Source organism: Acidovorax sp. 99 (assembly GCF_003096455.1).
In the GTDB taxonomy this organism is placed as follows: Bacteria; Pseudomonadota; Gammaproteobacteria; order Burkholderiales; family Burkholderiaceae_C; genus Acidovorax; species Acidovorax delafieldii.
Genome location: NZ_QEKU01000001.1, coordinates 3,427,292 through 3,542,634, shown reverse-complemented (window position 1 = coordinate 3,542,634; position 115,343 = coordinate 3,427,292). Strand labels below are relative to the sequence as shown.

Genomic DNA, 115,343 nt, shown 5'->3' with positions numbered 1-115,343 from the left:
GCCGTGCGTGCGCCCGTGCTCATCAACTGCGCTGGTGCCTGGGCCGGTGCGCTGGCCGCGCAGTTTGGCGAGGCCGTGCCCATTCACTCCGGCCATCCGGCCATGGCCGTGACCGAGCCCCTGCCCTTTTTCATGCACTGGAGCCTGGGTGTGGAAGGCGGCGGCATCTACTGCCGACAGGTGGCGCGCGGCAATCTGGTGCTGGGCGGCGGCGCAGGTGTGGCGCTGGATGCCGACCGCGCCCGCTCCGAGCGCAGCGCCATCGCTACCCTGGCAGTGCAGGCGGTGGAGCTGCTGCCCGCCCTCAAGAACGCGCACTTCATTCGCACCTGGAGCGGCACCGAAGGCTATCTGCCTGACCGCCAGCCGGTGCTGGGCAAGAGCCACACCACGCCCGGCCTGATCCATGGCTTTGGCTTTGCCGGTGCGGGCTTTCAGATTGGCCCCGGCGTGGGCGAGGTGCTGGCCGAGCTGGCACGCGATGGCCGCAGCACCACGCCGATTGATGCCTTTGCGATTGAGCGATTTCTCCCAACGACGGTGGCTGACGTGGCCAGCACTGCCGCTGCCCACTGACCCCGTCTGCCACCGACAAAACTCCCCTCCCCACCAGAAAGGAAACCACCATGACCTTCTCCCCCCGCTTTGCCAGCCGCGCCCTTGTGACGGCCGCTGCACTGACCGCCGTGGCCGCCGCAGACACCGCCACCGCGCAGACCAAAACGCTGTACATCGGCATGAATGGCGGCACCATGGAGAAGGCGTACACGCAGTACGTGTTCCCGGCGTTCGAGAAGCTGCATGGCGTGAAGGTGGTGGTGGTGCCTGGCACGTCCTCGGACATCCTGGCCAAGGCCCAGGCCAACAAGGACAAGCCGCAGATGCACGTGATGTTTCTGGACGACGGCATCATGGTGCGCGCCATGGGCATGGGCCTGTGCGAAAAGCAAAAGCCCAACCCGCACCTGAACGACATCTACCCCGCCGCCCGCTTCAAGGACGACCTGGCCAGTGGCGTGAGCCTGGGCATGACCGGCATCGCCTACAACACCAAGATGTTTGCCGAAAAGGGCTGGGCCGCGCCTACGTCGTGGATGGACTTTGCCGACCCCAAGTACAAGGGCAAGGTGGTGTTCCAGTCCATGCCGTCGTCGTCGTTCGGGCTGCACGGCTTCTTGATGTTCAACCGCATCCAGGGCGGCACCGACAAGAACGTGGAGCCAGGCTTTACCAACTGGGCCAAGACCATCGGCCCGAACGTGCTGGAATACATCCCCAGCTCGGCCAAGATTTCGGAGATGGTGCAGACGGGTGAAGCCGCGATCTTCCCGCTCACGCCGACCAGTGTGGCGGCCTTGAAGGCCAAGGGCATTCCGGTGGAATACGCACAGCCCAAGGAGGGCTCGGTGGTGCTGATGACCGGCCAATGCGTGATCGCCAAGAACAGCGAACCCGAACTGGCGCAAAAGCTGGCCGAGTTTCTGCTGAGCCCGCTGGCACAGGCCAACGTGCTGCAGTTTGGCGCGCAGATTCCCACCAACCCCAAGGCGCCTGCCGTGGGTGAAGGTGCCGCCCAGGTCGCGCAGATCAGCCAGTGGATGAAAAACGCCGTGACACTGGACTGGGACAGCGTGAACGCCAACCGCCCTGCGTGGAACGCGCGCTGGAACAAGACCATCGAGCGCTGAGAGGATATGGAGCGCGTGTGAACAGGCTACACCTGCTCACACTGGCGGGCCGTTTGTGACAAATGTCACCGGCCCCGCCATACCCTGCGGTGGTGGGGTGCCACAAACCGCTTCTTCGACTTCAGAATCCGGCGCCTGGGCATGCTGATTCGTTCAGCCAGTCCGCCACCATTCGAAGAAGAGGGATACCACCATGAAACGCTGGATCAAATGGACCGCAGGCAGCGCGCTGCTGCTGGGCGTGATCGTTGTCGCCACCGCCGCCAGCGGCCTGTACCTGGCCGAGCAAAAACGCAACCGCTACATCGACATCAAACCCCGCCCCGTGGCCTACACCACCGATGCGCAGACCATCGAACGCGGGCGCTATCTGTATGCATCGCGTGGCTGCACCGACTGCCATGGCGCACAAGGCACGGGCCGCGAGTTCGTCAACGATGGCAAGGGCACGCGCATCGCTGGGCCCAACATCACGCCGGCTGGTGTGGTGGCGCGCTACCAGCCCGAGGACTGGAACAGCGTGATCCGCCACGGCGTCAAGCCCAATGGCCGCCCGGTGCTGGTCATGCCCAGCGAGGACTACAACCGCTTCACCAACGAAGACCTGAACGCCCTGGTGTCGTATGTGCGCCAGTTCCCCCCCAAGGAGGGCACGCAGGCCGTGATCGATCTGCCGCACCCTGCCTGGGTGCTGTATGGGCTGGGTGCGATTCCCGACGCGGCCTCGCGCATTGACCACCAGCTGGCCCCCTCACGGCCGACGGCTGCCGGAGTGACGCTGGCCAACGGCCAGTACGTGGCCAACATGTGCATCGGCTGCCATGGTGCCGACCTGTCGGGCGGCAAGATCCCCGGCGGCCCGCCTGACTGGCCTGCGGCGGCAGACATCCGCCCTGGCACACACAGTGCCGACAGTGCCCTGACACGCTACCCCAACGCCGCAAGCTTTGTGGCCATGCTGCGCACAGGCAAGCGGCCTGACGGCACACCCATCCAGGTGATGCCCTTCGAGTCGCTCGGGCAACTCAGCGACGTGGATGCGCAAGCGCTGTACCTGTACCTGAACGCACCCCCTGGCAGCGTGAAGCAGGACGTGGGCAGTGCAACGGCCGGCAGCCAAAAGAGCAGCGCCAACACCGTGCCCTCCGGGCCGGGCGGGCTCAAGCTGCCAGGTTGACCTGAGAGCCTGTGAACGGCCCCGCAGGGGGACGCCCGCAGACACTCAGACGAAAGGCGGGCGAAGGACCGCGCCCCCAAAAAAGCGCTGCCCTGCTGACCCGCCCCCCTTGGACCACCCGCTGTGGTGGCGGGTCAGCTGCCAGGGTGCTGATGTGCGTGGGGAGGCGAGACGGGCGCCTGGCTGTATGACCCCATGGGCCCACCGGGGCTGTTGGTAGGGCCGGTGGGCGCAGGCGGCGGTGCGCGGCGCACCCGTGGCACCACGCTGAGCTGCACGGTATCGAGCACCGGGCCGGGCACCACATTCAGCGCCTTGCGCGGCAGGTCCACCAGTTGCTCGGCGTGCCACACGCGCACCTGTGCGGCGCCATCCGGCACGCTGGCAAATCGGGCAATGCCATCGTTGTCGGTCTTGAGTGTCCAGGCCGAATCGGTCACAAACACGTGGCCGCGCATGGAACCGTGCAGGTGGCAGCCCAGCAGCACCACGCCAGGGGTGTCGAGTTTGACGTCCGCAAAGTTGGCGGGCTTGCCGTCGGCCTTGCCGGCCAGGCGCAACTCAAAATTGGAACTAGGCGCAGCAGGGGCCGCTGCAGCGGCTACGCCTGTAGGGTTGCCGCGCACATGGTGATCCCAGCGGTCCTGGTTGGTGAAACGCACGGTGGTGCCGGGCATCACCACGGTGACGGCAGGCACAAAACGCATGCGCTCCTGCTCAATGGTGGGACTGAGCTGCAGCAGGCTGGGGGCCGCAGCGGTGGTGGCGCTGGGGTACACCACCACCACGGCGTCGGGCACAGGCTTGCCGTCGCGGTCCAGCACCTGGATTTGGACATTTCCGGCCCAAGCGCTAGTGAATATTGCGCTGGCAGCTATGAAAAAAATAGCATTTTTCATCGTCTTAGTGTTTGGTGATCACATCGCGGTGCATGGGCGCCAACAAGGCCAGCAGGCGGTTTTGTTGAGCGAACGGTATGCCTTGGGCGTCCATGGCGCTTTGCAGCACCTCCACCAGGGCGTTGAAATGGCCCTTGTTGATGTCCATGTCGGCATGGGCCGATTTCATGTCAGCGCCTTCATATTTGCAAGGGCCCCCGCTCAGCTGGCAAAACTGGTCGGTCAGGCTCTCCTTGAGGGCGGCTGGTTTCGTGTCCTTGAAGTGGCTGCCGATGCGTGGGTCCTTGACCACACGGTTCACAAAATCGTCCACCAGACGGGTGATGCCAGGCTTTTCGCCCAGGGCCTGGTACAGGCCGGCAGGGGCTACAGGGGCTGCAGTGTTCGCCACCGGCGCCGCAGCAGTCTGCGCAAAGGCCGGGGCAGCCAGCAAGCCGCCCAGGGAGACGGCCAGGGCGATGAGGGTTTTGGAGTGCGTCATGACAATGTCCTCAGAAGGCGACTTGGGCCGACAGGTAATAGCCGGTCTGGCGGCGGTTGTTGGTGATGCCGGGCACGATGCGGCCCAGGTCCACATAGGCCAGCGTGAGCGATACGTTCTTGCTGGGCGCCCAGGCCACGAAGATGTCCTTCCAGTCGTCTTCGCGCAGCGCAGCGCCCAGGCCGGCCGCCGCGCCCAGGGCCTGCAGGTTGTTGGGCTTGAAGCGGTACTCGGCGCCCACCGCCAGGTTCTTGTTGATGAGGTACGCCACCGAGAACTCGGGCTGCAGGCTGCGGCCGTTCTTGCCCGGTGCAGCCGAGCCAAAGCCCAGCAGGCCGTTCTGGTTGGCGTTGGTGTAGCGCAGCGTGCCGTTGACCAGCACGCTTTGCGCCAGCAGCAGCTTGGTGGCGCTCACGTACACATCGGTGCCGCTGGTTTTGGTGCCCAGAAAGTCCAGCACCGACCTGATGGAACCCGGGTGCACCTGCTTGTGCTCCAGCCCCACCGCAATCTGGGGCATCCAGCTGTCGCTGTTGAGCACCGCGTCGCCCGCCACCTTGAGCTTGATGCCGAGCACGTCCATCTTGATGTGCTGGCCGGGTGTCACGCCAAACGGCGCAATGCCGTTGAGCGCGATCGCGGGCGAGGCATCAAAGTCCTGGCGCGCCAGCGACAGCTCCAGGCGGTCGTGCAGCCCCAGGGCCACGCCATAGCCGTTCAGGCTGTAATCCTGGGTCGCAGCACGGGTGGCATAGGCGCTGACACCCACCTCGCCCTCGGTGGCGTTGCTGCCAATCACTGCCCAGGGGGTCAGCCCGCCGCCCGCCGATCCGGCGATGGTGCTGACACCACCGGTGAGCAGCAGCTTGCCGGTATCGGCCTGGGCCGCACTGCAGGCCAGCGCAACGCCAGCCAGCACGGCGATGGAAAGGGGACTCTTCATGGGGCGCTCCTCGTGTTTGTAAATAATTGCTACGACAGCGTCATTACGCACACGGGCGACGTCCAGATGTGAATCCAGAGTACCGCAAAGGGTCTTTAGCGCCTGATCAGGGTCCGGCCCCCACGACGGACTGGCCACCGTTCTCGTCAGCCAGCGAAGGCAAGGCGCTGCACGGTCCAGTACAGCGACAGCACCAGCAACGCGACGGAGCCCCCACGCACCACCACCGAGCGGTACCACACCCTGCGCGCAAGCACTGTCGAGACCGCGCACCACAGGGCGACCACCATCAGTTGGCCCACTTCGACTCCTAGGTTGAACCCCGCCAGGGCCCACAACAGCGAAGCGCCCGCCACGCCAGCTTCGACCAGCACCCCGGAAAAACCCAGCCCGTGCACCAGACCAAAGCCCAGAGCAAGCCAGCTACTGCGCAGGCCTTGGACGGGAAACAGGTTCAGCAACGCCGAGATGCCGATGCTGATGGCAATGGCGGGCTCCACCCAGTTGCCCGACACGGTGACCCAGCCCAGGCCTGCCAGTGCCAGCGTGATGGAATGGCCCACGGTGAAACAGGTCACCGTGAGCAGGAGCGCCTTGATCCCGGCGAAGCGGTCCCTGGCGCCGGAGGCCGGGGTGTCAGCGATCGGTGTTGTGCCGGACTCCGTGTGCAATGGCAGATCGCGGTGGCGGGGCTGCGGCCGCGCCAGGGAGATGGGCAGCAACAGTGCCAGCAAAAAGGCCAGGTGGTCGTAGCCAGACAGGATGTGGTGCACCCCTTCGGTCACAAAGTGCAGCAGCGTGGCCACCCCGCCGCGTGGGGCGCCGGGCACTGTTGCGTCCGTGCCTTGAGCACCTTCTGCACCGTCTGGCCCCGCTTGTCCGGCGCGGCTGCCTGCAGAGCGCAGGTCGGTGCCGGAGCGCCCGTCAGTGGCCAGCACGGCTGCCAGCGTCTGGCCGCTCAACGCGCCGCCCACCAGCAGGCGGTGTGTGGGGTCGATGCCCTGCATCAGGCCGTAGCGCAGGGTGACCGCCTGGGCTGGCGCACAGGGCAGCGTGGCAGCCAGCCGCGCGTAACGCCCATCGGTGCGCTGCTCCAACGCTTCAAAGCGCCAGGCAGGCACCGTCGCCGTTCCGTCGCACTGCCACAACATGCCCTGGCCCACCCACTGGACGATGGCGGGCATGGACTGCCGCACCTCGCCCCATGTGAGCTGGCGGTCGCCATCGGCATCGAGCTGCTCCAGCGCGGCATCTACATCCTTCAAGGCCACCGACAGCACAAGGCCTATCGATGCGCCCGCCCCTGCAGTGCCCTGGGGTGCCAGCGCATCCGTCACCCGCAGATAGGCGTCGCTGGCCTTGTGGGCCCACGCGCTGGGCGCCAGTGCTGCGGCAGTCAACGCGACAGCCACCATGGCCCGCAGGGAACGCCCGTGTGGGCGCAGGAGGCCCGTTATCCAGTGCATGCAGCGCATCATTGGGCTCCCCGGGTCTGCCAGCGCGCCAGACGCAGGTCTTGCAGCCCTGCTTGCTGCAGGGCCTGCCGCACGGCCTGGTGGGCAGCAGCGTCGCCCGACTGCTCAGAGGTCTGCAGTGCAAGCCACCAGTCGAGGGGCTCTTTTTGCAGGGCAAGGTTGGTGCGGGCCGCCTTCCATGCGGCGGCGGGTTGCCCCTGCAACCACAGCGCCAGCAAGGCACGCTCCCGGGCGTGGGCGTCCAGCCCCTCACCGCGCGCCGCGATGGCGGCAAAACGCGCTTCCAGGTCGCGCACCAGGGGCTGCCACGCGGCGTCCCCCATCAGCCGCAGGGCCTGCGCGCGCCGCAGCAGCACGGAGTCGCTGTCGGGCTGGTGCCGGAGCACCTCCAGTGCGGCGCTCGCACGATTGCGGCGCAACAGCTGGTCGGCATAGGCCAGCGCGGTGTAGCCGTCGGGGGCATCGGCCAGGCTGCGGCGGTAGGCCGCGTCGGCAGCGTCATCGCGCCCTGCGCGCTCTTCGCTCTCGGCCAGCAGCGACCCGATCCAGGCCCGCTGGGCAGCATCCCCCGCAACCTGCTGCCGCAGGGCGGTGAAGCCATTGCGTGCGGCATCGTGCTGGCCTTGCAGTGAACGGGTTTCGAGCAGGCAGGCGGTGGCGTACAGCGCAGCACCATAGCGGGCTACGTTGCGGCAGGCGGCCTCGGCGGCCTCATAGCGCGCGGCCACACGCTCCAGCGTGGCCAGCGTGAGCCAGCCCTGCACCTGTGCGGGGTTGGTTTGCAAGGCGCGCTCCAGCGTGGCGCGCGCGGCTGAAAATTCATGGCGCCCTTGCTCTACGGTGGCCTGCAACACCAGCAGATCGGCCGGGGCGTCCGCCTGGCCCCACCAGCGAGCCAGGGCCGCCTGTGCCCGGCCCAGGTAACGCGGGTCCGCCGTCTCGCGTGACAGCGTGATCCAGCGCCGGGCCGTGGCGGCAGCGGCCTGGGGCGTGGCGGGGGCTGCGCTCACACGCTCGGGCAGACGCTCGACCACATCGGCATTGAGGCCAGGTGGCAAGTCCTGCGGCAAGGCCGCCAGGGCCGTGCCCGCCCAGAACACCAGGCACAAGGCCACGCACAAACAGTGATGAGGTTTCTTCATGGGCTCGTGACAACAGCGGATATCGAAAGAGACACAATCACCCACGCACGCCCTGGCCACACCCCTTCAGGGCGCAACCAGGACATCGCGCGAGGGTCAGAGCCGCGAATCGGGCTCTTCTGCCTCGGTGCTGGACAGCACCAGCTGGTCCACCGCCTGAGGTTCAGTGGTGTCCGATGTGCCGCTGGCCACAATGGGCTGCACATACGCGAACGCATTCACCATCACGGGGCCCCCATTGCCAGGGTCTGCCGTGTTGTCGCCGCTACCGCCCCCGCCGCAACCGGTGATGGCCAATGCCGCCACCGAAGTAAGGGCCAGGTGCTGAATCCGAAGGTTCTTTTGCATGGTGTGGCTCCTTCGGATCAGAAGTTCTTGGCACCGGGCAGCGGTGGGTTCACGTACGGAAATGCCGTACGGTAGTCGGTCGCCTTGGTGCGCGAGCCGTCCACAAACGCTACCCCTCCTGCCGGGGCATCCCCCGGCTTGCAGCCCACCTTGAGCGTGTCCGTGGCACCCGTCGCCGTGCACAGCGCACCCATGGCCACGCGCAGCGATACGTCCACCACGTCGTCGCCCAAGCGGCGGCCGTTCGGGAAGCCGGCCGCGTCCCCTGCCACCACCCCCAGCGAGTTCTGCGCAGCCGCAGCCGTGGCGGCAATGCCCGTGTTCAAGCGCAGCATTTCGGCCAGGGGGCCTCCAGCACCCAGGCCGGTGACGTTGCCGGGGCGATTGACGGTGGGCAGCCCCGTGAGGAAGGCCGTCATCAGGTCGGTGCGCGGGAAGTTCGTGGGGGCCTTGGCGCCAAACAGCGTCTCGACCAGCGCGGGCAGCGTGGGGTGCGTCACGTAGTCCGCAAAGTTGGCCGCATCATCCTTGGGCTTGGACGCGTTGAACTTGTCCTTGTCCTTGAGGCCAATCACCACCTCGTTGACCAGCGGCATGCCCAGGCGCGAGACCTGCGTCCATGCGCCACCGGCCTTCTCGCTGGTCTGCAGGCCCGAGTCTGGCTTGCCATTGAGCAAGCGGGCCTGGCGCAGGCTGGCAGTGGTCCAGCCGCCAATGACCTTCTCGCCCGATGCCGCCGTGAGGCAATTGGTGGGCACTTCCACCGCGAGCGACGTCACGTTCTTGTTGGCAATCTGGCCCGCGCCGAAGGCCGCAGCATTCGACTCGCTGGTGATGACGGCGGCAGGTGCATTCACCAGATCAAAGATGGTGCCCAGCGACACCGGGAACGGGTCCTGCCGCTGGCCCACAAACACCTTGCCGGGGGTGGAGCAGCCGGGGATGTTGATGCCATACACATACTTGCCGGCATAGGCGTCGTAGGCGGCCGCATTGCCCAGCGATTTTTCACCGATGTAGTCGATGGGCTTGGTGAAGGTGGTACCCCCACCGGCCATGGTGATCTGCTCGCGCTTGCCGGTACGGCGGTCACCGCGCACGATGAACAGCTCGTACTCTTCGCGGTAAGCCAGCGGGTCGCCCGCTGCGCCGCTGATGCCACCGGCGTTGCGCAGCGGAATGGCCACCTTCTTGCGGGCACCATCAGGACCGATATCGAGCATGATGCCGTTGCCACCATTGTTCAGCGTGTTCTTGAAGCGGAACTGAAAGGTGATGTCCTCCGCTGCGTCGCCGTTGTTGTCGATGTGGATCTCGTACAGCGCATTCGAGTCCAGGCTGAAGTAGTTGGGGCCGCCATAGGCATCCTGCAGCGGCAGGTAGTTGGCGATCATGGTGACAAAACCCGCTCGACCCGGTTCGTAGCTGTTGAACAGGTAGAAGTCACTGCCGTCAACCTTGGGCTGGGTCGTGATGAACGGTGCCTCGCGGTGGCTGGACGCCAGACTGACGCCCGCTGTGCTGGCAGCCAGAACAGCCAGCACGGCCAGACTGATTTTTTTCAATGGCATGGGGATCTCCTCGTAGGTGGAAGGTGGGGTGCCAAGCACCCCACCTTGAATACGACGAAGAGAAACCCGTGGATTCAACGGTGGCGACTATTCTTTTCTTTTGCCACCGGTTCTTCCAGACCTGTACGCAACTGCCTGAAACCCAGGTGTCAGGTGGCCTTGCGGATCAGAGCGCCCTTGAACAGCACCGGCCCGGTCGGACCTGTGGCGCTGGGCACACCACCCTTGGGTTCCAGACTGATGGCCAGCGTGGGGACTTCTTTCACATCGCCCTCCTGGGCCACCAGCTTGAGCAGCTTGTCCTGCCCCAGCACGCCCAATGAGCGCGGGCCGCCAGCGGGCGGCAGCGCCCACAGTTGTAAGGACTTGTCCGTCCCCTCCTGGAAACCGCCCACGCGCTGCAGCACGAGCTGGTTGTTCTTGGGGTCGAACGTCACCAGCATCGACGCGTCGGCCTTGTCATCGGCCAACACCGCCACGTACTGGATCTGGGGCGTGGCTTGCAGTTGTTGCTGCAGTGCGGCGATCTGCGCGCCCGTGGTGGCACGCAGGCCTCCATTGACCTGCACGCCCACCACCACAGCCGCCAGCGTGGCGATGGCGCCCGCAGCTGCCGCACCGCGCCACACCAGCAGGTTGCGCCACCAGCCACCTGGGGCCTCTGCGGCCTGGTGCACACGGGCAGCTTGCATGGCGGACGCAGCCCGGTCGGCCTGCACCAGGTTGTCGATGCGCGTCCACACGGCGGGCGCGGGGTGGATGGCGGGCTGCAACTCGGTCAGGCCGGACCAGCGGGTCTGCCAGACCAGCGCTGCAGCGCGCACGGTGGCGTGTTCGCGGGCCAGGCTTTCAAATCGGCGGCGGGCGCCGCCACGCAGTGTGCCCAGGGCGTAGCTGGCAGCCAGGCGGTCGAGCAGTTCGGGGTGTTGGGTAATGTTCATGGCAACCTCACGCAAAACGCGCCATGCAGGTGCGCAGCTGTTCCAGGCCCCGACGGATCCAGGTCTTGACGGTACCCAGCGGCAGCTTGAGTTGCTCGGCCAGCTCCCCGTGGCTCTGGTCGCGCAGGTAGGCCAGGCTCACCACTTCGCGCTGCTTGTGATCGAGCTTTCCCAGACAGTGGTGCAGCGCAAAGGCCTGCTCGCTGGCATCGGCGGCGTCCATGGGGTTGGGCGTATCGCCCTCCAGCGTCTGCGCCATCTCGTCATCCAGCTCGTTCATCAGATCGGACCGGTCGGTAGTGCGCTTGCGCAGGGCATCCAGCGCCCGGCTGCGCACGATCAAACCCATCCACGCCATGGGCGGACTCAGCGATGCGCGGTAGTTGCCCGCGCCGCGCCAGATGGTCAAAAACGCCTCCTGCAGCACATCCTCCGCCGCATCGCGGTTGCGGACGATACGCAGGGCCAGGCCAAAAAGCTGCGACGAGGTGCGCTCGTACAGCTTTTTCAGCGCGGAGTCGTCCTGCGCGGCGATGCGGTCTAGGAGGTCCATCAGTTCACTGTCTGGGTGGAGGGTGCTCATGCGCCCATTGTCTTGGATTGATCGGGTTGGCAGGCCTTGCGGGGCTTTGCTGTAGGTGAATACGCCACAGCAGGCACTTTGGATGTCGCCGGACACAAAAACAGTGCCCTGGCCCGGTAAGTTGGTGTAGTCGGGGTATCGGGCACCCCAACCGCAATGGGCATGAATCCAGGCGGCGGGATCGTCCGTACTGCCAGAGTCACCTCTGCCCACAACGCTCGCGCTTTCCACCCCATGCTGCCCGCCATGCCTCTGCCTCGCCCACTGTCCCCGGTTCATTGGGTTGCCGTTGCGGCCACCTTGCTGTGGGGGGCCCACAGCCCCGCCGCGGCCCAGTCGGTGGAGCGTGGCGCTGCGCTGTACGCGGCGCATTGCAGCAGCTGCCACAGCCCGGACCAGCATGGAGACGGCCCGGCGCACCGGGGCGTGGTGGGGCGCCGCGCGGGCGCACTGAAGGATTTTGACTACTCGCCCGCGCTGCGCGCAAGCAAGCTGCTGTGGACGCGTGCCACGCTCAAGGCCTGGCTGACCGACCCCGAGGCGCTGATCCCCGGACAGGGCATGGACTACCAGCTCGACGATGCGCAGGGCCGCGAGGACGTGGTGGCCTACCTGGCCACGCTCAAACGCCTGCCGGCGCCGGCGACGGCCGCCCGGTAAAGGGCTTTCAGCCGCTCAGGCCGTGGGAAAGGTACCGGGCAGCAGGATCGACGAATCGACGTTGTTGATGTTGGTATGGCCACAGAACGCCATGGTGATGTCCAGCTCTTTCTGGATGATCTGTAGCGCACGCGTCACGCCCGCCTCGCCGTAGGCCCCCAGGCCGTACAAGAAGCTGCGGCCAATCAGCGTGCCCTGCGCGCCCAAAGCGCGGGCTTTGAGCACATCCTGCCCGCTGCGGATGCCGCCGTCCATCCACACCTCGATGTCCTTGCCCGCTGCTGCGGCAATGCCTGGCAGTGCGGCAATGGAGGATGGCGCGCCATCGAGCTGGCGCCCACCGTGGTTGCTGACGATCAGTGCGTCGGCACCGCTGTTGACGGCCAGACGCGCATCTTCAGCGTCCATGATGCCTTTGAGGATCAGCTTGCCGCCCCAGCGCTTCTTGATCCACTCCACATCGCCCCAGTTGAGCTGCGGGTCGAACTGCTCGGCCGTCCACGACGACAGCGACGACAGGTCGCCCACACCCTTGGCGTGGCCCACGATGTTGCCGAAGCTGCGGCGTTTTGTGCCCAGCATGCCCATGCACCAGCGCGGCTTGGTGGCCAGGTTGATGAGGTTGGCGATGGTGGGCTTGGGCGGGGCCGAGAGGCCGTTCTTGATGTCCTTGTGGCGCTGGCCCAGGATCTGCAGATCGAGCGTGAGCTGCAGCGCCGAGCAGTTGGCCGCCTTGGCGCGGTCGATCAGGCGTTCGATGAAGTCGCGGTCCCGCATCACATACACCTGGAACCAGAACGGGTGGCGGCCCGTGTGTTCGGCCACGTCTTCGATGGAGCAGATGCTCATGGTCGAGAGGGTGAACGGGATGCCAAACGCCTTGGCCGCCTTGGCCCCCAGGATCTCGCCGTCGGCATGTTGCATGCCGGTGAGGCCGGTGGGTGCAATGGCCACGGGCATGGCCACGTCCTGCCCCACCATGGTGGTGCGGGTCGTGCGGCCTTCCATGTTCACGGCCACGCGCTGGCGCAGCTTGATGCGCTGGAAGTCGCTCTCGTTGGCGCGGTAGGTGCCCTCGGTGTACGAGCCCGAATCGGCGTAGTCATAGAACATGCGCGGCACGCGGCGCTGGGCAATGACACGCAGGTCTTCGATGCAGGTGATTTTGGACAGATTGGGCACGCAGGCTCTCCAGGATGGGGAATGCGCCGAATGGTAGGCGGTGGCGCGGGGGCCAGCCATCAAAATTTTTTCGACGGCTTGCAACAAATTTCCAGCGACGGACAGCGCCATGCCACCCGGACGCCCGACACCAGCAGGCGGACTACTGGGCCGCGGCCACTGGAGAGGGCTCGGGCAACACCACCTCGGGATCGGAATCCGGGCCCTGGTACAGCATAAAGCGCATGCGCCCGCCGCGTTTGGCCGCATACATGGCGCCGTCAGCATGGCGCGACAGCTCATCGAACGTGCTGCCGTGCTGCGGGAACAGCGCAATGCCGCCGCTCACGCCCACCCGCACCGGCTGCCCAGCCAGATCAAACGCTGCGTCGCAGGCCGCCAGGATCTTGCGCGCCACCAGGCAGGCAGGCTCCACCCCATCCAGCCCCGGCAGCAGCACCACAAACTCATCGCCCCCCTGCCGGCACACCGTGTCGGACGCACGCACCGCTGCCTGCAGGCGCTGGGCAAACTGCACCAGCAGGACATCGCCCACATCGTGGCCCAGGCGGTCGTTGACTTCCTTGAAGCCATCGAGGTCCAGATACATCACCGCCAGAGACTTGCCGTCACGCCGCGCCTGGGCCATGGCCAGATGGGCGCGGTCCTGCAGCAGCACGCGGTTGGGCAGGTCGGTGAGCGCGTCATATTGCGCGAGGTGGGACATGCGCTCGGCCATGGCCACGGCCTCGGTCACATCGCGCAGCACCGCCACCGCGCCGGTCACTGCGCCATGGCGGTCGGTGATGGCACTGGCCGTCTCCTCCACCTGGAAGCGCTGGCCGCTGGTGCGGTGTACCAGCACGCCCCGCACGGGCTCTGTGGCCGCGCCTTGCTGAATCGCGGTGCGCAAGGTGTTGGGCAAAGGTTCGTCGTTGTCGGGGCAACGCAGGCTGACCACTTCGTCTGCGTTATGCCCGGCCGCATCAAACGCCTGCCAGCCCGTGAGGCGCTCGGCCACGGGGTTGAGGTAGGTCACCATGCCTTTGGCATCCGAGCAGACCACGGCATCGCCGATGGATTGCAAGGTGAGGCGCACGCGCTCTTTCTCGTCGAACAGCTCGTTCTCCATGCGCTTGCGCTCGGTGATGTCCGTCACTTGCACAAAGAGCCCGGTGACCACGCCGCGCGCATCGGTGTCAGGCAGGTACGAGACGATGCTGTGACGCGGCTGGCCCCGTGCGTCCTCGTCCGTCCGTTCAAAGCGCTGTGGCATTCCTGCCAACGCCAAGTCGTAATTGGGCTTGCTGGCCGCATAGCGGGCCTCGCTGAGCAGCTCGCTGATATGGCGGCCCCGTACCGGTGCCGGGTAGGTGCCGAACTCCTCCAGCGCCGCACGGTTGGCAAAGCGGTTGTGCATGCTGGCATCCCAGTAGGCAATCATCGAGGGCACGTTGTCGAGCGTCGTGCGCAGGTCGTGTTCGGCCTCGGCCAGGCGCGCGGACACCTTCTGGCGCAGCAGCAGCTCGCGCACAAACATCAGGGCCAGCCCCAGGCTCCCCAGCATCAGCAGCACGGCAAAGCCACCCAGCACCCAGGCACTGCGGCTCCACTTGGCCAGGATGGTGTCGGTGGACTGCGCCACGTTCAGGATCAGCGGGTAGTTGCCCACAGGCCGGAAGGAGTAGAGGCGCTCCACGCCGTCGAGCGCCGCCTTGCCCACAAAAGAACCCGCGCCCTCGGTCTGGAAGCGCAACAGGTTGGGGGAGCCGGCAATCGTTTTGCCCACGTCCGAATCACCGTACGGAAAGCGGGAGATCACCACCCCGTCCTGCCTGAACAGGTTGATGCCGCTGTTCGGGCCAAGGTCCAGAGAGCCAAACAGTTCGTTGAAGTAGCTCAGGCGGATCGCGCCCACCACTACCCCGGCAAAGCTGCCGTCTGCGTTGTAGTAGCCCCGCGAGATGGGCAGGATGTTCAGGCCCGTCACCCGCGAAGGCACAGGCTTGCCGAAGAACAGCCCTTGTTCGCCCCGGTCGCGAAAAGCCAGAAAGTAGTCGCGGTCGGCAAAGTTGACCCGGCGGGGGGCATTGGCGCCCGAGTCCAGGATGACGTTGCCCTGCGCGTCCAGCACCAGCACATCACCCGCGCCGCGCGCGCGCAGCGAGTTGTCAAACACCACCCGCGAGCGCAGGTCGGGGGGCAACGCCCACACCTCCGGGCGCGACACCTCGCGGGCCACGCCTTCCAGGGATTTATCGAACGAGTCCAGCGACCAGGCCAGGCCCTGCTCCAGGGTGCGGGCCAGGTTGGCGTTGGTTTGCACCGCGTAGTTCCACTCGTCGTCGCGAATGGTCCAGATGGTGCGGGCGAACAATGCCCCAATACCCAAAGCCACCAGCAAAGCCAGCCAGATCAGGCGGTGAGAGAAAAACTGGCGAAGCGAGGGCATAGGGATAGTTTGTAACTATTTTAAACAGTCGCCTTAACCGGGACTTGGCCCGAATTCACACCGTATTCCTCGGATTTGTCAGCGTCAATGCGCACCTGCCCGGGTGGGCGCTGCCACCACACCGGCACCACGCACCTCCAGCCGGACTTCGTCCAGCACCTTGCCCTGGGCATCCGTGATCTGCACGACATGCCGCCCAGGCCACGGCATCCAGGCCACCCGAGGCCCCCGGCCCAGGGTTTTGCCGTCCAGCCGCCACTGCACTGCATCGCCCGTGGCGGTGAACTGAAGGCGCTGTCGCATCGGCGGGATGTCCGGGTCCAGCGCGATCACCGTGCCGGATGCCGGGGCGGTGATGCGGGCAGAGGCACCTGCAGGAGGCGCCGTAGGGGTCGAGGCAGCGCTTTTGGAGACATTTTGGCCAGATGCGCTAGTGGAATATGGCTCGGAAGCTATTGAATCAATAGCAAACAAAGACTGCTGCGTGCCAGGCACAAACCATTCGTCGCGCGCAGCTTCCAGTGGCTGGGGGACGCCTGCAGAGGGCGGCTGGCCCGGACCAAACCGCACAGCCGCCCTGACCAGGCCCCCAGGGGCCTTGGGCGCCCGGCTGGGCTCGCGGGCGTGCAGAAAGCCCATCACCGCTGCCCAGATGGGCGCCGCACCACTGGTGCCGCTGACTTCGTGCATGGCCGCGCCACTGGCATTGCCCACCCACACACCCACCGTGTAGCGCTCGGACCAGCCCACCGCCCAGTTGTCGCGCATGTCCTTGCTGGTGCCGGTTTTCACCGCCGTCCAGAAGCGGGTGGCCAACACGCTGTCGGTGCCAAAGGTGCGGGCGCGTGCATTGCCGTCGGACAGGATGTCACCCGCGATGTAGGCAGCGCGTGGGTCGATGGCCGGGGCCGCGGCGCTCACCCGCCCGCCATTGGCAAGCGTGGCTGCAACAGGACTGGCACGCCCGCCGTTGGCGAGCGTGACTGCAACAGGACTCGCCCGCCCACCGTTGGCGAGCGTGCGGTAGGCATTGGTCAGGTGCAGCAGCGGTACCTCGGGGCTGCCCAGTGCCAGGCTGTAGCCAAAGTAGTCACCACTTTCACGCAGCGGCAATCCCATGGCCCCGAGCTGCCGGTGGAACGCATCGGGCGTGACCATGACCAGCGTGCGCACGGCGGGCACGTTGAGCGACGCCGCCAGTGCCGTGCGCACCGACACCCAGCCCTTGAACTGGCGGTCGTAGTTTTGCGGAATGTAGAGCCCCCCCGCCGTGGTGATCTGCGCGGGCGAGTCCTCCACCAGCGAGGCCGCCGTGAGCCGCCGTTCGGCAATCGCCTGGGCGTACAAGAACGGCTTGAGCGTGGAGCCCGGCTGGCGCAACGCCAGCACCCCGTCGACCTCGCTGGCCTGGCTGAGCTGGCCGGATGACCCCACCCAGGCCAGCACCGCGCCCGTGGCGTTGTCCAGCACCAGTACCGCGCCGTCTTCCACATGGCGCCCGCGCAACTCGCGCAGGTGCTGCTGCAGGCTCTGCATCGCAAAACGCTGCAACGGCGCGCGCAGGGTGGTGGCCACCCGCTCGGGCACAGCGCTGTCCTTGTCCCGCTGGCGCAGAAGGTAGCGTGCAAAGTGCGGCGCCACACCCTCGCTGGCATCAAAAGCGCGGCGTTGTAATGCGGCCGTGGTGAACAGGTCCAGCGCGTCGCAGTCCACGCGCACCGCCGGTGCAGCGGGCGAGGCGGGGGTGGAGGGGCGTTGCTGCATGTCGCGCAGCACGCCGCAGGCACGCTGTGCCACCAGCGCAGGCCTTGCGTTGGGTGCGCGCACCAGGGCCGCTGCCACCGCGGCTTCGCGGTCGTCCAGGCCGTGGGCCGCCTTGTCAAACAGAGTGCGGCTCAGGGCATCGATGCCCACCAGCTCGCTGCGAAACGGCACCAGGTTGAGGTACGCCTCCAGGATCTGGTCCTTGCGCCAGCGCCGGTCCAGCACCTGGGCGGCCACCGTCTGCCCCAGCTTTTGCACCACGGTGCGCCCGCCAGGGCCCTGGCGCCAGTCGCCGTCGAGCAAACCCGCCAGCTGCATGGTGATGGTGCTGGCCCCCCGCGTGCGCTGGTTCCACAGGTTGCCCCAGGCAGCGGCCGATGCGGCGCGCCAGTCCACGCCGCTGTGCTCAAAAAAGCGCTTGTCCTCGCTGAGCACCAGGGCCGTGCGCAGGGCGGGCGACACCTCCGCCAAAGGCACCCACTGGCCGCGTCGCACGGTGGCATCGGTGCGCAGGCGCTGCAGTACCTCGCCTTCGCGGGAGAGGATGAGGGTGTCGGAGGGGCGGAAGTCGGCGCGCACTTCGTCGAAGACTGGCAGCGCCCAGGCCGCAGGCGCGCAAGCTGCCAGCGCCAGGACGATGGCCCGTGCACGACTACATAAAACGAATGAGGAATGAAGAAAGGCCACTCCGGTTTGTAGCAGACGCCAAGGGGCTCAATGCGCGGAGGTGTGCGGTGGCTCATGGCCCCCTGTGTTCACCGGGGCATTTCGACGCAACGCAGCCACGCATCGACACACCCTGTCGCACCGGCTTTTTAAAGTCTCGTTCACAGCGACATCAACAAGCATCGACTATCAAAAATAGGAGCTGCTTGCGCTTGCTGGACAGAGCCCGAAAGCCAAAACAAATACCAATCCCAAAGGACGCAGCATGAGAGGACAGATTCTTGTTTTCAACGAACAAAAGGAAGCAGGCGCAATCGTCACAGAAGACGGGCGGCGTATTCTCTTTCACATCAGCGACTGGCAGGACGTCGTGCCGCCGGACCGTGGCATGGCCGTGAGCTTCATGCTTGACTCCGAAAACCGTCCGCGCCAGGTGCAACTTGCCCTGCCCGACCCCATGCCAACCGCTGCTCCAGCGGCCCCCATTCCCGCGCCACCGTCCGGCCCGCCGCTAGCACTGCGGCCGAAGCGTAAACCCGTGGTCACTTTGCTCGCCCTGTTCTTGGGCTTCTTCGGTGCACACCGCTTCTACATGGGTGCTTGGGGTTGGGGGCTGGTGCAACTGCTGGGCGTGCCCATGGTCATCGGCATCTTGTTCGCGCTGGTGCCACCGCTGGGCGGCTTGCTGTACTTTGCCGCCTTCGCGTTCATCGTGGTGGAAAGCATCCGCTACATCTGGATGAGCGATGTCGAGTTCGACGCCAAGGTACTCGCTTATCAGGCCGCGCGGCCCGGCCCCTTCGCCTTCTTCTGGTAAGCCGGGGCCACCATGCACTACAACGTCATCCCCACTCGGCCCCATTCGGGGCTGGGCATCGCATCTTTCATCATCAGCCTGGCGGCGGGCGCTGCGCTGGTCGTTCTTCTCGGCATTGCGGGCGTCATCGAATCCCAACCCGGCGGCATGGACGAGGAATCCGCCGGAGCCGTCCTGGTGGGTCTCTTACTGGCGCTGACGGCACTGGCCCACGTCCTGGCACTGGGACTTGGAATCGCCGCCCTGGTGCAAGCGGGGCGCAGCAAGCTTTTCGGTGTGCTTGGCACCGTGTTCGCCTCCACAGGGCTGATCGGTACCGTGCTGATCTTTCTGCTCGGCGCACTCCTGGAAAGCTGAACCCATGAAACTTCTCCATCCCTTCATTCCACAGGTTGCGGCGCTGGCCCTGGCCTTGGGGTGCCCCAGTGCTCGGGCTGAAACGCTGGAAGGCACGCTCGAACGCGGCCCAGTCCACTCTGTGCTGTGGGCCGTAAGCCCCGAATCGGGCGACCTGATCGGCCAAGTCTTCGCCAACGCCTCTCAAGCCGGGAAGGCCATCCTTGCCCACTGCCTGCCCGGTTTGCACTGCGTCGCCGAAGGCGCCAGCAGCGTTGAGCCGCCTGAAAGCCTGACCGGACAACTGCCATTTAGCATCCAACCTTCCGGCTGGTGGCTCATCACGCAGGCGACTAACGCCTACATGCAGCCCAGCCTGCCCATGAGCGAGCGCCAACTCAGCACCCGCCACGGGCAACTTGCCATTACTGAAGAACACCTGCTGCTGTTCAATGACCGCCCCGTGCTGGCCAGCCAGCCCCAAACCGCCGGGCCTGCACCACAAGCCAGCCCGGTACCCAACAATGCCCCGCTCACACTGCTGGAGCACGTCAGAGCATGGTGGCAAGGTTGGTGGAGCCAAGTACGCGGAAAGCTGCTCGCTCTGCTAGGACGCACGCCGCCCCAGACACAGGCATCCACGCCCGTCCCGTCGCCAGCCGCAGCTGAACCAGTACAAGGCAATTCGGCCCTCCACATCGTGGCGCACTTCGAGCTGGAGGGGCAGGACATCGTGCTGTTGCAGGACACCGGAGGCACCGCGTGCCCCGCGCTCTACCGCTTCGCAACCCTGTCGCCCCAGGGCATCGGGGTGACACCGGAGTTCGGCACCTGCACCAACATCGCCACCGTCGCAATTGACGAAGGCCACGGCGGCTCGCACGAACCAATCGTCACGATGAATGGCTCACGCGGCCCGTTCGAACCCGAGGAGGAACAACGGCGCGCCCACATGCAGCTGCATCGTTTCGTGCTGCGCCAGGGGCAGGTGCATGAGATATCTGTACGAAACTGAAATACCCAAAAAGCATAGCTACCAGCGCTTATCCAGAAAGTGCTACAGGCTAATTTTTGAAAAATCCTTCCGACACTTTTGCTCCGATGCGTGCCGCACCATGTTCGTCAACACTTCAACTGCACGCGCATCGGAATGACTCCATCCCTGCTCTTTTCACGCATGCGCAAGCGTGTCGTGACTTTCAAAAATATGCGGGCAGAATGCAAAGACGCATTGCGTTACAAATACCGACAGAAAGATTCACCTCGCGCCGCGACACAGCGTGTCGCGCCCTGCAACCAGCCTTCTGTCGCAACACTACCGCCCAGCCCAAATACATGCCCGCCGCCAAGCCACTGCCTGAGTCAAAGCCAAAATCCACCAGAGGCCCCACGGTCACCAAACTCGCCCTGCGCTTGTCAAAAATTCTGGCGCTACTGCACCAAGGCGATGACATCGACAAGCGCTGGCTCGCCGAGAAATACAAGGTCAGCGTGCGCACCATCGAGCGCGACCTGTCTGACCGCCTGCACGGCATCGTTGAACACACTGCCGACGGGCGCTGGCAGCTGGTCCCTCAACAACGCAGCACCATCCCGGCCCGGCACCTGCACGACTACACCCGCATGGCGGGCACCGCGCAACTGTTTCCAGACCGCAGCCTGCCGTACCTGCTGGAACAGCTCGATACCCCCGAACCCCGCCGTGCCACGCATGTGCAACCCATACCGCACGAAGACCTGCGCGCGCAAGGCCCGGCATTCGCCCAACTGCAAACTGCCGTGGAGCAGCACCGCGAATGCCACTTTACTTACAAGGGCACGCCGCGCCACGCTCAACCGTACCGGCTCATCCACAAGAACGGTGTGTGGTACCTGGCCGCTGAAGAAGCCGGACGGCTCAAAAACTTCAGCGTGGCGCTGATCGAAGCGCTACAGGTCAATGAAACCAGCCGCTTTGCACCCAAGCCTAAGCACCTGGACTACATCAACACCAAGGACGACGTGTGGTTTACCGAAAGCACCACCGAAGTGCTGCTGCGCGTGGCGCCCGAGGCCGCCCACTACTTCGCCCGTCGCCAGTTGCTGCCCCAGCAGCAGCACCGGGCAGATGCCGATGGCTCGCTGCTGGTGACAACCCATATCAACCATGTGAATCAGTTGCTGCCGGTCGTGCGGTTTTGGCTGCCGAATGTGCGGATCGTCAAGCCAGTGGAGTGGCATGCAGCGCTGGTGGAGGGGCTACGGCAGGCGATGGCTAAGTGGGGCGACTGAGCCGAACCAACCCCATTCACACATTGATTGACTGAACCGAACAAGGAGCAAGCACCATGGGCCAATTCATTCTTTTTCTGCTGGGGCTGTTCGCCATTGGCTGTGTGCTGTATGGGATTTCGGCAGGGGTGCAGGTTATTCAGCACGGGATCTCGCGGCTGACCGAAGGGGCAAACGACAGCGCACCAGCGGCGCCATCCTCACCCAACTCGCAATCCCCGGTCACGGTGAAAGCTACCGAGGCTTCTTCGCCCCTCCAACACAGCATAGAGGTGCTGCGCGAACTCTTCACGCTATATCAGCAGGGCGCCCTGACGCAGGAAGAGTTCGATGGCATGAAGCAATGCCTGCTGGTCGGTACCAAGACCACTGCGCGGCAGCGCTATTGATCCGGCGGAATTTATTCATGAGCCCCTTCGGGCTGAGGTAGCCCAAGCCAGGGCAAGCTGAGGGACATCGCTTTCGATACTCTGGAATAAACCGCGTCGGATCAATAGTGATACACACCAAAACCGAGAAAAGGAGGAAATAAATGCCAGTTCCCACCGGCCCCATGCGCCTTCGGTGCGCGAAATGCGGGAGCACGCAATGGATTCCCGGGAATTCGGACGTTGTTTGGGCAGCGGGGTGCACTGTTTGTGACGGCACGGCCGTCGAACCCGCCCATCAACCTTTCCCCATACCCAGGATTTTGTGGTCAGCCGCCTGTGTGCTGATCGAAATGACAAGAAAACGCTGAGCCAAGAGTTTCAAGAGTTCAAAGAAATTCTTTGTAGAAAACCTGAACCTCTGCCTAAATAGTTCATGAAAAAAATTCTCGACATTAAAAACCGCTCAGCGAGTATTGCGCTGGTTGCGCATTCAACGCCCAGTAAACCGGTCATTGCAGTCTGCGGGCTCATGAATGCGGGCAAAAGTTATTTGCTCAACATGCTCACCCAGCAAATTGATCAGGAATATTTCAAAACTGCCGATCAGCGTGAAACCACCGCCAACAAAACGCTGGAAACCGAGCAATACATTTACCTGGACACTCCAGGTCTGGATGCCAACGCCCAAGACGATGCCATTGCGCAGCAAGGCATCGCTGAGGCCGATATCGTGCTTTTCGTTCATCAACCACAGGGTGAACTGGATCCGCGTGAACTGGCTTTTCTGCGTCAATTGAAAGATAGCTTCGGAAAATCTGCCAAGAACAGCGTCGTCATCGTCATCAGCAAGATCGACAAAGAGCCCGAATCCAAAATAGATGCCATCGACAAGGAAATTCAGAAACAGTGCCAAGAGAAGTTGGGTACCGTCTTCACCACCTTTCAGGTATCAAACACCCGCTATAAAACAGGTATCAGCCAACAAAAAGATGGACTGATTCAGGCTAGTCATATCGACGCACTGGCGCAACACCTGAAAAAAACATCCCCCAAAATCCGCCAGGCACGTCAGAACAAACTGGCCACGAGTATCGAGACGCTGTTGGTCGAAATAGACACCCTGACGCAAGAACTGCGCGATGAGAAAGCCGCCATACAGCAAGACATCAGCGAACAGTTCTGCCATTTCAATGCGCAGATGGAGCAGTTACAGGCTTTCCTGAGCGAGAGCGCATCCAATTTCAAGAAGATTTAAGGAGACTCTTATGCCAATTCCTTTTCTGATTGGTGGCCTTGTCGCAGCCGCAGCCGCAGCAGTTGCCGCCTACGCCCTCAGCGACGACGACAAATCCAGCAATTCAGGCAGTTCTAGCGACAGCGATGACGCAGAGCGTCGCCGCAAGGAGGCCGCAGACAAAGAGCGCAAAGAGCGTGAGCGCACGCAAAAGCAGGAGGCCGCGCACGAAGACTTTCAGAAAGAAGGTCAAGTATTTGGCAAAAACCTGGCGCAGGCGCTGCCTTCTGACTTCGTAAAAGTCAGCTCGCGCGACGCCTTTGCGCTGGATTTCGACTTGAAAAAACGCAGCATGCAATTTGATATGGAAGAGGCATCCGTAAGAGACGCCGATCTCCTCGCCACCATTGACAGCCTAGAGACGATTCTCACCAAGAGGGCATCGCACCAAAAAACCATTGAAAACCTAGCCATATTTTCTGAACTATACAAACCAGCATTTCAATACGGAGCGGCATTGAGAAAAAAGGAAGAACGGGTTGAACGCATCGATGACAGCATCGAAACACTGAAAAAAATCAAGACCCAGCTCCAGAAGCTGGGGAACGAAACTGCATCAACCCACACATAAAAAAATCTCACCATGACAGAAAAATCCATCACCCGGGAGGCACTGCTGGCATCGTTCGGCGCGCTGGAATCGCAATTCACCAGCTCACTGAAAAATGCCCAGGCGTTAGAACAGGGATTCGACGCCTCGCGCGCCAAACTGGTGCAGGCCATCTCCAGCCATTTGCAGAATGCGCAAAAAAGCTTGCCCCTAGCCAACCCCCTGCAAGCGCCGTTGAACAACTTCGTGGCAACCATGACGCAAACCAGTCGCGAGTGGGACGTCAAGGTGGCAGGGCGTCAAAAAGGTGTCGAATTCCGTCAAGGGTTTGAAGATTCGCTGCTGGTTTTTGTCACTGGCAAAGTCAAGTCTGGCAAAAGCTCGCTGGGCAACTACATGGCCTGGGGCCATACCGACCCCACGGACGACACCAAACGCCAGACGCTACCAGAGCGCTACCCCAAGTACCAATCGCACGCCAAGGTGGAGGTAGAAGGTGGAGACCGCCCCAAAGAGGCTGAGAAAAAGCGTGAATTCCGGGTCGGCGCCACTGAGGCTACCAGTTCCATCCAGAGTTTCAGCCTGCCGGGTCTGACTTGGGTGGATTCGCCGGGCCTGCACTCCCTGAAAGAAGAAAATGGCAACCTGGCCCGTGAATACCTAGACCATGCCGACCTGATCCTCTACACCATGAAGTCGGATGCGCCGGGACGCGCCAGCGATCTGGCAGAAATCCGAGATCTCATCCACAAAGACAAAAGAACGCTGCTGCTGCTCACGGGCAGCGACGACATTGAGGAAGATGTCGACGACAGCGGTGATTTGATTCAATGCATCGTCATGAAAGACGCTGCACGGCGCGCTAAACAGCAAGACTATGTACGCGGGGAATTAAAGGAGCTCCCAGATTCCAACAAGCTGGAAATCGTCTCCATCTCGTCGCGCTACGCCCAAGAGCACGCCAATGACCAGGCAGCCTTTCTAGACAGCGGTATAGGCCCCTTTTGCGCAACATTGCAAGACATTTGCCAATCCGAAGGTGTCAAGATCAAGCAGAGCGTCCCCATGAGAAATCTGCACCATTTTCTGGTGAACTGCGAGAACGATCTGGAGCCCTACCAGAAGCTGATTGCCGGCTTCAGTCCAGTAATGCGGAAATTGGATGAAAGCCTCGAAAACCAAATCTCTCAGCACAGCCGCGAGGGTCAAAACGATCTGAAACGTTTCATCGACACATTCTTTGTCGGCATGGAGAATAGCAGGGACGATGCGGATCGTATTAACAGCCAATTAAAAAATTTCAACAGCAAGCTCGGAGAGAAATTCCAGGAAATCACCAACGAGCGACTGCAAGCTATTGCGGATGATTTAACCAAAGAGTTTCAAGCCAGCGTCAAAAGCACCTACCAGCACAGCCTGTTGACCCGGATTCCCGATTTCAAGCTCGACACCATTACTGAACAGGTGGAGGCTGGCATACGCTCGGGCACCAAAAAGCGCAATGCAGGCATAGGCTCTCTCTTGGGTGCAGGAATCGGTTTTTTGGTCGCAGGACCTGCTGGAGCGGCTGTCGGCTCGATGGTGGGAGGCGGGCTGGGGAGTGCCACTGGCGATAGCGCCAGCATTCGCTACCGCGATGTTCAGATCACCGTGGGCGACAACTTGCAGGACATTCGACGCAAACTGCTGGACACCCACTGCGAAGCGCTCGACGTACTGTTGCAGAAAAACTCCACCAACCTATGGCAGGAGTTTGAGGGCAGCATCAAAACCCTTTTGAATAAACTGTCTGCCGAAATGGCGCAATTCGATTCAGAGTTGCAGAAAATTCTCAACAAAACCCAGCTCGCACTTTGAAATCCAAGATCATGAAAATCAATTCCACCCAATTGCTAGGCGCCTACGAACAGGCCCGTGCTTACGCCGCAATCGATTCAGAATTAGCCACACCCTTCGCGCCAGTTGAGCACGTATTTGAAGAGAAAAAGTGCAAGCCAGATGCCTGCATCATGGTTTATGGCGTCTACAACGCAGGCAAAAGCACCTTGATCAATGTGCTGCTGGGCCGGGAAGAGGCCGCAATGGATGACATTCCCTTGACCGACCAGGTAACTGCTTACGCCTGGGACAAATACAGCATTCTCGACACCCCCGGTGTGGACGCCCCCATTGCGCATGAAGACGTAACCAACGCCCAGATGCTCAAGGCAGATGCGATCATCTTTGTGGTCGATCCGCTGGGCACTGTTGAAGAATCCAAGACGTTGGAAGTGCTGGTGGATCTGCTGGCGGCGCACAAGCAGGTGTTCATGGTGTTCAACGACAAGAAGGGATTGAGCGACGAGGATTACATCAAGCTCAAAGACCAAACCCGCGAGCAACTCCAGCGGATTGCAACGCAACGCGGCATGGGTAATATCCTCAAGGAAGTGCCAATTGTCAAAATCAATGCCAAACGCGCCTTGCAAGGACAATTGAAGGGCAAGCCCGAATTGGTGGAATTGAGTGGTCACCTCGCATTTAAAAACCAGCTCACGGATTTTCTGGATGGTATTTCTCCCGACGATGTATATGACCGCCTCAAGCACCAGCTCGTGGAATTTTTGAATACCCAGGTGCAAGTGCTGGGCAGCCAAAAAGGCGATGCCGACATCACGAAAAAATTCGACAAATTTCTGCGTCAAATGGTTCGGGATAAATCGCGACTGTCTTCTGACATGGTGAATGAAATCGAGAGGGAACGGCAAGCGATTTACGATAAAACCAAACGTGCCCTGCGCACCAGCCCGGAAGATTGCCAACAGAAAATCGAAGGCATCCTGCAGCAGGCCAGCGAACAGATGCAAAGGCACCTGAGCAACCGACTGCAGGAGGTTGTCGCCATCGCACAAGCAGACATCGAGGAGTTGCAGGCGACCATGCCTCAGGTGGGGCCATACACCCATGCCAATGAGATTCCGGCAACAGAAAATGCGCCAGACTTGGAGCAACCCATGCCACGAGCGCAAAAATCCTCAGGTATTTCCGCCGAGATGGCGGCACAGGCTTCCAAGCAAATGGCCTCGATGGTCAGGCCGGAGCACATCGTCAGCACACTGAAAACAGTCAAGGAAATATTGCCATCACTCATGAAGGGGATTGGCCCCAAGACCATGGAAAAATGGGCCGGAACCGTGATGACCAAATACGTTCCCTACATTGGCACCGTCGTCACGGTGGGGATGGCGGTATTCGATATGTTCTCCGGCGACCCTGAAGAAAAAGCAATGCGCGAACACATGGAAAAACAACGCCTTACACGTGAGCGGGCAGAGCAACAAATGGATGACTTTGCGCAAGAACTGGCCGATGGCTTCAAGCAATTCATGCGCGAAAATATCCTGCAAGAAATCGATGGATTCTTTGCCCAGTTAAACGCCCAAGTGGACAAGCTGCGCGAAGGTTTCAGCGATACAGAAAGACTGGCCAGCGAACGCCTGCAAAAATGGGTGACTATCCAGCAACAGGCATTGAGCGCGTGACAGCAAGCGCCGACGCAACCCGGCGACCCTTTCCATGCAATGGCTGCGGCAAGTGTTGCAGACAGGTGGATAGGAGCCCTGAAACATCTTGGTTGGATCGCGGTGATTCGATATGCAGGCATTTCGATGAAGCCAACAATATGTGCCTGATCTATACAGATCGCCCACTGGTCTGCCGGGTTGAGGAATATTATTCTCAGAATCTTTCCCATTTATTTGAATGGGATGATTTTGTGAAGATCAATTCAGAGGTTTGTCAGAGTTTGTGAGTTCTAGCATTTGGCCCTGTATATAGCTCTCACGCAACGCCATCAAGCCTCATAACCAGCAACGCTACCCATTCTCCCTACGCATACGCCCAAATCTGAGCTGGCCGCAGCGCGCAGGGGAGTGCTGGGTGCTGTACTTTTTGCCATCTGCGGCAGTTGTCACGGATTCCTTGACAACTGATTCGGGTCCAGCCAAGGGCTGCACATGATCGCACCAGCAACCGAAGACGCCACCATGCACCGATTGCCACTGCCCACTCACTCATCCGGGTGCTCCCGATCAAACCGCTTCTCCGCCTCGGTCAGGTGGCGCAGCAGCACGTGCGAGATCAGGTTGACGCCGATACCGCCGAACACCACCGGCAGCAGGTAGAGCGCAATCGTCAGCTCGGAACTGAACCACGCATCGTCGGCCAGCGACGGCGTGCTCTTGGCCTGTGCTGCCATGGACTGCAGCAGGTACACATCCACCCCCGCGATCAGCACCAGGGCCACACCAAACCCCAGCACCGCCCAGCGCGAGATCGACCGGGTGACCAGCAGCAGTGCATAAATGCCCACCGGCAGCACCAGCGAGAACCCCACCAGCAGCCAGAACCGCAGCTCCAGAAAGACGCTGAGGCTCATGGCATGCAGGCCTGGCGTGGGCGATGGGCGTGGCGGTGCATGGCGACGTCAGGGCGTTGGGTGTCGCGGCTTATTTGGCCACCTGCACCTTCACCCGTGCGTTGGGCGACTCGCCAAACATCTCGGGCGCATACATGGCCTCGACGCGGCTCGGTGGCAGCGCAAAGTCGCCCGCGTTGTTCAGGCGCACGGTGTACTCCATCTTGACGGTGCCCTTGGGCAGGTACTCGTAGTAGCTGCGGAAGGACTCAAAACTGCGCTCCTCGAACGCAGGCCAGCCTGCGCCACTCTTCTTTTCGCCCTGCGTGGCGATCTCGGAGTCGCGGCCCAGGCCGCTGCCCAAAATGGTGGCGCCGCCGGGGATGGGGTCGGTGATGGCCACCCAGGTCATGTCGGCTGTGGCGTTGACCTCCAGCGTCACGCGCAGCACGTCGCCGCGTGTGTACTGGCCGGCGGGCAGCGACTTGTTGGCCTGCTCCACCGGGGTGATGGTCTTCTTGATCGCATAGCCCGCCGCGAACGGCGCCTTGAGATCGATGGCCGCCACCGACTGCAGCGTGAGCCACGGCTTGCCCGGGCCCTGGTGCGTGACGGCCAGCTGCTCCTTGCCGCCCGTCTTGCCTGCAGTACTAGACCATGGCAGGAACATGCCGTTGTTCTTCAGGTTGCCGGGCGATGCGGGCGCGCCAAACCAGGTGATCTGGTTGGGAGCGCCGGTGGCGTCCGATGCCTTCACGCGGTCCACCTTGCTCCAGTCCACGCTGGCGGTGTTGCCGCTCATGCTGGCCTTGGTGGTGCCCGACACGGGTGTGGCCTCGAACTTGGCGCTGAATTTTTCCAGCGCCAGGCCGCCCCACAGGTTGGCCGTGGTGGTGTGCCAGGCGCCCGCCTGCTGGCGGCTGATGAAGCCGTTGGCCAGGCGGCCCATGTCGTCCTTCCAGGCCGGGTCGTCCATCACGGCCAGCATCAGGCGGGCGGTGTTCACGTCGCCGTTCTGCATCAGCCACCACCAGTAGTCGTCCTGCTCGGTGCTGAAGATGAGTTTGGTGCCCTGGTACGACAGGCGGCCGCGCAGGATCTGCATCGCCTCGGCCAGGCGCTTGTCGCGCTCGGGCACATCGGCCACACGCCTCAATACATTCACCCAGTCGATCACCGTGTGGGTGGGCCACTGGTTGGGCGCGATGGTGATGCTGCTCACCATGCGGCCCTGGGCCTTGCCGTAGCGCGACAGCGCTTCGAGCGCGGCCACCTTGCGCATGTCCAGGTCCTTGCGCGGGCTCCAGAAGTTGCGCTGGATGCGGCCTTCCACAAACGCGATCAGGCCACGCTCCATGGGCGCGCGGGCCTCGTCGGGCAAGGCAAACGCGGGGTTGATGCTGGCGGCCTCGTGCGTGGCGGCCAGCACATAGGCCGTCAGGGTGTCGCTGCCCCGGTTGGCGTCGCCGTCGCGCGGCGGGAAGTAATTGGCCAAGCCATCGCTGTCGAGGTAGGTGGGTAACTGCGCCACCACGGTCTGCCACAGCGCGCCATCACGCAGGCCCACGGCCTTGCTGGTCTTTTGCTCCAGGCAGGCAAACGGGTAGCGCGCCCACCAGTCGCGCACGCCGGGCAGGCCTTCGGCCAGCTTGGGCTGCAGCGACATCTTGAGGCCGCCCCGGCCGGGCAATGCGTCGGCGGGTGGGTTCACATCGAGGTTGTAGCTACCGTCCACCTGCACCAGCGTGGCCTGCTGCACCGTGAGCGGCACCGCCTGCACGATGCGCTGGCGGGCCTTGAGGGCGTCGCGGGCGCCACTGACCTGGTCCTTGGCTTCGATCTCCCACAGGATGGCCTCGGCGCGCGTTTGCGCCAGTTGCGCGGGGGCGGTCACGTCCCAGGCCACCTCACGCGCCTCTCCGGCCGGGATGTCGATGGTCTGCGGCTTCAGGTCCAGCAACGTGGCGCGTGGTGCCACCTCCACCTTCATGGCGGCCTTGGTGGTGTTGCGCAGCGTGATCTGCGCGCGGAACTGGTCGTCCTCACGCACCAGCGGCGGCAGGCCGCTGATGATCTGCAGGTCCTGCGTGGCGCGGATGCTGGTGCTGCCGGTGCCAAACAGCCCGGTGGACGCATCGGCCACCGCCACGATCTTGAAGGTGGTCAGCGCATCGTTGAGCGGCACGGTGACCTTGGCCTGGCCGTTGGCGTCGAGCTTGAGTGCGGGCTCCCACAGCAGCAGGGTGTCCAGCAACTCGCGCGTGGGTGACTTGCCCCCACCACCGCCAGCGGGCACGGCCTTCTTGCCGTAGTGACGCCGGCCGATGATTTCCATCTGCGCGGTCGATGTCTCCACACCCCAGCTGCGGCGCTGCAGCATGGCTTCGAGCAGGTTCCAGCTGTTGTTGGGCATCAGCTCCAGCAGCGCCTGGTCCACGGCGGCCAGGGCCACTTCGGCGTTGGCGGCGGGCTTGCCGCCCGGCAGCGTGGCGGTGATGGTGACCTGGGCCTTGCCGCGCACGGCGTAGCTCTCCTTGTCAGCCTGCACCTTCACATCAATCTGGTGGGCCTGTGTGCCCACGCGGATTTCAGCCACACCCAGGCGGTAGGCGGGCTTGGACAGATCCACCAGCGCCGTGGGCGCCTGGTATTCCTTGCCTTCGTACCAGAACGAGGTCCACCACTCGCGCGGCGCCTTGAAGCCCCAGGTGAAGAAGCTGTACCACGGCACTTCGCGCAGGCGGCCCCGCAAGGCCAGCACGCTCACGTAGACATTGGGGCCCCAGTCGGGCTGCACCTTCAGGCTCACTGTGGGGTCCTGGCCGTTGAGCTGCACCACCTGCGTGTCGATGATGCCCTCACGTTCCACGGCCACCAGGGCCGTGGCAAAGCGGAACGGCATGCGCACCTGGAACTTGGCGGTCTCGCCGGGCTGGTAGCTCTTCTTCTCGGCCAGCAGGTCGATGCGGTCATGGTCTTCGCCGCCAAACCACAGCTCGCCCTGGCGCGTGACCCACACCGACGAAGCGGCCACGCTGGTGTTGCCGTCCTTGTCCGTGGCCGTGACCACCAGTTCCACCTCGCCCGCCTCGTCGAGCTTGGCCTCGCACAGCAGCAGGCCGCGCGGGTCGCTTTTGCCGGTGCACAGCGTGCCCAGGTCCTTGGTTTCGGTCTGGTTGTCGTAGCTGTAGAAACCGCCCACCATGCGCTTGCGCGTGGTGGTGGTGATGCGCGCCACGGCCTGCACCTGCAGCGAGGTGTCGGCCGCCGGCTTGCCGTTGTGCTGCAGCGCCAGCGCCTGGAAGCGAATCTTCTGGCGCGCAGACACCCAGCCTTCGGTCTTGATGCCCGCGACCACACCGGCGGGCCACAGCGTTTGCGTGCTGCGCAGGGTCTGCACCTCGCCATTGGGGTCGGCATAGGTGGCCTCCAGCAGCAGCTCCTGCGGCTGGCGCGCCTGGGGCACGTTGTCGATGGTGACCTTGCCCGCACCGTTCTTGTCCAGCGTGAGCGGCAGCTTGTCGGCAATCACGCGCGCGTCCTGGCTGGCGGAGGCTTCTTCGTCGTCGCTGTTGGCATTGCTCTGCTCGCGCTTGCGGGGCGGGCTGAAGCGGAAGGTGTCGTAGTCGCTGAACTCCAGGGACTTGCCGCGCACCAGGGCTGACACGCGCACCGGCAGGTTGGCTGCGCCACCACCGGCCACGTAGTTGATCTGCACGTCGGTGGGCACCGAGCGCACGCGCACCAGCGCCTTTTTATCGACCGGGGCAATGCGCCCCTCCAGCACAGGCAGCCGGAACTCCTCCACCCGGAACGAGCCGGACGCAATGTTGCCGTTCATCGTGCCATTGCCCGCAAACTCGACCTGGTACACGCCCAGCTTGGCTGCTGGCGGAATGGCAAAGGTGCTTTGCGCACTGAGCCCGCCCGTGGCCGTGCCGCGCCACACCAGGGGCTGGGTGAACTGCTGGCCGCTGCCCATGTGGGTGATGACCAGGGTGTCGGGACGCGACCCTGGCAGGGCAAAGCCCTGGCGCGTTTCGGCGCGCAGCAGGTGCTTCATGGACACGGTTTCGCCAGCGCGGAACAGCGTGCGGTCCAAGATGGTGTGGGCGCGCTCGTCCGGCGATGGAGACCGGCTGGTGGGCACATTGAAGCGCCAGGGCTCAATGCCGCGCTGCCAGTCGCTCCAAGTGAAGGCCATGTCTTCCACGCCATCCACCCCCTTTTGGCGGGCGCTCACAAAGTACGACTGGCCGGCCTCCTCCTCAGAATTGGAATTGCAGCCCGGCGGCTCGGGCGAGAGCCCTTCGATGCGGGCTATGCCCTGGGCATCGGTGGTGGCGTTGGCCAGTTCGTTGCCCCGGCAGTCCGACACGCGCACTGTGGCGCCCTGCACGGGCTGGCCCTTGTCCAGCGTGGTGACCCAGGCCATGGCGTTTTCGCGGCCGAGCTTGAAATGCACCCCCAGGTTGGTCACCAGCGCCGAGGTGCGCACATACATCGTACGGCCTTCGCCATGGCGGTCGTCCAGCAGCGAGGCGCCGAGCTTTTGCGACGCGATCTCCACCACATGGAAGCCGGGCGTGAGCGGAATGCCCACCACCTCGAACGGACGCGGGTCGTTGCTCGCGGGCTTGGGCAGGTCCAGCGTCTTGACGCCGCCCTTGCCCGCCAGCAGCGACAGCATGCGCGACTGCACGTACTCCTTGTCGTCATCCAGCACCTTGGGCAGGGGGCCGGTCACGTCTTGGCGCGCCTGCTTACGGTTCACCACATAGTTGTCGTAGCGCTGCACCTTGCGGAACCAGGCAATGATGTCCGCATCGGTGCGGGGCTTGAGCGTGCTCACCTTGCCCGCTGGCGCGCTGGCTGTGGCAGTGCCCGCCTGCAGGCCCTGCGCACGCAGGGCAGCCTCCACGTTGCGCAGCGTTACGGGCAGCAGCGCAGGCGGGTTGTCGGACGCGGGGCCTTCGGCAAAACGCTCCACGATGCCAAACGGCGCCGCCGCAAACTTGGCCAGCGGCGGCATGCCGCCGGTAGACACCTTGAGCGGGAAGTTGTCCGCATTGCGCAACGGGCGGCCCGAGGCGTCCTTGAAGTCCTTGGGTAGCTCGATAGTGAAGGCGGTGTTCTCGGCCAGGGGCGCATTGAACTGCAGGCTGTTGACCAGGGCATCGGCTTGGGCGCCTTCTGCGCCGCCGTCGATCTGGGGCTTGAGGGTTTCCTTGGCGGACTTGAGGCGAATGGCTGCGGCCAGCTTGCGCGGCACGGGCGCATTGAACGACAGCATCATCGGCCGGATGGGCAGGCAGGCCGCCTGGGCGTTTTCACGCTCGCAGTTGAACTCGGCCGAGAACGGCTCGCGCACCTTGAAGTCAAAGCGTTTTTCCACCGTGTTGGCGACTCCGCTGGGGGTGGCCACCCCCTTGCCGAACACGATCTGCATGCGCGAGCCCGAGGTGAACCGGCGGTTGCAGGCCAGCGTGGCAAAGGACAGGGGCTCGCGTGCTGCGTCTTTCTCCAGGCCCAGGCCCTTGAGGATTTCGGCGCGCTGCGCCCCCTCGATCAAACGCACGGGGATGCGCTCGCCCACGCCCTCGGCCGTGCACCACACGTTGCTCTGCACGCTGGCCGTGGTGGCAGGACCATTGAGGAACAGCACAAAGAACTGCTCTTCGTCGATCTGCTCGTAGGTGCTGGGGCGGAGGTTCTGCACAAATGGCCCGCCGCTATTGAACTGATAGCTCTTGGCGCCCGTCAGTTCTGCGCCAGCGGGCGATTTGAAGCCCGGCTTGACGCTGGCGGTGCAACGCACGCCTGGCGGCAGGTCGCGCTCGAAGTCAAACACCCACTCGCGCTCGCCGGTCCAACGGCCCGTGCCCTTGGTGACGCTGGCGTCGCTGCAGCTCAGGCTCAGCGGCGCGGGCGCCTTGGGGTCGCCAAAATTGACCGCAGCAGCGTCGAACTTGGCCACCGCCTGGCGCACGCGCGCCACCTCGCCCTGGGGCGAGAAGCTGGTGATCTGCAGGGCCTGGGCCCCCCAGGCCACCAGAGACAGGCTGGCGGCCAACATCCATTTTTTTGCGTTCACGCTATCCCCTCCGAAGGAACCGGCAAGCGTAACAAAGTGCCATGTCGCGCGGGTGTGTGTTGCAAGCACTTACGTATCGAGCGGGCCCGTGGGCATCTCCTGTGCATGACGACGTGCCGATGGGGCCATGTCCTACCCGCTGCCCTGGCTCTGCGCCCAAAGATGACGGCTTCGTTTTACCCCACGCACCCTCAGGAGCGCCCATGGCACGACCCCCTACCTCGCGCAGCGCGGCCCACAAATCGCCGTCTGCCCTGCCCTCTTCCACCCAGTCCGACAACTTTCGCGGCAATGCGGGCGAACTGCAGCAACAGGCTGGCGGCAAGCACCCGGTACTGACCACGCAGCAGGGCATTCCGGTCGCCGACAACCAGAACTCGCTGCGCGCAGGGCCGCGCGGCCCGGCGCTGCTGGAAGACTTCATCCTGCGCGAGAAGATCACTCACTTTGACCATGAACGCATTCCCGAGCGCATCGTGCACGCCCGGGGCACGGCGGCCCATGGCTTTTTTGAACTCACGCACTCGCTCAAAAAGTACACCACCGCCAAGGTGCTGACCGAGATAGGGGTGCAGACCCCTGTGTTCACCCGCTTTTCCACCGTGGCCGGTGGCGCGGGCTCGGTGGACACACCGCGCGACGTGCGCGGCTTTGCCGTCAAGTTCTACACGCCCGAAGGCAACTGGGACCTGGTGGGCAACAACATCCCCGTGTTCTTCATTCAGGACGCAATGAAATTCCCGGACCTGGTACACGCGGTGAAGATGGAGCCCGACCGGGGCTTTCCGCAGGCTGCCAGCGCGCACGACACCTTCTGGGACTTTGTCTCGCTGATGCCCGAAAGCATGCACATGATCATGTGGGCCATGAGCGACCGCACCATCCCGCGCAGCCTGCGCATGATGGAAGGCTTTGGCGTGCACAGTTTCCGCCTGCTGAATGCAGCGGGCGAGAGCACGTTTGTGAAGTTCCACTGGCGGCCCAAGCTGGGCATCCAGTCCACCGTGTGGGACGAGGCGGTCAAGCTGCAATCGGCCGACAACGACTACCACCGGCGCGACCTGTTCGAAGCCATCGAGGCGGGCGACTTTCCCGAGTGGGAGCTGTCGGTGCAGCTGTTCACTGAACAGGATGCCGAACGCTTCCCGTTTGACCATCTCGACCCCACCAAGCTCATCCCCGAAGAACTGGTGCCCCTGCAGCCCATCGGCCGCATGGTACTCAACCGCTGGCCCGACAACTTTTTCGCCGAGACCGAGCAGGTGGCGTTCTGCCCCGCCAACGTGCCGCCTGGCATCGACTTCAGCAACGACCCCCTGCTGCAGGGCCGCCTGTTCTCGTACCTGGACACGCAGCTGTCCCGCCTGGGCGGGCCCAACTTTGCGCAGATCCCCATTAATGCCCCCAAGTGCCCGTTCCACAACATGCAGCGCGACGGCCACATGCAGATGCAGGTGCCCAAGGGCCGCGTCAACTACGAACCCAGCAGCCTGCAGGGTGACACGCCCCGCGCCTCGCTGGCGCAAGGCTTTCGGCACTTCGCGCAGGCCGACGATGGCGTGAAGGGCCGCGTGCGGGCCGAGAGCTTTGCCGACCACTACAGCCAGGCGCGCATGTTCTACCGCAGCCAGAGCCCGCTGGAGCAGGCCCACATGGCCTCGGCGCTGGTGTTCGAGCTGTCCAAGGTCGGCACACCCCATGTGCGCGAAGCCGTGGTGGGCCATCTGCTGCATGTGGACGCAGACCTGGCCCAGCGCGTGGCCGACGGCCTGGGGCTGCCAGCACTGCCCCCTGCCCCGGCCACCACCGAGCCGGTGCAGGACCTGCCCCTGTCGCCCGCACTGCGCATCATCGACCGAATGAAGCAAACGCTGCAGGGCCGCTCCATCGGCATTCTGGTGGCCGACGGCTCCAACGGCGCATCGGTGGCCAACCTGCGCAAGGCGCTGGAGAAAGTCGGCGCCACCGTGAAGATCGTGGCCCCCAAGGTGGGCGGTGCCGTGCTGAAAGACGGCACGCTGCTGCCCGCCGATGGCCAGCTGGCGGGCACACCATCGGTGGTGTTTGACGCCGTGGCCTCCATCCTGTCGCCCGACATGGGCGCACAGCTGGCCAAGGAGGCGGCGGCCGTCGACTGGTTCCGCGACGCGTTCGGCCACCTCAAGGCCATTGCCGCCTGCAAGGGCACGCGGGCCATCCTGCAGGCCGGTGGCATCGAGCCCGATGCAGGCGTGGTGGACCCGGCCGACGCCCAGGGCTTCATCGCCGCCGCCCAGACCCGCCAGTGGGAGCGTGAACCCAAAGTGCGCACCCTGGCCTGAAGCCCCACCTTTTCGTTCACCCCACCACCCCAAGGAGCCCCCATGCCCAAAAGCCACTACGACAGCCATCAACTCGACGATCTCGTCCTGCAGATGATGGAGACCGAACTCGGCGGCGAACAGGTGTACCGCACCGCCCTCACCTGCGCCATCAACCCCGACCTGAAGAAGGAATGGCAAGGTTATCTGGAAGAAACACTGGCGCACCAGAACGTGGTGCGCGGCATCTGCGATGCGCTGGGCCTGGACCCTGATACGCAGTCGCCCACGCGGGCCGTGGTCAAGCACATTGGCACTTCCTTGGTGCAGGCGATGCAGCTGGCCAAAAAGTCTGGCAGCCCCGACGCCGCACAGCTGGTGGCCTGCGAATGTGTGGTGCACGCGGAGACCAAGGACCACGCCAACTGGGAACTGCTGGGCCAGGTCGCCAAGGTGGCCACGGGCGATGTGGGCCACACCCTCAAGGTAGCGCACAAGGCCGTGGAAAAAGACGAGGACCACCACCTGTACCACACCAAAGGCTGGTGCCGCGAGCTGGCCATTCAGGCCCTGGGCATGCCCGCCGTGCTGCCCCCGCCCGAGGAGGTCAAGAACGTGGAGACCGCCATTGGCGCATCGCGCGCCGAGCAACAGCGCACGGCCATGCTGTGACCGGGTTCCGGGGCTGCACGACGACAGGCCCCGTGGCAGCAAACGCCCCTAAAAATATAGCTGCAAGCGCTTTATGTACTAGCGCCTGCAGCTATTTTTGCTTGAATTTCCATGCAAAACATGCTTCTCAGGCCAAGGGCGGCGGGGTCTCCTGCGGCAACTCTGCAGCGCCGGGGGCTTCGGCCAATGTGGCCAGCCCTTTGCCGCTGCGCTTGCTGGTGTACAGCGCCCGGTCCGCCCGGTCCATGAGCGCGGGCATGGATTCCACAGCAGGGCCCTGGAACAAGGCGACCCCAACGCTTGCGCCGGTCAGCACGTGTTGGCCACTGTCAAGTCCGATGGGCGCCACCAGCGCTGCCAGCACCTTGTGGGCCAGTTCCATGGCGGCCTCCGGGGACGCCACAGCGTTCAGCACCAGTGCAAATTCGTCGCCGCCCAGGCGGGCGGCGGTGTCATTGGCACGGGCCAGCCCGGCCAGACGCTGCGCCACACGCACCAGCACCTGATCGCCACTGCCGTGCCCCAGACTGTCATTGACCGCCTTGAAACCATCCAGGTCCACCAGCAGCAATGCGCCCGCACGGTGGTCACGGTAGGCCGTCAGCACCGCCTGCGACAAGCGGTCTTCAAACAGGCGCCGGTTGGGCAGCCCCGTCAGGCGGTCGTGGCTGGCCAGGGCCAGCACCTGCTGGTGGGCGCGCACCAGCCGTGCGCTCAACAGCCCCAGCACCAGCGCAAACGCATAGGCCAGCATCACCACCAGCACGGGTGCGCGGCCTGCCGCTCCCCAGCCGCCGGTAGGGACCGCGCCCAGAATCCAGCTGCCGCCACCCGGCAAAGGCACATCGAGCGTGGCGGGCTCCTCGTCGAACAACTGGGGGCGGCCGATGAACACCGCGCCCTGCGCGCCCATCGCGTCCAGGCCACGTGCCGCCACCTGAAAGCCCATCTGATCAGAGTTCAGGCCCACATCGGCGAACAGGGTGTCGGCATTGACGGTGAGCGACACGATGCCCCAGTAACGGGGCCCGCCCACCGGTGCGCGCCCCGGCGGATGCGCCAGAAACACCGGCGTGCGGCTGATGATGCCCAGCCCCCCTTGCACCAGAGGAATGGGGCCCGCAACGACCGTGCGGCGGGTCTGGATGGCGCGCTCCACCGCGCCACGCTGCTGCGGGTTGTCCAGGTACCGCAGGCCAATCGCTCGCTCATTGCCCACGCGCGGGTACACATCGCTGATGACGTTGTCGGGCGCCAGAGCCAGGTTGCGGATATTGCGCTGGTGCTCCAGCAGGCGGCCCACCACGGTGGCAAAGATGTCGGGCGACATGCTGCCTTGTGCGGCAATGAAGGCGGACACCGTTTCGGGCACCGACAGCGTGCTCTGCAATTGCCTGTCCAGGCGGTCGCGGATCTGCAGCAGGTGGCTTTGCGCCTGCGCAGCAATCTCGGTCCGCGCCTTGGTGTGTGAGATATCGATGGCCACCCAGGCCAGCGAGGCGGCCAGCATGCTGCTGCACACACCCACCGCGAGGGGCAGGTACCGGTGATGGATCCAGTTCGAAGGAAGGCGGCTGGTGGGCATGAAGAAGGTCCGGGATGGGTGCCGGATGGTGCCATGGTCTGTGCAGACCGGCCAGCACCGACTGCGCTGGGGCTGGCCGCTGGGATGGCATCCAGGTCGGTCAGTGCAAGGGCCTCACGTAGGCCCCTCAGGGGACGCACCGCCCGCGCTGCGAATCCGGGCGGCGGTCAGGTGTATGACCCGCCGCCCGCTCGACGGCCCTTACTGCGCCACAAACCCGCTGGTCTTGATGATGCGCGTCCAGGCCTCGGTGTAGGCCTTCTCGCGCGTGGCCAGTTGCTGGGGCGACATGTAGCCCACCGTCAGGCCCATGGCGGTGAGGTGCTCGCGCACATCGGGCTGGGCCACCACCTTGGCCAGCGCGTTCGAGAAGTCGGTGATGAACTTTTGCGGCGTGCCGGTGGGTGCGTAGATGCCGTAGTACGGCAGGTCTTCAAAGCCCTTGAGACCCATCTCGTCGAACGTGGGCACATCGGGCATGGAGGCCTGGCGCTTGGTGCCCAGCACGCCCACCACGCGCACCTTGCCGGCCTTGTGGTTTTCCATGAAGTCCTGCACCGAGGCCACGCCCGCGCTGATCTGGTTACCCAGCATGTCAGCCATCATGGGGGCGCTGCCCCGGTACGGTGCCGAGACCAGGTCCAGCTGGTACTTTTGCCCCACCAGCTTGACCAGAAACTCTGGAGTGGAAGCTGGCGCAGGAATACCCACCGCGCCCTTGCTGCCACCGGCCGTCTTGACCCACTGCACGTACTCGGAGAACGACTTGGCCGGCGTACCGCCCGACACGGCAAACGCATTCACAAACGTGGCAAAACCGCCCACCGCCACAAAGTCGCGCGCGGGTTCGTAGCCGGGGTTCTTCACCACCTGGGGCAGGATGGAGATGGTGTGGTCGTGCGTGAGGAACAGCGTGGTGCCGTCGGGCGCCGAGGCCTTGAGTGCCTGCGCGGCAATCTGGCCGCCCGCGCCGGGGCGGTTTTCGACCACCACGGGCTGGCCCAGCTCATCCTTGAGCTTCTCGGACAGCGTGCGCGCAATGGCGTCCGTACCGCCGCCGGGCGGAAAACCCACAAGCAGGCGGATGGGCTTGGCCTGCTGGGCGGACGCCAGGCCCACGGCCAACGCGGCCCCCACAAAGGCACCCGTGCGCACAAGGCGGGACAGCAGGCTGCGGCGAGAAGTTGTCATGAAAAAGCTCCAGGGTAAAGGGTCAACAGGCGGTGCAAAGATCAGGCCAGGCGGGCGCGGTGGCGCGCCAGCTGGGCACGCACCTGCGCCGGGGCCGTGCCGCCCAGCGTGTTGCGGGCGTTGAGCGAGCCGCGCAGGCTCAGGCACTCGTACACATCCTTCTCGATGGCGGGGTGAAAGCCCTGCAGCACGGTCAGGGGCAGCTCTGACAGGTCACACGCATGGGTGGTGGCCGCCTTCACGGCGTGGGCCACCGTCTCGTGCGCATCGCGGAAGGGCAGGCCCTTCTTGACCAGGTAGTCGGCCAGGTCGGTGGCCGTGGCATAGCCCTTGAGTGCGGCCTGCTCCATGGCCTGGGCGTTGACGGTGATGCCGCCCTCTTTCTTGCCCGTGGCGGGGTTCAACTGGCCGCCGACCATCTCGGCGAAGATACGCAGCGTGTCCTTGAGCGTGTCCACGGTGTCGAACAGCGGTTCTTTGTCTTCCTGGTTGTCTTTGTTGTAGGCCAGGGGCTGGCCCTTCATCAGCGTGATCAGGCCCATCAGGTGGCCGACCACGCGGCCGGTCTTGCCGCGCGCCAGTTCCGGCACGTCGGGGTTCTTCTTCTGCGGCATGATCGACGAGCCGGTGGTGAAACGGTCGGCAATCTTGATGAAGCCGAAGTTCTGGCTCATCCAGATGATGAGTTCTTCGGACAGGCGGCTCACGTGCACCATGCACAGGCTGGCGGCGGCGGTGAATTCGATGGCGAAGTCGCGGTCGCTCACGGCGTCCAGGCTGTTCTGGCACACCACGGGGGACCCGTTCGCATCCACCATGCCCAGCGTCTTGGCCACGCGCTCGCGGTCCAGCGGGTAGGTGGTGCCGGCCAGGGCAGCTGCCCCAAGGGGCAGCACGTTGGTGCGACGGCGCACGTCGGCCATGCGCTCGGCGTCGCGCTTGAACATCTCCACGTAGGCCAGCATGTGGTGGCCAAAGCTCACCGGCTGCGCTACCTGCAGGTGGGTGAAGCCGGGCAGGATCACCTCGACGTTCTGCTCGGCCACATCGACCAGCGACACCTGCAGCTCTTTGAGCAGGTCGCCGATCAGATCGATCTCGCCGCGCAGCCACAGGCGCACGTCGGTGGCCACCTGGTCGTTGCGGCTGCGGCCGGTGTGCAGGCGCTTGCCAGCGTCGCCCACCAGCTGCGTCAGGCGGGCTTCGATGTTCAGGTGCACGTCTTCCAGGTCCAGCTTCCACTCGAAGGCGCCGGACTCGATTTCCGACGTGATCTGGGCCATGCCGCGCTGGATGGAGGCGTGGTCTTCGGCACTGATGATGCCCTGTGCGGCCAGCATCTCGGCGTGCGCCAGGCTGCCTGCAATGTCGGCCTGCCACAGGCGCTTGTCGAAGAAAACGCTGGAGGTGTAGCGCTTGACCAGGTCGCTCATGGGCTCGGAAAACAGCGCCGACCAGGCCTGGGCCTTGGTGTCGAGCTGGTTGTGGGACGGCGCAGAGTCGGCGCTGGTGGCTTGGGCTTTGGACATAAGGAGGGCAATAATCCGGTGGTTCAGACACCCGGACTGTCCGGATGCCGCAATGCAAAACACCCAAATTTTATCGACCCAGCCCCCGCCGCCGGATTCCGCCCTGCCAGACAGGCCTGCGCGCAGCGTGCGGGCCGCTGCGGGCGCCGGGCCGGGCGGGCAGCCGCCACGTGGGCGGGCCCTGGTGTTCGATGCCTGCCAGGTCGGTGTGGTGCTGCGGGCCGTGCTGTTTGTGGAGGTGGTGGTGGGCGTGGGTGCCATGTATGGCGCCGGCAGCCCCGTCGAATGGCTGGCCAGCCTGGCGCTGCTGACCGGCGGCGCGCTGCCAGCCACGCTGGTGTGGCTGATCACGGCCTGCAGCCTCAAGACGGTGCTGCAGCGCCTGTCCACCGCGCAGCAATATGCCGCCGGGGTGCTGCTGGGGGCCGTGGCCGGTGCCTATGCCTGCGCCATGCTGGCGCTGGTGGGCCTGTCGGCATCGCCGCCCTGGCTGGCCAGCGCAGCGACAGGCGCGTTGCTGGCGGCCATGCTGGTGGCTGCGCTGGTGCTGCGCGCCCGGGGCCGCACCCCGGCCGCCACCACGGCGCGCCTGACCGAGCTGCAGTCGCGCATCCGCCCGCATTTTTTGTTCAACACACTCAACAGCGCCATTGCGCTGGTGCGTGAGGAGCCGGCCAAGGCCGAGTCGCTGCTCGAAGACCTGTCGGACCTGTTCCGCGTGGCCCTTATCGAGCAAGGCGAATCCACCACGCTGGCCGAGGAGATCACCCTGGCGCGGCGCTACCTGGGCATTGAGCAGGTGCGTTTTGGCAACCGCCTGCAGGTGCAGTGGAACCTGGACCCGCGCACCGACAGCGCGCGCCTGCCCCCGCTGCTGCTGCAGCCGCTGGTGGAAAACGCCGTCAAGCACGGCGTGGAGCCCAGCGCCCGGGGCGGCAAGCTGCGCGTGCTGACCGAGCTGCGCGGCAACCGCGTGGTGGTGCGCATCACCAACACCCTGCCCCCCAAGGAGGGCAAACCCGGCAGGCACGACGAGCCCAGCACACGGGGGCACGGCATCGCACTGGCCAACGTGCGCGCGCGGCTGGCCTTGCTGCACGACGTGCAGGGCGAGTTCACCGCCGGTGTGCAGGACGGGCTGTACCAGGTACGCATCACCCTGCCCGCTGCCGACCCCACGTCCCAGCCCACCTCCCGCCAGCGCAAGGCCCCACGCGGGCGTGGCGACCCACGCGGCAGTTCCCGCCGTGGTGTGGTCGCGCCCACCGAACCTACCCCCTCCAAACCCCATGAACATCCTGATCGTTGACGACGAAGCCCTGGCGCGCAGCCGCTTGCGCACCCTGCTGTCCGACTGCTCGGACATCCAGCGCTGCACGGTGGCCGAGGCCTCCAACGCCGCCGAGACCATGGCGCTGCTGGGCCCCACCGGGGGGCGTGCGTATGACCTGGTGCTGCTGGACATCCACATGCCGGGGCAGGACGGCCTGGCGCTGGCGCATGCGCTGCAGGCCCTGCCCCAGCCGCCGGCTGTGGTGTTTGTGACAGCCCATGCGGACCACGCCGTGAGCGCGTTCGAGCTGGACGCCGTGGACTACCTCACCAAACCCGTGCGCCGCGAGCGGCTGCAGCAGGCCCTGGCCAAGGTGCAACGCACCAGCCGCCCCGCAGGGCCCAGCGCCGTGCCCAGCCTGCCCGAGGGCGAAACCTTGCTGATCCAGGACCGGGGCCGCACCGAACGCCTGCCCCTGGCCGAGGTGCTGTACTTCAAGGCCGAGCAGAAGTACGTGACCGTGCGCACCACCACGCGCAGCTACATCATGGACGGCTCGCTGAGCGAGCTGGAAGCCAAGTTTGCACCGCGCTTCCTGCGCATCCACCGCAATGCGCTGGTGGCGCGCCGCGCCGTGCGCGCGCTGGAAAAGCACTACGACCCTGAGGAGGGCGAAGGCTGGGCGGTGCGGCTGCAGGGATCGACCGAGCTGCTGGCGGTGTCGCGGCGGCAGGTGGCGGCCGTGCGCGAGGAGCTGGCGCGCTAGCAGCAGGGCTGCGCAGGCCTTTGAGGGCCTTGGAACACCCCTACAGATATTTTTTGAGCCATTTTTGCCGCCAGCGCTAGTTCCATATGTCTGAGCAGCTATCAATGAGATAGCAAGTCTCCTGTGACTGCAGGCGGTGCGGCCACCAGCCACCCCAGCGCCTCTACGCCCACAGGCGGCTGTGCCAGCCAGGGCAGCACGTAGGTACGCTGCGCCAGGCCGCTGGCGATGCGCGCGGCCTGCTGTTGCTCGCCCACCAGCCGGGCCTGCAGCAAGGGGTCGCTGGTGCCGGTGGCTGCCACACTTTTGTTGATGACCCAGGCCCATGGCTCGATGCGGGCGCGGCGCAGGTCGTCCTGCAGCGCAGCGGCCTGGCTCACGGGCGTGACCTCGGGCAGCGTGACGATGACCACATGGGTCATGTCCGCGTCCTGCAGGCGCATCAAGGGCGTGATGATGTGCTTGGAATTCGCGCTTCCTTCGTACTGCTGCGTCATCTGCCGGTGGTAGGCGCCGGTGGCGTCCATCAGCAGCAGGCTGTGGCCGGTGGGCGCCGTGTCCAGCACCACAAAGGCGCTGCGGGCCTCGTTCACCACGCGGCTGAAGGCGTGGAACACGGCCACTTCCTCCGTGCAGGGCGACTGCAGGTCTTCCAGCAGCAGGGCGCGGCCCGCGTCGTCCAGCACCTTGCCGCGCGTGGCCATGATCTTGTCGATGTAAGCCTGGGTTTCGGCGCGCGGGTCGATGCGCCCCACCCTCAGCCCCGGCAGGCTGCCGTCGAGCTGGCTTTGCACATGGGCCGCCGGGTCGGTGGTGGTGAGGTGCACGCTGTGCCCACGCTGCACCAGGCCCACAGCCAGCGCCGCGGCGATGGTGGTCTTGCCCACACCGCCCTTGCCCATCACCATGATGAGGCCGTGGCCCTTGGCGGCCAGTGCGTCGGCCAGGGCTGCGAGCGGCTCCGCCTGCAACGGCACACCCGCTGCGGCAGCGGGCGCGCGCAACGTCACATCGCCGCCACCCAGCAAGGCCCGCAGCGCAGGCAGGCCCACGGTGTCAAAGGCGCGCAGCGGCACCTCGTCGCGCGGCAAATGCGCCAGCGCATCGGGCATCTGGTCCATGGCTTCCCGGCCCAGAACCTCGATGGCGTCGGCCACCGCGTCCTGCCCCGGCTGGCTGGCATGGAACACGCCGTTGATGACCAGGCGCTGGTTGGCCAGGCCCAGGGCGCGCAGCTCCAGCGCGGTGCGCGCGGCCTCTTGCATGGGTCGGGGGTCGGGGCGGGTGACCAGCACCACGGTGGTCAGGGCCGCGTCGCTCAGCGCGGCCAGGGCAGCGTTGAAACGCGCCTCCTGCATCTTGAGGCCCGAGTGCGGCCCCAGGCACGAGGCGCCCCGGTCATTGCCCGCCAGGAATCCGGTCCAGGCCTTGGGCAGGCTCAGCAGGCGCAGCGTGTGGCCGGTGGGGGCCGTGTCGAACACCACATGGTCGAACACATGGCCGGTGTCATTGCCCTCGCTGGCCAGCAGCGCGGCAAATTCGTCAAATGCAGCGATCTCGGTGGTGCAGGCGCCCGAGAGTTGCTCGCGCACTGTCGCGCGCTCATCGCTGCTGGCGGTGGCCTCCAGCTGCGCCAGCACGCGCTGGCGGTAGGCCTCGGCGGCGGTATCGGGGTCGATGTTGAGCATGTGCAGCCCCGGCACCCCGGGCACGGCCACCGGCTGGTTGGACAGCGGCACGCCCAGCATTTCATCGAGGTTGGAGGCCGCATCGGTGCTGACCAGCAGCACCTGGCGGCCCGCATCCGCCAGGGCAATGGCCGCAGCCGTGGACAGCGAGGTCTTGCCCACCCCGCCCTTGCCCGTGAAGAAAAGGAAACGCGTGGGCTGGGCGAGCAGCCCCAGGGAGATCGGGGTGGCGTGTGGGGCAGTCATGGGCCCAGCATGGCAGAACCGTTCGGCACGGCCTTGAGCCAGGTCAAGTGCGTCAGTGCGCGTGCGCCGCCCCGCTCACCAGCGTGACCACGGCCATGCCGGCAATCAGCCAGGCAATCTGCAACACGGTTTCGCGCGCGGTCAGGCGTTTTTGCAGCTGGGGGATCAGGTCGGCCAGCGCCACGTACACAAAACTGCTCGACGCCACGGCCAGGAAGTACGGCAAAAAGTCTTGCAACTGCCCCACCAGGAAGTAGCCCACCACCCCGCCCAGCGCCGTCACGGCCCCCGCCAGCGACACCTTCACCAGCGCCATGCGGCGGTTGGGGCTGGTCTGGCGCAGCACCACCAGGTCGCCCATGTGGTGCGGCACCTCGTGCGCCAACACTGACACGGCGGCAATCACGCCCAGGCGGATGTCGGCCATGAAGGCCGAGGCGATCAGGATGCCGTCGCCAAAACAATGCACGCTGTCGCCCGTGAGCACCGCCCAGCCTCCCGAGCGCGGGCCGTGGTGGTGGTGCGCGTGGCCGTGGTCATGGCCGGTTTCATGGCCATGGTCATGGTCATGGTGGGCATGGTGAGCATGGCTATGGGCAGCGGTCTCTGCGTGGCTGTGCTCATGCCCGTGGTGCCACAGTTCGGCCTTGTCCAACAAAAAGAAGAACACCACACCCACCAGCAGGGTGGCAAACAGGTCGTGGGCGCCCGCCTGGCTCTCGAACGCCTCGGGCAACAGGTGCATGAAGGCCGTGGCCAACAAGGCACCCGCGGCCAGGCTGAGCAGGTGCTGCGGCCCCACGCTGTCGCTCCGCCCACCCAGGCCCAGCCGCATAAGCAAGGCGGCCAGCCACACGCTGCCGATACCAGCGGCCAGTGTGGCCAGAATGATTGCTACCAAAGTCATAGCTTATTGCGCTTTATCTTTAAGCCTTGGCTCATTTTTTATTCAGAATCTGCACGCCCGATGCAAGATGAAAAAAGCCGCCCCGGGTGTGGGGCGGCTGCGGGTGGCCTGGTGGGCCGGGGGTTTGTGCATCAAACCACACCGTGCGTCTTGAACCAGGCCAGCGCACGCTTCCAGCCGTCTTCGGCCGCTTCCTTGCGGTAGCTGGCGCGGTAGTCGGCATGGAAGGCATGCGGTGCATCGGGGTACACCACAAATTCCGACGCCTTGGCCTGTGGCGAGCCACTGGACAAGGCCGCTTTCATCTTATCAACCGTGTCAAGGGGGATGCCGGTGTCTTTTTCGCCATACAGGCCCAGCACCGGCGCCTTGAGGATGGGCGCCAGGTCCACAGGGTGCTTGGGGGTGAGCTCGCTCGCCTGCCCCACCAGCCGCCCGTACCATGCCACGCCGGCCTTGACGGGGCCGTGTGCGGCATACAGCCAGGTGATGCGGCCACCCCAGCAAAAGCCGGTGATCCCCACCCGGGCGCCATCGCCCCCGTTGGCTGCGGCCCATGCCACTGCGCCGTCCAGGTCGGCCATCACCTGGGCGTCGGGCACCTTGGACACCACTTCAGCCATCAGCTTGGCAATGTCGGTATAGGTGGCGGCATCGCCCTGGCGCGCGTACAGCTGTGGAGCAATGGCCAGGTAACCCGCCTTGGCAAAGCGGCGGCAGGTGTCGGCGATGTATTCGTGCACGCCAAAAATTTCCTGGATCACCAGCACCACGGGCAGGCCGGTCTTGCCAGCCGGTGCTGCGCGATAGGCCGGCACCTTGAAGCCATTGACCGTGAAGCTCACTTCCCCCACCGTCAGACCGTCTGCCGGCGTGGCAATGGCCGTCTGCGCCATGATGGGCGCGGCCGCCGCCGCATAGCCCAGGCCCAGCGCCGCCTGCAGCGCAGTGCGGCGCGTGGCGCCCGCTTCGGTGGTGCGGCCCGGCAACAGCGCCTGGGCGTCGGCATGGAGGTCGTCATTGAACATCGGTTTTCTCCAAAAAAAGGGGGGATGGGCCACGGGGTGGAAACTGCCAGCCCCGGAGTCTATGGGGTTTGCACCGCCTCCGCATTTTCGGATACCGAAAAACGGGGAGCACTGCTAGACTTTCCGCGAGCACCGTCGCCGTGGGCATGCGCCACCAACCCGCTACCGCGCAAACGCCTGCACGCCCGCCCACATTTGCTTTTTTCTTTTTTTCATCCACCCGCCCACCTCCCGCAGACCACCCGCACCGGCCCGAGCGCATGCCCCCTCATCCCACACCACTCCCCCTGCGCGGACAGCTGCTGGTCCGACTGGTGGTCGGGATTTGCGGCGCGGGGGGCTTGGGGTTGCTGACCTGGGCGCTGGCCCGCCAAAGCATGGACCCGGCCATGCGACTGGCCAGCGCGGGTGCCGGGCTGGCGCTGGTGGCCAGTGCGGTGCTGTGCTGGTGGCTGAGCCTCAGGTTGCTGGCGATGCATGCCACCGCCAGGGCCGCCCAGGATGCGGCGCAGCGGGCCACCAACCAGCTGTGCGCCACGCTGGACATCCTGCCCGACGGGCTGGCCATCTACGACGCTGACGACCGCTTGGTGCTGTGCAATCCCCGGTACCGGGAAGTCGGCCCCGGCACCACCATGGCCGTCGATTACGGCACCCGCTTTGAAGACGTGCTGCGCCGCGCTGCCGAATCCGGCCACATCGTGGCTGCGCGGCAGGACACCAATGCCTGGCTGGCCGACCGCATGGCCCGCCATCGCTCGCCCAGTCAGCCCGAGGTGCAGGAGGTCGAGGGCGACCGCTGGATGCTCATCACCGAGCGACTGCAAGAGGGGGGCGGCATGGTGGTGCTGCGCGCCGACATCACGGACGCAGTGCACAAGGAACGCGCCCTCAAGCAGGCCCTGCACGACGCCGAACGTGCCGAACGCAGCCTGCGCGAGGCCGTCAATGCCATGCCCGCCGGGCTGGACATCTATGACGAGCAAGACCGGCTGGTGCTGTGCAATGACCAGATGGCGCGCCTGCGTCCGCACCTGCCCGTGGCTGAGTCCCTGGGCAAGACGTATGAGGAACTGCTGCGCGAGGGCCTGCGCTACGGCATCCCCGAGGAGGCCAAGGACCAGGAAGAGCTCTGGCTGGCGCATGAGCTGGCCATCCGGGGCCATCGGCCCGGCCCCGAAGTGCGCCACTACCCCAACGGCACGTGGATGCACATGCACGAATGCCGCACCCCGTCCGGCATGACGGTGTGCGTGCGCCTGGACATCAGCGACCTGATCGAACAGCGCCAGAAGGTCGAGACCGCCCGACAGGAAAGCCAGCGCATGCGCCAGCTGCTGGAGCGCGCGGTGGAGGCCCTGCCCGTGGGCATCGAGATCTTCGACGAGCAGGACCGGCTGGTGCTCTACAACCAGCAGCTGTCCCGCATGTATCCGTACATCAACTATGCGGACCACCTGGGCAAGGGTTTTGTGGACATCCTGCGTTATTCGGTCTCGCGCGGCCTGATCCCTTCGGCCAAGGGGCGCGAGGAGGCATGGATCGCAGAGCGCCTGTCAGAGCACGGCAGCAGCACATCCACCCTGGTGCAGCGTCTGAGCGATGGCCGCTGGATCAACATCTACGAAACCCGCACCCCCGAGAACTACGTCGTGGCCGTACGGCTGGACATCACCAATCTCATCGAACAACGCCAGGCCCTGGAGGCCGCGCAGCAGGCCGCGCAGCAGGCGCGCCAGCTGCTGCAGGACGCGGTGGAGTCACTGCCAGAAGGCTTTGCCCTGTTCGATGCAGAAGACAAGCTGGTGGTGTGCAACGCACAGTACCGGCGCCTGTACCCCATCTCGGCCCCCATGATCGTGCCCGGCAGCACGTTTGAACAGATCGCCCGCTACGGCGCCGAGCGCGGCCAGTACCCCGACGCCATTGGCAACGAAGAGGCCTGGCTCGCCCAGCGCATGGCCGACCACCGCGCAGCCAACCATGCCGTGCTGCAGCGCCTGCCCGAGGGCCGCTGGCTGCAGGCCGACGAGCGGCGCACCCCCCAGGGCGGCATCGCCGGTGTGCGCACCGACGTGACCCAACTGGTGCGCAAGGAGCAGGAACTGGCCGCCGCCAACGCCAAGCTGGCCCTTCTGTCCACCACCGACGGTGTGACGGGCATTGGCAACCGCCGGCGCTTTGACGACCGGCTGGCCACCGAATGGATGCGCTGCGGACGGCACCAGCTGCCGCTGGCCGTGATCCTGATCGACATCGACCACTTCAAGCTCTACAACGACCACTACGGCCATCTGGCAGGTGACGAATGCCTGCGCCGCGTGGCGCAGCTGCTGCAGGGCACCATCCGCCGGGCCGACGAAGTGGCCGCACGCTACGGCGGCGAGGAGTTTGTGCTGCTGCTGCCCGACGTGCCCCTGCCCGAGGCCGTGACGGTGGCAGAGCGCTGCATGGCCAGCCTGCGCGAGGCGGCCCTGGCCCACCCCCGCTCCCCCACGGCGCCCTACATCACGGCGAGCATGGGCATTGCCAGCCTGGTGCCACGCCCCGGCACCAGTTCTGACACACTCGTGCACGCGGCCGACGCAGCCCTGTACCGCGCCAAGTACGGGGGGCGCAACCGCTTCGAGGTCTTCACGCCTCCGCAGTGACCGTGTTGCCTGCGGGGGTAGCAACGGCCTGAGCAGGTCCGCGCCGGGCCCTCGGTTTCTTGCACGCTTCACCTTCTTCGCAGGACAACGCTGATGAACATTTTGCTCACCGGCTCCACGGGTTTTGTGGGCCGCACCGTGGCTGCCGCACTCACCCGGGCAGGACACCAGGTGCACGGCGGCATATCGCCCCGCCACCGGTCACCCGGCGCCTTGCAGGTACCCATGGACTTTGCGCGGGACACCTCGGCCCAGGCCTGGCTGCCGCGCCTGGCGGGCATCGATGCCGTGGTCAATGCCGTGGGGGTGCTGCGCGACAGCCGTGCGCGCCCGATTGATGCCGTGCACCAGCACACGCCCGTCGCGCTGTTTAACGCTTGCGCCCAGGCGGGCGTGCGGCGCGTGGTGCATATCTCGGCCTTGGGCATTGAAGGCAGCGCCACCCGCTACGCCACCACCAAACGCGCGGCAGACACGCACCTGCTGGCGCTGGCCCAACAAGGTGCATTGCACCCCGCCATCCTGCGCCCCAGTGTGGTGTTTGGCAAAGGCGGTGACAGCAGCGCGCTGTTCATGAACCTGGCGCGCCTGCCGGTGGCACTGTTCCCCGGCCCCATGCTCACGGCGCGGGTGCAGCCCGTGTCGGTGCACGACCTGGCCGCCGCCATCGTTGCCCTGCTGGGCCCTGCCATCGCCACTCAGGGCATCGTCGAATGCGCAGGCCCCGAGGCCCTGACCATGGGCGACTTCATTGCGAGCCTGCGCCAGCAACTGGGCCATGGCAAGGCGCATGTGATGCGTCTGCCCGACCCGCTCACCCAGTTGAGTGCCCGCCTGGGCGACGCCGTGCCCAGCGTGCCCTGGTGCACCGAAACCCTGACCATGCTGGGCAGCGACAACGTGGGCGACCCCGCAGTGTTCGAACAGCTGCTGGGCCGCAAGGCAGTGCACTACAGCCAGCTGGTGGCGACTGCCTGGCGGTGACGCGCACAGCCTGGGCCCTCGTCACTGGGGCACATAGTCCGACGGATACCGCAGCGAATCCACCAGCAGGTGCGACATGCGCATGCCCAGGTTGATGCCGTGGGGCGGAATGGGCTGGGTGAACCACTTGTCGTACAGGCGGTGCAGCTCCCGCGTCTGGATGAGCCGCCGCAGCTCGGCGTCGACCACGGCCTTGAGTGCCGGGTCGCTGCGGTCAAACGCCACCGCATAGGGCTCGATGGTCATGGGCTTGCCGATCACCTTCAGGTCTTGTGGACGCGCATGGCTGGCACGCAGGCCATAGAGCAGCACATCGTCCATCGCGAAGCCGTCCACCTTGCCACCCACCACCCAGCCGAAGCCCTCGGCATGGTCCCGGGCGGGCTCGATGCGCAGGCGCACCGATTTGTTGGCGGCCTCGCGCGCCAGCGACTCGATGTTGGTGGTGCCCACCGTCGAGGCCACGGTCTTACCGTCCAGGTCTTCGATGCGCTCGTAGGGGCGCTGGCTCTGCACCACGATGCGCGACGACGCAATGAAGTGCGCAATGGTGAAAGCCACCCGCTGCCTGCGCGCGGCCGTGTTGGTGGTGGAGCCGCATTCCAGGTCCACCTCGCCGCGCTCGATGGCCTCAAAGCGGTTGCCCGACGTGACCTGCCGGTAGTCCACCCGCAAATCCCGCCGCTGCAGATGGCGCCCGATGGCCTGCGCAATCTGCAGGCACACATCCACGCTGTAGCCCATGGGCACCCCATTGGCCACGTAAGACATGGGCAAAGAGGACTCGCGGTGGCCGATGACCACCACCCCCGAGGCCTGGATCCGCTGCAGCGTACGGCCCGGCGGCTGCGCCGAGAGCGCAGCGACGGTGGCAGACGCGCCTGCCTTGGGCAGCAACGATGGGCTGGCTGCCGCAACACTGCTCTGCGCCATGGCGCCCGCCATGGGCCCCATGGCACAGGCGATCAGCGCACACACCAGTCCCCGCCTCGGTAGGGTTGCTCCAAAGCCCATGGCTTACCTCTCCTCAATCTGGATGACTGCCACCGTCGAAGTGGCCGTTGCCCTTTGCATCAGGCCCAGCAGGCGCGGCGGCGCTACCGGCCTGCAGCGCTATGGCGCGAAGCCGCTACCCCAACGCCCGTGGGGTGGAGGACGCAGCGGTGAGTGACACTCCCGCACCCATGGACCCGTACGCATGCCGCGCCAAGGCGGCCGCCAGCACCAGAGACGGGTTGACCAGCGTCAGCCCCTCCAACCGGGAATGCTCCGACAGCGCCAGCGGAATCTCGGTGCAACCCATGATGAGCGTGGAGATCCCATAGCGCTGTTGCAACACCAGCGACACCGCCTCAAACCGCTGGCGGGCCAGTGCGTAGTTGCCGGCCTTCACGCCGTCATAGATGCCCTGCATCAGCTGGTCACGTTCGCGCGGTTCGGGCACAAAGCAGTCGATGTCGCGGTGCTCCAGTTCGCGCTGGTACAAGCCCGCCTCGTACGCGCCTTGCGTGGCGAGCAGGCCCACGCCGTGCACCTTGCGCAGCGCCAGGTCGGCCGCCACTTCCTGCACCCCATGCAGCACCACCAACTGCGGAAAGCGCTGCTGCAGCAGGCCATGCCAGGCATGGGCCGTGTTGCAGGCAATGGCCACCACGCGCGCGCCCAGCGCCGCCAAACGGCCCGTGGCCTGCAGCATCGGGTCCGCAGGCTGGTGGGCACCGGGCCGCGTGTCGTGCAGGGCGGCAGTGCGATCGGGGATGGGCACCTGTGCCAGCCAATGCTCAGGGTAAGCCTGGTCGTGCACGGGGATGCCCAGCGCCGCCATGCGGTCGGTGCAGGCCTGCACGAACAGGCGCACAAAGTCAGCACCTGCAGCAGGCCCCATGCCGCCCAGAATGCCCACCACCTGCGGGGTCTGGAGGTGTGGGGTGGACAGCAACATGCTCACGCTCATCACAGCGCAGGCTTGTCGCTCTGGGCCACCAGGTTGTCGCGCAGTTCCTTGCTCATGGGCAGGTTGAGGTTCTGGCCGCGCGGGGGCACGGGCGACATGAACCACTTGGTGTAGAGCTTGTCGAACTCGCCCGACTTCATCATCCCGCCGATCACGCCGTTGACCAGCGCCTGGAACTGCGGGTCGTCCTTGCGCAGCATGCACGCATAGGGCTCCACCTGCAGCGAGTCGCCCACCACCACCCAGTCGGCCGGGTTGCGCGTGTTGCCCATCAATCCAAACAGCAGGATGTCGTCCATGGCAAAGGCCTCTGCACGGCCGGTGTCCACCAGCAGCAGCGAGTCCTCGTGGTCCTTGCCCAGCACGATGTCCATGTCCAGGTTGTTGTCGCGGTTGTACTTGCGGATCACCTGCGCGTTGGTGGTGCCCGAGGTGCTGGCCACTTTTTTCTTGGCGAGGTCGGCGTAGTTCTTGACGCCCGAAGCCTTCTTGGTCAGCAGCCGGGTGCCGGTGTAGAAATAGTTGATGGCAAATTGCACATCCTTGCCGCGGGCTGTGTTGTTGGTGGTCGATCCGCACTCCAGGTCCACGGTGCCGTTGGTCAGCAGCGGAATGCGGTTTTGCGAAGTCACGGCCTGCAGCTCCACCTTGATGGCGGGGTTGTTCAGGCGCTTCTTCACCGCATCGACGACAGCGTTGGAGATGTCCACCGACATGCCCACCGGGTTGCCCGGGCCCGCCAGGTAGCTGAAGGGCACGGACGACTCGCGGTAGGCCAGTGTGATCTTGCCGGTGTCGGCAATCTTCTTGAGGGTGTCGGCACTGGCCACGGTACTGGCCAGCACACCGGCGACCACGAGGACAGCAGCGGTGACAGCGGAGAGCTTCATGGGAATCCCTTTGCAAAAAATCAGGTGAACAGACAGTCGGACAGACGAGAAAACAGGACGCAGGGGCACTGTAAAAATTTGCGGCGGTCTTGAACAATTCATTTGCACGGGTCCACCATGATGAAAAGTTATGGCTCTGTTTCGGTGCACATCCATGCACCATCGTGGACCGCCACGCCCTCTTTTTGAACCATGGCGTCGGCAGCCCCCACTCCACCTCCACATGCTTGGCTGGACGCGTCAGGCGCCGACATGCGCATAACTTCCCGGCATGGCAAGGCACTGCTTTGGCATTGTTCAGCAGGTGCATCGCCCCCTACATTCGTTGGCATCTCCTCCAACCGTTTCACTCTCTCCGATGCAGGTATGTGTATTGGGCGCAGGCATCGTCGGCCTGGCCACGGCGTATGAACTTCAACAGCGCGGCCTGCAGGTCACCGTCATCGACCAGGCGCAGCCCGGCACGGGCGCCAGCGGTGGCAATGGCGCGCAGCTGAGCTACAGCTATGTGCAGCCCCTGGCAGACGCCAGCATCTGGCGGCAGCTGCCCCGGCTGCTGCTGTCGCCCAGCTCACCGCTCAAGCTGCGCCTGCAGTGGGACACCCACCAGTGGCGCTGGGGGCTGGAGTTTCTGCGCGCCTGCAACCGGCGAACCTCTGAACGCAGCACCGCGCAGCTACTGGCGCTGGCCGCCCTGAGCCGCCACCACTTCGAGGCCATGCTGCGGGCAGAAGCTCTGGACTGCGACTTCTCCCGCACCGGCAAGCTGGTGCTGTACGACACCCCCACCGGCCTGGCCGCTGCGCAACGCCAGATGGACCTGCAGCGCCAGTGGGGCTGCGAACAACAGGCCGTGTCCGCCCAGCGCTGCGTGGAGATCGAGCCCGCACTGCAGCACTACCAGCCGCGCATTGCCGGAGCCATCTATACCCCCAGCGAATGCGCGGCCGACTGCCTTATGGTCTGCCAAGGCTTGCAGGCCGTACTGGCCGCTCGGGGCGTGCGCTTTGCACTGGGTGCCACAGTTCAGGGCTTTGTGCGCCAGGGCTCGCGCATTGCTGCGGTGCAGACCAGTGCAGGCGCCATCGAGGCGCAGCAGTTTGTGCTGGCCCTGGGCAGCCGCAGCCACCAGGTGGCGCAGACAATGGGGTTACGCCTGCCCGTGTACCCCCTCAAGGGCTACAGCATCACACTCGATACCAGCGCTGCACCATCGGCAGCGCCTCGCGTCAATGTGACCGACGCTGCACGCAAGGTAGTGTTTGCGCGCATCGGCCATCGCCTGCGGGTGGCGGGCATGGCCGAGCTGGTGGGGCACGATGCACGCATACCTGCCGCGCGCATCCAGAGCCTGTGCGATGCCACCCGCACCGTTTTTCCGACATGCCATCAAGGCGGAGAGCTGCATGCCTGGACCGGCATGCGCCCCGCCACGCCCACCGGGCTGCCGATGGTGGGCCGTTGGGTGGGGGCACCGAATAACCTGCTGCTCAACACAGGCCATGGCTCTTTGGGGTTCACGCTGGCGTTTGGCACGGCGGCGCAGGTGGCCGAGCTGCTGGCACCCGCCTGACTCTCCCGCACTCCCACGCTCCGCAGCCGCACAAGGCACCGCCCGCCTCGGCAGGTGGCGCGTTCATTCCGCCTCGGGCTGCAGGCCCACCGCTTCCAGCGTCTCTGCCACCGCCTGGCGCATGCATTGCGTCATGGCACTGGCCAGCAGTGAGCTGGGACGGTTGACGGTGCGCAGCGACTTGATGGGCACGGCAATGTGCGGCGCCAGCGCCAGTACATCCACCTTGCTGCGATCGGCCGATGCCGCCGTGCAGGCGTCCACCAGTGCCACCGCGTGACCATGGTGGGCCAGCGCCAGCGCCGCATGGTAGGTCTGCACCGTGAACGCCGTCTGCAGGCCCACGCCCGCCTCGCGGCACGCGTGGTTGACCACCGTGCCGATGGGGTCGCGCACATCCAGCCGCACCACCGGCGTGTCTGCCAGGTCGGCCAGATGCACCACACCGGCCGCCACCAGCGCAGCACCCAGCATGCCCTTGGGCGCCACACACACCATGCGCCCATCGGCCAGATGCTCCTGCGTGAGCGCGGGGTGGGCGATGGCGCTGAACACAAAGCCCACATCCGCCTCCTGCAGCACCAGGGCCGAGACGATCTGGGGCGAGTGCAGCGCGTCGATGGTCACCTGCACATCCGGGTGCTTTTTCCTGAAAAAACGCAACGCACGCGGCAGCACCTCGTAGCTCAGCGCCAGCACGCTGAGGATGTGCAACTCACCCTCACGCCGGTCGCTCTTGAGGCTGTTGGCCAGGCGCTGCACATCATCGAGCTGGGTGAACAGGCGCTCGATGTGCGGGTACAGCGTCTGTGCCTCGGTGGTGGGTACCAGCTTGCCCTTGAGCCGGTGGAACAACGGAAAGCCCAGCTGCAATTCAGCATGCGCCAGGATGCGACTGACCGCAGGCTGCGTGACGTTGATGAGGCGGGCCGCCGCGCTCACGCTGCCGGTGAGCATGACGGCGTTGAAGACTTCTATGTGGCGAAGGCGCATATGCTGACGATGCAAGGAATGGGCCGCAAGCGCAATCCTTGCATGTACCCATTGCGAAATCGCGCACTCAAACCGCGCGCCTCGCACGCGCTTGCAGCTAAAGCGACATCGACGGCCGCAGCGCCATGGCCACACGCCAGCGCAGCAAGTGCGGGTGCTGCTCGCCCGGCTTGTGCTTGACCACCCGCGCAAAGTCCACCGCCACCACCGCCGTGATGTCGGCCACGCTGAAGCGGTCGGTGGCAATGAATTCGCGGTCCGCGAGGCGCTCGTTGAGCAGCTGAAAGAACTGCCCCACACGCATCAGTCCACGCTCAGCCAGGGCCGGGATTTGCGGGTAGTCCACCGCGCCGGGCAATGCCCGGTTGGCCATGGCGGGCGCGCTGTTGCGCAGCGCCTCGGCAATGGCCTGCAGGCCCTCGAACTCCATGCGCCAGTTCCAGCTCGCAATCTCGGCCTTTTCTGCGGGCGTCTCGCCCAGCAGTGCGGGCTGCGGGTAGCGCGCCTCCACATAGGCCGTAATGGCCGCGTTGTCGGTCAGCAGCAAACCGTCTTCCGTGCGCAGCGCGGGCACCGTGCACTGCGGGTTGATCTGGCGATAGGCCTCGCCCAATTGTTCGCCATTGCGCAGGTCCACCTGCACGGTGTCGTGGGCCACGCCCTTTTCTGCCAGCAGGATGCGCGCACGGCGCGGGCTGGGCGCCGTGGCGCAGTCATACAAAGTAATCATGGTGACGCCTTGCAAAAAAACACTCAGCGTGCGGGGGAAGAAGCTGCCGCTGCCGCCGCCTCGATTTTGTCCTGCGTCTTGGTGTCAAAGTCGCTGGCGTCATGCCGCTCGCGCAACTGGCTGGCCAGATCGCCCTGCACCCGGTTCACCTTGCGCCCCCGCTGCACCGCCGGGCGTTTGGCCACCTGCTCGGCCCAGCGCACCACATGCGTGTATTCGTGCACCTGCAAAAACTCGCCCGCGTTGTAGGCCTGCCCTTTCACCAACAAGCCGTACCAGGGCCAGATCGCAATGTCGGCCACCGTGTACTCATCGCCCGCCACGTATTCGGTCACGGCCAGGCGCTGGTTCAGCACATCCAGCTGGCGCTTGGCCTCCATCGCATACCGATCAATCGCATACTCGATCTTCACTGGCGCATAGGCATAAAAATGCCCAAACCCGCCGCCCACAAACGGCGCACTGCCCATCTGCCAGAACAGCCACGACAGGCACTCCGCCCGCGCCGCGCCGTCCTTGGGCAAAAAGGCGCTGCCGAACTTCTCGGCCAGATACATCAGGATGGCGCCGGACTCGAACACCCGCACCGGGTTGGCCGGGTCGGTACGGTCCAGCAGCGCGGGGATCTTGGAATTAGGGTTCACAGACACGAAGCCGCTGCCAAACTGCTCACCCTCGTTGATGCGGATCAGCCATGCGTCGTACTCCGCCCCGTTGTGGCCCAGCGCCAGCAGCTCTTCCAGCATCACGGTCACCTTCACGCCATTGGGCGTGCCCAGCGAATACAGCTGCAGCGGGTGCTTACCCACGGGCAGCTCTTTGTCGTGCGTAGCCCCGGCAATGGGCCGGTTGATGCTGGCGAACTGGCCGCCGTTTTCTTTGTTCCATTGCCAGATGGCTGGGGGCGTGTAGGGGGTGAGATCAGACATTTAGAGTTCCCGGTAGGTCCGTTAAAAGAGCGCGCGGTCCCATCCAATTTCCAAAAGGCCACCGCGAAGGGAGTCATGTTACTCATGCTGAAATTACTCGAACTCTCTCTGCACCAACCTAAATTTTGCGATCAGTGCCCATGGCCATTTCTTTGTTCGCGTTCACGTATTCCATGGCGTCATCAAGTCCCCAACATACTGAGTTTCGAACGAATCGCGACCACTCAACAACGAGTCCTCACAGAATGACTCCTATTGCTTGGCAGCTTCCGGCGCAACCGAACGAGCAGTGCTTGACAAAGGTACCGAAGCTCCAAGCAATGGAGCTTTTGCGTCTACCGGATCATTCACCGCGGCTTTTTTGCCCGATGAGTTAGCGACGCTGAACAGTAAAAGAACGACAAGCGCAATGGACACCGCGAGGCCACTCCACTTTGCGACATTGAATACACGCTCTCCAGTTCGCACCCGCCGCCACTCAGCCTTAAGAAGTAATTGCGATGCAGCAAGCAAATCGTCCTCACACTTCCGACAGGCCTGTATGTCGATAGGAAAGCCCTTCATATGCAGCGATTCAAGGTTATTCAGCAGCCGAAGCACTTCTTTGCAACGTTCTTCATTTGGGTTCAAACGCAATTTGATTGCGGATGATGCTTTGTTGGCTTCCATAAAGAAAGATTCCGTGAGCTTGAACGCTTCTAGCTGAGACGGAATCTGGACAACAGAAATCCCTCGAAGATTGTTAAGTGCTGCGATAACCAGAGCGATTTCGGTGCGCAGTTCATCAATCCAAGCCTGCCGAAACTCAGAAACCTTGCTCTCCTTTGCAATTACTAACCCAATGAATGCAAAGAAGGCGCCTATTACTGCCGCAGCAATAGAACCGATAGCTGCTTCCGGCAGGTGCATCAGTGACATGACTTTTCTAATGAATGTTAAGAGTTGGGGGGGAGTGCCGCGCGATTCTGAGGTTATGTGTAGTGGAGCCCGATTGGCAATACGACTAAGGCTCCAGCCTTCCACACTTGCGCGCAAGCTCAGTGCGCCTTATCCCAGTTCGGCCCCACCCCCACCTCAGCCAATAACGGCACCTTCAGCGCCGCCACCTCTGCCATCAGGCGCGGGATGTGGGTCTTGAGCCAGTCCACCTCGCTCTCAGGCAGTTCGAACACCAGTTCGTCGTGCACCTGCATGATCATCTTGATATCTGGCTTGTGCGCGTCCAGCTCCTTCTGCACAGCCACCATGGCCAGCTTGATCAAGTCTGCCGCCGTGCCCTGCATGGGCGCATTGATAGCGGCGCGCTCGGCCCCGGCGCGGCGGGGGCCGTTGGGGGAGTTGATTTCGGGCAAGTACAGGCGGCGGCCAAATACGGTCTCGACATAGCCCATGGACTTGGCGGCGGCCTTGGTGTCATCCATGTACTGCTTCACGCCGGGATAGCGCTGGAAGTACTTGTCAATGTAGGCGGCAGCGGCCTTGGTCTCGATGCCCAGGTTCTTGGCCAGGCCAAAGCTGCTCATGCCGTAGATAAGGCCAAAGTTGATGACCTTGGCGTAGCGGCGTTGCTCGCTGGTGACCTGATCCACCTCTACCCCAAACACTTCGGCAGCGGTGGCGCGGTGCACGTCCAGCCCGGCGTGGAAGGCGTGCAGCAGCGAGTGGTCGCCACTCAGGTGGGCCATGATGCGCAGCTCGATCTGGGAGTAGTCGGCACTCGCAATCACGCGGCCTGCGGGGGCCACGAAAGCCTCGCGCACGCGGCGGCCTTCCGGGGTGCGGATGGGGATGTTCTGCAGGTTGGGGTCGTTGCTGGACAAGCGGCCAGTCACCGCCACGGCCTGCGCGTAGTGCGTGTGCACGCGGCCGGTGCGTGGCAGGGCCAGTTGCGCGAGCTTGTCGGTGTAGGTGCCTTTGAGCTTGACGAGGCTGCGGTGCTCCAGCAGCTTGGCGGGCAGGGGGTAGTCCTCGGCCAGCTTTTCCAGCACTTCTTCGTCGGTGCTGCGCGCGCCGGTGGCGGTCTTCTTCACAACCGGCATGCCCAGCTTGTCGAAGAAGATTTCGCCCAGCTGCTTGGGGCTGCTCAGGTTGAAGGGCTGGCCGGCAATCTCGTACGCCTCGGTTTCAAGCTGCAGGATGCGCTGACCCAGCTCGTGGCTTTGGGCGGCCAGCGTGGGCGCGTCGATCAGCACGCCGTTGCGTTCAATGCGGTACAGGGCTTCGCTGCTGGCAATCTCCAGCTCGTAGATAAAGCGCAGTTTGTCGTCCGCCTGCAGCAGAGGCCACAGGGCGTTGTGCACGTCCAGGGTCTGGTCGGAGTCTTCGCAGGAGTAGGCGGCGGCCTTATCCACCGGCACTTGCGCAAACGGGATCTGGTGCGCGCCTTTGCCGCACAGGTCTTCGTAGGTGATGCCTTTGCGGCCGGTGTGGCGTTCGGCCAGGCTGGTCAGGTTGTGGGGCTTGTGCACTTCCAGCACGTAGCTTTGCAGCATGGTGTCGTGCGCGTAGCCCTGCACTTCGATGCCATGGTTGGCGAACACATGGCGGTCGTATTTGATGTGCTGGCCCAGCTTGTGGTGCTTGGGGTCTTCCAGCCAGGGCTTGAGGCGGGCGAGGACTTCATCCAGCGGCAACTGCGCGGGGGCATCGGGGCCTTCGTGGCGCAGGGGGATGTAGGCGGCTTCGCCGGGCTGCACGCTGAAAGAGATGCCGACGATTTGCGCGCGCATTTCGTCGAGCGAATCGGTTTCGGTGTCAATAGCGGTAAGCGATGCCTTGTGCAGACGCTCCAGCCACTGGTCAAAGTCGGCCCAGTTCAGGATGGTGTCGTACACCACGGTGCGGTGCTGGGCTTCTTCGGCCACGGTGCTGGCGGAGTGGTCGGCAAACAGATCGCCGCTCTGGCCGGGCATGGCGACGGTGGGGGCTGCTGTGGCCGGGGCTGCAGCACCCTTGATCGCACTGGCCAGGCCCTTGAAACCATACTTTTCGTAAAACGGCAGCAAGCCGGCGTTGTCCGGCGTGTCCAGCGTGATGTCATCAAACGCGGGCAACCCGGGGATGTAGTCGGCCAGCGCGCAATCGGTCTTCATGGTGACCAGCTGGCGGCTCAAGGCCAGCTGGCCGCTGGCGATCGCCTCGCGCAGGTTGTTGCCTGCCACGCCCTTGATGGCGTCGGCGTTGGCAATCAGGTTGTCGAGCGAGCCATACTCTTCCAGCCACTTGGCGGCCGTCTTGGGGCCCACCTTGGCAACGCCGGGCACGTTGTCCACGGTGTCGCCCACCAGCGCCTGGTAGTCCACCATCAGCGTGGGTGGCACGCCAAACTCTGCTGTCACGCCCGCCACATCGCGGCGCTTGCCGCTCATGGTGTCGATGATGGTGATGTGCTCGTTGACCAGCTGGCTCAAATCCTTGTCGCCGCTGGACACGATGACCTCAATGCCCTGTGCGGCCGCCACGTGGGCCAAGGTGGCGATCACGTCGTCTGCCTCCACGCCTGGCACGGCCACCACCTTCCAGCCCAGCAGGTCCACCACCTCATGGATGGGCTCGATCTGGCTGCGCAGGTCGTCGGGCATGGGCGAGCGCGTGGCCTTGTACTCGGTGTACAGCGCGTCGCGGAAGGTGGGGCCGCTGGCGTCGAACACGCAGACGGCGTAGTCGGCAGCCACCTCTTTGCGCAGGGCCTGCATCATGTTGATCATGCCGCGGATGGCACCTGTGGCAGGGCTGGTGGGGTCGCCCGGCACGGCCCGCAGGTCGGGCATGGCGTGGAAGGCGCGGTACAGGTAGCTGGAGCCGTCCACCAGCACCAGGGTCTTTTTGTTGCTCATCCGGCAATTGTGCACGTCCACGCCCTATGGCAACGCCTGCCGGGCGGCGCTCTACAATCGCCCGATGCGCGCTGTTCACCTTCTCCTGCTGCTGGGCATGGCCTGCGGCAATGCCTTGGCCCAAACCCCGTCTCCATCCCCTGCACCCGCCGCTGCGGGCGCCCAGCGCGAGGCGCTGCCCGACCCCGAGCCCCTGTCTGGCCGCAGCAACCAGCGCACGGAGCGCATCCAGATCGAAGACGCAGGCAGCCGAGTGGATGAACTGCGGGTGGGCGGGCAAACCCAGAACATCTCGGTGCAGCCCAAAACCGGCAACCTGCCCGCCTACGAAGTGCAGTCGCCTGACGGCGCACGCAGCCGCTCTGGCGGCAACAATGGCGCCGAGACCACCACGGCGCCTCGCGTCTGGAACGTGTTCAAGTTCTGATGGGTGGCAGGGTGGCGCGCGCGCACTGCGCAGCCACCGGTTGAGCCCCCGCTTGCCGCCCGTTGTCCCGCCCCTTCATCTTTCTCATTTCTTCGACCCCCTGAGCGATGGCCGTTTTTACCGAAGTCTCCAATCCCGAGGCGCGCGAGTTGCTGCGCCGTTTGCAACTGGGCGAGCTGGTGGAGCTGCGCGGCATTGAGGGCGGCATCGAGAACACCAACTACTTTCTGACCAGCGACCAGGGCGAGTTCGTGTTGACACTGTTCGAGCGCCTCACGGCCGAGCAGTTGCCTTTCTACCTGTACCTGATGAAGCACCTGGCGCACGGCGGCGTGCCCGTGCCCGACCCGCGTGCCGACAAGAACGGCGACATCCTGCACACCGTGTGTGGCAAACCCGCCGCCGTGGTCAACAAGCTGCGCGGCAAGAGCCAGCTGGCCCCTCAGGGCGTGCACTGCGCGGCCGTGGGCACCATGCTGGCCCGAATGCACCTTGCGGGCCGCGACTTTGACCGCCACCAGCCCAACCTGCGCGGGCTGCCCTGGTGGAACGAGACGGTGCCGGTGGTGCTGCCCCACATTGACGGTGCACAGGCCGCATTGCTGCGGTCCGAGCTGGCCTACCAGAACCATGTGGCCGCCAGCTCCGCCTATGCCGCCCTGCCGCGCGGGCCCGTGCATGCCGACCTGTTCCGCGACAACGTGATGTTCGAGGGTGAAGAGCTGACGGGCTTCTTCGACTTCTACTTTGCAGGTGTGGACACCTGGCTGTTTGACTTGGCCGTGTGCCTGAACGACTGGTGCATCGACCTGCCCACCGGCACGCACGACGCCGAGCGCGCCACGCGCATGCTCGACGCGTACAAGGCTGTTCGCCCGCTGACCGCCGCCGAGCGCGAGTTGCTGCCCGCCATGCTGCGCGCCGGGGCGCTGAGGTTCTGGATCTCGCGCCTGTGGGACTTCTACCTGCCGCGCGAGGCCTCCATGCTCAAGCCCCACGACCCCACGCACTTCGAGCGCGTACTGCGCGGGCGCCTGGCACTGCCCGTGCACGCGGGCTGATCCCACCACAGGCGAGCAGCCTCTAACCCCTGGCCCCGCCACCGGTTTGGGGCAGTGGGGTAAATTCGACCTTATTCACCCACTCGACATCAGATGCCGCTCGGCGCCCCCCATGGGCGCTCGGGCGCAGTCGGCGGTGCGGGCCCCTCTTCCTTTCCAACGTATTCATGAAACTCCACATCGTCCCCGCGCGCACCGGCATGGCCTGGGTCAAGCTCGGCGTTCGGGCGTTCTGGCGGCAGCCCATGGCGCTGGCTGCGCTGTTCTTCATGACCATGGCGGCCATGTCGCTGGCCACCATGATCCCGCTGGTGGGTCCGGCCATTGCACTGGCACTGCTGCCGTCTGCCACGCTGGCCATGATGGTGGCGGCAGCGCAGGCATCGCAAGGGCGGTTTCCGATGCCCACGGTGCTGCTGGTGGCGTTTCGCACTGGGCGCGAGCGGCTGCGCGACATGCTCACATTGGGTGTGCTGTATGCGGTGGCTTTTCTCGGCATCATGGGCCTGTCGGCCCTGCTGGACGGCGGCCAGTTTGCGCAGGTGTACCTGGGTGGCGCGCCCATGACCCGAGAGATTGCCGAGAACCCGGACTTCCAGCGCGCCATGTGGCTGTCGATGCTGCTGTACCTGCCCCTGTCGCTGCTGTTCTGGCATGCACCGGGCCTCGTGCACTGGCATGGCGTGCCGCCGGTCAAGGCGCTGTTCTTCTCCATCGTGGCCTGCGTGCGCAACTTTGGTGCGTTCCTGGTCTACGGGCTGGGCTGGCTGGGGGTGTTTCTGCTGGGCGGGCTGGTGGTCAGCATCGTGTCGGCCCTGCTGGCCGTGGCGGGGCTTGCGGGATCGATGGCCGGTGGCATCATGGTGGGCGCTGCCATGATGTTGGCGGCGATGTTCTTCACCTCGGTGGTCTTCACCTTCCGCGACTGCTTCGAGCCCCCCTACACCCCCCAGCAAGAAGAGGCGCCCCATGACACCCCGCCCCCCAGCCCCCCTGACGCACCACCTGCAGGGCCGCTCTGACGACGAGCTGGTCTGGTTCCAGCGCCGCAGCGTGGTGCAGGCCGCCGCGCTGTGGGTAGCGGGCGGTGGCTGGGCTGCTGCCCATGCGCAGGCGCGCAGCAATATCGTGGAAGTGCGCGGCGATGTGCTGCGCAATGGCGAGCCCCTGACGGCGCAGCACACCATCACCGCCAACGACCGCATTGAGACCGGGCCGGGCGCCAGCCTGGTGTTCTCGGTGGGCGACAGCGCCTTCATGGTGCGGCAGAACTCGCGCATGGCGATGGAGAGCGACACCCCCACCGCCGTCAAGCTGTTGCGCCTGCTCAGCGGTGCGGTGGCCACGGTGTGGGGGCGCGGCCCCGACCGGCAGATTGCGCTGCCCACGGCTACCGCAGGCATTCGAGGTACCGGCGTGTACGCCGAGGTGTTTGCCGACCAGGACCAGCGCGGCTACCTCTGCAACTGTTATGGCACGGTGGAGCTGACGGCGGGCGGCGAACGCCTGGTGAGCCAATCCAGCTACCACCAGTCGTTCTGGGCCGAGCCCGCACCCCGCAATGGCCGGCTGCTGACACCGGCCGGTGCCATCAACCACACGGACGAAGAAATGGAGTTCTTGGCGGGGCTGGTCAACCAGCGCACCGCGTGGCAGGTGTCGGGCCGCAAGGGCGTCAAGGACGGCAGCGGCGGCGCGGCCGCACCGTCTAACAGTTACGGAACCGGCAACTCCTACGGCCCGCCCGGCTCCCGGGACTAGGGCCTGTCCCGCAGCGCACGCGCAGCCATGCCTGCGCGGCGCGCCTTTGGGGGGCGTCACGCGCTGCGCAAGGCACCGCGTCAAACCGTCACACAAACGTCAAACCACTGTCACGGGGCGTTCCTAGGATCGCGGGCTGGATTCCATGCCACCCGCCTACTACGCCTTTTCCAACAAGGCTCCCGGTCGGATCAGGGCGTGGCATGCCCGTTCGCATACCCACTTGGAAACACTCCGAAAATGACCCAACCGACGATGCCCACCCGCCGCAAGGCCCTGCAACTGCTGGCCGGCGTTCCCATGCTGCCGCTCAGCGCCAGCGCCTCGGCTGCACTGCTGACCGCCTGCGGTGGCGGCGACTCCGCCGCGCCCGGCTATGTGTCGGCCAGCTTCACGTCGATGGCAGCCCCCACCCTGGCCAACGCCGCTGCCATGGCCACCACCACCGTGGGCTCCACGCTCAACATCAAGCTCAGCGACGACTCGGTGCGCTCGTACCAGCTGGCTTACCAGCCCTTCTTCGTGACGGGCGACATGGTGTCCGACGGCAAGGGCGGCACCATCCTGTCGGGTGGCTACTACGACATCAACAACAAGCCCATCATCGACGCCACGGTGGCTGGCAAGGAGCGCCAGTACTTCTCGGACTCGCCCGACGGCACCTCGCTGCTGACCGTGGCCAACCCCACCGTGACCGGCCTCAAGGGCAAGGCCGTGTTTGCCGTGGTGCAGTTTGAATACACCACCTGGGCGCAAGACGGCAAGACCGACATGTACGGCAAGCTGCCCTCGCCCATCGCCGTGCTGACGCTGGACCAGGACCAGACCACCGGCAAGCTGAGCCTGGTCAAGTACCACAACGTGGACACCTCCAAGGTGCACGGCCTGTGGATCACCTGCGGCGCCAGCCTGTCGCCCTGGGGCACCCACCTGTCGAGCGAAGAGTACGAACCCGATGCGTTCAGCATCGCCAGCAACGCCATGTTCAAGGCCTACAGCAAGAACCTGCTTGGCGACGAAACCAAGGCCAACCCCTACCACTACGGCCACATGCCCGAGGTGACGGTGAACCCTGACGGCACTGCCAGCATCAAGAAGCACTTCTGCATGGGCCGCATCTCGCATGAACTGGTGCAGGTGATGCCTGACAACCGCACGGCGCTGATGGGCGACGACGCCACCAACAGCGGCTACTTCGTGTTCGTGGCCGACAAGGAAAAAGACCTGTCGTCCGGCACGCTGTACGTTGCCAAGGTGGGCAGCGGCTTCTCCATCGACCCCAAGGTCGGCACAGCAGCGCCCCTCACCTGGATCAAGATGGGTTCGGCCACCAGCGCCGAGATCGAGAACCTGGCCAACACGCTCAAGCCCACGGACATCATGACCGTGAAGACCACCGACCCGGCCGATGCCAGCTACACCAAGATCGTGGCCAACGGCAAGACCGAGTGGATCAAGCTGAACCCTGGCATGGAAAAGGCCGCTGCCTTCCTGGAAACCCACCGCTACGCCGCCTACCTGGGTGCCAGCCTGGGCTTCACCAAGATGGAAGGCACCACGGTCAACGCCAAGGACAAGATTGCCTACTCTGCGCTGCAGAACATCCAGTCGTCCATGGTGGCAGGCAACGCCGCCAACGTGCCGGGCAACGGCATCTCGGTGCCCAAGCAACTGGTGGCCGGCGCCGTGATGGCGCTGAACCTCAAGGGTGGCCAGAAGGACACCGCTGGCGGCACCATCAACAGCGAATGGATGCCGGTGGACACCAAGGTGCTGCTGGCCGGTGAAGACATCACCGCCGACGCCCTGGGCAACACCGCCAACCCCAACAACATCGCCAACCCGGACAACCTCAAGTTCTCCGAAAAGATGCGCACCCTGTTCATCGGCGAAGACAGCAGCCAGCACGTCAACAACTTCCTGTGGGCCTACAACGTGGACACCAAGCAGCTGTCGCGCGTGATGTCGATCCCCTCGGGCGGCGAGTCCACCGGCCTGCACGCCGTGGACGAGATCAACGGCTGGACGTACATCATGAGCAACTTCCAACACGCCGGTGACTGGGGCGCCATCCACAGCGTGGTCAAGGACACGCTGGACCCGATGATCAAGGCCAACTACAAGAACAAGAACGGCGCGGCCGTGGGCTACCTCACGGCCGCGGCCAAACAGCCCAGCCTGAACCCGGCCTGAACTCAGCCTGAAACCAGCTGAGCGAAGGGCCAACAGGGCTGCACCCGGTGCGGCCCGCTTCAAAAACCAACGGGGCCTCAGGGCCCCGTTGTCATTGGCGGTCCCGGTTTGCTATACAAACAATAGCTACCAGGGAATAAGGTACTAGCGCTAGCAGGCGATTTGACTCAAACCGCGCTATTCGACCACCGTCAGCTTGGCCACCGACAGCGCCAGCCACTTGGTGCCGTGGCGCGGAAAGTTGACCTGTGCACGTGCGTCGTCGCCGGTGCCTTCAATGGCCAGCACCTTGCCCTCGCCAAACTTGGTGTGGAACACGGCAATGCCCGCGCGCAGGCCGTGCGATGGCGCCGCCTTCTGCGCAGGCACTGGGGGGCTGGCAAACGTCTCGGATTTGAAGCCAAATTGGCCTCTAGCGCTAGATCCATATGCGCCACCAGCTCCTGAATTAGTAGCAAAACTGGGCGTATACGAGCCAAACCCTTGCTGCTTGGGCGTGATCCACTTGAGGGCCGCTTCGGGCAGCTCGTCAAAAAACCGGCTCTTGATGTTGTAGCGCGTCTGCCCGTGCAGCATGCGCGTTTGCGAGTGGCTCAGGTACAGGCGCTTGCGGGCGCGGGTGATGGCCACGTACATCAGGCGACGCTCTTCCTCTAGGCCGTCGCGGTCGCTGGCGGAGTTCTCGTGGGGGAACAGGCCCTCCTCCATGCCGCCGATGAACACGCAGTCAAACTCCAGCCCCTTGCTGGCGTGCACCGTCATGAGCTGCACAGCGTCCTGCCCAGCCTGGGCCTGGTTGTCACCGGCTTCGAGCGCGGCGTGGGTCAGGAAGGCGGCCAGGGGCGAGAGGGTTTCGCCGGTGTCGGCGTCCACGATGCCGGGCACGGCGGGTTTCAGAGGTTCGTCCAGCACCGGAGCGTTGGGGTCCAGCCCTTGGCTCACGGCGCTTTGGGTGAGCGGCGTGCCGTGCTCGTCCAGCGGCAGCGCCACCGCGTCACGGCCAAAGCCCTCTTGCGTGACAAAGCTCTCGGCGGCGTTGACCAGTTCCTCCAAGTTCTCGATGCGGTCGGCGCCTTCCTTCTCGGTGCGAAAGTGCTCCACCAGCCCCGTGGATTCGAGCATCTGCTCGATGATTCCGCGCAGGTTCAGGCCCTGGGTCTGCTCGCGCAGCACATCCACCATGGCCACAAACGCGCCCAGGTTGGCCCCCGCCTTGCCGGGCACAGCGCTCACCGCGTCGTGCAACGAGCAGCCTGCGGCGCGGGCCGCGTCCTGCAGCACCTCGATGCTGCGCGCGCCAATGCCGCGCGGAGGAAAGTTGACGACGCGCGTGAAGCTGGTGTCGTCGTGCGGGTTCTCCAACAGGCGCAGGTAGGCCAGCGCATGCTTGATTTCGGCACGCTCAAAAAACCGCAGGCCGCCGTACACACGGTAGGGGACGCTGGCATTGAACAATGCCGATTCGATCACCCGGCTTTGCGCATTGCTGCGGTAGAGCACGGCAATCTCCTTGCGCTCAAAGCCGTCGTTGCGCACCAACTGCTTGATCTCGTCCACCATCCACTGCGCCTCGGCCAGGTCAGAGCTGGCCTCGTACACGCGCACGGGCTCGCCAGCACCTTGGGTGGTGCGCAGGTTCTTGCCCAGGCGGCGGCTGTTGTGGCTGATGAGGTGGTTGGCCGAGTCGAGGATGTTGCTGTAGCTGCGGTAGTTCTGCTCCAGCTTGATCTGGCGCTGCACATCGAATTCGCGCACAAAGTCGGTCATGTTGCCCACGCGCGCGCCACGGAAGGCGTAGATGCTCTGGTCATCGTCACCCACAGCGATCACGCTGCCGCGCGCCTCGTAGCGCCCGCCCACCTCGTTGCCCGCCAGTTGCTTGAGCCAGGCGTACTGCAGCTTGTTGGTGTCCTGGAACTCATCGACCAGGATGTGCTGGAACCGGCGCTGGTAGTGCTCGCGGATCGGGTCGTTGTCGCGCAGCAGCTCGTAAGACCGCAGCATCAGCTCGCCGAAGTCCACCACGCCTTCGCGCTGGCATTGCTCTTCGTACAGCTGGTAGACCTCGACCTTCTTGCGGGCGTCGCTGTCGTGCGTGGGCACGTCGCCGGGACGCATGCCCTCTTCCTTGCAGCTGGCGATGAAGTACGACAGCTGCTTGGGAGGAAAGCGCTCCTCGTCCACGTTGTGCTGCTTGCACAGGCGCTTGATGGCCGAGAGCTGGTCTTGCGTATCCAGTATCTGGAACGACTGCGGCAGCCCCGCCGCCTTGTGGTGCGCGCGCAGCAGCCGGTTGCACAGGCCATGGAAGGTGCCAATCCACATGCCACGCACGTTGACCGGCAGCATGGCCGACAGGCGGGCCACCATCTCCTTGGCCGCCTTGTTGGTGAAGGTGACGGCCAGGATGCCGCCGGGCGTGGCGTAGCCGTTTTGCAGCAGCCAGGCAATGCGGGTGGTCAGCACCCGGGTCTTGCCCGACCCCGCCCCCGCCAGGATGAGCGCATGGCCTGCGGGCAAGGTCACGGCAGCCAGTTGTTCATCGTTCAGGTGGGCCAGAAGGGGGGATGCGGCCGAGGGCGCACCGGAGTGTGGGGGCACCAGGGCATCTGGCACACCCGAAAACGGGTCTTGTGGGAACATCCAGCCATTGTAGAAAGCACCCTGCCCCACGCCGCCTCGCACCATGAAAAACATTGCCCTCACCCTGGCCAGCCTGTGGCTGGCCCTGGCGCACGCCCCCCAGGCGATGGCCCAGGCCAGTTGCAGCAGCGACGGCACCCCCAGGCCTGTGGCCGTGTTCGAGCGCTTCATCAGCGCCGACTGCGATTCCTGCTGGGGCGATGCGGCCACCCCGGCACCGTCAGCCAAGGCAGGTGCCGTGGTGCTGGACTGGATCGTGCCGGGCAAGGCGGGCGACGATGCCCCCCTGTCGGCTGCGGCCTCGACCGACGCGCTGACCCGCCTGCAAGCCCTGGGGCGCAAGCCCCCCATCTCCACCGATGTGTACGTCACCCCGGTCGATTTAGCCGCGCGTGGCCGGTTGCGTGTGGCCCATGGGGTGGCGTTCAATGACTATGTGGGCACCGGCATCGCCTTCACCCCCTCCCCTGCGGCGCCACAGCGCACTGCGGCTGCCACGCCCCTCGCCTTTTACCTGTTGCTGGTAGAGGCCATACCCGCAGGTACTGACGGCACCGTTGTGCCCCGTTACATCGTACGCAATCAGTTCGAGGGCGCCTGGCCCCAGGCCCAGCGGCCCGCACGCAGCAAGGGCAAGCCGTGGGCATGGATGGAAACCCGCTCCATGCGCATCCCCGATGGCGCACAGGCCGACAGGCTGCATCTGATTGGCTGGGTGCAGGATGCCTCAGGCAGCATCGTGGCGGCTGCCCAATCCGTATGCAGGTAATTCCGGTGCCGTTATGACGGCCCTTTGGCAGGCGGGTAGAATCAATCACCGGGCCCAAGTTTCTTGACGCCCGGTTTTTTGTGCCTGCGCTCAGCAGGGTTCGGAGTGACTGTCACGTCCACTCCCGCAAAGCCGGTCTGACAGCCAAGCGCCCACCGCCGTCGAAATCGTTTGGCGGCGTCCCTTTATGGAGCTTGGAATCTCATGGAAATCTTCGACTACGACAACATCCTGCTGCTGCCCCGCAAGTGCCGCGTGGAAAGCCGCTCGGAATGCGACGCCAGTGTGGAGCTGGGCGGTCGCCGCTTTCGCCTGCCGGTGGTGCCCGCCAACATGAAGACCGTGGTGGACGAAACCATCTGCACCTGGATGGCGCAGAACGGTTACTTCTATGTCATGCACCGCTTTGACCTGGACAACATCCAGTTCGCCAAAGACATGCATGCCAAGGGCTGCTATGCATCGATCTCGCTGGGCGTGAAGCAACCCGACTACGCCACCGTGGACCAGCTGGTGGTACAGGGCATCACGCCCGAGTACATCACCATCGACATTGCCCATGGCCATGCCGACAGCGTGAAGAACATGATCGGCTACCTGAAAAAGCACCTGCCGCAGTCGTTTGTGATTGCTGGCAACGTGGCCACGCCCGAAGCCATCATCGACCTGGAAAACTGGGGCGCCGACGCCACCAAGGTGGGCGTGGGTCCGGGCAAGGTGTGCATCACCAAGCTCAAGACGGGGTTTGGCACGGGTGGCTGGCAGCTCAGCGCGCTCAAGTGGTGTGCCCGCGTGGCCACCAAGCCCATCATTGCCGACGGGGGCATCCGCAGCCACGGTGACATTGCCAAGAGCATCCGCTTTGGCGCCAGCATGGTGATGATCGGCTCGCTGTTTGCGGGCCACGAGGAATCCCCCGGCAAGACAGTGGAAGTGGACGGCGCGCTGTTCAAGGAGTACTACGGCTCGGCCAGCGACTTCAACAAGGGCGAATACAAGCATGTCGAAGGCAAGCGCATCCTGGAGCCCATCAAAGGCAAACTGGCCGAAACGCTCATCGAGATGGAGCAGGACGTGCAAAGCTCCATCAGCTACGCGGGCGGCACCAAGCTGATGGACGTGCGCAAGGTGAACTATGTGATCCTGGGCGGCGACAACGCAGGCGAGCACCTGCTGATGTAACCCCCCGGGCGCGAGCCGCCGCCCGGTTAGGAGAACCTGTTCTCAGGCCCGCAGCAGGTTCTGCGCCATGTGGTGCAGGTCATGCCCGGGCTTGGCCAGGGCATCGACGATGCTGAAGTGGTTCAACCCCGGCAAGGCCACGCTGCGGGGTACAAAATGGCTGCCCCAGGCATCCTGCATGAGCTGGTTCTGGCGCAGGAACTCGGGACTTTCATCCGCCCCGACAGCGCAATACAGCGTGCCAGTGGGCGGCTCCAGCAAACGCGCCGGGCTGCATTGCAGCACCTGCTGCTCGGTCAGGTGCAACACCGACTGGTACATGGGTGTGTGCATGACGGGTTCCAGATCGTGCACCCCGGATATCGACAGCGCATTGCGCACCAGGCCATCTGGCAAACCCTTTCCGATGAGCGGCCACACGCTGGTCAGCAGCAGCGCCGCCAGTTGCCCACCGGCAGAATGCCCTGCTACCGTGATCCGCCGGGGGTCGCCACCATGGGCGGCGATCTGGTGCCACACCCAGCCCAGCGCCTTTTCCATCTGCCGCGCGATGTGGGGAATGGTCACCGGCGCATCGGGGGTGCCCGGGCACAGCGCGTAGTTCACCACCACCACACAAAACCCGGCCTGGGTGAAAGGCGGCGCGATGAACGAGTGATCCGATTTGTCGAGTGACCGCCAGTAACCGCCGTGGATGAACACCAGCACCGGCACCGGCCCACCCCCGGCACGGGCGGACGGAAACACGTCCAGGGTTTCCCCGGCACCTGTGCCATAGGCCACATCCAGCGCACAGGGGGCAGTGGCTCGCACCTGGGCAGAGTCTTGAGCCCAACGCTGGAAGTAGTCCATGTGGTCAGGGACCAGGGCACGATTGTTGTACATGCGCTCCAGCCAGGCAGGGTCGTACAGGGGCAAGGTCATGGGCAAGGGTCTCCGAGTTATGTGGGCTGCCTTCGGTGCCATACCGCAGCCCGGCCAACAGGCTCGGCAGACGCTGGAACGGCGCTGGCGCTGCAGAATCATCTGGCCAATCGCTATACGCTGCAAGCTCCGTGACAGACTGGAGCGCCAAAAAGGCACATGATGACAACAGAGACACCATTGCATCCCTCTTTGCAGCAGAACAACGCCATGACCACCACACCGCTTCGCATCGCCGTTCTTGGCATTGGCATGATGGGGTTGCCCATGGCCAGGCGGCTCAGCGAAGCAGGCCACAGGGTGCACGCATGGAACCGCACCCGCGCCAAAGCAGAACCGCTGGCGCAGTGGGGTGTCACCGTGCACGGCAGCCCTGCCGATGCCGCCAAGGACGCGGACATTGTCATCAGCCTGCTCGAAAACGGTCCTGTCGTGGGCCAGGTTCTCTTTGAACAGGGCGCCGCGCGGGCAATGCGCCCGGGCGCTCTTTTCATTGACATGGCCTCCATTCAGCCCAGCGAGGCCCGCGACCACGCAGCCCGCCTGGGCGAGCTGGGCCTGACCCACCTGGATGCACCGGTATCTGGGGGCACCGTTGGCGCCGAAGCCGGCACTCTGGCCATCATGGCCGGAGGAAGGCCCGAGGACTATGTCCGCGCCCAGCCCGTGTTTGCTTGCCTGGGGCACGCCACGCATGTGGGGCCACACGGTGCCGGGCAGCTGGCCAAACTGGCCAACCAGATGATCGTGGGCATTACGATTGGCGCCGTGGCCGAAGCGCTGCTGTTTGCCGCCAAGGGTGGTGCCGACATGGCCAAGGTCCGCGAGGCCATTAGCGGCGGTTTTGCCGACAGCCGCATCCTGCAGCTGCATGGCCAGCGGATGGTGGAACGTGACTTCGCCCCCAGGGGCCGCATGGCGGTCCAACTGAAGGACATGCGCAATGCGTTGGCCACCGCCCGGGAAACAGGTTTTGACGCCCCCATCACAGCCCTGTTTGAGGCCTTGTATGCCGAGGGTGTGGACCACGGCCTGGGCGAGCTGGACCACAGCGGCCTCTTCGTCGAGCTGGCCAGCCGCAACGCAATGCAATAATTTTTGAGCACGACTTGCAGAGTGTCCAAAAACTAGTGCATAATTCGAGGCTCTGCAGCGATGCAGACAAATTTTAAAGATTTGGGTTCTTAGCTCAGTTGGTAGAGCAGCGGACTCTTAATCCGTAGGTCGAGTGTTCGAGTCACTCAGGACCCACCAAATCAAGCCGCAAGGCACAAAAAGCCTGCTACCCATAAGTAGCAGGCTTTTTTGTTTCCAGACCGATTGTTTCTCCGCTCGCGGCAACCCGGCCCCCCTGGCCCGGAGTCGTCCGCCGGCAGCACCATCGTCTGGCCGCCTGGGGCCCACGGCCCCGGTGTCCACCCTCCACGGGTGGCAACGGATGTGTCTTTGCAAGAACCACCGCGTGTTCTGTCCGCCGTCGGCCCGCCATGGAACATGCCATCCGCCATGCCATGGTGACCAGACAGTGCTACAGACGCGCACCGTTTTTTCGAACCATGAATCCAGGCACTTACCCTTCACGTACCTGCTGCAGTCGGGCAACAACACTGCTGGCAAAGCAATTGCAAACAAATGTCCTGCGGAACGTCATGCCCCGGTCCCATCGATACACTTTGTCATACAAGTGACACCACCCAGGCATGGGTCCGATGCGCCCATCCTTCAGGTACGAGCCAGCAAAAAAGAACACTGTGAAATCCACATCTGCAACCCGCGCGCTCCCTCTTTTTGTCGCGCTGATCACTGCCGGGCTGATCTCAGCCCCAGCCCCGCAAGCCAATGCCCAGACCAGCAAGGCCCGTAGCGCTGTGGCCAAAGAGAAGGCTCTGACCCGCCAGGAGCGCGAGTCAGCCCGGGCAGTGCAGGCCAGCGACAGCGCGATCGGAGCCAGCCCGTCGGACACTCCTACGCTGCCCGCACGGCAATGGAAAGTCAGCCTCAAAGAACTGGGCGTGGGGCGCCCTGTTTCTTTGCGAGGCGTGGAGAGTGAGGCCAGTGTGGGTGTGGGGGTGCGGCGCGACGAGATCGTCGAAGCCGCCAAGCTGCGCCTGACCTTCACACTGTCACCTGCGCTGATCCCGTCACTGTCGCATCTCAAGCTGATGCTCAATGACGAAACCCTGCAGACCGTGGTGCTGGACAAGGAGCGCCTGGGCACCCCGCAGACGGTCGAGCTCAATATCGACCCACGCTACTTCACGGATTACAACCGGTTCCGCTTCCAGTTCATCGGCCACTACACGATGGAATGTGAGACGCCAACCCATTCCAGCCTGTGGGCCACCATCAGCAACGACAGCCAGCTGGAGCTTTCGTTGCGGCAGATCCCTCTGCGCAATGACCTCGCGCTGCTGCCTGCGCCGTTTTTCGACCCCCGGGACAACCGCCCCGTCAAGCTGCCGTTTGTGTTCGGCAATCAACCCAGCACCGGTACGCTCAAGGCGTCAGGCTCCATCGCCAGCTGGATTGGCATGCTGGCAGGCTACCGAGGCAACCAGTTCCCGGTGCTGGAAAACCGGCTGCCCCGCTCGCACGCCGTGGTGCTGGCCACCAACAGCCACCGTCCCGCGTTCCTGCAGGACATGGCACCTGTGACCGAGCCCACGATCTCGATGCTCAACCACCCCGAAGTGCCAGGCGCCAAACTGCTGCTGGTGCTGGGCAAAGACGATGCTCAGCTGCAGATGGCGGCAGATGCCCTGGCCCTGGGGAAAGCGGTTTTGTCCGGGCAAACCATTGCTGTCAAATCGCTGGACTATCCCGCGCTGACCAAGCCCTATGACGCGCCTCGCTGGATCACCACCCAGAGGCCCGTGAAACTGGCCGAGCTGGTGGGCAGTCCGTCGGACCTGCAACTGCGTGGTACGGTGCTCAACGACACGGTGAACATCTACACCCGCATGGCCCCGGACCTGTTCACCTGGAACGCCAAAGGCGTGCCGCTGGACCTGGCCTATCGCTACACCCCCAGCAGCGTTTCGGACCATGGCAGTCTGAACATCTCCATCAACAACCAGTTCATCCAGTCCTATCCACTGCAGTCGCGAGACGACCGCACCAGCGGCAAGAACACGGTGATGTTGCCCCTGTTCGATGACGGGAACGCCCAGAACCGTTCGGACCTGAAGATTCCTGCCTTCATGATTGGCGGCGACAACCAGCTGCAGTTCGCATTCCAGATCCCGCCCAACGACCTGGGCCGTTGCAAGTCCGCGCCGCCCACCGAACTGTTTGCGGCCATTGATCCGCAGTCCACCATCGACCTCACGGGTTTTCGCCACTACCTGGCCATGCCCAATCTGGCGGCCTATGCCAACAGCGGCTTTCCGTTCACCCGGGTGCCCGACCTGGCCCAGACCTCCATCATCTTGCCCAACCAGCCCAGCACCGCAGACATCGAGGTCTTCCTGACCTCCGTAGGCCGCATGAGCGCTTCCACCGGCTATCCGGGCACCCGCTTTCAGCTGCTGCGTGCTGCGGACGCCAACAAGGCGGGTGACACGGACATCCTGATCGTGTCGCAGGCCGACGCCGATGGTTTGCTGGAGCAGTGGAAGAACCACCTGCCAGCCCTGCTGGCCGCTGGCGCCCGGTCGGTGCAGCCCCTGGAACGCGCACTGGGATCGTTCATTGAACTGTTCAACCTGGAATCCGAACACCGCCTGTCCGCCTCTGGCGGGCAAGCTGTGCTGCAAGGCACAGGGCCGCTGGCAGCAGTCACCGGCTTTGAATCGCCCTTGCACAGTGGTCGCAGCGTGGTGGCGCTCACCGCCACTGACAAGGAAGCCATGGGGCTGCTGAGCCAGAGCCTGAACGATGCAGGCAAGATCAAGAGCCTGCGCGGAGATCTGGGCCTGATGCGCGGCGACGCCATCGAAAGCTTCCGCATCAAGCCTGTGTACTACGTGGGCGACCTGCCGTGGTGGCAACGCCTGTGGTTCCACCTGCACAGCCACCCCTTGCTGCTGGCCTTGGCGGGCATCGCCACCGGCCTTCTGCTGACCTTTATCGTCTATGGCGCCTTGCGCACCATGGCGCGCCGCCGACTGGCATCCCAGCATGACTGAGTCCCTTCGTCGGCGCACGGCCCTGCAGGCTGGCGGCGGTGCTGCACTGCTGTCCTGGCTGCCAGGCCTTCGCGCGCAACCCCAATCCACGGCAGAACGCCCCGGGTGGCCGGCCTGGGAAGCGTTCAAGGCGCAGTTCACCAACGAAGGCGGCCGCGTCATCTCGGATGATGCGGGAGGAGGACAGACCTACTCCGAAGGCCAGGCATACGCCTTGTTCTTTGCCTTGGTGGCCAATGACCGAACCACCTTCGACAAGTTGTTGCGCTGGACCGAAAACAACCTCTGTGATGGGGACATGACCGCCCGTCTCCCCGCGTGGCTATGGGGTAAACGCCCCGATGGCACTTGGGGTGTCATCGACAGCAACGCCGCCTCGGACGCCGACCTCTGGATGGCCTACGCGCTGGGCGAGGCAGGCCGTCTGTGGAACGTGCGCAGCTACCGCGCACTCTCTGCCTTGCTGGCGGCCCGCATCCTGCGCGAAGAAACCGCGCAACTGCCCGGCCTGGGACTGACCCTTCTGCCAGCGCCCCAGGGCTTTGCACAGAAGGACGGACGCTGGCGCCTGAACCCCAGCTACATGCCCATGCACCTCATGCACTGGCTGGCAGCAGTGGACCCACAGCCCGAATGGAAGCAACTGGTGGACAGCTCGCTCAAGGTCATCCAGGGCGCCTCACCCAAGGGCTTCACGCCCGACTGGACCGTGTACGACCCTAAGCAGGGCTTTCTGGTGGATGACAAGGGCAAGGAAAAAGGCCAGGGCAGCTACAACGCCATCCGCGTCTATCTGTGGGCGGGCACGTTGCACGCCAACGCTCCCGGTCGCAAGGCCTTGCTGGATACCCTGCAGCCTATGGCACGCTTCGTGCGCGAACAGGGATACCCGCCTGAGTCCATCGACATCCTGACAGCCCAAGCCTCGGGCCCCGCCCCCTCCGGGTTCTCGGCTGCAGTCCTGCCATTTTTGCGGGCAGTGGGCGACGACCGCACCCTGCAATCGCAGCGCATGCGCCTGGAGGCCCGCCCCTTGCGTCCCACGGCCTACTACGAGCAGATGCTCGGCTTGTTTGGGCTGGGCGCCATGGAGGGGCAATATCGCTTCACTGCAAACGGCCAACTCACTGTGCGATGGAAACCGTGAAACGCCGCACACACCGCTGGCTCCCTTCCCTGACCTTGCTCGCCGCCGCCTGCCTGCCCGGACAGCACGGCGTGCACGCCAGCACCCCACCCGCCATCGAAGCTGAGCTGCTCAGCGGCGCCCGCCTGTGGGCCAGCAAAAACCGGCTGGATATGGCCCGCCAGCTGGTGGACAAGCTGCTGGCCATGGACCCGAACTCTCCCGAAGGGCTGGCAACGCTGGGCGACTTGGCGCTGCGCGAAAAGAAAAGCGACGAGGCCCAGCGCGTGCTGGCCACCTTGCGTGCACGCCACCCCGGCTATGTGCTGACCCAGGAACTGGAAACCCTGGTGCGCGTGTATGGCCCCGACCGCGAAAAACTGGCCCAGATGCGCTTGATGGCGCGCGCAGGCCGCAAGGCCGAGGCCGCCGATCTGGCACGCGAGCTGTTTCCGCAAGGCCCGCCCACGCTCGGCGGACTGGCGCTGGAATACCACCAGATCATGGGCTCCACCGCCAAGCAGAGCACCGAATCCCAGCGCCAGCTGGCCAAGCTGTACCAGCAGACCGGGGAGTCCCGTTACCGGCTGGCACAACTGGAGCTGCGCATGTACCAGGGGGGCAACCCGACGGCTGTGGTGCAGGAGATCGAGGCCCTGGCAAAGCAGCCCGATACCAATGCCCAGCAGCTGCAAGACCTCTGGCGCCGCGCCCTGGACCGGCTGGCCAACACCCCAGCCAACCTGCCCCGCGTGCGCGCATTTCTGCAGCGCTACCCGGCTGACAGCGCCATGGTGGAACGATTGGCCGCCATGCAACAGGCGGTCGAGCGCGCAGAGCGCGCGGCCCGCGACCCCGCCAACATCGCCCGCCAGGCAGCGCGCACTGCCCTTGACCAAGGCGATATGGAGTTGGCGGAAGAGCAGGTCCAGGCGACGCTGGCTTTGCGCCCCCAGGACGGAGAAAGCCTGGGAAACCTGGGATTGATCCGCCTGCGCCAAGGCCAGCATGCACAGGCACAGGACCTCTTCAGCCAGGCCTATGCGCTCACACGCCAGAGCCGCTGGAAGGACCTGCAGGTCACCGCCAGATTCTGGGGACTGCTGCGACAGGCCGACAGAGCCGTCGAACAGAACGAACTGGTCACGGCGGCCAGCCTGGCCGAACGCGCGCTGCAGATGCAGCCTCAAAGTGCTGATGCATTGACCACCCTGGCGAGCATTCGCGACCTGCAAGGGGACCATGCGCTGGCAGAGAATTTCTACCAACAAGCCCTCCAACAGGAGCCCAACAGCACCTCCGCCATCAAAGGCCTGGCAAGTCTTTATGCCCGCACCGGGCGGGTGACCAAAGCGCTGTCCCTGCTGGCCGAGGCTGCCGCACGTGACACCACACTCGCAGAAAAACTCGCCAGTGCCCAGGCCGACGTGCTGGTGACCCAGGCGGAGGACGACCTGCAGGCCCAGCGCCTGGGCCCCGCACTGCGTGCCTTGGAGTCGGCAGTGGTACTGACCCCCGACGCTGCCTGGATAAGACACCGCCTCGCACGTGTTTACATGCGCCTGGGCCGCCCCCAAGAAGCACTGCACGCCATGGATGAGGGTGTGGCGCGCATTCCGTCCGGCACCGTCGGCGCAGAGATGTTGTATGCCCGCGCCCTGATACGTTCGGCCTTGGACGAAGACAGCGCTGCCCTCGCAGACATGCAGCGGATCCCCACCGCTGATCAGACAGACGCCATGCGCGCGCTGGTGCGGCGCTCTCAGGTCAAGTCGCTCGTCGCCCAAACTCTGAAGCCCCTGCCTGCCGCAGAGGTCGATGCGCTGCTACAGCAAGCGGAACAAGAAGCGGGCAATGAAGCAGACCTGCTCTACAGCGTTGCCAATGCCTGGTTTCGCCGTGCACAGCCCGCACGGGGCGTGGCAGTCTTCCATCGCCTGGCAGCGCGCGTTCCCACACTGGCGCCAGACACGCAACTGGACTACGCACAGCTGCTCAACCGGGCGGAGGATGAGGCCGGCCTCGCCGAGCAATTGCCTCGCCTGCTGCAAACCAAGGGCTGGAGCGCCGAGCAAGAAAACCGGCTGGTAGCGCTGTATACCGCGCACCAGGAGCGGCTCATCGAGAAGCAGCGGCAGGCTGGACGCCCCAACGAAGCCTCGCGGCTGGCACGCCAGGCGGCACCTCTGCCAGACACACTCTCCACACCGCGCCAACGCAGCCTGGCTCAGGCCCGCTTGCTCATGGCTGCGGCCGAATATGCCGATGCCGCCCAATTGCTCAAGCCCCTGGCATTCGCACAACCTGACGATCTGTCCGTTCGCATGGCGCTGGCTGACACGTTGTCACGACTGCAGGACACTGGAGACAGGCGGGCCGCAGCCGATGAGGCCCACTGGCTGAGAGACCATGTCCCTGCGAGCGACGTGGGGCAGCAGCTGGCACTGCTGCGCATCTGGCAACGCATTGGTCGCATGGACGAAGCAAGGACATTGGCGACCCGGTTGCTGGACAGTTTTCCGCAAGACAGTGATGTGCTGCTGCATGCTGCGCGCCTGGAGCGGGCCAACCGCAACTATACGCAGGCCATGGTGTTCTTCCGCAGCGCCCTCCTGCTGGAGACGCGCGGAAAGGAAGCCCCTCCCGCAACGGAACCCAACAGACAAACCCGGTCGTCGAGTGATTCAGACAGCCCGCTGGTTCTCCAGCAGAGCTACACGCTGTCCCTGCCGGCAGACCCTGCAGTCGTCGCCAAGATTCAGGGCGAGATCGACGCTATCGAGGCACGGCACCAGCCGCGAATCGAAGCGGGACACCAGGCGCTGAGCAAACGCTCCACGGACGGAATCTCCAGCCTGCGTGGCTGGGAACGTCCTGTGGTGGCGTGGATGCCGCGTGGCTACGACGGGCACTATTTCTTGCACGTGGATCGGGTGCAGCTGGATGCGGGCGATCTCCCCGCCGATGGTCCAGACCTGCTCACTTACGGGCAGGTGGCGGCACGACCACCCGGGTCCTCCTTTGCCACCGAGCGACGCCAACGGGGCCAGGGCACCAACCTGGGTTTCGGCTATGTGGGAGACGATGTCCAGTGGGACATCGGAACCACTGGGGTTGGATTTCCGGTGAGCAATGTCGTAGGGGGCCTGTCCAAAACCGGCGATCTGGGCCGCTACAGCTACAAACTCGAAGCGTATCGGCGCCCCATCACTGGCAGCCTGCTGTCGTACGCAGGGGCACGCGATCCCATCACAGGCCAGGTATGGGGCGGCGTGGTGGCAACAGGCGCTGCAGGCCGTCTTTCTACCGACATTGGGCCCTACAGCACCTCGCTGAGCCTGAGCCTGGCCGCCCTCACCGGCAAAAATGTGGCAACCAACACCCGCGCCCAGCTGCGGTGGGCACTGGACCGCGATGTATGGCGCCACAGCGATGGCGTCGTCAACCTGGGTGTTGCCGTCTCAGCTTGGCACTATGGCAAAGACCTGTCCGAATTCAGCTTCGGCCACGGCGGCTACTACAGCCCACGCAACTACGTATCCGTCGCCCTGCCACTGGAATGGAGTGGACGCCGCGGCGCACTGACCTGGCTGGCACGCGGGTCCGTCTCTGTATCGCGCAGTAGCAGTGGCGACAGCGACTATTTTCCGCAGAGCGCACTCCTGCAGGCCCTGGCGCGTGCCCGGCTGGCGGCCGACGGTGGCGTTCCGGTGTACGCGGGCAGTTCGGGCTCGGGTTTCGGGCGTTCGTTCCGGGGGGCACTGGAATACCAGGTCACGCCGCATCTCGCACTGGGTGCACAGCTGGAGCTGGATCGCTCGGCCTACTACGCGCCCACCAATTTCATGGTGTATGGCCGCTACCGCTTTGAGCCCGGGAACGCTCCACTGGACAACCGCCCACGGCCGGTGCAAACCTATTCCAGCTTCTGACATGTCCCCCGCCCCTTCATCCCCACGCAAGAGCCCACCCGCAACAGGTGTGCTGCACTCGCTCGCCCAGCGCCTTCGGCCCTCTTTGGGTACAGCCAGCGCCATCCAGCGACCGACAAGCATCGGCATTGCAGGCCTGCCAGACGGCATTGGCCAGTTGCCATCCCATGTGCCCGTCTCTCTGGTTGCCGCCGACAGCAGAAGTGCTGCGGCATGGTTTCCCGCGCTGATCGAAGACGCTTTGGCCGCTGGCCCCTTGGGGCTGGTGGCGTCCAGCACGCAGTGGCTGGACGAGTTGCTGGAGTACCCCGAGCTGCGAGCGGCTTACCGCGCTGGTCGGCTCAAGCTCTGGGTGCTATCGCCTGGGTTGCAGGCGCAAGTACAGCGCCATGGACTCAGTCCACTCGTGCAGGAGCTTGAGCGGACCGGCCTGCAGCCACAGCACGCACTGTATCTGTGCGACGCACAGAACCTGCTGTCCGGACTGAACGTCGCCCAACTCGCACATGTCAGCGACCAGCTCAGCGCCCTGTGCCGCCAACGGCAGCGCCCGGTGGTACTGGGGTTCACCCCGCCGCTGGATGCCACTGCCCTTTTGCCAACGCTGCGCAACCTGTGCCAGATGTCCATGCACATCGCCACCTTGCATGCTGACGCTGACCGCTGGCGCCTGAGCCTGGACCGCTGGGGTTCGGACACCGGGGCGCTGTTTCAGACCGGCTTTGGCCTGGTGCAAGAAGCCAGCACACACCGACTGACTGCCGACGGCACGCGCACCCAAGGCGCTACCCCCGAACTGGTCACTGCAGCCGACCAATGGGGCGTGCTAGCAACCCGGGCATCGGTGGAGGGGCAACGCGGTATCCCTGGTCACTGGCGCATCGTCGATGGGCTGGAGGACATCGAAGTGGCTGCTGCGACCTGCGTGGCCTCCACGGTGCTGATCGACGCGGGCTCTGCGGGCGATTTTGAATCCCGCGCACGCCTGGTGCACCACCTGCGTCTCTCGCGCCCCCCAACGCTCAAGATTGTGGTGCGCGAGAACCTCGGCAAGTTGCGCACCCACAGCGAACAGGCACTGCTGCAACTGGGCGCCAGCGCGGTGGTCTACAAAGAGGTGGGTTTCTCGCGACTGCTGCAACTGCTGCAGGACATCAACGCTCAGAGCCACACCCGCAAAGTCCACCCCGACTACGCTCAGGCGCTCGACAGCTTCATGCCCCCCCGCGAGCGGGGCTACCAGGCCCCGGGACGATTCTGTACGTTAGTACGCGGCATGCTCGACCGCACCCATGACATTGGCCTGTCGCACAGTCTGGTACGGCTCAACATGCTGGACCGGATGCCGCACCTCGATGCTTTGCGCGCCTGCCACACCTCGCGCGATGGCGACTTGTTCACGGCCGACCACGAAGCGATCTACGTGTTCCTGTTCGCCTGCCGGGAGCCCGATGTAGAGCTGGCACTGCAACGGGTATTCGCGCTGCCGCTGACCCAGCTTTTCACTTCGCAAGCTACGGACTGCTCAGCGCCGGGTATACGCGCGATGACTGAACAGTTGCAAGAATCCCTGCGCAAGGGCGTACCTGACTACAGTGCCATCTTGGCAGCAGTCAGCGCCCCCACACCTGCCGCCCTGGAGGCTCCTCCTGCCACGCCTTTGGCGCAGTTAAGAGAGGATGCGCTGGCACTGCCAAAGCACACCCATATAGAGAGCCAACAGTCCGCGGCCTCGCCGCTCGTTGTGACAAGACCGCAAATGCGACCACGTCCCATCGGACGGCGCGCCGCGCCACGCCCCCTTGGAAGGACGTCTGCATGACTGCATGGATGCTTGTTTACGTGCTGCTGGGCGTCTTGCTGGCTTGGCCGTGTGGTTGGCTGCTGCGCCGCGTGCTGAAGGCGCGCCAGCCGTTACGCTGCGTGCAGCCCTATCGGCCAAACCTTCCGCAAAGCGAATCGCCCATTACCCCAAAAGGTGGGATGACCAAAGCCCCATGAACAAAGAGTTTGCATGCGCGTGATTGCTGTCGTTTCGCCGCTCGGCGGGTCCGGGCGCACCACCATGGTCGCCCACCTGGCGTCCATTGGTGCCCGTCAAGGCCAGCACACCTTGGCCGTAGAACTCTGCGCCCAGAATCTGCTGGGCATACACCTGGGCATGCCCCGCCCCGCCAGTCAGGGATGGGCAGCACTTGCTGCCACAGGCTCTTGGTGGGCAGACGGCAGCTTCGACAACACGGACGGCGTCTGCGTTCTGCCCTTTGGCCCAGCGGCGCCAGAAACCATCACGACGCTCCACCAGTTGCTGGCTGCCCACCCACAGTGGCTACAAGACCAGTTGGAACTGCTCGACGTGCCAGAGGATTGCACGATACTGCTGGACACACCGCAATGGCCTTCGCCGCTGGCCCAGGCAGCGCTGCGCTGCGCAGATGCGGTGTTGGTGGTCATGGAAGCGTCTGCGCGCGGATGTGCCAGCACGGACGCCGTACGCGCCATGCTGCAGGCGTCGTCAGCAGCGCCCAACGTGCAGGGCATCGCAGTCACGCGTTTTGACCCGCGCCGCGCATCGCACCGGGAGGCGCTCAGCACATTGCGCCAGCAGTGGGGAAGCCAATTGCTGCCCTATACCGTGCATGAAGACGAGAACCTCTCACGTGCACTGGCCGCATCGCAATGCGTGAACGGCATGGCACCGCATGCACAGTCTGCGCACGATCTCCAGGGCATCTTCCATTGGCTGTCGGCAGTGCCTCCGTTGCCGCCGCTGCCTGCGCCTGCAGCTGGAGTGGTTGCACCATGACAGACCAGGCGCCCTCGGGCACCACCACACCCACCCCGGCCACCGAACAAGCGGACGCGCTGGTGCCCACCCGCAAGGCGCTGATGTGGCTCGGGCGCCAGCTTGAGGTCGGGCATGAGGCTCCCTGGTGGATGTGGTTGTGGCGCTGTTTCGTTCTACCACCCTCGCCACAGCGCGCATTGCGCCCCTGGTTGCTGCGCCCAGTGCGCGGGCTTTGGGCAGGCCTCGGCTGGGCCATGCGCTGGCTCTGGCGAGTCCTGGCACTGGCGCTGACACTGGTTTTCTGGCCCATCCGGCTTTTCCTGCGTGCCATGGACCGCCTGGCAACCCACGTCAACGTGGGCAAGGGCATGCGACTGGCAGACCAGTGGCTCACACCGGCCCTGGAGATTCCTGGCCTGCGCTGGGTGATCCTGGCGGTGGGGGCGGTCACCGGTCTGGTCGTCATGACCACCCCATTCAACTGGTTTGGGCAACTGTTGTTCATGCTGCTCTGCTGGGGGCAGTCCCTGGTGCTCCGGCGCCTGCCAGGCCGCTATCCTTCGCTGGCGCTTGCAGCGATCAGCCTGCTGGCGATGGGGCGTTACGCCTGGTGGCGCCTGACTTCATCGATTGAATTCGACTCGGTCATCGAGTCCTTCCTGGGCTACGGCCTGCTGGCGGCAGAGGCCTACACCTGGTTGGTGGTGGTGCTGGGCTTCATACAGACTGCCTGGCCCCTGCACCGCAGTCCGGCGGAGCTGCAAGGCGCGCCCGCGTCCTGGCCCACGGTGGATGTGTACATCCCCACCTATAACGAGCCGCTGAGTGTGGTGCGCACCACGGTGCTGGCGTCGATGGCACTGGACTGGCCCAAAGACAAGGTCAAGGTCTTCATCCTGGACGATGGGCGGCGCGAGGAATTCCGTGCCTTTGCCGAATCCATGGGCGTGGGCTATATCGTGCGGCCCGACAACAACCACGCCAAGGCTGGCAACCTGAACCATGCGCTGGGCAAGACCGATGGTGAGCTGGTCGCCATCTTCGACTGCGACCACATTCCCACACGCTCCTTCCTGACCACGGCCGTGGGCTGGTTCCAGCGCGACCCGAAGTGCGCCATGCTGCAAACGCCGCACCACTTCTTCTCACCCGACCCGTTTGAGCGCAACCTGGGCACCTTCCGCCGTGTGCCCAACGAAGGTGCCCTGTTCTACGGTCTGATCCAGGATGGCAATGATTTCTGGAACGCCACGTTCTTCTGCGGTTCCTGCGCCGTAATACGCCGCGGCCCACTGCTGGAGGTGGGCGGCATCGCCGTGGAAACGGTGACCGAGGATGCGCACACCGCCCTCAAGCTGCACCGGCGCGGCTACACCACGGCTTACATCAACGAGACGCAGGCAGCTGGCCTGGCCACCGAGAGCCTGTCGGCCCATGTGGGCCAACGCATCCGCTGGGCGCGCGGCATGGCGCAGATCTTCCGCGTGGACAACCCCTTCCTGGGCAAGGGCCTCACGCTGTGGCAGCGCATCTGCTATGCCAACGCCATGGTGCACTTCTTCTTCGGGCTGCCGCGGCTGGTGTTCCTCACCGCGCCCATGGCCTTCTTGTTTTTTGAATGGCACATCATCAACGCGGGCGCCATCATGATCGCGCTGTATGTGCTGCCATACATCCTGCAGTCCAACATCGCCAACGCGCACGTGCAAGGCGAGCACCGGCACACGTTCTGGGCTGAGGTCTACGAAACAGTGTTGGCCTGGTACGTGGCCCTGCCCACCACGGTGGCTCTGATCAATCCGCGCCTTGGCAAGTTCAACGTGACAGCCAAGGGCGGGCTGGTGGATGAGCCGTACTTCGACTGGGTGATCTCCCGCCCCTACACCGTGCTGGTCCTGCTCAACTTCGCAGCCTTCGGCATGGGGCTGCTGCGCCTGTTCTTTTGGAATACCGAGGAAACCGCCACCGTACTCCTCAATCTGCTATGGACGGTCTACAGCATCCTCATGCTGGGTGCTGCGTTGGGTGTGGCATCTGAAGCACGCCAGGTGCGGCGAATGCACCGCGTGGCCACGCAATTGCCCGCGACCTTGTACCAGGACGACGGAACCGTGCTGAGGGCCCTTTGCCTCGACTTTTCCATGACTGGTGTAGGCCTGCAATTACCTGAAGGCACTCCACTGGCCGTGGGAGACAAGGTGCAGGTGGGACTGTGGCGCAACGATACGGAATGCACCTTTCCAGCCACGGTGATGTTGCACAGAGGCCAGAGTGCCACCGGTTTTCAGTTTGACCCCATGACGCGCGAACAACAAATCGACCTGGTGCAGTGCACCTTTGCCCGCCCCGACACCTGGAGGCAATGGAACGACAGCCACGATACCGACCGACCTTTGCATGGCCTGCAGGAAATCGCGCAGCTGGGCGTGCTGGGCTACCGCAAGTTCTGGACTTCGCTGGTGGAGTCGGCACGCAGCCGATGGCCCCTTCGCAAGCAGCGCGGGCAAGAAAGGCTGCCGGCATGAGCTTCTGGCATTTGATTTTCCTTGCCAAGGTGGGCCTGTACTTTGGTGGCTATATCGGCTTGAACTGGTGGCTGAACCTGCTGTTGTGGGCGTCCATGCTGCCCCCCATTGCGCACACGGGGTGGCGCCGTGTACGCGCTGCAGTCGCCGTACCGGCTGCCATCGCACTGCTGTATGCCGACTCTTACCTTCCCAGCCCAGGACGCGTGCTGTCGCAGCTCAAAGCGCTGAGTGGCTTCAGCGCGGACTACTGGCTGGAACTTGCCCAGCGGGTGTTCAACCCTGAAATGCTGCTGGTGGGACTGGTCGGCATCGTGCTTTATGCAGCACTGGCCCGGCGGGTCCGTGCGGGGACTTTTGCATTGCTGGCGTTGTTGAGCGTACCGGTGGTAGCGGCCCTGCAGGAGCAGGCGGCTACGCCCCAGGCCACCATGGCCGCAGCAAGCGGATCGAACTCGGCCGCTGCGCCCAACGACAATCAGGAAACGTCGCCAGACGCTCTGTTGCAACGCTTTTACGCCAGCGAAAGCCAAAGGCGCGTCCAGTTCACCGCGCCCAATGCCCCCCCGGCATTCGACATCATCCTGCTGCATGTGTGCTCCTTGTCGTGGGATGACATGGACTTTGTAGGACAGCGGGACAACCCATTCCTCAAGCGTTTTGATGCGCTGTTCACCAACTTCAACAGTGCCGCCAGCTACAGCGGGCCAGCCTCGCTGCGGGTATTGCACGGCACCTGTGGGCAAACACCACACAACAAGCTGTACGAGGGCATTGATCCGCAGTGCTACGTGTTTCCCAACCTGGAAAAAGTGGGCTACCAGACCGCTGCACTGCTCAACCACGACGGGGTGTACGAAGAGTTTGCCCATGCGCTGGAGCAGCGCGGAGGCCTTGCTGGCAAGCTGCAGTCCAATCAGGGCGCGCCCGTGCACATGCAGAATTTTGACGGCTCGCCCATCTATAACGACCACGCCTTGTTGGCGCAATGGTGGAAGAAGCGCAGCACTGACCGCAGCACCGGGCCCGTGGCGCTGTACTACAACACCATCTCCCTGCACGACGGAAATCGCGTGCCGGGCATGGCTTCGCGCAACAGCCTGGAGACGTTCAAGCCCCGCCTGGTACAGCTGCTCGCCGACTTCGACAAGTTCATCTCCGAACTGGAGGCAGCAGGCCGCCCTGTGGTCGTGATGCTGGTCCCTGAGCACGGCGCATCGCTGCGCGGCGACAAGATCCAGATGTCGGGCATGCGGGAGATTCCTGGCCCCCGCATCACCCTGGTCCCTGCTGCGGTGAAGCTGGTGGGCATGAAGCCATCTGAGGCATCCGCCCCAGCAGCGCCCGTGATCGTGAACCAGCCGATGAGCTACCTGGGCTTGTACACCTTGCTAGGCGATCTGATTCGCGACAACCCTTACGCCGACTCCGCGCGCCCGTTGGCGGAGCGGCTCGCGGCCCCGGTCACTACCCCCTTTGTGTCAGAGAACGCCGATGTGATCGTGATGCGCAACATGGAAGGCAAGTACGTGATGCGCTCGGGGAACGGTGAATGGGTTCCCTACAACTATTGATTGCGTTGGCTTACAGCCCCAAGGGGGTGTGACGAGGGGGCTGCGCGACAGACCCCTTCTCCACACCCTGCCGCATGCGTCCCGCATAATCCATCCGCACTGCCGCGCCATCCCGCGATGCCACGGCGGTGCGATGTCCTTCGCGTGCCCGCAACCCCCATCTGTCACCACCCATGAACCCACAAGCCCATCTGCTCTGGAAAGCACCCCGCTGGGCGCTCGCGATCCTGCTGGCTGTGCTGGGCATGCTCGGGCCTTTCTCCATCGACACCTACATCCCCTCGTTCTCAGGCATCGCTGCAGCGCTGGGAGCCACACCGGTGGAAATGCAGCAGACGCTGTCCGCCTACCTGTTCGGCTTTGCGTTCATGAGCCTGTTCCACGGCGCGCTGGCAGACAGCTTTGGGCGCAGGCCCGTGATCTTGTGGGGCATCGCCGTGTTCACGCTCGCTTCCGCAGGGTGTGCGCTGTCGCAAACGATCGGGCAACTGGTCTTTTTCCGGGCACTGCAAGGCCTGTCCACGGGAGCAGGGATCGTGGTCTCCCGCGCGGTGATCCGCGACATGTTCCCTCCAGCACAAGCACAGAAGGTTATGAGCCAGGTGACCATCTACTTTGGAGTGGCTCCAGCGATTGCTCCCATCATCGGAGGCTGGCTGTTTGTCCACACCGGGTGGCACAGCATTTTCTGGTTCCTGACCTTCGTGGGAGTGGCCCTGTGGACCGCCAACTTCAGGCTGCTGCCAGAGACCTTGCATGTGGAGCAGCGCCAGCCCTTTCATGTGCGCCATCTAATGCGCGGCTATGTGCAGTTGGGCACCAGTGCGCGCTTTGTGCTGCTGGCGCTGGCCAGTGGCGTACCCTTCAATGGCATGTTCCTGTACGTTCTCTCGGCCCCAGCATTTCTTGGCGATCACCTGTCGCTGGCGCCTACGCAGTTTTTCTGGTTTTTTGTCCTGACCATCTCGGGGATCATGGGCGGTGCGTGGCTCAGTGGACGGCTGGCAGGGCGTATCCCGCCCAAGCGCCAGATCCGCCACGGATTTGTCATCATGTTTTCGGTGGCTGTGTTGAACCTGGTCGCCAATCTGCTGTTCACACCCCACGCCTGGTGGGCTCTGGCGCCCATTGCGGTCTTCTCTTTTGGCTGGGCACTGATGGTGCCGGTGGTGACGCTGCTGGTGCTGGACCTCTACCCGGAGCGCCGAGGCATGGCCTCATCCATGCAGGCATTTGTCGGCTCTTCGGCCAATGGCCTGGTGGCAGGCGTCATCGCTCCGCTGGTGATGCACTCTACCGTTTTGCTGGCGCTGTCATCACTCCTGATGTTGTGCATTGGCATGCTGTCCTGGATCTGTCTGCACCATCGCTGGCCCGAGATCGGACGTACGCCGGTCCACCTCTGATCAATACCCGACTGATCAAGGACTGGGCTGCCGCCGGTCCACGCTCTTTTGCTGGTAATAGCGGTTCTTCTCCGCATACATCGCCTGGTCTGCGCGGTGAATCGCCCCTTCTACCGCATCTCCAGACTGGCAACAGGCAATCCCCATCGCCAGGCTGAGATGCTGGCCAGGGTAGAACTGGTTGTTGAGTTCGAGCATCGACAAAATGCGTTCCTGCAAAGCCATGGCTCCGCGCTCATCCGTGCCCGGCAACAACACCGTGAACTCGTCACCACCAATGCGGGCTGCGCAGGCCGGAGCATCCACGGCCTTGGCCAAGACCTCGCCAACGCGGCGCAGCATGGAGTCCCCCGCCGCATGGCCTTGCTCATCGTTCACCACCTTGAGACCATTCAGGTCGACGGCGATGATGGACAGCGGCCAAGGGCCCTTGCGGGTCAGGCGGTTGAGCTCCTCTGCATAAAAGGCTCGGTTGCGCAATTGCGTGAGCACATCGTGCTTGCCCAGGTACTCCAGATAAGCCTCGGCCTTCTTGCGTGCCGTGATATCCACCAGCGACAGGAGCACCAGGCCCCAATCGCTCATGTGATCGGCCAGCACCGAGAACTGCATATGGATATGCACGGCATCCCCGGACAGTGCGTAGTTAACCACTTCGCGCTGCTGAAAGGTTTTGCCCTCCCACAGGTCCAGCAATTGCTCCGCAAAGGACTCGTGCATCTCCCCGCGAAACACCCGGCCAATGTTGTTCAGCAGCATTTCTTTGCTCTCTGCGCCGAGCATGCGCAGGGTCTGCTGGTTCACATCGATCACCCGGATTTCGTGCATGCAGCGTGTCACGAACTCGGGATGCACCCGGATGAAAGTCTTGAAATCATCAATACCCTGCGCACGCACACCATCGAGCAGGCTCTTGACCGCACTGAAGTCCTCGACCCACAAGGACACGGGTGAGTGCTCGAACAAATCGCGTGCGTACCGCTCGCTGCGGCGCAGCTCGGCACCTGCACGCACGGTGGCCGTAACATCCTCCAGCGACACCAGCACACGGCTCCAGTTGTCCTCGTAACCGGGCAGGATGCGCGCACGGATCTGCACATCCAGCCGACGTCCGTCGAGCGCATAGTTGACTGTCTGGTTAGAAAACTCCAGCTGCCCGTCCCACAACTGAGACAGCTCATGCGCCACCGCGTCGTGCATGTCGTCCCTGAAGACCTTATCCAGATTGGCTTCCAGTACCTGCTGGCTCTCGGCGGCAAACAGATCCAGCGTGCGCTGATTCACCTTGAGCACCTTGAGGGCTGCACTGCAGGCCCGCAGGCGGGACGGGTCCTCTGCCAGGAACTGGCGGATGTCGGTCACGCCTTCGGCGCGCCACTGGTCAAAAAGCTGCTTGAGCGCACTGTAGTCCTCCAACCAGAGCGACACTGGCGCCAGCCCGAACATGTGCTCAAAGTCCGCACCCGAAGATAAAGAAGACAACACAGCAGATTCCTCCGGCGGCCATTATTGACGAGGCGCCGTTGGCAACCGCAGCTGAAATGGCCTCCCCAATGAAAAAAGGCCAGCACCTTGCGGTACTGGCCTTTGCACAAAGGGCGGCGCTAGCGCCACACAACTATCAGCGCGCGGGGCGTGCAGGACGCTTGCGGGCATCGTGGGCCACAAAGGGCTTGCCACCACCACCGGCAGGCTTGGCAAATGCAGGCTTGCGAGGAGCGAAATCGCCGCGCGGTGCACCCGCATCGCCACGAGGAGCAAAGCCACCACGGCCTGTATCACCAAAACCAGGCTTGCGGCCATAACCGTCACCGTCACGACGCGGCGCAAAACCACGGTCGCCGCCACGGTCATCACGGCCAGCGAAACCGCCGCCGCCTTCACCACGGGCAGGGGCGCCACGGTTGTCACGACCAGCAAAGCCACCACCGAATCCACCACGATCATTGCCACCACGTGCGGGACCACCGAAGCGACCGCGCGACTGGTTATCACGGTTGTCATACGAACGGCCCGGGGCGCCACGGCCACCACCAAAATCGCCACCGCGAGGTGCCTGCGGAGCGCGCTGTGAAGGCTCCATGCCCGGAATCACTTCGGCCTTGAACTGCTGGCGGCTGTACGACTCAATGTCGTAGATCTTGCGGCGATCGCGGAACTCGGCAAACGTGATGGCCAGGCCATCGCGGCCCGCACGGCCGGTACGACCGATGCGGTGGGTGTAATCCTCAGCCTTCATGGGCAGGCCGAAGTTGAACACGTGGGTGATGGTAGGCACGTCGATGCCCCGTGCTGCCACGTCAGTAGCCACCAGAATCTGCACCTGACCAGCGCGCAGCGCCATCAAACGGCGGTTGCGCAGGCCCTGGCTCAGGGCGCCATGCAAAGCGACAGCCGAGAAGCCTTCTTGCTGCAGGTCGTTGGCCAAACCGTCGCACTCCACCTGGGTGCTGGCAAAGACAATGGCTTGGTTAATCGTGGTGTCACGCAGCCAGTGGTCCAACATCTTGCGCTTGTGCTGGGCATTGTCGGCCCAGTACAGAACTTGCTTGATGTTGGCGTGCTTTTCTTGCGGAGAATCGATGGTCACCTTCTGCACAGACGAACCACCGTCGTGCATCACGCGCATGGCCAGTTGCTGGATGCGGGGCGCAAATGTGGCGCTGAACATCATGGTCTGCTTGCGCTGCGCGGTCAGCTGGTTCAGTTCAGCCAGGTCATCCGAGAAGCCCAGGTCGAGCATACGGTCCGCTTCGTCAACGACCAGGAACTGCACCTTGTCGAGCTTGATTTGCATCGAGCGCTGCAGGTCCAGCAGGCGGCCAGGGGTCGCCACCACGAGGTCAGCGTTTTGCAGTTTGGCGATCTGCAACTGGTAAGGCATGCCACCCACCACGTTGGCCACACGCAGGCCACGGCAATGCTTGACCAGGTCGATGGCATCGTGCGCGACTTGCTGCGCCAGTTCACGGGTCGGGCACAGGATCAGGGCACCAGGGGTGGCAGCCTTGAAGTTGCGCGAACTGGTAGGGTCCTTGCGTTTGGCGCGCTTGGGAGCAGGTTCGCCACGGGCAGCGGCTTCGGCCACGGCGCGTTCAAAAGCGGCGCGCTCTTCGGCTTCGGCAGCAGCTTGCTGGTTGATCAGTGTGTGCAGCACAGGCAGGAGGAAGGCGGCGGTCTTGCCGCTGCCCGTCTGGCTGGAGACCATGAGGTCGATGAACTTGGTGGAGTCATTGCCACCGCCCATCGCCAGAGGGATTGCCTTGAGCTGCACGCTGGTGGGCTGGGTGTAACCCAGATCAGCCACGGCTTGCACGAGTTCAGGGGCCAGGCCCAACTCGATGAAGCCGTTGGGCTCAGCGGTCACAGCCGCATCGGCTTCGACGGCTGATACCACGGCGTCCAGGGGAGAAGACTGCACGGAAATGTCGGCAGCAAAGGAAGTATCTGCAGGCGCGAATTCGCCCTGCACCAAAGAGGTGTCGGTCATGATTTTTCTCTCACGAAGACGGTCGCGGGCGCAGCCCACGATTGGCTTCGTCAAATGGTTAAAAAACATCAACCATCAAACGAAACCTGCGCTGGCTCAGAGAAGGCCGGAGCGGGTGGGCGTTATTCGCCAGTCCTGCACTGTCGATTGACAGTCGGCTGGCAAGCCCGGTGTGTGAGGGGAGATGCACAATCTGCGAGGGATTCCTGCGCAGCCAGCGATTATTGCACGATTAAGGGTTTGCCCGCAATACCCTCCTTTGCTTTTCGCCAGTGGCAATGCCTTCTCCGCCAGGAATCCAGTCCCGCGTCGTCGTAAAACACGCGCACCAAAGGCGCGGATCTCACCAGGGCTCTCACGCCCCTCACAAAAGGGATGAGAAGCAGTGGCTCAAGACGTTTTCACATCCACGGCCAACAGGTGCTGACGGTAATGCGCCAGCTCGTCGATGGACTCGTGGACATCGGCCAGGGCCGTGTGTTTTTGCGCTTTCTTGAAGCTGGTGTATGCCTCGGGCTTCCAGCGCTTGGCCAGCTCCTTGAGCGTGCTCACATCCACATTGCGGTAGTGAAAGAACCGCTCGAGCTTGGGCATATAACGCACCAGAAAACGCCGGTCCTGACCGATGCTGTTGCCGCACATGGGCGCAGTGCCCTTGGGCACGTACTGGGCCAGGAAAGCAAGGATCTTCTGCTCCGCTTCCTCCTCCGTCACCGTGGACGCCTTCACCTTGTCGATAAGGCCGCTGCGGCCGTGTGTGCCTTTGTTCCAGGCATCCATCTTGTTCAGCAATTCATCCGGCTGGTGAATGGCGAAGACGGGGCCTTCGACGCGGGGTTCCAGGCTCGGACCGGTCACGACCACGGCGATCTCCAGCAGGCGGTCGGTGTCGGGCTCCAGGCCGGTCATTTCACAGTCCAGCCAGACCAGGTTCTGGTCGGATTTGGCAAGCGTGGCAGGGGTGAGGTTGTTGGCTTCTGACATGGCGCGCATTGTCGCCGATGGCCTAAACTCGCCGCACATGCCCACCTCTGACGACATTTCCCCCTCTTTGCTGTTCACCTTGGCCTTTGCAGCCGCGCTGCTGCTGGGCCTGGCCCTCAAGTTCTGGCTGGCGACGCGCCAGGTCCGGCATGTTGCACGCCATCGCGCTGCGGTCCCGGTACCGTTTGCCGAGCGCATCGCCTTGGCGGCGCACCAGAAGGCGGCCGACTACACCATCACCAAGGCCCGGCTGGGCATGCTGGAGATGGCGCTGGGCGCGGCCGTGCTGCTGGGCTGGACCCTGCTGGGCGGGCTGGACGCACTGAACCAGGCGCTGCTTGGCGTGCTGGGCGGCGGCATGTGGCAACAGATGGCATTCCTGGTCGCCTTTGCCGCCATCAGCGGCCTGATCGACCTGCCCCTGTCGCTGTACCAGACGTTTGTTGTGGAAGAACGGTTTGGGTTCAACAAGATGACCTGGCGCCTGTGGCTGGCGGACGCCCTCAAGGGCCTGCTCGTGGGCGCCATCATCGGGCTGCCCATTGCCGCGCTGATCCTCTGGCTGATGGGCGCTGCAGGCCCGCTGTGGTGGCTGTGGGCCTGGTGCTTCTGGATGGGTTTGAACCTGCTGCTGATGGTGATTTACCCCACCTTCATCGCACCGTTGTTCAACAAATTCCAGCCACTTGAAGATGAATCGCTCAAAGCCCGCGTGACTGCGCTGATGCAGCGTTGCGGCTTCTCCGCCAAAGGCCTGTTCGTGATGGACGGCAGCCGCCGCAGCGCCCACGCCAATGCCTATTTCACAGGCTTTGGTGCCGCCAAGCGCGTGGTGTTCTACGACACCCTGCTGCGCCAGCTGGCACCTGGCGAGGTCGAAGCTGTGCTGGCCCATGAGCTGGGCCACTTCAAGCACCGCCACATCATCCAGCGCATCGTGATGATGTTTGCGCTCAGCCTGGCGGGCTTTGCGCTGCTGGGCTGGCTTTCCACACAGGTCTGGTTCTACACCGGCCTGGGTGTGCGGCCCAACATCTCGCTGGACCCGGCCATGGCCGCCGCACCCAATGATGCGCTGGCACTGCTGCTTTTCATGCTGGTCGTTCCGGTATTTACCTTCTTCATCTCGCCGCTGTTTTCGCAACAATCGCGTCGCCATGAGTTCCAGGCAGACGCGTATGCCGCGGCCCAGGCCAGCGGCGCAGACCTGTCGTCGGCCTTGCTCAAGCTGTACGAAGACAACGCCTCCACGCTCACTCCAGACCCGGTCTACGTGAAGTTTTACTACTCGCATCCACCCGCCACAGAACGGCTGGCGCGCATGCAAACCCCTGCTCACCCATGACTACCATGTTGAAGAAAAAAGACTGGTCTACGCTGACCCGCCGCGCACTGACAGCTACAGAAATAGTAGCAAACCTGGCCAAACTGGAGGGCTGGAGCCTCAGCGGCGACGGCGCCAACGTCGCCATCGAGAAGACCTACCACTTTGCCAATTACTACGAGACGATCTCGTTCGTGAACGCATTGGCTTTCATCGCCAATGCGCAAGACCACCACCCCGATCTGTCTGTGCACTACAACCGCTGCGTAGTGCGACTGAACACGCACGACGTGCATGGCATCTCCAGCACCGACTTCGAGTGCGCCACCCAGTTCGACGCACTGGTCGCACTGTGAGGCCGGCCCACCATGGCTGAACGCAGCGCCCTCATGGAAGGTACCGTGGTGGCCAGCCATGGGCGCCACTGTATGGTCGAGACCCCGGATGGGGAGCGCCGCATCTGCCACCCCCGCGGTAAAAAAAGCCAGGCCGTCGTTGGCGACCATGTGCTATGGCAGGCACCGCCGCCCGGGCAAGGCGAAGAAGGCACCATCGAAAAGGTCAAGGAACGGCGCAACCTGTTCTACCGACAGGACGAGATTCGCACCAAATCTTTCGCCGCCAACCTCGATCAGGTGCTCATCCTGATTGCGGCGGAACCGGTGTTCTCCGAAAGCCAGCTATCACGGGCTTTGATTGCTGCAGAGGCGGAGGGCATCAAACCCATCATTGCACTCAACAAGAGTGATCTAGTCGAACCCTTCGCCCGCGCATGGGAGCGACTGCTGCCGTACCGGCACATGGGCGCAGGCAAACACTATGGCGTGCTGCCGCTATCTCTGGCGCTGTCCAGCGATGTGGACCGCGCCCTGCTGATGGAACACTTGCAGGGCAAGACCACGCTGGTGCTGGGCCCGTCGGGGTCCGGCAAGAGCACGCTGATCAACCTGCTGGTGCCGGGCGCCTCGGTGCTGACCGGAGAAATCTCGCAGGCCCTGAACTCAGGCAAACACACCACCACCAGCACGCACTGGTACTGGATGGATGCGGCGCGCACCACGGCACTGATCGACTCGCCAGGGTTCCAGGAATTCGGGCTGCACCATATCGCCCCCATGCAGCTGGCGGCCTGTATGCCCGACATCGCCGAGCATGCAACGGCCTGCAAGTTCTACAACTGCACCCACCTGCATGAGCCGGGGTGCGGCGTGCTGGATGCAGTCAAAAAGGGCCAAGGCGCTGGAGCAATAAGCCCTTCTCGCTACAAAATATATAGCGATTTATTTGAAGAGCTGAGTCACACCCGGTATTGACCGGCGTATGCCAGCGGCGCCACGCGAGATGGCGCGACAGGTGAACGGGCTAGCCGAGCAACCGGGCCAGCGTCAACAGCGCCAGCAGCAGCATCCAGACCACCACCGAGCGCCACACCAGGCCCACCACGCTGCGAAGGTGGCCTACTTCAGGCTCGCGGCCGGGGGTGGAGTCGCTGTCGCCCATGTCGGCATCAATCTCCAGACCCTGTGGCGCATGCAACTCGGTGCGCGCCTTCAACGCCTCACCGCCCAGGCGCACATTGATGGCCCCTGCAGTGGCGGCAAGAACCACACCATCGTTGTCGTTGGGAAACCGCTGCGCATGAAAACGCCAGCCTTCAATCGCTTCTTCAAAACTGCCGACCACCGCAAAGCTCAGCGCCGTGAGCCGCGCAGGCAACCAGTCGATGGCAGTCCAGGCCTGGGCGGACGCCTGCTGCAAGGACTTGCTGGCGGGCAATGCGCCGGTGCGCTGCTTGTAATGCCAGTAGCGAGAGACAAATTCAGCCAGGCGATACAGCACCGCCCCCGTCGGCCCCAGACCCAGCGCAGCCAGCACCGAGAACCACGCCAACACGCCAAATACATGCCGGTGCGCAGCCAGCACCGAATACTCGATCACATGGCGCACGATCTCGCTGCGCGGCAGGGCGCCCACATCCACCTGTTGCCAGTGCGCGAGGCGCTCGCGCGCCGCGTCTTCGTCACCCTCTTCCAGCGCATCGCGGATGCCGGTGAAGTGGTGGCTGAACTGCCGAAAACCCAGCGTGACATACAGCACCGCCACGCTCCAGAGCACCGCAAACGGCCAGCCGAGACCCCACAGCAGCAGCCAGTGGATGCCCAGTGTGACCAGTGCAGGAACGAGTACCGCGAGGCTCCACGCCACCCACCCGTGGTGCGATTTGCCCGCGTCGAAATTGCGGCTCACGGACAAGGCCCATGCACGCAGCCCCGCGTGGATGGGATTGCTGCGAGCCAGAGGGCGTGCCTGCTCGATCAGCAGAGCGAACAGGATGGCAAAGAAACTCATGGGGGGCAATGATACTGGCGCCAAGCCACGGGAGCACGTGATTCCGCCGAACCTCAGCAACACATCCTCCAATGAAGCGGGGACCCCACCCGCAGCCCTCAAAGCCCACATGGCCGAAGCCAGAGCCCCATGTGAGGGTCGCGCTGCCACACACCGGGTGCATCCGCGCGAAGCGCCTCAGGGGTGCTTCATTCAGCCATCATGAACCGATAGAAATTGCGCAGCATGCCAGCCGTGGCGCCCCAGATGAAGTGGGTCTTATCGCCTTGCTGGTAGGGCATGGAGAACCACTCGCGGTACACGCCATCGCGGTCAAACACATGGCGGCGATGGTGAGCCGGGTCGAGCAAAAAGGCCAGCGGTACCTCAAACAGGTCGGCCACCTCATACGGGTTGGGCCGAAGCACACAGTCCGGCTGCACCAGGGCGACCACCGGGGTGATGATGAATGACGAGCCGGTCACGTAGGTGGGCAAGGTCCCCAGTACCTCGACAAATTCACGGTCCAGACCCACCTCCTCCTGCGCTTCGCGCAAGGCGGTTTCAGCAGCACTGGCGTCTTCCGGATCAGCCCGCCCGCCCGGGAAGGCCACCTGCCCGGAATGGGTGGACAGATGTGCGGTGCGCTCCGTCAACAGCACCATGGGTTGCTCGCGCAACACGATCGCCAGCAACACGGACGCGTGGGCTGGCTCGCGGTTCATGAACTTCTTTTCCAGCACCACCTCCGGCTCCCACTGGGGTGGCTGTGCAAAACGCGCACGCAGCGCATCGGGCGTCTGCACAGCCAGGGGCACGGCGGGCAGGTGCGCATCCACCCCGACCACCGGCACCATGCGAGGGTCAAAGTCGGGCAGGCTCGACAGAGGCGCAATGACCGATGAGACAGCAGGAGGAGAAGAAGGGTTCACAAAAAGCAGGTTCCACGGACCAAAAAACAAAAAGCCGCTACAGGCAGATGCTGTAGCGGCTTGTCAGGATAGGCCCTCGCCTTGCTTGAATTAAGCGGCGGTAGCAGCAGCCTTGACGCGCGAAGGCAGCTTTTCCTTGATACGTGCCGACTTGCCGCTGCGGTCACGCAGGTAGTACAGCTTGGCACGGCGCACATCACCGCGGCGCTTGACTTCGATGCTGGCGATCAGCGGGCTGTAGGTCTGGAACGTACGCTCCACGCCTTCGCCGCTGGAGATCTTGCGCACGGTGAAGCCGCTGTTCAGGCCGCGATTGCGCTTGGCAATCACCACGCCTTCGTAAGCCTGCACACGCTTGCGGGTACCTTCCACCACGTTCACGCTCACGATGACGGTGTCACCAGGGGCGAATTCGGGGATGGTCTTGTTCAAGCGGGCAATTTCTTCCGCTTCCAGGGTCTGGATCAGGTTCATGTGAGTTTCCTAGTGATCTTGTCCGCGCCAAAAATGGCTGCGTCGGGATTGACGTCTCAGTGTTTTGCGGGAGAACTCCCAGTCAAAACGGCCGGCCAGAGGATCGAAAAGCCTTTGATTATAGCAATTCAGCCGAGCTTGGCCAATACGGCTTCATCGGCGGGTGCCAAACGCCCCGCTTTGCGCGCGGCATCGATGAGATCAGGCCGGTGGCGGGCCGTGGTGGCCAGGCGCTGATCACGCCGCCAGCGCTCGATCTGCGCATGGTGACCCGACATGAGGGCCGAAGGCACCTGCTGCCCTGCCCACTCTTCGGGCCGCGTGTAATGCGGGCAGTCCAGCAGGCCATCGAGCGCGGGATTGAAGCTGTCGAGCTGGTGGCTGCCCTCATCGTTGAGCACCCCGGGCTGCAGGCGCGCCACGGCGTCCAGCAGCGCCATGGCGGCAATCTCGCCGCCCGAGAGCACGAAGTCGCCCAGGCTCATCTGAACATTCACATGGGTGTCAATGAACCGCTGGTCTATGCCTTCATAGCGTCCACACAGCAACACGGCCCCCTCGCTGGCAGACCAGCGCTCCACGGCGGCGTGGTTCAGCGATTCGCCAATGGGAGAAAAAAGAACCAGCGGCGCCTCGCCGCCCTCGGGCTCACCACGCTCTGCCCGGATGGCCGCAAGGCACCGCGCCAGGGGCTCAGCCATCATCACCATGCCCGGGCCACCGCCAAACGGGCGGTCATCCACCCGGCGGTAGTTGCCGTCGGCGTAGTCGCGTGGGTTCCACAGGCGCACATCGACCTGGCCGCTGGCATAGGCACGCCGGGTCACACCGCTCACCAGGAAAGGCGCGAACAGCTCGGGAAAGAGGGTGATGATGTCAAAGCGCATAGGGCGCGGCTCGTGACGGCGCGGTCAGTAGTCGGGCTGCCAGTCCACAGTGATGCGTTTTTCGGCCAGATCCACCTTGTCCACGAAGGCCGAGACAAACGGAATCATGCGCTCCTGTGCCTTGCCGTCCTGCTCATAGGCCAGCACCAGCACGGTCTGTGGACCGGTGGACATCAACTCGCGCACCTCGCCCAGCGCCACACCTTCACGGTTGAAGACCGACAGACCGATCAGATCGACCCAGTAGTACTCGTCTTCGGAGGTGGATGGAAAACTGGATCGCGGCACAAAAATCCGCGCACCGCGCAACGCCTCTGCACCATTGCGGTCATCAATGCCCTGCGCCCAGGCCACCACGGAGTCCGAATGATCCTTGGCCTGGCGGATGGGCAGCAGCACGGTGCCGCTGAAGGTCTTGGCACCACGCTCGGAGGGCTGCAAATACCAGCGTTTGGACGAAAAAAGCGCCTCGGGATTGCTGCTGTGCGACAGCACCTTGAACCAGCCCTTGATGCCCCAGGCATCTGCGATGCGCCCCACTTCAACGGCGTCGGCAGGCAGTTCTGCAGGTTCGAGGGTCAACGGTGTGGTGGCCATGGCAGTGAATCCAGAATGAGAAAAGGGCGGGTTCCGCCAGACCAGCCGACGGAACCCGCCCTTTTCAGGGAGCTTTAAGCAGCCTTCTTGGCGGCTTGCTTGATCAGGCGGTCCACCGTGGGGGAGGACTGGGCGCCAACGCCCACCCAGTAAGCCAGACGGTCTTGCACGATGCGCAGGCCTTCTTCAGATTCCTTGGCGGTGGGGTTGTAGAAGCCGATGCGCTCGATGAAGCGGCCATCACGGCGCACGCGCTTGTCAGCAACGACGATGTTGAAGAAAGGACGGCCCTTGGAGCCGCCGCGGGAGAGTCGAATGACGACCATGATTTATCCTTCGGGTGGTGAACTCCGGCAACATTTGCCGTAAGCCACAGTGTTCGCAACCATATTCGCAACGCTTGAGACACGCGACATGGCCACCCGGCCAGCGACACGCTGCAAAGCCTGCGATTATATCCATTTCCCCAAAATGCCCTCTATCCGCCCCAGCACTGACAGCGATATTCCTGCCATCACGGCCATTTACCAACACCATGTGCTCCACGGCACGGGCACCTTCGAGATAGATCCCCCCTCCGAAGCCGACATGGCAAGCCGCCGCGCTGACGTGCTGGCGCGTGGCCTGCCCTGGCTGGTTGCGGAGAAAGACGGTCAAGTGCTGGGCTTTGCCTATGCCAACTGGTTCAAGCCCCGCCCGGCCTACCGTTTCTCGGCCGAAGACTCGATCTACGTGGCCGATCAGGCCCGCGGCATGGGCCTGGGCCGCAAGCTGCTGGCCGAGCTGGCGGTACAGGCCGAAGCGGCTGGCGTGCGCAAGCTGCTGGCGGTGATTGGAGACTCTGCCAACGCAGGCTCGATCGGCGTACACCGGGCCCTGGGCTTCACCGATGTGGGCATCATGCGCTCGGTGGGCTGGAAGTTCGGCGCCTGGCGCGACATCGTGCTCATGGAAAAGACCCTGGGCGCGGGCGACACCACTTCTCCCGAATAGCGCGGCACCCATGAAAAACAAAACCGTAGCCGCCTGGCTCGCCTTTGTCGGCGGACCCCTGGGCCTGCACCGCTTTTACCTTCATGGCCTGTCCGACATGCTCGGCTGGTTGTTGCCCATCCCCACGGCGCTGGGCATCTATGGCATTCAGCGGGTGCAGCAACTCGGCCAGGACGACCACTACAGCTGGGTACTGATACCGCTGCTGGGCTTCACGATTGCCGCCTGTGCGCTGCGTGCCATCCTGTACGCGCTGATGACACCCGAGGCATGGAATGCGCGCTACAACCCCAGCGCCGCACCGGACGCCGCGCCGGGCAGGACGCAATGGATCACCGTGGGCGCCATCGTGGTGTCCCTGCTGATCGGTACCACGGTACTGATGGCCAGCCTGGCGTTCAGTTTCCAGCGGTACTTTGAGTACCAGATCGAGGAAGCGCGCAAGATCTCGCAGTGATCCACTGGCAGGCGCCAATGCAAACGCCCCATCGAATTCACACTCAATGGGGCGTATGCGCTAGTATTGATTGCCTTGAATGCTATCTATTTAATAGCATTCACAACAGCTCCGCCGTCAGAACAGCTGCAGGCTGATCCAGTAGGCGACGGCGGCCACAAAGGCGCTCGCTGGGATGGTCAGAATCCACGCCCAGATGATGTTGCCGGCCACGCCCCAGCGCACGGCGCTGGCGCGCTGCGTGGAGCCCACGCCGACGATGGCGCCCGTGATAGTGTGCGTGGTGGACACCGGAATACCCAGTGTGGTGGCCAGGAACAAGGTCAGTGCCCCACCCGTTTCGGCGCAGAAGCCGCCCACCGGCTTGAGCTTGGTGATCTTCTGGCCCATGGTTTTGACGATGCGCCAGCCGCCAAACATGGTGCCCAGGCCGATGGCCACGTAGCAGCTGATGATGGCCCAGGTGGGTGGCGAGGCGTCAGACGCCGACGCATACCCGGTGGCAATCAGCAGCAGCCAGATGATGCCGATGGTCTTTTGCGCATCGTTGCCGCCGTGGCCCAGGCTGTAGGCGCCCGCAGACAACAGCTGCAACCGGCGGAACCACTTGTCCACCTTGCTCGGGCGCGTACGCCGGAAGATCCAGGCCACGGCCACCATCATGAGCGAGCCCAGCGCAAAACCCAGCAGCGGCGAGACAAAGATGAACGCCACGGTTTTGAGGATGCCCGCCGAGATCAGCGCACCCGCACCGGCCTTGGCAATCACAGCGCCCACAATGCCGCCGATGAGGGCGTGCGAGGAGCTGCTGGGGATGCCGTAGTACCAGGTGATCACGTTCCATGTGATCGCGCCCACCAGGGCGCCAAACACCACGTGCGTGTCCACAATGCCGGGCTGCACGATGCCCTTGCCCACCGTCGCTGCCACGCTCAGGTGAAAGACAAAAATCGCCACAAAGTTGAAGAAGGCGGCAAACAGCACCGCCTGCGCGGGCTTGAGCACGCCGGTGGAGACCACCGTGGCGATCGAATTGGCCGCGTCGTGGAACCCGTTCATGAAGTCGAACAGGATTGCCAGGGCCACAAGCAGAACCACAACCCAGAGGGCCGTCTGTACGGTTTCCATACTGGTCAGCCTGCGCGGATCAGGAGTTCTCGAGGACGATGCCCTCGATGCAGTTGGCCACGTCCTCGCACTTGTCGGTGATCGTCTCCAGCAGTTCGTAGATGGCCTTGAGCTTGATCACCTCGCGGACATCGGGCTCCTCGCGGAACAGCTTGCTCATGGCGCTGCGCATCACACGGTCGGCGTCGGATTCGAGCTTGTCGATCTCCTCGCAGGTCTTGAGCGCGGCCTCGGCCACAGCCGGGTCGGCGATCTTGTCGAGCAGCTTGACGGCATCGCGCAGGCGCTCGCAGCACTTGAGACTCAGGTCCGTGAGGCGGGTGATTTCTTCCGTCATGTGGCGCACGTCGTACAGCGCCATGGTTTCAGCTGAGTCCTGGATCAGGTCGGCCACATCGTCCATGGTGTTGATCAGCGTGTGGATCTGCTCACGGTCGATGGGGGTGATGAAGGTCTTGTGGATGGCCTTGTTCACCTCGTGCGTCACTCGGTCGGCGGCACGCTCGGCGTTGTCCACATCCTGGTTGTACTTGTCGCGCAGGTGCGGGTCGCTGTAGTTGGCCACCAGTTGCGAGAAGGCCCGGGCCGCCTCGACGATGCGGTCCGCATGCTGGTTGAACATTTCGAAAAAATTGCCTTCGCGTGGCAACAGCTTGGCAAACAGCATGGAGACTCCTGGATCGGGAACGAATGGTGAGAAAAGGCCGCGCCATGACAGAACCATGACGCTTTCGTGACCCGGCGAGTTTAACCGTGCGCCCTGCAGGGACTGATGCCGCTGCCTCATGCAGTCATGCGCACGGCGCCGTGGGCGACGACACGCCGTCCGTTCAGGCCCTGTGTCTTCAGGCGCCCCGGAAGATGAAATACACCGCCCCCACCAGGCACAACCCCGCCCAGAGGTAGTCCCACTTCAGGGGTTGCCCCATGTAGAACACGGCGAAGGGCACAAACACGCCCAGCGTGATGACCTCTTGCATGATCTTGAGCTGCCCCACGTTGAACTGGGTGAAGCCAATGCGGTTGGCCGGCACCTGCAACAGGTATTCAAACAGCGCGATACCCCAGCTGACGAGGGCCGCGACATACCACGGCGAAGACGCCAGGTTCTTCAGGTGGCCGTACCACGCAAAGGTCATGAAGATATTGCTGGCAGTGAGCAGCAATACCGTTTGCAAAGAAATAGGCAGGGATTGGAGCGCGTTCATGGTGGAGCGGCAGGCTGGGGGAGTGAACGAAGCGGCCGATTATGAACAAAACCGATCGATTGTGCTGGAGTTACATACCTTGTCAGCTATATTTTTAATAGCAGTTTACTGCAACACCACCCCCACCAACAGACACAAAAAAGGCACTCCCGAGGGAGTGCCTTGCTGGACAGCCGCCGCACCACACCAGCGGTGCGCAGGCTTGCGGTCGCTTATTCGCCCAGGTAGGCAGCGCGCACCTTGGGGTCATTGAGCAACTGCTGGCCAGGGCCCGACATGGTGATCAGGCCGGACTCCATCACGTAGCCGCGGTCGGCAATCGCCAGCGCGCGGCTGGCGTTCTGCTCCACCAGCACGATGGTCACGCCCAGCGCGTACACGTCGCGCACCACTTCAAAGATCTTGTCCACCATGATGGGGGACAGGCCCATCGAGGGCTCGTCCAGCAGCAGCACCTTGGGCTGGCTCATCAGCGCACGGCCCATGGCCAGCATCTGCTGTTCGCCGCCCGACATGGTGCCGGCCAGCTGGTCCTTGCGCTCGCGCAGGCGCGGGAAGATGGTGAACATCTTCTCGATGTCGGCCAGGATGCCCGCTTTGTCGGAGCGTGTGTAGGCGCCCATCTGCAGGTTTTCGGTGATGGTCATGCGCGCGAACACGCCGCGGCCTTCCGGCACCATGACCAGGCCCTTTTTCACCAGGTCCCAGGCTCCCTTGCCCTTGATGCTTTCGCCCAGGTACTCGATGTCGCCGTCGTTCATGGCCAGGGTGCCAGTGATGGCCTTCATGGTGGTGGTCTTGCCGGCGCCGTTGGAGCCGATCAGCGAGACCAGCTCGCCTTCACGCACTTCGAAGTCCACGCCCTTCACGGCCTGGATACCGCCGTAGGCCACTTTCAGGCCCTTGACCTGCAGCAGTACCTTGTTGGATTTTTCGGCCATTCTCAATGTCCTCCGGTGCCCAGATAGGCCTCAATCACTTTTTCGTTCTTCTGCACTTCGGCAGGGTTGCCTTCGGCGATCTGCTTGCCATAGTCGAGCACCGTCACACGGTCGCACAGGCCCATCACCAGCTTCACGTCGTGCTCGATGAGCAAGATGGTGCGGTTGTCTTTGCGGATGCGGTCGATCAGCTCGCGCAGCAGCACCTTCTCGGTGGCGTTCATGCCGGCGGCGGGCTCGTCCAGCGCAATCAGTTGCGGATCGGTGGCCAGGGCCCGGGCGATCTCCAGGCGGCGCTGGTCGCCATAGCTCAGGGTGCGCGCCTTGTAGTCGGCAAACTTGCCAATGCCCACGTAGTCGAGCAGTTCCTGTGCGCGCTTGGCGATGGCCAGCTCTTCTTCCTTGAAGCCCTTGGTGCGCAGCACAGCGCCCAGCAGGCCAGACTTGGTACGGATGTGGCGGCCCACCATCACGTTTTCCAGTGCCGTCATTTCTGCAAACAGGCGGATGTTCTGGAAGGTGCGCGCAATGCCTGCCTTGGCCACTTCGTGCACGGCCGTCGGCTCGTAAGGCTTGCCAGCCAGTTCAAAGGTACCGCTGTCGGGGGTGTACAGGCCGGTGATCACGTTGAAGAACGTGGTCTTGCCTGCGCCGTTCGGGCCAATCAGGCCATACACCTGGCCTCGCTCAATGGTGATGCCCACGTCGGAGAGGGCTTGCAGGCCGCCGAAGCGCTTGGAAATGCCCGCAACCCGCAGCACCACGTCGCTGGCTGATTTCTGAATGTTCTCTGCCATGTTCTAACTTTCTGCGGTGTTCAGGTCTTCTGCGTGAGGCTCTTGCCATGGTCGGGCGCAGGCCACAGACCACGGGGACGCATCAGCATGATGATGATCATGGCCAGCGCGATCAGCAGCTGGCGCAGGATGGCGGAGTCCAGGCGACCGTCCGTCATGGCCTGCAGAGGGCCTGCCACATAGCGCAGCACTTCGGGCAGGGCCGACAGCAGCACGGCGCCCAGGATCACGCCAGGAATGTGGCCGATACCGCCCAGCACCACCATGGCGACGATCATGACCGACTCCATCAGGCTGAACGACTCGGGCGACACAAAGCCCTGGAACGCACCGAACATCGCACCCGACACGCCGCCGAACGAAGCCCCCATACCGAAGGCCAGCAGCTTCATGTTGCGGGTGTTGATGCCCATCGCCTTGGCAGCGATTTCATCTTCACGGATGGCCATCCAGGCGCGGCCGATGCGCGAGTCCTGCAGGCGGTAGCAGATGATGATGGACACCACCACCAGGGTCAGGAACAGGTAGTAGTACAGCGTGACGGAATTGATGTCGAAACCGAACACCTCCAAGCGTTTGCCCAGGTCCAGGCCGAAGATCTTGACCGAGTCGATCTGACCCAGGCCCTTGGGGCCGTTGGTCAGGTTGACGGGGTGGTCCAGGTTGTTCAGGAAGATGCGGATGATTTCGCCGAAGCCCAGCGTCACGATGGCCAGGTAGTCACCGCGTAGCTTCAGCGTGGGCGCCCCCAGCATGGCGCCAAAGAACGCCGCTAACAAAGCCGCCACCGGTATCACGATCCACAGCGAGGTGTGCAGCCCGTTGGGGAACATAGCGGCAAACGCCGCAAAGTTGTCCGCCAAGTGCGGCGAAGCCATCAAGGCAAACAGGTAGGCGCCCACGGCGTAGAACGCCACGTAGCCCAGGTCCAGCAGGCCGGCGTAGCCCACCACGATGTTCAGGCCCAGGGCCAGCAGCACGTACAGCAGGGCCAGGTCGGCGATACGCACCCAGGCGTTGCCGAAGGATTGCAGGATCAGCGGCAGCACCAGCAGCGCGACGGCGCCGATGATCCAGTTGGTTTTGGTGTTCTTCATGGTGTGAGGCTCCTCAGGCGCGATCGGCCACACGCTCACCCAGCAGGCCCGAGGGGCGCAGCGTCAGGATGATGATGAGCACAATGAACGCAAAGATGTCGGTGTAGTGGCTGCCCAGCAAACCGCCCGTGAGCGTGCCGATGTAGCCGGAGCCGATGGCTTCGATGAGACCCAGCAGGATGCCGCCCACCACCGCACCGGCCAGGTTGCCGATACCGCCGAACACCGCCGCCGTGAAGGCCTTGAGCCCCGGCAGGAAGCCCATGGTGTGCTGCGCCGTGCCGTAGTTGGAGGCATACATGATGCCGGCGATGGCCGCCAAGATGGCGCCGATGATGAAGGTGGCCGAGATCACCATGTCGGGCTTCACGCCCATCAGGGAGGCCACGCGGGGGTTCTCCGCCGTGGCGCGCATGGCGCGGCCCAGGTTGGTGTGGTTGACCAGATAGACCAGCGAAGCCAGGGCCACCGCCGTCACCCCCAGGATCAGGATCTGGGTGGGAGTGATGTAGGCACCACCCAACTGGAACGGCGTGCTGGGCAGCAGCGTGGGATAGGGCTTGTAGTTGGGCTTCCAGATGATCATGGCCAGCGTCTGCAGCAGGATCGACATGCCGATGGCAGTGATCAGGGGGGCAAGACGGGGGCTGGTGCGCAGTGGCTTGTAGGCCACCTTTTCGATCACGAAGTTGAGCGTGGCAGCGACCACGCAGGCGATGAGCGTGGCCAGCAGCAGTATGACCCAACCCGGCGCGCCGGGCATGGCAGCCTGCATCATTCCAATACAGCTCCAGCTGGTGAGGGCGCCGATCATGAGCACCTCGCCATGGGCGAAATTGATGAGTTGAATAATGCCGTACACCATCGTGTAGCCCAAGGCTATCAAGGCGTACATGCTGCCGAGTACCAGACCGTTGATGATCTGTTGCAGCAAAATGTCCATAAGAGAAGTCCTTCGTTTGTGACGTACCCACCGCTTTGGCACCGGAATCGGTACAGCCTTGTGGGCCCGACTGCCATCTAGCAAAAAACCCGCCAGGAATGCAGCTGTGCGGGTTTGTGGACGGGATTGTAGCGAGTAGTCACAACCGCCCCAATCCAAGCCGGGCGGGGTTTTCCCTCGGGTTTTGGTCACATCAGCGCGCCACGCACTGCATAAGGAATTTTGATGCACGCAAGATAATTGATGTGCAAACTTATTACCTTGATCATGCAGAATCGGCATAAAGCAGGCTGCGCAGCACCTTGGGACTGCCGCAGGACATGCGCGGCCACCTCGCCCCACCGATCAGGTCTCGGATCAGGAGGCGGTATCTGAATCCTGTAGGCCTGGCGTGGCTGCTGCGGCATTGCGTTCGCGCAGCTCACGCAGCTTCAGGGCAATCTTGATTTCGAGACCCCGCTCCACGGGCTGGTAGAAGCCGGGCTCTGGCATGCCTTCGGGCAGGTAGCTCTCCCCTGCCGCAAAGCCGCCCTCTTCGTCGTGGGCGTAGCGGTAGCCCTTGCCGTAGTCGAGCTCTTTCATCAACTTGGTGGGCGCATTGCGCAGGTGCATGGGCACCGGGCGTGTGCCATCCTGTTTGACCCAGGCCCGCGCCGCGTTGTAGGCCTTGTAGACCGCGTTGGACTTGGGCGCCACCGCCAGGTACACCACGCATTCGGCCAGCGCCAGCTCGCCCTCAGGGCTGCCCAGGCGCTCGTACACCTCGCTCGCATCCAGTGCCAGGCGCAATGCGCGCGGGTCGGCCAGGCCCACGTCCTCGGCTGCCATGCGCACCAGCCGGCGCGCCATGTAGCGGGGGTCAGCACCGCCGTCGAGCATGCGCACCAGCCAGTACAACGCAGCGTCGGGGTCAGAGCCCCGCACCGATTTGTGCAACGCGCTGATGGTGTCGTAGAACTGCTCGCCGCCCTTGTCGTAGCGGCGCATGCGCTCGCCCAGCACCTTGAGCAGCCAGGCATCGGTGATCTCGGAAAGCTTCTCCTGCGCAGCCGCCATGGCCAGGGTTTCGAGCGTGTTGAGCAGGCGGCGCGCGTCGCCATCGGCATAGGCCACCAGGCGGTCGATTGCTACACCTTCGATAGCAGGCAGCGCATCTTCCTCCTGCGCCAGGGCCACAATCTGCTTCAAATCTTGCTCAGACAGCGGCTGCAGCACGTAGACCGCCGCTCGCGACAGCAGCGCGGAATTCACCTCAAACGAAGGGTTCTCGGTGGTGGCGCCGATGAAGGTGAACAGGCCTGATTCAACGTGTGGCAGGAACGCGTCTTGCTGACTCTTGTTGAAGCGGTGCACCTCGTCCACAAACACGATGGTGCGCTGCTGCATCAACCCATCGCGCGCGGCCTGGGCCTGCTCCACCGCCTCGCGAATGTCCTTGACCCCGCCCAACACGGCGCTGATGCTGATGAACTGCGCATCGAACGCATCAGCCATCAGGCGCGCAATGGTGGTCTTGCCCACTCCAGGGGGGCCCCACAGGATGCAGCTGTGCGGCCGGCCTGACTCGAAGGCCAGGCGCAGCGGCATGCCCGGGCCCAGCACATGCTGCTGCCCGATCACCTCGCCCAGCGTGCGGGGCCGCAGACGTTCTGCCAGGGGCTGGTGGGTGGAGGGGTGTGCCGGAGAAGGGGCGGAGGCACCGCGTGCTGCCATGTTCGTATCCTGTCTACAGTACGCTGATTTTCAAGCCAAATTGGCTTCTAGCGCCCAAAAATCATGCGTTGGCAGCTATTGTTTCAAGAGCAGAAACTACTGCTTCACCACATCAGCCCCTGCCGGAGGCTTGAACTGGAACGTGCTGGCAGGCAGTGCCGCATTGGCCTGCATACCGGTAAAGCGAATCAGCGAGCGCTGGCCAAAGCTGTCCAGAATGTCCAGGGCCGCCAGCTGCTCGCCCGCAAAGCCCACACGCACGCTCTTGAGCTGGCCGTCCTTGGTCCTGGGGCTGGCCAGCACCCATTGCAGGCCATCCGCATCCGGCGAGGCCTCCAGCGTGAACTCGGCCTTCAGCGCCGAGAGGTCCGGCGCGGACGCCAGCAGCGCAGCGGGCGTGCTGCCCAGCGCCTGGGACTGCGAGCGCTGCGTGACCTGATTCAGGTCCACGTCGTACAGCCACAAAGTCTGGCCGTCAGCCACGATGGTCTGCTCAAAAGGTTTTTTGTAGACGAACTTGAAGCGCCCGGGGCGCTGGAACTCAAAGCTGCCGCTCGATGTCTTGGTGCGCGCGGTCTGGCCGTCCTTGGGGGGCGAGGTCACAGTCTGGGTGAAGTCGGCCTTGCCCGTCTGCGTGCCCTTCATGAAGGATTCCAGGCTTTTCAGCCCGTCAGCGCTAGCCATGCTTGCCGCAGCAGCTATCAAAATTGCAGTAGCGATCTTTTTCAACAGAAACTCCTGTGGGGTAGGGTCCGGCCTTGTGGTCCGGCCGATCATTCGCTGCGGTTGGGTACCAGCACTTCACGCTGGCCGCTGGTGGTCAGGCCACTGACGAGTCCAGCCTTCTCCATGTCTTCCAGCAGCCGCGCCGAGCGGTTGTAGCCAATGCGCAGCTTGCGCTGCACGTAAGAGATGCTGGCCTTGCGGTCCTTGAGCACCACTTCGACGGCCTGGTCGTACATGGGGTCCTTCTCGCCCCCTTCGCCACCGCCGCCCTCCCCTGACAGATCCCCTTCGCCATCCACAGTTCCACCTTCGAGCACGCCTTCTATGTAGTCCGGCTCCCCTTGTTCCTTGAGGTAACTGACGACACGGTGTACTTCTTCGTCCGACACGAAGGCGCCATGCACACGGATCGGCAGGCCCGTGCCACTGGCCATGTAGAGCATGTCGCCCATGCCCAACAGCGCCTCGGCACCCATCTGGTCGAGGATGGTGCGGCTGTCGATCTTGGAGCCCACCGAGAACGCGATGCGGGTGGGGATGTTGGCCTTGATAAGGCCGGTGATCACGTCCACGCTGGGGCGCTGGGTGGCCAGGATCAAGTGGATGCCGGCCGCGCGCGCCTTCTGCGCCAGGCGGGCGATCAGTTCTTCGATCTTCTTGCCCACGACCATCATCAGGTCGGCCAGCTCGTCGATGATGACCACGATGTGCGGCAGGCGCTGCAGCGGCTCGGGCTCCTCGGGTGTGAGGCTGAAGGGGTTGTAGATGAACTCTTCCTTGGCCTTGGCCTCGTCGATCTTGGTGTTGTAGCCCGCCAGGTTGCGAACGCCCAGCTTGGACATGAGCTTGTAGCGGCGCTCCATCTCGGCCACGCACCAGTTCAGGCCATGCGCCGCCTGCTTCATGTCGGTGACCACGGGCGCCAGCAGGTGCGGGATGCCTTCGTAGACCGACATTTCCAGCATCTTGGGGTCGATCATCAACAGGCGCACATCGCGCGCCTCGGCCTTGTACAGCAGCGACAGGATCATCGCGTTGATCCCCACCGACTTGCCCGAGCCTGTGGTACCCGCCACCAGCACGTGTGGCATCTTGGCAAGGTCTGCCACCACCGGGTTGCCCACGATGTCCTTGCCCAGGCCCATGGTGAGCATGCTCTTGGCCTCGTGGTAAACCTGTGAGCCTAGGATTTCTGACAGGCGGATGGACTGCCGCTTGGCGTTGGGCAGCTCCAGCGCCATGAAATTCTTGCCGGGGATGGTCTCCACCACGCGGATCGAGACCAGGCTCAGCGAACGCGCCAGGTCCTTGGCCAAGCCCACAATCTGCGAGCCCTTCACGCCCGTGGCGGGCTCGATTTCGTAGCGCGTGATCACCGGGCCGGGCATGGCCGCGACCACACGCACTTCCACGCCAAAGTCCTTGAGCTTTTTCTCGATGAGGCGGCTGGTCATCTCCAGCGTCTCGGGGGCCACGGTTTCCTGGCGCTGCAGGGGTCCGTCAAGCAGGTCCACCAGCGGCAGCTTGCTGTCCGGCATCTCGGTGAACAGGGGCTTCTGGCGCTCTTTCACCACACGGGTGCTCTGTGGCACATCCACCAGAATCGGCTCGATGATTTGCACGGGCTCGGGGTGGTGCACCTCGCTTTCGGTGCGCTCCTCCAATACCACCACTTCGCGCTCGCGTGCTGCCTTGCGGCCCACGGCGACGTCCTTGGCCACCTCGCGTTTTGCCAGGCGCGCCTGTACCAGCGCATCAAGGCGCCCTCCGAGAAACTCCGCCACATGGCCCCACGAGAAGCGGAACACCAGCGCCGCCCCCGCCACCGCCAGCACGATCGCCAACAAGCCGGAGCCCGTAAATCCCAGCCATTTCACGCCAGCTGGCCCCACCAGATACCCCAGCACGCCACCTGCATGCCCAGGCAGGAACGATTCAAACCGGTACAAACGCGACCATTCCAGCGCCGTGCTGGAACACATCAGCACCACCAGTCCACCCCAGAACGTGGCCCGGCGCACCAGAGGGCTGGCGGCGCCTGCCACCACTTCGCCTCCGCGCATCCAGCGCGCCAGCGACGACAGCCAGGCCCGCACGCCAGCCGCCACGCACCACCACACTGAAAACCCCAGCGCAAAGTAGCTGCCATCGGCCAGCCAGGCGCCAAAGCGCCCCGCCCAATTGGCAACGGAGCGCGCGTCGCGGGCACCCGAGGTGGACCAGGCCGCATCCTGCGCCGAATAGCTGACCAGCGCCAGCAGCCAGAAAACCAGGGCCAGCAAGCCCACCACCAGGGCAATTTCGTGGCCAAAACGGGCGGCGCCCGTGCGGGGCGGCGACTTGGCCGCCGCCGATGCATTCAGGGTATTGAGGGAATAGGTCATAAACGTGCGGGGTGAGCTTACCCCATGCGTTGCGCTGGGCGCACCACCCGGCGCAGGGTCCGCCCCCCGGATTTCAGCCCAGCGCGTTCAGCCGGTCCTTGAGCAGGGTAGCCCCGCTGGGCAGCGCCTCGATGAAGCCGCGCTCCTCCAGGTCTTTCATCACGCGGCTGACCATTTCGCGGGAAGCTCCCACCATCTTGGCCAGGTCCTGGCGGGAGATTTTGTCCTTGATCAGCAGCTGCCCCTGCGCATCGGGCACCGCAAAGTCCAGCAAGGCATGGGCCACACGGCCGTACACATCCAGTAACGCGAGTGACTCAATCTTGCGATCAGCGTGGCGCAGCCGCTTGACCAGCCCGCGCATCACCACCAGCGACATGGACGCGTTCTCGGTGAGGCAACGTGCAAACTCCGCACGCCCCAGCATCAGCACGTCGGTCTGCACCTCGGCACGCACCGTGGCCGAGTGGGGTTCGTTGTCGATGATGCTCATCTCGCCCAGGTAGTCGCCCTGGGCGAGGGTGGCCAGAATCACCTCACGCCCCCGGCTGTCCGAGGTCATGACCCGGGCGCGCCCTGTGAGCAGGATGAACAGGGCATTGGACTTTTGCCCCTGCTCCACCAGCGCCTCGCCCCGCTTGAAGCGGCGTTTGATCACTGCGCCGCTGATCACCTCGGCCTGCGCCACCGTCAGCAGCGAAAACAAAGGTACCCGGCGCAGCAGGTCGAGGTTGGACAACATCGTGGACATGCAAACATCTCCTTTCAGGGGTGCGACCCAACCGGAGCCGCAACGGGTTATCAATGGGTTCTTACAATCACCGTGATTGAAAACGGGGCCACTCTCGCGAGCGGACGCCGGTTGATACTCGGCGGCTCAGCCCCCAGCTTTCCCAACAGCGCCCCATGTAGCGGGCGCAAAACACAGGCTTTTACCATGTCCACCACCCAACACGCGAAAGTTCTGATCCTCGGCTCGGGCCCTGCGGGCTACACCGCAGCGGTTTATGCCGCCCGTGCCAACCTGAACCCGGTGCTGATCACCGGCATGGCCCAGGGTGGCCAGCTGATGACCACCACCGAGGTGGACAACTGGCCTGCCGACGTGCACGGCGTGCAGGGACCGGAGCTGATGCAGCGTTTTCTGGAGCACGCAGAGCGCTTCAAGACCCAGATCATCTTCGACCACATCAACAAGGTCGATTTCAGCAAGCGGCCCTTCACACTCACCGGCGACAGCGGTACCTACACCTGCGACGCATTGATTCTGGCCACTGGCGCATCGGCCAAATACCTGGGCCTGCCTTCGGAAGAAGCCTTCATGGGCAAGGGCGTGTCCGGCTGCGCGACCTGTGACGGCTTCTTCTACCGCGAGCAGGATGTCTGCGTGGTCGGTGGCGGCAATACGGCGGTGGAGGAAGCGCTGTACCTGTCGAACATCGCCCGCAAGGTCACCCTGGTGCACCGCCGCGACAAGTTCAAGGCCGAACCCATTCTGGTGGACAAGCTCAACGAGAAAGTGGCAGCGGGCAAGATCGAGCTCAAGCTGTTCCACACTCTGGACGAGGTGCTGGGCGACAACACGGGCGTGACAGGTATCCGCATCAAGAGCACGAAGGACGGCAGCACGGAAGACATCAAGCTGCAAGGTTGCTTCATCGCCATCGGCCACGCGCCCAACACCGAGATCTTCCAGG

At 64.2% G+C, this 115,343-nt stretch carries 93 protein-coding genes and 1 tRNA gene (2 of these 94 running past the window's edge); 44 read left to right on the top strand and 50 right to left on the bottom strand.

The genetic code is table 11. The annotated features are described in order from the left end of the window. The 3 genes from C8C95_RS16420 to C8C95_RS16410 form a co-directional block, all read left to right on the top strand. Positions 1–576: the 3' end of an FAD-dependent oxidoreductase gene (locus C8C95_RS16420; RefSeq protein WP_116749275.1), read on the top strand. The gene continues 582 nt to the left of window position 1, outside the view; only the last 576 of its 1,158 coding nucleotides appear in the window; its start codon lies beyond the left edge, outside the window; it ends in the stop codon at positions 574–576. A 50-nt stretch (positions 577–626) separates the two neighbouring features. Beyond that, positions 627–1,688 carry an ABC transporter substrate-binding protein gene (locus C8C95_RS16415; RefSeq protein ID WP_116749274.1) on the top strand — a complete coding sequence of 354 codons (1,062 nt, stop codon included), beginning with the start codon at positions 627–629 and terminating at the stop codon, positions 1,686–1,688. A 193-nt stretch (positions 1,689–1,881) separates the two neighbouring features. After that, positions 1,882–2,865 (top strand): cytochrome c, encoded by a 984-nt coding sequence (locus C8C95_RS16410; protein ID WP_116749273.1) that lies wholly within the window; start codon positions 1,882–1,884, stop codon positions 2,863–2,865. 134 nt (positions 2,866–2,999) lie between these two features. Here the strand turns inward: C8C95_RS16410 and C8C95_RS16405 are convergent, their stop codons facing one another. The 9 genes from C8C95_RS16405 to C8C95_RS16365 form a co-directional block, all read right to left on the bottom strand. Continuing rightward, positions 3,000–3,764 (bottom strand): plastocyanin, encoded by a 765-nt coding sequence (locus C8C95_RS16405; RefSeq protein WP_243415707.1) that lies wholly within the window; start codon positions 3,762–3,764, stop codon positions 3,000–3,002. Between the two features lie 4 nt (positions 3,765–3,768). After that, a complete protein-coding gene (locus C8C95_RS16400; RefSeq protein WP_116749271.1) occupies positions 3,769–4,245 on the bottom strand; it encodes a group 1 truncated hemoglobin in 477 nt (158 codons plus the stop codon). 10 nt (positions 4,246–4,255) lie between these two features. Further along, positions 4,256–5,188 carry a DUF3034 family protein gene (locus C8C95_RS16395; RefSeq protein WP_116749270.1) on the bottom strand — a complete coding sequence of 311 codons (933 nt, stop codon included), beginning with the start codon at positions 5,186–5,188 and terminating at the stop codon, positions 4,256–4,258. 146 nt (positions 5,189–5,334) lie between these two features. After that, positions 5,335–6,654 carry a HupE/UreJ family protein gene (locus C8C95_RS16390; protein ID WP_165836552.1) on the bottom strand — a complete coding sequence of 440 codons (1,320 nt, stop codon included), beginning with the start codon at positions 6,652–6,654 and terminating at the stop codon, positions 5,335–5,337. Positions 6,655–6,662: 8 nt separating this feature from the next. Further along, a complete protein-coding gene (locus C8C95_RS16385) occupies positions 6,663–7,805 on the bottom strand; it encodes a hypothetical protein (protein WP_133246244.1) in 1,143 nt (380 codons plus the stop codon). 96 nt (positions 7,806–7,901) lie between these two features. Further along, positions 7,902–8,153, bottom strand: a complete 252-nt coding sequence (locus C8C95_RS16380; RefSeq protein WP_116749267.1) for a hypothetical protein — start codon at positions 8,151–8,153, stop codon at positions 7,902–7,904. Positions 8,154–8,170: 17 nt separating this feature from the next. Next, on the bottom strand, positions 8,171–9,724 hold the full coding sequence (locus C8C95_RS16375) for a DUF4331 domain-containing protein (protein ID WP_116749266.1): 1,554 nt from the start codon (positions 9,722–9,724) through the stop codon (positions 8,171–8,173). Positions 9,725–9,873: 149 nt separating this feature from the next. After that, positions 9,874–10,665, bottom strand: a complete 792-nt coding sequence (locus C8C95_RS16370) for an anti-sigma factor (protein WP_108499992.1) — start codon at positions 10,663–10,665, stop codon at positions 9,874–9,876. Positions 10,666–10,672: 7 nt separating this feature from the next. After that, entirely contained in the window at positions 10,673–11,248 is a 576-nt protein-coding gene (locus C8C95_RS16365; protein WP_099729648.1) for a sigma-70 family RNA polymerase sigma factor, read from the bottom strand. A 246-nt stretch (positions 11,249–11,494) separates the two neighbouring features. Between C8C95_RS16365 and C8C95_RS16360 the strand changes: the two genes are divergently transcribed. Further along, complete coding sequence (locus C8C95_RS16360) at positions 11,495–11,908, top strand: c-type cytochrome (RefSeq protein WP_116750323.1); 414 nt, start codon at positions 11,495–11,497, stop codon at positions 11,906–11,908. A 15-nt stretch (positions 11,909–11,923) separates the two neighbouring features. Here the strand turns inward: C8C95_RS16360 and C8C95_RS16355 are convergent, their stop codons facing one another. The 3 genes from C8C95_RS16355 to pbpC form a co-directional block, all read right to left on the bottom strand. After that, positions 11,924–13,090, bottom strand: coding sequence for an alpha-hydroxy acid oxidase (locus tag C8C95_RS16355; protein ID WP_116749265.1), 1,167 nt, complete (start codon positions 13,088–13,090; stop codon positions 11,924–11,926). Between the two features lie 142 nt (positions 13,091–13,232). Continuing rightward, on the bottom strand, positions 13,233–15,521 hold the full coding sequence (locus C8C95_RS16350) for a diguanylate cyclase (protein ID WP_116749264.1): 2,289 nt from the start codon (positions 15,519–15,521) through the stop codon (positions 13,233–13,235). A gap of 84 nt (positions 15,522–15,605) precedes the next feature. Then, positions 15,606–17,924, bottom strand: a complete 2,319-nt coding sequence (gene pbpC / locus C8C95_RS16345; protein WP_116750322.1) for a penicillin-binding protein 1C — start codon at positions 17,922–17,924, stop codon at positions 15,606–15,608. Positions 17,925–18,216: 292 nt separating this feature from the next. Between pbpC and C8C95_RS16340 the strand changes: the two genes are divergently transcribed. The 9 genes from C8C95_RS16340 (at position 18,217) to C8C95_RS16300 (ending at position 27,111) form a co-directional block, all read left to right on the top strand. Further along, positions 18,217–18,768: a TM2 domain-containing protein gene (locus C8C95_RS16340; protein WP_116749263.1), complete on the top strand. Its 552-nt coding sequence runs from the start codon at positions 18,217–18,219 to the stop codon at positions 18,766–18,768. A 12-nt stretch (positions 18,769–18,780) separates the two neighbouring features. Then, complete coding sequence (locus C8C95_RS16335; RefSeq protein ID WP_116749262.1) at positions 18,781–19,125, top strand: hypothetical protein; 345 nt, start codon at positions 18,781–18,783, stop codon at positions 19,123–19,125. Positions 19,126–19,129: 4 nt separating this feature from the next. Beyond that, positions 19,130–20,119 (top strand): hypothetical protein, encoded by a 990-nt coding sequence (locus C8C95_RS16330; RefSeq protein WP_116749261.1) that lies wholly within the window; start codon positions 19,130–19,132, stop codon positions 20,117–20,119. A gap of 398 nt (positions 20,120–20,517) precedes the next feature. After that, entirely contained in the window at positions 20,518–21,375 is an 858-nt protein-coding gene (locus tag C8C95_RS16325) for a WYL domain-containing protein (RefSeq protein WP_165836551.1), read from the top strand. Between the two features lie 56 nt (positions 21,376–21,431). Further along, a complete protein-coding gene (locus tag C8C95_RS16320) occupies positions 21,432–21,764 on the top strand; it encodes an SHOCT domain-containing protein (protein ID WP_116749259.1) in 333 nt (110 codons plus the stop codon). A 415-nt stretch (positions 21,765–22,179) separates the two neighbouring features. After that, a complete protein-coding gene (locus C8C95_RS16315) occupies positions 22,180–23,001 on the top strand; it encodes a GTPase (protein WP_116749258.1) in 822 nt (273 codons plus the stop codon). Between the two features lie 10 nt (positions 23,002–23,011). After that, complete coding sequence (locus tag C8C95_RS16310) at positions 23,012–23,611, top strand: hypothetical protein (RefSeq protein WP_116749257.1); 600 nt, start codon at positions 23,012–23,014, stop codon at positions 23,609–23,611. Between the two features lie 12 nt (positions 23,612–23,623). Beyond that, positions 23,624–25,447, top strand: coding sequence for a dynamin family protein (locus tag C8C95_RS16305; protein WP_116749256.1), 1,824 nt, complete (start codon positions 23,624–23,626; stop codon positions 25,445–25,447). 11 nt (positions 25,448–25,458) lie between these two features. Next, complete coding sequence (locus tag C8C95_RS16300; protein WP_116749255.1) at positions 25,459–27,111, top strand: GTPase; 1,653 nt, start codon at positions 25,459–25,461, stop codon at positions 27,109–27,111. A 527-nt stretch (positions 27,112–27,638) separates the two neighbouring features. Here C8C95_RS16300 and C8C95_RS16290 read toward each other — a convergent pair. After that, complete coding sequence (locus C8C95_RS16290; protein WP_207780611.1) at positions 27,639–28,007, bottom strand: hypothetical protein; 369 nt, start codon at positions 28,005–28,007, stop codon at positions 27,639–27,641. A gap of 70 nt (positions 28,008–28,077) precedes the next feature. Then, on the bottom strand, positions 28,078–34,062 hold the full coding sequence (locus C8C95_RS16285) for an MG2 domain-containing protein (RefSeq protein ID WP_116749252.1): 5,985 nt from the start codon (positions 34,060–34,062) through the stop codon (positions 28,078–28,080). A 221-nt stretch (positions 34,063–34,283) separates the two neighbouring features. On the opposite strand from C8C95_RS16285, the gene C8C95_RS16280 reads away from it, so the two are divergent. Next, entirely contained in the window at positions 34,284–36,401 is a 2,118-nt protein-coding gene (locus C8C95_RS16280; RefSeq protein ID WP_116749251.1) for a catalase, read from the top strand. A 42-nt stretch (positions 36,402–36,443) separates the two neighbouring features. Continuing rightward, on the top strand, positions 36,444–37,052 hold the full coding sequence (locus tag C8C95_RS16275; RefSeq protein WP_056061194.1) for a hypothetical protein: 609 nt from the start codon (positions 36,444–36,446) through the stop codon (positions 37,050–37,052). Between the two features lie 127 nt (positions 37,053–37,179). Here C8C95_RS16275 and C8C95_RS16270 read toward each other — a convergent pair whose 3' ends face one another. From C8C95_RS16270 to argH, 3 genes are all read right to left on the bottom strand, one after another. Further along, on the bottom strand, positions 37,180–38,637 hold the full coding sequence (locus C8C95_RS16270; protein WP_116749250.1) for a diguanylate cyclase: 1,458 nt from the start codon (positions 38,635–38,637) through the stop codon (positions 37,180–37,182). Between the two features lie 201 nt (positions 38,638–38,838). Beyond that, a complete protein-coding gene (locus C8C95_RS16265) occupies positions 38,839–39,828 on the bottom strand; it encodes a Bug family tripartite tricarboxylate transporter substrate binding protein (protein WP_116749249.1) in 990 nt (329 codons plus the stop codon). 41 nt (positions 39,829–39,869) lie between these two features. Beyond that, entirely contained in the window at positions 39,870–41,357 is a 1,488-nt protein-coding gene (argH, locus tag C8C95_RS16260; protein WP_116749248.1) for an argininosuccinate lyase, read from the bottom strand. Positions 41,358–41,409: 52 nt separating this feature from the next. Here argH and C8C95_RS16255 point away from each other — a divergent pair, with 52 nt between their 5' ends. Both C8C95_RS16255 and C8C95_RS16250 read left to right on the top strand, forming a co-directional pair. Continuing rightward, a complete protein-coding gene (locus C8C95_RS16255; protein ID WP_116749247.1) occupies positions 41,410–42,666 on the top strand; it encodes a histidine kinase in 1,257 nt (418 codons plus the stop codon). Next, entirely contained in the window at positions 42,647–43,396 is a 750-nt protein-coding gene (locus C8C95_RS16250; RefSeq protein ID WP_116749246.1) for a LytTR family DNA-binding domain-containing protein, read from the top strand. The genes C8C95_RS16255 and C8C95_RS16250 overlap by 20 nt, the downstream gene beginning before the upstream one ends. A gap of 101 nt (positions 43,397–43,497) precedes the next feature. Here the strand turns inward: C8C95_RS16250 and arsA are convergent, their stop codons facing one another. From arsA to C8C95_RS16235, 3 genes are all read right to left on the bottom strand, one after another. After that, a complete protein-coding gene (gene arsA / locus C8C95_RS16245) occupies positions 43,498–45,330 on the bottom strand; it encodes an arsenical pump-driving ATPase (RefSeq protein ID WP_116749245.1) in 1,833 nt (610 codons plus the stop codon). Between the two features lie 52 nt (positions 45,331–45,382). Continuing rightward, positions 45,383–46,237, bottom strand: a complete 855-nt coding sequence (locus C8C95_RS16240; protein WP_116749244.1) for a ZIP family metal transporter — start codon at positions 46,235–46,237, stop codon at positions 45,383–45,385. Positions 46,238–46,368: 131 nt separating this feature from the next. Beyond that, positions 46,369–47,265: a dienelactone hydrolase family protein gene (locus C8C95_RS16235; RefSeq protein ID WP_116749243.1), complete on the bottom strand. Its 897-nt coding sequence runs from the start codon at positions 47,263–47,265 to the stop codon at positions 46,369–46,371. 260 nt (positions 47,266–47,525) lie between these two features. On the opposite strand from C8C95_RS16235, the gene C8C95_RS16230 reads away from it, so the two are divergent. Both C8C95_RS16230 and C8C95_RS16225 read left to right on the top strand, forming a co-directional pair. Next, complete coding sequence (locus tag C8C95_RS16230) at positions 47,526–49,916, top strand: GGDEF domain-containing protein (protein WP_116750321.1); 2,391 nt, start codon at positions 47,526–47,528, stop codon at positions 49,914–49,916. 93 nt (positions 49,917–50,009) lie between these two features. Beyond that, positions 50,010–50,900 carry an NAD-dependent epimerase/dehydratase family protein gene (locus C8C95_RS16225; RefSeq protein ID WP_116749242.1) on the top strand — a complete coding sequence of 297 codons (891 nt, stop codon included), beginning with the start codon at positions 50,010–50,012 and terminating at the stop codon, positions 50,898–50,900. A 21-nt stretch (positions 50,901–50,921) separates the two neighbouring features. On the opposite strand, the gene C8C95_RS16220 is transcribed toward C8C95_RS16225, so the two are convergent. From C8C95_RS16220 to C8C95_RS16210, 3 genes are all read right to left on the bottom strand, one after another. Beyond that, positions 50,922–51,914, bottom strand: a complete 993-nt coding sequence (locus C8C95_RS16220) for an amino acid ABC transporter substrate-binding protein (protein WP_116749241.1) — start codon at positions 51,912–51,914, stop codon at positions 50,922–50,924. Between the two features lie 115 nt (positions 51,915–52,029). Further along, the gene (locus C8C95_RS16215; RefSeq protein WP_116750320.1) at positions 52,030–52,842 is read right to left on the bottom strand and encodes an amino acid racemase; all 813 of its coding nucleotides are present in this window, start codon (positions 52,840–52,842) and stop codon (positions 52,030–52,032) included. 11 nt (positions 52,843–52,853) lie between these two features. Then, positions 52,854–53,744: an amino acid ABC transporter substrate-binding protein gene (locus C8C95_RS16210; RefSeq protein ID WP_110959433.1), complete on the bottom strand. Its 891-nt coding sequence runs from the start codon at positions 53,742–53,744 to the stop codon at positions 52,854–52,856. Between the two features lie 358 nt (positions 53,745–54,102). On the opposite strand from C8C95_RS16210, the gene C8C95_RS16205 reads away from it, so the two are divergent. Further along, a complete protein-coding gene (locus C8C95_RS16205; protein ID WP_207780610.1) occupies positions 54,103–55,317 on the top strand; it encodes a D-amino acid dehydrogenase in 1,215 nt (404 codons plus the stop codon). A gap of 63 nt (positions 55,318–55,380) precedes the next feature. Here the strand turns inward: C8C95_RS16205 and C8C95_RS16200 are convergent, their stop codons facing one another. The 5 genes from C8C95_RS16200 to polA all read right to left on the bottom strand — a co-directional run bounded on the left by C8C95_RS16200 (position 55,381) and on the right by polA (position 61,805). Beyond that, positions 55,381–56,310 carry a LysR substrate-binding domain-containing protein gene (locus C8C95_RS16200; protein ID WP_116749239.1) on the bottom strand — a complete coding sequence of 310 codons (930 nt, stop codon included), beginning with the start codon at positions 56,308–56,310 and terminating at the stop codon, positions 55,381–55,383. Positions 56,311–56,407: 97 nt separating this feature from the next. Further along, complete coding sequence (locus C8C95_RS16195; RefSeq protein WP_116749238.1) at positions 56,408–57,040, bottom strand: glutathione S-transferase; 633 nt, start codon at positions 57,038–57,040, stop codon at positions 56,408–56,410. Positions 57,041–57,063: 23 nt separating this feature from the next. Next, the gene (yghU, locus tag C8C95_RS16190; RefSeq protein ID WP_116749237.1) at positions 57,064–57,969 is read right to left on the bottom strand and encodes a glutathione-dependent disulfide-bond oxidoreductase; all 906 of its coding nucleotides are present in this window, start codon (positions 57,967–57,969) and stop codon (positions 57,064–57,066) included. Positions 57,970–58,221: 252 nt separating this feature from the next. Further along, entirely contained in the window at positions 58,222–58,887 is a 666-nt protein-coding gene (locus C8C95_RS23555; protein WP_133246243.1) for a hypothetical protein, read from the bottom strand. Between the two features lie 119 nt (positions 58,888–59,006). Then, positions 59,007–61,805, bottom strand: a complete 2,799-nt coding sequence (gene polA / locus C8C95_RS16185; protein WP_116749236.1) for a DNA polymerase I — start codon at positions 61,803–61,805, stop codon at positions 59,007–59,009. A 64-nt stretch (positions 61,806–61,869) separates the two neighbouring features. Between polA and C8C95_RS16180 the strand changes: the two genes are divergently transcribed. The 5 genes from C8C95_RS16180 (at position 61,870) to C8C95_RS16160 (ending at position 67,247) form a co-directional block, all read left to right on the top strand. Then, the gene (locus C8C95_RS16180; protein WP_116749235.1) at positions 61,870–62,232 is read left to right on the top strand and encodes a hypothetical protein; all 363 of its coding nucleotides are present in this window, start codon (positions 61,870–61,872) and stop codon (positions 62,230–62,232) included. A gap of 107 nt (positions 62,233–62,339) precedes the next feature. Continuing rightward, entirely contained in the window at positions 62,340–63,293 is a 954-nt protein-coding gene (locus tag C8C95_RS16175) for a homoserine kinase (RefSeq protein WP_116749234.1), read from the top strand. 167 nt (positions 63,294–63,460) lie between these two features. Next, the gene (locus tag C8C95_RS16170) at positions 63,461–64,315 is read left to right on the top strand and encodes a BPSS1780 family membrane protein (protein ID WP_015013124.1); all 855 of its coding nucleotides are present in this window, start codon (positions 63,461–63,463) and stop codon (positions 64,313–64,315) included. Further along, entirely contained in the window at positions 64,263–65,054 is a 792-nt protein-coding gene (locus C8C95_RS16165; RefSeq protein WP_116749233.1) for a FecR domain-containing protein, read from the top strand. Before C8C95_RS16170 ends, C8C95_RS16165 begins: the two co-directional genes overlap by 53 nt. 240 nt (positions 65,055–65,294) lie before the next feature. Beyond that, entirely contained in the window at positions 65,295–67,247 is a 1,953-nt protein-coding gene (locus C8C95_RS16160; protein WP_116749232.1) for an alkaline phosphatase PhoX, read from the top strand. Between the two features lie 177 nt (positions 67,248–67,424). Here the strand turns inward: C8C95_RS16160 and C8C95_RS16155 are convergent, their stop codons facing one another. Further along, the gene (locus C8C95_RS16155; protein WP_116750319.1) at positions 67,425–69,890 is read right to left on the bottom strand and encodes a UvrD-helicase domain-containing protein; all 2,466 of its coding nucleotides are present in this window, start codon (positions 69,888–69,890) and stop codon (positions 67,425–67,427) included. Between the two features lie 43 nt (positions 69,891–69,933). Here C8C95_RS16155 and C8C95_RS16150 point away from each other — a divergent pair, with 43 nt between their 5' ends. Both C8C95_RS16150 and C8C95_RS16145 read left to right on the top strand, forming a co-directional pair. Continuing rightward, positions 69,934–70,659 carry a hypothetical protein gene (locus tag C8C95_RS16150; RefSeq protein ID WP_116749231.1) on the top strand — a complete coding sequence of 242 codons (726 nt, stop codon included), beginning with the start codon at positions 69,934–69,936 and terminating at the stop codon, positions 70,657–70,659. Between the two features lie 204 nt (positions 70,660–70,863). Further along, the gene (locus tag C8C95_RS16145) at positions 70,864–71,841 is read left to right on the top strand and encodes a GMP reductase (RefSeq protein WP_116749230.1); all 978 of its coding nucleotides are present in this window, start codon (positions 70,864–70,866) and stop codon (positions 71,839–71,841) included. A 42-nt stretch (positions 71,842–71,883) separates the two neighbouring features. Here the strand turns inward: C8C95_RS16145 and C8C95_RS16140 are convergent, their stop codons facing one another. Beyond that, complete coding sequence (locus tag C8C95_RS16140; RefSeq protein WP_116749229.1) at positions 71,884–72,765, bottom strand: alpha/beta hydrolase; 882 nt, start codon at positions 72,763–72,765, stop codon at positions 71,884–71,886. A gap of 210 nt (positions 72,766–72,975) precedes the next feature. Between C8C95_RS16140 and C8C95_RS16135 the strand changes: the two genes are divergently transcribed. The 11 genes from C8C95_RS16135 (at position 72,976) to C8C95_RS16090 (ending at position 90,243) form a co-directional block, all read left to right on the top strand. Beyond that, positions 72,976–73,860, top strand: coding sequence for an NAD(P)-dependent oxidoreductase (locus C8C95_RS16135; RefSeq protein WP_116750318.1), 885 nt, complete (start codon positions 72,976–72,978; stop codon positions 73,858–73,860). An 83-nt stretch (positions 73,861–73,943) separates the two neighbouring features. Then, positions 73,944–74,019 (top strand) — tRNA-Lys (locus tag C8C95_RS16130). Positions 74,020–74,516: 497 nt separating this feature from the next. Then, the gene (bcsB, locus tag C8C95_RS16125; protein ID WP_243415706.1) at positions 74,517–76,892 is read left to right on the top strand and encodes a cellulose biosynthesis cyclic di-GMP-binding regulatory protein BcsB; all 2,376 of its coding nucleotides are present in this window, start codon (positions 74,517–74,519) and stop codon (positions 76,890–76,892) included. Continuing rightward, a complete protein-coding gene (gene bcsZ, locus C8C95_RS16120) occupies positions 76,885–78,039 on the top strand; it encodes a cellulose synthase complex periplasmic endoglucanase BcsZ (RefSeq protein ID WP_116749228.1) in 1,155 nt (384 codons plus the stop codon). The genes bcsB and bcsZ overlap by 8 nt, the downstream gene beginning before the upstream one ends. Further along, complete coding sequence (locus C8C95_RS16115; protein WP_116749227.1) at positions 78,027–81,950, top strand: cellulose synthase subunit BcsC-related outer membrane protein; 3,924 nt, start codon at positions 78,027–78,029, stop codon at positions 81,948–81,950. The genes bcsZ and C8C95_RS16115 overlap by 13 nt, the downstream gene beginning before the upstream one ends. Before the next feature lies 1 nt (position 81,951). Next, positions 81,952–83,772 carry a BcsE family c-di-GMP-binding protein gene (locus tag C8C95_RS16110; protein WP_165836550.1) on the top strand — a complete coding sequence of 607 codons (1,821 nt, stop codon included), beginning with the start codon at positions 81,952–81,954 and terminating at the stop codon, positions 83,770–83,772. Then, the gene (locus C8C95_RS23550; RefSeq protein ID WP_133246241.1) at positions 83,769–83,951 is read left to right on the top strand and encodes a hypothetical protein; all 183 of its coding nucleotides are present in this window, start codon (positions 83,769–83,771) and stop codon (positions 83,949–83,951) included. The genes C8C95_RS16110 and C8C95_RS23550 overlap by 4 nt, the downstream gene beginning before the upstream one ends. A 13-nt stretch (positions 83,952–83,964) precedes the next feature. Beyond that, complete coding sequence (gene bcsQ / locus C8C95_RS16105; protein WP_116749225.1) at positions 83,965–84,756, top strand: cellulose biosynthesis protein BcsQ; 792 nt, start codon at positions 83,965–83,967, stop codon at positions 84,754–84,756. Further along, a complete protein-coding gene (gene bcsA, locus C8C95_RS16100) occupies positions 84,753–87,263 on the top strand; it encodes a UDP-forming cellulose synthase catalytic subunit (RefSeq protein ID WP_243415705.1) in 2,511 nt (836 codons plus the stop codon). The genes bcsQ and bcsA overlap by 4 nt, the downstream gene beginning before the upstream one ends. After that, a complete protein-coding gene (bcsG, locus tag C8C95_RS16095) occupies positions 87,260–88,837 on the top strand; it encodes a cellulose biosynthesis protein BcsG (protein ID WP_116749224.1) in 1,578 nt (525 codons plus the stop codon). Before bcsA ends, bcsG begins: the two co-directional genes overlap by 4 nt. Before the next feature lie 173 nt (positions 88,838–89,010). After that, complete coding sequence (locus tag C8C95_RS16090; protein WP_116749223.1) at positions 89,011–90,243, top strand: multidrug effflux MFS transporter; 1,233 nt, start codon at positions 89,011–89,013, stop codon at positions 90,241–90,243. Between the two features lie 15 nt (positions 90,244–90,258). Here C8C95_RS16090 and C8C95_RS16085 read toward each other — a convergent pair whose 3' ends face one another. The 3 genes from C8C95_RS16085 to orn all read right to left on the bottom strand — a co-directional run bounded on the left by C8C95_RS16085 (position 90,259) and on the right by orn (position 94,717). Next, positions 90,259–91,728, bottom strand: a complete 1,470-nt coding sequence (locus tag C8C95_RS16085; RefSeq protein WP_165836549.1) for a GGDEF domain-containing protein — start codon at positions 91,726–91,728, stop codon at positions 90,259–90,261. 136 nt (positions 91,729–91,864) lie between these two features. Continuing rightward, positions 91,865–93,733, bottom strand: a complete 1,869-nt coding sequence (locus tag C8C95_RS16080) for a DEAD/DEAH box helicase (protein ID WP_116749221.1) — start codon at positions 93,731–93,733, stop codon at positions 91,865–91,867. Between the two features lie 390 nt (positions 93,734–94,123). Further along, positions 94,124–94,717, bottom strand: coding sequence for an oligoribonuclease (gene orn / locus C8C95_RS16075; RefSeq protein ID WP_116750314.1), 594 nt, complete (start codon positions 94,715–94,717; stop codon positions 94,124–94,126). A 37-nt stretch (positions 94,718–94,754) separates the two neighbouring features. Between orn and C8C95_RS16070 the strand changes: the two genes are divergently transcribed. Genes C8C95_RS16070 through rsgA form a run of 3 tightly spaced genes read left to right on the top strand, consistent with a single transcriptional unit; the run spans position 94,755 to position 97,354 of the window. Beyond that, positions 94,755–96,062, top strand: a complete 1,308-nt coding sequence (locus C8C95_RS16070; RefSeq protein WP_116750315.1) for a M48 family metallopeptidase — start codon at positions 94,755–94,757, stop codon at positions 96,060–96,062. Further along, positions 96,059–96,397: a 4a-hydroxytetrahydrobiopterin dehydratase gene (locus C8C95_RS16065; RefSeq protein WP_056747489.1), complete on the top strand. Its 339-nt coding sequence runs from the start codon at positions 96,059–96,061 to the stop codon at positions 96,395–96,397. The genes C8C95_RS16070 and C8C95_RS16065 overlap by 4 nt, the downstream gene beginning before the upstream one ends. 12 nt (positions 96,398–96,409) lie before the next feature. Further along, entirely contained in the window at positions 96,410–97,354 is a 945-nt protein-coding gene (gene rsgA / locus C8C95_RS16060) for a ribosome small subunit-dependent GTPase A (protein WP_116749220.1), read from the top strand. Positions 97,355–97,403: 49 nt separating this feature from the next. Here rsgA and C8C95_RS16055 read toward each other — a convergent pair whose 3' ends face one another. The 6 genes from C8C95_RS16055 to rpsP form a co-directional block, all read right to left on the bottom strand. After that, positions 97,404–98,390, bottom strand: coding sequence for a CobD/CbiB family protein (locus C8C95_RS16055; protein ID WP_116749219.1), 987 nt, complete (start codon positions 98,388–98,390; stop codon positions 97,404–97,406). A 188-nt stretch (positions 98,391–98,578) separates the two neighbouring features. Continuing rightward, the gene (locus C8C95_RS16050) at positions 98,579–99,301 is read right to left on the bottom strand and encodes a CoA pyrophosphatase (protein WP_207780609.1); all 723 of its coding nucleotides are present in this window, start codon (positions 99,299–99,301) and stop codon (positions 98,579–98,581) included. A 90-nt stretch (positions 99,302–99,391) separates the two neighbouring features. Continuing rightward, positions 99,392–99,775, bottom strand: a complete 384-nt coding sequence (gene rplS / locus C8C95_RS16045; RefSeq protein WP_056061081.1) for a 50S ribosomal protein L19 — start codon at positions 99,773–99,775, stop codon at positions 99,392–99,394. A gap of 128 nt (positions 99,776–99,903) precedes the next feature. After that, on the bottom strand, positions 99,904–100,662 hold the full coding sequence (gene trmD / locus C8C95_RS16040; RefSeq protein WP_116749218.1) for a tRNA (guanosine(37)-N1)-methyltransferase TrmD: 759 nt from the start codon (positions 100,660–100,662) through the stop codon (positions 99,904–99,906). 24 nt (positions 100,663–100,686) lie between these two features. Beyond that, entirely contained in the window at positions 100,687–101,259 is a 573-nt protein-coding gene (gene rimM, locus C8C95_RS16035; RefSeq protein WP_116749217.1) for a ribosome maturation factor RimM, read from the bottom strand. A gap of 74 nt (positions 101,260–101,333) precedes the next feature. Next, positions 101,334–101,585, bottom strand: a complete 252-nt coding sequence (gene rpsP / locus C8C95_RS16030; RefSeq protein WP_015013104.1) for a 30S ribosomal protein S16 — start codon at positions 101,583–101,585, stop codon at positions 101,334–101,336. 145 nt (positions 101,586–101,730) lie between these two features. Here rpsP and C8C95_RS16025 point away from each other — a divergent pair, with 145 nt between their 5' ends. Both C8C95_RS16025 and C8C95_RS16020 read left to right on the top strand, forming a co-directional pair. Continuing rightward, positions 101,731–102,252, top strand: coding sequence for a GNAT family N-acetyltransferase (locus tag C8C95_RS16025; RefSeq protein WP_056061071.1), 522 nt, complete (start codon positions 101,731–101,733; stop codon positions 102,250–102,252). 10 nt (positions 102,253–102,262) lie between these two features. Beyond that, complete coding sequence (locus C8C95_RS16020; RefSeq protein ID WP_056061068.1) at positions 102,263–102,709, top strand: TM2 domain-containing protein; 447 nt, start codon at positions 102,263–102,265, stop codon at positions 102,707–102,709. A gap of 117 nt (positions 102,710–102,826) precedes the next feature. On the opposite strand, the gene C8C95_RS16015 is transcribed toward C8C95_RS16020, so the two are convergent. The 11 genes from C8C95_RS16015 to C8C95_RS15965 all read right to left on the bottom strand — a co-directional run bounded on the left by C8C95_RS16015 (position 102,827) and on the right by C8C95_RS15965 (position 114,397). After that, on the bottom strand, positions 102,827–103,837 hold the full coding sequence (locus tag C8C95_RS16015) for an inorganic phosphate transporter (protein ID WP_116749216.1): 1,011 nt from the start codon (positions 103,835–103,837) through the stop codon (positions 102,827–102,829). Positions 103,838–103,856: 19 nt separating this feature from the next. Further along, positions 103,857–104,504 (bottom strand): DUF47 domain-containing protein, encoded by a 648-nt coding sequence (locus C8C95_RS16010; protein WP_055403060.1) that lies wholly within the window; start codon positions 104,502–104,504, stop codon positions 103,857–103,859. 178 nt (positions 104,505–104,682) lie between these two features. Further along, positions 104,683–105,045: a DMT family protein gene (locus tag C8C95_RS16005; protein WP_015013099.1), complete on the bottom strand. Its 363-nt coding sequence runs from the start codon at positions 105,043–105,045 to the stop codon at positions 104,683–104,685. A gap of 212 nt (positions 105,046–105,257) precedes the next feature. Next, on the bottom strand, positions 105,258–105,986 hold the full coding sequence (locus tag C8C95_RS16000; protein WP_056061060.1) for an ABC transporter ATP-binding protein: 729 nt from the start codon (positions 105,984–105,986) through the stop codon (positions 105,258–105,260). 2 nt (positions 105,987–105,988) lie between these two features. After that, a complete protein-coding gene (locus tag C8C95_RS15995; RefSeq protein ID WP_056061058.1) occupies positions 105,989–106,783 on the bottom strand; it encodes an ABC transporter ATP-binding protein in 795 nt (264 codons plus the stop codon). 20 nt (positions 106,784–106,803) lie between these two features. Continuing rightward, positions 106,804–107,880, bottom strand: a complete 1,077-nt coding sequence (locus C8C95_RS15990) for an ABC transporter ATP-binding protein (RefSeq protein WP_056061055.1) — start codon at positions 107,878–107,880, stop codon at positions 106,804–106,806. 13 nt (positions 107,881–107,893) lie between these two features. After that, positions 107,894–108,823, bottom strand: coding sequence for a branched-chain amino acid ABC transporter permease (locus C8C95_RS15985; protein WP_056061051.1), 930 nt, complete (start codon positions 108,821–108,823; stop codon positions 107,894–107,896). Positions 108,824–109,180: 357 nt separating this feature from the next. Then, on the bottom strand, positions 109,181–110,536 hold the full coding sequence (locus C8C95_RS15980) for a replication-associated recombination protein A (RefSeq protein WP_116749215.1): 1,356 nt from the start codon (positions 110,534–110,536) through the stop codon (positions 109,181–109,183). A gap of 96 nt (positions 110,537–110,632) precedes the next feature. Continuing rightward, positions 110,633–111,265, bottom strand: a complete 633-nt coding sequence (gene lolA, locus C8C95_RS15975) for an outer membrane lipoprotein chaperone LolA (protein WP_055403072.1) — start codon at positions 111,263–111,265, stop codon at positions 110,633–110,635. Between the two features lie 44 nt (positions 111,266–111,309). Further along, a complete protein-coding gene (locus C8C95_RS15970; RefSeq protein ID WP_116749214.1) occupies positions 111,310–113,646 on the bottom strand; it encodes a DNA translocase FtsK in 2,337 nt (778 codons plus the stop codon). 73 nt (positions 113,647–113,719) lie between these two features. Beyond that, positions 113,720–114,397 carry a Crp/Fnr family transcriptional regulator gene (locus C8C95_RS15965; RefSeq protein WP_056061043.1) on the bottom strand — a complete coding sequence of 226 codons (678 nt, stop codon included), beginning with the start codon at positions 114,395–114,397 and terminating at the stop codon, positions 113,720–113,722. A 186-nt stretch (positions 114,398–114,583) separates the two neighbouring features. On the opposite strand from C8C95_RS15965, the gene trxB reads away from it, so the two are divergent. Beyond that, positions 114,584–115,343: the 5' portion of a thioredoxin-disulfide reductase gene (trxB, locus tag C8C95_RS15960; protein WP_056061042.1), read on the top strand. 194 nt of this gene lie beyond the right edge of the window; only the first 760 of its 954 coding nucleotides appear in the window; it begins with the start codon at positions 114,584–114,586; its stop codon lies beyond the right edge, outside the window.

What these genes read in the sequence shown, in the direction of transcription:
- C8C95_RS16415 (WP_116749274.1), top strand. Translation starts at nt 627, where the DNA reads ATGACCTTCTCCCCCCGCTTTGCCAGCCGCGCCCTTGTGACGGCCGCT.
- C8C95_RS16410 (WP_116749273.1), top strand. Translation starts at nt 1,882, where the DNA reads ATGAAACGCTGGATCAAATGGACCGCAGGCAGCGCGCTGCTGCTGGGC.
- C8C95_RS16405 (WP_243415707.1), bottom strand. Translation starts at nt 3,764, where the DNA reads ATGAAAAATGCTATTTTTTTCATAGCTGCCAGCGCAATATTCACTAGC.
- C8C95_RS16400 (WP_116749271.1), bottom strand. Translation starts at nt 4,245, where the DNA reads ATGACGCACTCCAAAACCCTCATCGCCCTGGCCGTCTCCCTGGGCGGC.
- C8C95_RS16395 (WP_116749270.1), bottom strand. Translation starts at nt 5,188, where the DNA reads ATGAAGAGTCCCCTTTCCATCGCCGTGCTGGCTGGCGTTGCGCTGGCC.
- C8C95_RS16390 (WP_165836552.1), bottom strand. Translation starts at nt 6,654, where the DNA reads ATGCACTGGATAACGGGCCTCCTGCGCCCACACGGGCGTTCCCTGCGG.
- C8C95_RS16385 (WP_133246244.1), bottom strand. Translation starts at nt 7,805, where the DNA reads ATGAAGAAACCTCATCACTGTTTGTGCGTGGCCTTGTGCCTGGTGTTC.
- C8C95_RS16380 (WP_116749267.1), bottom strand. Translation starts at nt 8,153, where the DNA reads ATGCAAAAGAACCTTCGGATTCAGCACCTGGCCCTTACTTCGGTGGCG.
- C8C95_RS16375 (WP_116749266.1), bottom strand. Translation starts at nt 9,724, where the DNA reads ATGCCATTGAAAAAAATCAGTCTGGCCGTGCTGGCTGTTCTGGCTGCC.
- C8C95_RS16370 (WP_108499992.1), bottom strand. Translation starts at nt 10,665, where the DNA reads ATGAACATTACCCAACACCCCGAACTGCTCGACCGCCTGGCTGCCAGC.
- C8C95_RS16365 (WP_099729648.1), bottom strand. Translation starts at nt 11,248, where the DNA reads ATGAGCACCCTCCACCCAGACAGTGAACTGATGGACCTCCTAGACCGC.
- C8C95_RS16360 (WP_116750323.1), top strand. Translation starts at nt 11,495, where the DNA reads ATGCCTCTGCCTCGCCCACTGTCCCCGGTTCATTGGGTTGCCGTTGCG.
- C8C95_RS16350 (WP_116749264.1), bottom strand. Translation starts at nt 15,521, where the DNA reads ATGCCCTCGCTTCGCCAGTTTTTCTCTCACCGCCTGATCTGGCTGGCT.
- C8C95_RS16340 (WP_116749263.1), top strand. Translation starts at nt 18,217, where the DNA reads ATGAGAGGACAGATTCTTGTTTTCAACGAACAAAAGGAAGCAGGCGCA.
- C8C95_RS16335 (WP_116749262.1), top strand. Translation starts at nt 18,781, where the DNA reads ATGCACTACAACGTCATCCCCACTCGGCCCCATTCGGGGCTGGGCATC.
- C8C95_RS16330 (WP_116749261.1), top strand. Translation starts at nt 19,130, where the DNA reads ATGAAACTTCTCCATCCCTTCATTCCACAGGTTGCGGCGCTGGCCCTG.
- C8C95_RS16320 (WP_116749259.1), top strand. Translation starts at nt 21,432, where the DNA reads ATGGGCCAATTCATTCTTTTTCTGCTGGGGCTGTTCGCCATTGGCTGT.
- C8C95_RS16315 (WP_116749258.1), top strand. Translation starts at nt 22,180, where the DNA reads ATGAAAAAAATTCTCGACATTAAAAACCGCTCAGCGAGTATTGCGCTG.
- C8C95_RS16310 (WP_116749257.1), top strand. Translation starts at nt 23,012, where the DNA reads ATGCCAATTCCTTTTCTGATTGGTGGCCTTGTCGCAGCCGCAGCCGCA.
- C8C95_RS16305 (WP_116749256.1), top strand. Translation starts at nt 23,624, where the DNA reads ATGACAGAAAAATCCATCACCCGGGAGGCACTGCTGGCATCGTTCGGC.
- C8C95_RS16300 (WP_116749255.1), top strand. Translation starts at nt 25,459, where the DNA reads ATGAAAATCAATTCCACCCAATTGCTAGGCGCCTACGAACAGGCCCGT.
- C8C95_RS16290 (WP_207780611.1), bottom strand. Translation starts at nt 28,007, where the DNA reads ATGAGCCTCAGCGTCTTTCTGGAGCTGCGGTTCTGGCTGCTGGTGGGG.
- C8C95_RS16285 (WP_116749252.1), bottom strand. Translation starts at nt 34,062, where the DNA reads ATGTTGGCCGCCAGCCTGTCTCTGGTGGCCTGGGGGGCCCAGGCCCTG.
- C8C95_RS16280 (WP_116749251.1), top strand. Translation starts at nt 34,284, where the DNA reads ATGGCACGACCCCCTACCTCGCGCAGCGCGGCCCACAAATCGCCGTCT.
- C8C95_RS16275 (WP_056061194.1), top strand. Translation starts at nt 36,444, where the DNA reads ATGCCCAAAAGCCACTACGACAGCCATCAACTCGACGATCTCGTCCTG.
- C8C95_RS16270 (WP_116749250.1), bottom strand. Translation starts at nt 38,637, where the DNA reads ATGCCCACCAGCCGCCTTCCTTCGAACTGGATCCATCACCGGTACCTG.
- C8C95_RS16265 (WP_116749249.1), bottom strand. Translation starts at nt 39,828, where the DNA reads ATGACAACTTCTCGCCGCAGCCTGCTGTCCCGCCTTGTGCGCACGGGT.
- argH (WP_116749248.1), bottom strand. Translation starts at nt 41,357, where the DNA reads ATGTCCAAAGCCCAAGCCACCAGCGCCGACTCTGCGCCGTCCCACAAC.
- C8C95_RS16255 (WP_116749247.1), top strand. Translation starts at nt 41,410, where the DNA reads ATGCAAAACACCCAAATTTTATCGACCCAGCCCCCGCCGCCGGATTCC.
- C8C95_RS16250 (WP_116749246.1), top strand. Translation starts at nt 42,647, where the DNA reads ATGAACATCCTGATCGTTGACGACGAAGCCCTGGCGCGCAGCCGCTTG.
- arsA (WP_116749245.1), bottom strand. Translation starts at nt 45,330, where the DNA reads ATGACTGCCCCACACGCCACCCCGATCTCCCTGGGGCTGCTCGCCCAG.
- C8C95_RS16240 (WP_116749244.1), bottom strand. Translation starts at nt 46,237, where the DNA reads ATGACTTTGGTAGCAATCATTCTGGCCACACTGGCCGCTGGTATCGGC.
- C8C95_RS16235 (WP_116749243.1), bottom strand. Translation starts at nt 47,265, where the DNA reads ATGTTCAATGACGACCTCCATGCCGACGCCCAGGCGCTGTTGCCGGGC.
- C8C95_RS16230 (WP_116750321.1), top strand. Translation starts at nt 47,526, where the DNA reads ATGCCCCCTCATCCCACACCACTCCCCCTGCGCGGACAGCTGCTGGTC.
- C8C95_RS16225 (WP_116749242.1), top strand. Translation starts at nt 50,010, where the DNA reads ATGAACATTTTGCTCACCGGCTCCACGGGTTTTGTGGGCCGCACCGTG.
- C8C95_RS16220 (WP_116749241.1), bottom strand. Translation starts at nt 51,914, where the DNA reads ATGGGCTTTGGAGCAACCCTACCGAGGCGGGGACTGGTGTGTGCGCTG.
- C8C95_RS16215 (WP_116750320.1), bottom strand. Translation starts at nt 52,842, where the DNA reads ATGTTGCTGTCCACCCCACACCTCCAGACCCCGCAGGTGGTGGGCATT.
- C8C95_RS16210 (WP_110959433.1), bottom strand. Translation starts at nt 53,744, where the DNA reads ATGAAGCTCTCCGCTGTCACCGCTGCTGTCCTCGTGGTCGCCGGTGTG.
- C8C95_RS16205 (WP_207780610.1), top strand. Translation starts at nt 54,103, where the DNA reads ATGCAGGTATGTGTATTGGGCGCAGGCATCGTCGGCCTGGCCACGGCG.
- C8C95_RS16200 (WP_116749239.1), bottom strand. Translation starts at nt 56,310, where the DNA reads ATGCGCCTTCGCCACATAGAAGTCTTCAACGCCGTCATGCTCACCGGC.
- C8C95_RS16195 (WP_116749238.1), bottom strand. Translation starts at nt 57,040, where the DNA reads ATGATTACTTTGTATGACTGCGCCACGGCGCCCAGCCCGCGCCGTGCG.
- yghU (WP_116749237.1), bottom strand. Translation starts at nt 57,969, where the DNA reads ATGTCTGATCTCACCCCCTACACGCCCCCAGCCATCTGGCAATGGAAC.
- C8C95_RS23555 (WP_133246243.1), bottom strand. Translation starts at nt 58,887, where the DNA reads ATGTCACTGATGCACCTGCCGGAAGCAGCTATCGGTTCTATTGCTGCG.
- polA (WP_116749236.1), bottom strand. Translation starts at nt 61,805, where the DNA reads ATGAGCAACAAAAAGACCCTGGTGCTGGTGGACGGCTCCAGCTACCTG.
- C8C95_RS16180 (WP_116749235.1), top strand. Translation starts at nt 61,870, where the DNA reads ATGCGCGCTGTTCACCTTCTCCTGCTGCTGGGCATGGCCTGCGGCAAT.
- C8C95_RS16175 (WP_116749234.1), top strand. Translation starts at nt 62,340, where the DNA reads ATGGCCGTTTTTACCGAAGTCTCCAATCCCGAGGCGCGCGAGTTGCTG.
- C8C95_RS16170 (WP_015013124.1), top strand. Translation starts at nt 63,461, where the DNA reads ATGAAACTCCACATCGTCCCCGCGCGCACCGGCATGGCCTGGGTCAAG.
- C8C95_RS16165 (WP_116749233.1), top strand. Translation starts at nt 64,263, where the DNA reads ATGACACCCCGCCCCCCAGCCCCCCTGACGCACCACCTGCAGGGCCGC.
- C8C95_RS16160 (WP_116749232.1), top strand. Translation starts at nt 65,295, where the DNA reads ATGACCCAACCGACGATGCCCACCCGCCGCAAGGCCCTGCAACTGCTG.
- C8C95_RS16155 (WP_116750319.1), bottom strand. Translation starts at nt 69,890, where the DNA reads ATGTTCCCACAAGACCCGTTTTCGGGTGTGCCAGATGCCCTGGTGCCC.
- C8C95_RS16150 (WP_116749231.1), top strand. Translation starts at nt 69,934, where the DNA reads ATGAAAAACATTGCCCTCACCCTGGCCAGCCTGTGGCTGGCCCTGGCG.
- C8C95_RS16145 (WP_116749230.1), top strand. Translation starts at nt 70,864, where the DNA reads ATGGAAATCTTCGACTACGACAACATCCTGCTGCTGCCCCGCAAGTGC.
- C8C95_RS16140 (WP_116749229.1), bottom strand. Translation starts at nt 72,765, where the DNA reads ATGACCTTGCCCCTGTACGACCCTGCCTGGCTGGAGCGCATGTACAAC.
- C8C95_RS16135 (WP_116750318.1), top strand. Translation starts at nt 72,976, where the DNA reads ATGACCACCACACCGCTTCGCATCGCCGTTCTTGGCATTGGCATGATG.
- bcsZ (WP_116749228.1), top strand. Translation starts at nt 76,885, where the DNA reads ATGACTGAGTCCCTTCGTCGGCGCACGGCCCTGCAGGCTGGCGGCGGT.
- C8C95_RS16115 (WP_116749227.1), top strand. Translation starts at nt 78,027, where the DNA reads ATGGAAACCGTGAAACGCCGCACACACCGCTGGCTCCCTTCCCTGACC.
- C8C95_RS16110 (WP_165836550.1), top strand. Translation starts at nt 81,952, where the DNA reads ATGTCCCCCGCCCCTTCATCCCCACGCAAGAGCCCACCCGCAACAGGT.
- C8C95_RS23550 (WP_133246241.1), top strand. Translation starts at nt 83,769, where the DNA reads ATGACTGCATGGATGCTTGTTTACGTGCTGCTGGGCGTCTTGCTGGCT.
- bcsQ (WP_116749225.1), top strand. Translation starts at nt 83,965, where the DNA reads ATGCGCGTGATTGCTGTCGTTTCGCCGCTCGGCGGGTCCGGGCGCACC.
- bcsA (WP_243415705.1), top strand. Translation starts at nt 84,753, where the DNA reads ATGACAGACCAGGCGCCCTCGGGCACCACCACACCCACCCCGGCCACC.
- bcsG (WP_116749224.1), top strand. Translation starts at nt 87,260, where the DNA reads ATGAGCTTCTGGCATTTGATTTTCCTTGCCAAGGTGGGCCTGTACTTT.
- C8C95_RS16090 (WP_116749223.1), top strand. Translation starts at nt 89,011, where the DNA reads ATGAACCCACAAGCCCATCTGCTCTGGAAAGCACCCCGCTGGGCGCTC.
- C8C95_RS16080 (WP_116749221.1), bottom strand. Translation starts at nt 93,733, where the DNA reads ATGACCGACACCTCTTTGGTGCAGGGCGAATTCGCGCCTGCAGATACT.
- orn (WP_116750314.1), bottom strand. Translation starts at nt 94,717, where the DNA reads ATGTCAGAAGCCAACAACCTCACCCCTGCCACGCTTGCCAAATCCGAC.
- C8C95_RS16070 (WP_116750315.1), top strand. Translation starts at nt 94,755, where the DNA reads ATGCCCACCTCTGACGACATTTCCCCCTCTTTGCTGTTCACCTTGGCC.
- C8C95_RS16065 (WP_056747489.1), top strand. Translation starts at nt 96,059, where the DNA reads ATGACTACCATGTTGAAGAAAAAAGACTGGTCTACGCTGACCCGCCGC.
- rsgA (WP_116749220.1), top strand. Translation starts at nt 96,410, where the DNA reads ATGGCTGAACGCAGCGCCCTCATGGAAGGTACCGTGGTGGCCAGCCAT.
- C8C95_RS16055 (WP_116749219.1), bottom strand. Translation starts at nt 98,390, where the DNA reads ATGAGTTTCTTTGCCATCCTGTTCGCTCTGCTGATCGAGCAGGCACGC.
- rplS (WP_056061081.1), bottom strand. Translation starts at nt 99,775, where the DNA reads ATGAACCTGATCCAGACCCTGGAAGCGGAAGAAATTGCCCGCTTGAAC.
- trmD (WP_116749218.1), bottom strand. Translation starts at nt 100,662, where the DNA reads ATGCGCTTTGACATCATCACCCTCTTTCCCGAGCTGTTCGCGCCTTTC.
- rimM (WP_116749217.1), bottom strand. Translation starts at nt 101,259, where the DNA reads ATGGCCACCACACCGTTGACCCTCGAACCTGCAGAACTGCCTGCCGAC.
- rpsP (WP_015013104.1), bottom strand. Translation starts at nt 101,585, where the DNA reads ATGGTCGTCATTCGACTCTCCCGCGGCGGCTCCAAGGGCCGTCCTTTC.
- C8C95_RS16025 (WP_056061071.1), top strand. Translation starts at nt 101,731, where the DNA reads ATGCCCTCTATCCGCCCCAGCACTGACAGCGATATTCCTGCCATCACG.
- C8C95_RS16020 (WP_056061068.1), top strand. Translation starts at nt 102,263, where the DNA reads ATGAAAAACAAAACCGTAGCCGCCTGGCTCGCCTTTGTCGGCGGACCC.
- C8C95_RS16015 (WP_116749216.1), bottom strand. Translation starts at nt 103,837, where the DNA reads ATGGAAACCGTACAGACGGCCCTCTGGGTTGTGGTTCTGCTTGTGGCC.
- C8C95_RS16010 (WP_055403060.1), bottom strand. Translation starts at nt 104,504, where the DNA reads ATGCTGTTTGCCAAGCTGTTGCCACGCGAAGGCAATTTTTTCGAAATG.
- C8C95_RS16005 (WP_015013099.1), bottom strand. Translation starts at nt 105,045, where the DNA reads ATGAACGCGCTCCAATCCCTGCCTATTTCTTTGCAAACGGTATTGCTG.
- C8C95_RS16000 (WP_056061060.1), bottom strand. Translation starts at nt 105,986, where the DNA reads ATGGCCGAAAAATCCAACAAGGTACTGCTGCAGGTCAAGGGCCTGAAA.
- C8C95_RS15995 (WP_056061058.1), bottom strand. Translation starts at nt 106,783, where the DNA reads ATGGCAGAGAACATTCAGAAATCAGCCAGCGACGTGGTGCTGCGGGTT.
- C8C95_RS15990 (WP_056061055.1), bottom strand. Translation starts at nt 107,880, where the DNA reads ATGAAGAACACCAAAACCAACTGGATCATCGGCGCCGTCGCGCTGCTG.
- C8C95_RS15985 (WP_056061051.1), bottom strand. Translation starts at nt 108,823, where the DNA reads ATGGACATTTTGCTGCAACAGATCATCAACGGTCTGGTACTCGGCAGC.
- C8C95_RS15980 (WP_116749215.1), bottom strand. Translation starts at nt 110,536, where the DNA reads ATGGCAGCACGCGGTGCCTCCGCCCCTTCTCCGGCACACCCCTCCACC.
- C8C95_RS15970 (WP_116749214.1), bottom strand. Translation starts at nt 113,646, where the DNA reads ATGACCTATTCCCTCAATACCCTGAATGCATCGGCGGCGGCCAAGTCG.
- C8C95_RS15965 (WP_056061043.1), bottom strand. Translation starts at nt 114,397, where the DNA reads ATGTCCACGATGTTGTCCAACCTCGACCTGCTGCGCCGGGTACCTTTG.